Below are 114,654 nucleotides of genomic sequence, written 5' to 3' on the forward strand. Positions count from 1 at the left end.
CGACAGCTGAAGCGACGTATAGCCCACGTACAGGACCAGGCCAAGTATCGCAACGGCAGGAGCGAGGGATAGTTTTAGAGTCAGCGGTAGATTTTTGAGCATGATTTTTGGCTCTCAGGCAGAACGCATCGGCTTGCACGCTGAGTGATGGCGATATGATTTTTTGTGCGACCGTGTCGGAGCATCGATCGCTGTCATACGTATCGACGTGAATCGGGCTAACTTGAACAAAAAATAGAAAATTGTAAATATTTTTGGTTCATCGCAACTTGCCGGGAAACGCCGCTTTGATCTTGAGGAAGAAGTAGGTGTTATCCCGGTAACCGTACGCCATCCGCTTGATGACCTTGATGCGGTTGTTCATTCCCTCAAGCACGCTGGTGTTGAGCTGGAATTCGGCGCTGGAAACAATGCCTTCAACGTAGGCCTTTAACCGCTTGGCAAAGGCCTGAAGAGGTTGCAGTCCGCTTTCCTGGGCAAGCTTGAACCACTCGCCCCACCGCCGCCGCGCTTCATACTCATTCGGTGCATACCAGAGCTCCTTCAGCTGTGTCTTGAACACGTAAGCCGTCATCAGCGGCGTGTTCGCGGCCAGAAGTTCGTCAAGTTTGAGTGCTTGGGGCTCATCGAGATTGTGCCGGTTACGCAGCAGTAACCAGCGCGAGCGCTTGATCGCCCGTCGACCGGCAGGGTCAGCCTTCAGCCGATTCGCTTGATCGACCCGGATCCGATCGACGACCTCCCTGCCGTACTTGGCTACAACATGGAACAGGTCGTAGACCTCCCGGGCGTTGGGGCAGTGCGCCTGGACCTCCAGATCCATCGCCGTGTTCATGTCCATGGCAACCGCTTCGATCCGAGCGCAGGCTGGCGGCCCCATCCACTCGAAGAAGGGGCGCACAGCCTCGCGGCTACGGCCCTCCCCGACCCACAGTACTTGCTGGGTATCGGCACAGATCGCCACGGTGGCATAGCGATGCCCCTTGTACAGGGAAAACTCATCCATGATCAGGCGGCGAACTCGGCTCAGGTCCGGTGCTGAAATATCCCGGTGGAGACGGCCAAGGTCGATGGCTTTGACCGTGTGCCAATGAAGCCCCACCAGCTCGGCCACATGCTTGATCGGCAGCAGCCGAACCAGATTTTCCACCCAGTTGACCATCGCGCGTGTGAGCGGCTGACGGCCGGCGAGCCAATCGATCCGCTCGCGCCGAGGACCACAAGTGGGGCAGCGAACCCGACGAACAGGAACCTCCAGCCAGACGCGGTATTGCAACAGATCGCGCTCGCGCACCCGGCGGAAACTGGTGTCGTGAGGGAGGAATGTGGACTGCCCACAACCGCTGCAACAAGGCAGCCTTGAGGCATCGGGCTTGAGCCTTATCAGCAGGCAATGGGTACCGAGAGGCTCATAGCTATCCAGCTCGAAGCCTTCCCAGAACAGGGCGAGCAAACTAGCATCCATGGCGACGGCGGTGGTGGGGTCGGAAATGTTTTGGCGAACACCACCTTAGCCCTTCTCGCCGCCGTCTCCCCTCGCTTTCCCGCTAATCCGCGATGAACCATATTTTTGGGGTGGCCTTTCGCTACGCATCCTCATTTAATCTCTGTAGCAAGCTAATCCTGCTTGTCTGGGGTCGAATTCTTCTATCGTGTGCCGATAACCTTACTGTCATTCCGTTGCGGCAATTGAAGCGCTCCGCTCCGCCAGCACTAATAAAAACAACAGGTATTTCATGGGTGTTAGCCAGATAATCCTTCGCCGCTCGCTTCCTTTGCTGCTCGCCGTGCTCCTGGTTGTATCGTCTGTTATCTCCTATTCCGTTAAGCGAATGACCGATACGCTTGACCGTAACGTGATCGAGCACAGCCATTTCTTGATAGAGAAGGCGTTAAGTCACAGACAGGCCATGCTTCGGCAGGGAATGGCCGCATTCGTCACGCTCAATAACGCCTCAACCGATCCGCAATCGCGAGCTAAGATGGCGGCTCCAGACGTGCTTTTTTACAGCCTCGATTTCGATGCCCTTATGGTGTTTGGCTCCGGCGTCGAAAAAACTAGGGCGCTCACTTCCGAGGCAATGCGGGACAGCGATCTGCTTCAGCGGCTCGGCGTTGGGTTGGATGGGCTGTTAGAGCAAGCCCGGCGGGGTGGCCCCGATGCGTTGAAAAGTGGAATTCTGCGGCTCGATGACACGCTGGTTCTCGCTGCTGCGGCAAATGCTTTGCCTGAGGATCAGGTCGCCCTGAGGCGGGCTTCCGGCATCACCTTGGTTCTGATTGATTTGCTGGATCCGGACGAACTGCTGCGGCTCGGCTTCCAATACGGACTGATCGATTTACATTTAATTGGCCAAGGTGAGGGTGGTGCGATATCAGAAGATGGCAGCCTAGCGCTCACCGACTTGGCGGGCGCCTCGGTAATCTTCGGCTGGTCGGCTCCTGAGTTCGGTCATGAGATGCTTGAAGGGCTGTTACCGATAGTCGGCTCCTCTGCGGTATTAATGCTTCTTCTAATAGGGTTGATCGCCCTTGATGCGGTGAGGGCATCGCGACGCCTTGAAGATAGTCACTCGGCGCTTACGGTCAGCCAGGCAAGCCTTGCTAGTAGTGAGAAGCGCTTTCGTGATATCGCCGAGGCTGCATCGGACTGGTTGTGGGAAACCGATGAGCGCTTGAGGTTGATATACCTCTCCGAACGGTTTGAACGCGTCACCGAATTCAAAGCCAGCCAATGGCTGGGACGTCCGCTAGATGAGCTGCTTCAGGCTGATGCGCAGGGCATCGCGCTGTGGTTACAGAAACAGAGCGGCAAACCCTTGCGTTGCAAGTACTCGGACCGTAACGGTGACGTTCGGATCTGTCGCGTGGCGTCGCGGCCGATCATGGCGGACGGGAAATGTGTCGGTTACAGAGGTACTGCCAGCGACATCACCGAGGAGGTCAAAGCGCAGACGCAGGTGGAGCATCTATCCATGCACGACGCTTTGACTGGCCTGCCCAACCGTAACAACTTGAATGGTTTTCTGGCCGGCAAGCTGGGAGCCAACAGGCCGTTGGCAATGATCAGTCTGGACCTGGATCGATTTAAGCCAGTGAACGACACCCTTGGGCATGCTGCAGGCGATCTGGTGCTCCAGGAAATGTCGCTCCGTTTGCTTAGCTGTACGCGCAATGAAGACCTCGTCGCTCGGCTTGGCGGCGACGAATTCATCATGGTTCTTGATGGCATAAGCTCCCAGGAAAGCATTGAGACGCTTTGTGCACGCCTTATCGATCAGATCAAACAACCGATCGTATATGAAGGGCAGAACATCTTCGTCGGCGGAAGCATCGGTATTGCGCTTGCGCCGCAGGACGCTACCGAGGCGAGCGAGCTGTTGCGCTGTGCGGACATCGCGCTCTATCAGGCCAAGGAAGACGGACGTGCCACGTGGCGGTTCTACGCCAGCGAAATGAACCAGCGGTTGTTACAAAGACGGCAGCTTGAGATGGACCTGCGGCAAGCCATGGCTATGGGAGAAATGGCGCTTCAGTATCAGCCGCGCTATCGAACAAATGGTATGCACATCATCGGAGCTGAGGCACTGGTGCGCTGGCAGCATCCACAAAAGGGGCTGCTCGGACCGGCACACTTCATTGACCTAGCGGAGGAAACTGGGCTCATCGTCCCGCTTGGACGATGGGTTTTAACTGAGGCCTGCAACGAAGCAGCACGCTGGCCGGAGGATATCTGCGTGTCAGTTAACCTGTCCGTGGTCCAGTTCCGTCAGAGCGACCTCCGACTGGATGTTCAGCGGGCACTGACGGAAGCCGGTCTGGCTGCCTCGCGGCTTGAGTTGGAGGTTACCGAGAGCATCTTACTGGATGAGTCTGCGGGAGCGTTAAAAACACTCAATGCGCTCAAGGAATTAGGCGTACGCTTGACCATGGACCACTTCGGTACGGGCTATTCCTCGCTCAATTACCTACGAAGTTATCCGTTCGATGGGTTGAAAATCGACCGCAGTTTCATTGGCAATGCCCTAAATTCTGCTAATGACCGTTTGATCATCAAGGCAGTCGTTGGGCTCGCCCAGGCCTTGGAGCTCACGGTGACTGCCGAGGGGGTTGAGACTTGTGCGCAGCTCGAGTGGTTGGAAGAAGCAGATTGCGCGGCGGTACAGGGTTTTCACATCTGCCAGCCTCAATCCGCTGAAGATATGGAGCGTCTGGTTCAGAAAATGGGCTGATGCAGCTCGCCGGCCTCAGTGAATCAGGCACCAGCAGTGTCAGGCGAGCAACCTTCAGAGCTAACGATACGATTGTAGTAGCTAACAAGGCAGCGTACTTGCCCCGCCGAACCGGCCACCAGTTCCCGGTTAGTTTTCGATGATGCCGCAGTTCGCATGAACTCGCGAGGTGAGCGGTAGCTCAGGGCGCTGTGTGGATGCTCCTCGTTGTAATGCGTGAAGACAATCTACAGGTTGCGCAGCGCCGTCAGGCGATCCGGCCTGGGCATGTGAGAATGTAGTCGCGCTTCATCGTTTTCACGAAGCTTTCAGCCAGACCGTTGCTCTGTGGACTGCATACCGGCGTAGTTAACGGTTGCAGACCAATTTCTCGGGCAAACGTCCGCGTCTGCTCCGCTGTGTACGCCGAGCCGTTGTCGCTCAACCATTGGATCGGCGTAGGTGGTAGTTTCAGCCCAAAGCGGCGCTCGACTGCTTCAAGCATCACGTCGCGAATATCGTCACCGCTGTATCCGTGTGGGCTAGCTACCCAACTGATGGCTTCCCGGTCGCAGCAGTTGAGGGCAGGCGTGACGCGCAGTCGGTCACCATCAGCTCAGCGAAACTCGAAGCCATCCGGAATACGAGCGCGTGCTCGAATTCGACCTGTCCAGCGTGGTGCGCAACATGGCGGGCCCGTCCAACCCGCACAAGCGTCTGCCGACCTCGGCGCTGCACGAGCGTGGCATCGCCGACGAAGGCATGCTGGCTGCGGCCAGGGCCGAAGAGGCCGAAGGCCGGTTGCCCGATGGTGCGGTGATCATTGCTGCCATCACCAGCTGCACCAACACCTCCAACCCGCGCAACGTGGTGGCCGCCGGCCTGCTGGCGAAAAAAGCCAACGAGCTGGGGCTGGTGCGCAAGCCTTGGGTGAAGACCTCCTTCGCGCCGGGTTCCAAGGTCGCCAAGCTGTACCTGGAAGAAGCTGGGCTGCTCAGCGAGCTGGAAAAACTCGGCTTCGGCATCGTCGCCTACGCCTGCACCACCTGTAATGGGATGTCCGGTGCGCTGGACCCGGTGATCCAGCAGGAAATCATCGAGCGTGACCTGTATGCCACCGCGGTACTCTCTGGTAACCGCAACTTCGACGGCCGTATCCATCCGTACGCCAAGCAGGCCTTCCTTGCCTCGCCGCCGCTGGTAGTCGCTTATGCCATCGCCGGTACCGTACGTTTCGATATCGAGCAGGATGTGCTGGGTACCGACAAGAACGGCAACCCGATCACCCTGAAGGACCTCTGGCCGTCCGATGAGGAAATCGACGCCATCGTCGCGTCCTCGGTCAAGCCGGAGCAGTTCAAGCAGATCTACATTCCGATGTTCGATCTGGGCACCATCGAGGAAGCCAAGAGCCCGCTCTACGACTGGCGTCCGATGTCCACCTACATCCGTCGTCCGCCGTACTGGGAAGGTGCGCTGGCCGGCGAGCGTACGCTCAAGGGTATGCGTCCGCTGGCGATTCTGCCGGACAACATCACCACCGATCACCTGTCGCCGTCCAATGCCATTCTGCTGAACTCGGCCGCCGGCGAGTACCTGGCGAAAATGGGCCTGCCGGAGGAAGACTTCAACTCCTACGCCACCCACCGCGGCGACCACCTGACGGCGCAGCGTGCGACGTTTGCCAACCCGCAGCTGGTCAACGAGATGGCGGTGGTCGACGGCAAGGTGCAGAAGGGCTCGCTGGCGCGCGTCGAGCCGGAAGGGAAGGTGATGCGCATGTGGGAAGCCATCGAAACCTACATGAACCGCAAGCAGAATCTGATCATCGTGGCCGGTGCCGACTATGGCCAGGGCAGCTCGCGTGACTGGGCGGCCAAGGGCGTGCGTCTGGCCGGTGTCGAGGTGATCGTCGCCGAAGGCTTCGAGCGTATCCACCGCACCAACCTGGTGGGCATGGGCGTTCTGCCGGTCGAGTTCAAGGCTGGCACCACGCGTTTGACCCTTGGCCTCGATGGCACCGAAACCTTCGATATCGAAGGTGAGCTGTCGCCGCGCTGCGACCTGACGCTCGTCATTCACCACAAGAGCGGTGAAGAAACCCGTGTGCCGGTCACCTGCCGTCTCGACACCGCGGCCGAGGTCGGCGTTTATGAGGCTGGCGGCGTGCTGCAGCGTTTCGCCAAGGACTTCCTCAGTCAGGCGTGACCGGCTGTCATCGTAGGGTGGATGGCGCTTTTCCATCCGCAGCATCCCTCGCGGTGGATCGATGATGCGTGATCCGCCCTACGGCCCATTCATTTTTCAGCCAGGACTCATTCATGGCTCATCAATCCCAGATCAAGATTCCCGCGACCTACATGCGCGGCGGCACCAGCAAGGGTGTGTTCTTCCGGCTGCAGGACCTGCCGGAGAGCTGCCAAGTGCCCGGCGCTGCGCGCGACAAGCTGTTCATGCGTGTGATCGGCAGCCCCGACCCGTATTCGGCGCATATCGATGGCATGGGCGGCGCCACGTCGAGCACCAGCAAATGCGTCATCCTGTCCAAGAGCAGTCGGCCAGATCACGATGTCGAGTACCTCTATGGGCAGGTGTCGATCGACAAGCCCTTCGTCGATTGGAGCGGCAACCTCTCACGGCTGCTGGTGCCTTCGCCTTGCACGCTGGGTTGGTCGATCCGGCGCGGATACCGCGTGGCGGCGTCTGTAGTGCGCGCGTCTGGCGCCTTCGAGAATCGGCTGCTGACCGAAACTACCTCTGATGAACGAGAAGCATGTGACAGTGGCGAATCGAAGAGTCTAAAATACCCGCCGATTGATGACGGTGTCGCTAAAGTCGTTACCCTTGAAATGGCTCCATTCCGCGCATAATACAAGGCCTCGACGGTGTGACGGTTAAAGCGACGGTAAAGCCTGCATTAACTAGTTCTAGGTTCAACAACTATGCGGGCTCAGGCGACTTGTTGATGATCGAGTGGGAGTGATCAGCTAACTCAGCTGCTGCACAAACGAGCCCCGGCAATCCGGGGCTTTTTATTGTGGATTGCTCAGTGGAAAGCCGTCGGGACGTCGATGCGCCGCCAGATGGCTTCGGAGAAGCTGTAGAGAGCGAAGGCCACCAGGCCGAGGCCGACCAGCGACAGCCAGAAGGTGCCAAACGGTAGTGTCTGCAGGGCGTCCAAGGCATCTTCAAGGCCTGGCGGATCGGTTGGCTCGTAGCGGGCGCCGCCGGTGAACAACATGCCGGCCACCACGAAGAATGCCACGCCGCGGGCAATCAGGCCTGCCCGCGATATCGGCCGCACCCAGCGCATGACGTGTTCGGAGGCGTTGAAGTACTTTTCGAACTTGGCTTTCCAGCCCTTGATGACGTGTGCGATGCCGACGCCGAGCGGCACCAGCGCAATGAGGTAGACCAGGTAGTTGGAATGCTTCCAGCCGAGCAGACCCGAGAGGAAGTCCTGGCCACCAGAGCCGCCGCTGCTTCCGGCATCGCCTATCGGGCTACCGAGCAAGCCCAGCGTGAATAGCGTGAGCAGGGCATAGGCGATGGCGCTGCCGACCAGGCCGGCCCGGATGGCCAGCCCCTTGGCGTCGGTGCCGTGTCCTTCCGGGTCGGCGATTGCCTGAGTCAGGCGCCATGCCGCATAGGCCACGAGCCCTATCACCATGATCCAGAGCAAAGTCTCACCAAACGGCTGGCCCAACAGCTGTTGAATGGCGCCTTTGGTGCCGACTGTTTTCCCGCCGCCGGTTCCGGCCAGAAAGGCGAAAGCGCCGATGATCAGGTAGACCACGCCTCGAGCAGCGTACCCGCTGCGGGCGAGCCAGACTATGCCCTTGCTGATGCTGACGTCATCTTTTGCGCGGGCTGCGGTGGTGTGCATAGAGCGTCCTCGGTGTATGTAAGGGTGTTCAGTAGACGTGCAGTTGCGGACAAGGGTTCGAAACATCCGGCTGCATCTGTCCGATCGGCGCCGGTGGCGACAAAAGAACGAGCCCAAACGGGTCGCCGCGCAGGCAGTAGCGCCGGCGTGGTCTAGGGCGGCCAAAAGACTGAGTCGAACACGACGGTCCGGGTGAGCGTGCCTGTCAGCCGGCACCTCTCTGCTTATTCGGACTGCGGCTCAGCCGTTCGGGTTAATGCCGACTCCGTCTAATGCTCGCGGCTGCGCGTCGTAAGCTTTGAGGAGAGCGTTCCCGCTCGCGAGGAGAGGATCATGAACACCTATACCGATTGGCGTCTGCGCGGCCCCGGTGTGGACCTGTGCAATTGCAACTTTGGCTGCCCCTGCCAGTTCAACGCCCCGCCAACGGACGGCAAGTGCGAGGCGGCGGTCGGCTTCCATATCGTCGAGGGGCATTTCGGCGAGACCTCGCTGAATGATCTTCACGTCGCCTGTACTTTCGCCTGGCCGGGCGCGATTCATGAAGGTCACGGGCAATGCCAGGCCTTCATCGACGAGCGCGCCAGCGAGCCTCAGCGTCAGGCGCTGCTGACCATTCTCAGCGGCCAGGAGCAGGAGCCGACGGCGTTCTTCGCGATCTTTGCCAGCACGGTATCGACCTTGCACGAGCCGCGGTTCGTGCCGGTCGAGGTCCTTACGGACCGGAGCTCACTGACCGCCAGCATCCGCGTACCCGGTTTGATCGACGGCAAAGCTACGCCAATCCTTAATCCGATGGACGGATCGCTGCATCGGGCGAGAGTCGTGCTGCCGGAGGGCTTCGAGTTTGGCGAGGCCGATTGTGCCAGCGCCGAGTTCAAGACCTCGGGCGCCATCGCGCTGAACTATGCCGGGAGCAACGCCATGCTCTACGAGCTACACATGGGACCCAATGGCATCATTCGCGGCTAGTCGTATCGACTGGGGGGCGGCGACCGCCGCCGTCGGCGTGCTCGGGTTCGGCGCGCTGGCCTGGTATTGGTCGGCGCGTGAGGCTTCGCTGATGGCGGCCATGGGCGACATGCAGATGCCGCCGACCGACTGGTTTTCCCCGCAGGGGCTGTTCGTGCTGGGCATGTGGCTGACGATGATGCAGGCAATGATGGCGCCGGCGGCCCTGCCGATGATTCTGGTCTATCGCCGCTGCTTGCTCAGGGATCCGCAGCGCACGGTCAGGCTTTGGCTGTTCTGCGCAGCCTATGTTCTCGTATGGTCCGGTTTTGCCGTGTTACTCACCGGCTCGCAGATGCTTGGTGAATATGCCGGAGTACTCGACCCTATGCGCCTGCAGCTGCCACCGGCGCTGGGCGGTCTGGTTCTGCTGATGGCAGGCGTATATCAACTGAGCAGGGCCAAGGCCGCCTGTCTTCGACATTGTCAAAATCCATTGAGCTTCCTGCAGCATCACGCGCGCCCCGGGTTGCTTGGATCGTGGCAGACCGGCGTGCAACATGCCCTTTATTGCCTGGGCTGCTGCTGGGCATTGATGCTTGTGCTGTTGGTGGCAGGGGCGATGAACCTATGGGCGATGGCGCTGCTAAGCCTGCTGGTGCTGGCGGAAAAACTGCTGCCGCTGGGCAGGCTCTGGCGTCGCTGCAGCAGTGCGCTGCTAATTGCAGCAGGACTGCTGATGCTGCTTTTCGCGAGCGCCTGAGCGTCGCGCAACCGGCCGGCGCGGAAGGCATTCTCGGAACTGCGGCCATCGGACTCAGATTCGGGCGTCGCAGCGGTCGCACAATCCCAAGCGTTAATGAGAAACTGTGTCGTCTTCAACGCAAGGGATTCCGAGCATCATGTCGTTTAGCCGTAGGCAGATACTCACCGGGCTGGTCGGGTTGGGCGTCGTTGGTGCAGGCGTGGGAGGCGTACGTTACTGGCTCGGGCGTCCCGCCGATGCAGCCACCCATGATTACGAACTGATCGCAGCGCCTGCCGATGCCGAGCTGGTCCCCGGTACCCGGACGCCCGCCTGGTGTTATGGCGGGCAGGCGCCAGGTCGGGAACTGCGTGCCCGTCAGGGCGACTGGCTTCGGGTGCGTTTCACCAATAGCCTGCCGGAGCCGACCACCATCCACTGGCACGGCATCCGCCTGCCGTTGAACATGGACGGTGTTCCCTACGTCTCGCAGTTGCCGGTGTTGCCGGGCGAGTCGTTCGAATACCGCTTCCAGGTGCCTGACGCAGGCAGCTTCTGGTATCACCCGCACACCAGCAGCGCCGAACAGCTTGGCCGTGGCCTGGTCGGACCGTTGATCGTCGAGGAACGCGAGCCGAGCGGCTTCCGCCATGAGCGGACGCTAAGCCTCAAAAGCTGGCACGTCGACAAGCAAGGCGCATTCACCGCGTTCAGCGTACCGCGCGAGGCCGCTCGCGGCGGCACTCCAGGCGTGCTTTCCAGCGTCAACGGCGAGCATGCGCCGACGCTGGAGTTGCCTGCGGGACAGGTGGTGCGTCTGCGGATTCTCAATCTGGACAACACCCTGACTTACCGATTGAACTTGCCGGGTGGCGAGGCGCGTATCTATGCGATCGACGGCAATCCGGTGGCGCCCCGGCCGCTGGGCAAGAATTATTGGCTAGGACCGGGCATGCGCATCGACCTGGCCCTGAAAGTCCCTCCGGCGGGCGAGGAGCTTTCGCTGCGCAACGGGCCGCTGCGGCTGGCCAGCTTACGGTCGGTGAGTAGCCGCGAGGTGGCGGGCAACTGGCCAGCGCCGCTGCCGGCCAATCCGATCGCCGAGCCGGACCTGCAGCGCGCCGAGACTCTGCGCTTCAACTTCGAATGGGCCGGCACGCTGTCGAGCGACGCGGGGCAGGGCGAAGCGTTCACGTTCTGGCAGGTGAATGGCCAGGCCTGGGATATCAACGACAAGACCTGTGCGGATCGGCCCATCGCGACGCTGAAGAGAAACGGGCATTACATCTTCGAGCTGCGCAACCTCAGCCAATACCAACATCCCATTCATCTGCACGGCATGACCTTCAAGGTGATCGCGTCCAACCGCAAGCGGATCGATCCCTGGTTCACCGATACCTACCTGCTGGGCAAGAACGAAACGGCCAGAATCGCCCTTGTCGCGGATAATCCTGGTGTGTGGATGTTCCACTGCCATGTGATCGATCACATGGAGACCGGGCTGATGGCGGCGATCGAAGTGGTATGAATCAGAGCAAGCAAGCGTCGAGCGGACGCATCGGAAGGGTGGTGGCGTGTATGAGGCGGGTTTCCGTATGAAACGGCCGGTGATCGTTGACCGCTCCCGCGATGATGATTTCATGCGTGAGGCGCTGATGCTGGCCGCTGAGGGCGCCCGGCTGGGGGAGGTGCCGGTGGGGGCTGTCGTGGTGCAGGACGGCGAGATCGTCGGTCGGGGATTCAATTGTCCGATATCCCGCCACGACCCCAGCGCCCATGCCGAGATGGTGGCGATCCGCGACGCCGCACTGTGGCTGCAGAACTACCGTCTGCCAGGCAGCACGCTGTACGTGACATTGGAACCCTGCAGCATGTGTGCGGGCCTGATCGTGCATTCGCGTATCCAGCGGGTGGTCTACGGCGCGACGGAGCCTAAGGCCGGCGTGGCGATCAGTCGTGGGCAGTTCTTTTCCCAACCATTTCTCAACCACCGTGTGCTGGTCGAGGGCGGCGTCATGGCGCAAGCCTGCAGCGAGATGCTGAGTGAGTTCTTCCGCTCTCGCCGGGGCAAGGGTGGTGGGGGCGAGCCGCAGGGGCCGGTCGAGGGTTAAACGCGACCGGTCCGACGATCAAACGCTGCTATAGCGCCGCACGCCCGCTTCCGGCAGTTTCTCATGGGCCGCAATGCTGCCTTGTGCAGGAAACACCACCAGATGGTCAGCGGCGATAGCGATGCCGACGTCTTGTCCGGTCGGGTAGTCCGCATGGCTCGGAAAGATGCCTTCGAGCTGATTGCCAGTCGGCAGCTGCAAGCGGTACAGGGTGGCGGCGCCGAGGAACGTCTTGCCGACGATCAACGCCTTGAGCGGGCTCTGTGGCGAGTAGACGATGTCATCCGGGCGCAACAGGACATCCACGGAGCTGCCGGCTGGCATCGTGTAGGCACGATTGCCACGAATGACGCCAAGTTCGGTCTGCACCGTTTCCGGATCGATCAGCTGGCCGCGAATGAAATAGCCTTGGCCGATGAAGGACGCCACGAATGGCGTCAAAGGCTCATGGTAGAGGTTGTAGGGCGTGTCCCACTGTTCCAGTCGGCCATCTCTGAACACGCCAACTTGATCGCTGACGGCGAAGGCTTCCTCCTGGTCGTGGGTGACCAGAATGGCGCTGGTGCCCCGGGCCTTGAGAATCTCGCGGACCTCATGGCTGAGCCGCCGCCGCAAATCGCCGTCGAGATTGGAGAAAGGTTCGTCGAGCAGCAGCAATTCAGGTTCGGGAGCGAGCGCTCGCGCGAGCGCGACGCGCTGCTGCTGGCCGCCGGACAGCTCATGAGGGTACCGTTGGGCCAGTGGCGAGAGATGCACCAGATCGAGCATCTCTTGCACGATGCGCTGGCAATCGGGTTGCTTGCGGATGCCGAACTCGATGTTTTCCGCCACGGTCAGGTGCGGGAAGAGCGCGTAATCCTGGAACACCATGCCGATCCGGCGTTTCTCCGGCGCCAGCGTGAAGCCACGCCGCGAGAGCACGATGTCGCCCAGCTGGATTTCACCTTCGTTGACGTGCTCGAAGCCGGCAATGGCTCGTAGGGTGGTGGTCTTGCCGCAGCCGGACGGCCCCAGCAGGCAGCCGATATCGCCGCGATTGAGATGCAGGTTGAGGTTCTGAACCACGCTCTGGCCGCCATAACCGCAGTCCAGGTTGCGCAGATGCAGAAGCGGTTGATGGCTCATGCGTGGTGGTAGGCCGGCTCGACCAGAAACTCAAGCAGGGCCTTCTGCACATGCAGGCGATTTTCGGCCTGCTGCCAGGCGACCGAGCGCTTGTCGTCGAGCAGGTCCTCGCTGATTTCCTCGCCGCGGTGGGCCGGCAGGCAATGCATGAACAGTACGTCTTCGGCGGCGAGGTCGAGCAGGGCACGATCGACCTGATAGCGCCGGAACGTGGCCATCCGCGCAGCCATCTCGTCTTCCTGGCCCATCGAAGCCCAGACGTCGGTGCTGACCAGATGGGCGCCGCTGACGGCTTCGCGCGGATCACGTACCACGCGCACCCGATCACCGGCTTTTGCCAGCAGCTCGCTGTCGGGCTCGTAGCCTTCAGGACAGGCGACACGCAGCTGGAAATCGAACTGAATCGCGGCCTCTATATAGGAGTTGCACATGTTGTTGCCATCCCCGATCCAGGCGACCGTCTTGCCTGCGATGGTGCCGCGCAGCTCATGGAAGGTCTGCATGTCGGCCATCAGCTGGCAGGGATGCAGATCGTCCGACAGGCCGTTGATGACCGGCACCGAGGAGTTGGCGGCGAATTCCCTGAGCGTCGCATGAGCGAAGGTGCGGATCATGACGGCGTCGAGCATGCTCGACATCACGATGGCTGAATCGGCTATCGGCTCACCGCGACCGAGTTGCGTGTCGCGTGGCGACAGAAAGATGGCCTGGCCACCGAGTTGAATCATCCCTGCTTCGAACGACAGTCGTGTCCGTGTCGAGGCTTTCTCGAAGATCATGCCCAGCACACGGTTCTTCAGCGGCTCGAACAGAATGCCGCGCTCGCGCAGATCCTTCAGCTCGATGCCGCGACGGACCAGGGCAAGTAGCTCCTGGGGCGTGCAATCCATCAGTGAGAGAAAATGCCTTGCGCTCATATCGATTACCTTTATTGCCGCAATCGAGGCCTGAGGTTTTTTCAAGAAAAAAGGAGGGCCTACGACAGGGGTCGCACCAGAAGCGACGAAACGGGAAAGGCGCGATCTTATCCAGAAAGTCTTCGTGGGCGCAAATCCGGCCTCGGCGCCGCGCAAGTGCGCTTATTCAGCGGGCTCGCGTCGGTATCAGGTAAGAAAAGCCAAGCCCTGCGCTCGGCTTTACAGGGTCATTCCTGTACAATGCGCGTCAACCGTGACTAGCCGAGGTGCCCCATGGATATCATCGAAACCATCAAAGAGCAGATCGAGAAGAATCCGGTCCTGCTGTACATGAAAGGCTCGCCCAATGCGCCGCAGTGCGGCTTCTCCGCCCGCGCGACGCAGGCCTTGATGGGCTGCGGCGAGAAGTTCGCCTACGTCGACATCCTGCAAAACCCCGAAATCCGCGCCAACCTGCCCAAGTACGCCAACTGGCCTACTTTCCCGCAACTGTGGGTAAACGGAGAGCTGGTCGGCGGTAGCGACATCATCCTGGAGATGTTCGAGAAGGGTGAGCTGCAGCCGCTGGTCAAGGAAGCCGCGCAGAAAGCCGGTGCCTGATCAGCGATTAGCTGACTGAAACGAAACCCGCCGAACGGCGGGTTTTTTTATGCCTTTTCGCCCCGGGCTCCGCGGTGTGGTGAGGGCTGCGAAGACGCATCGGGTCGTATACAGATGCCGAAACGAAAACGGGAGCCGACGGCTCCCGTTTGTAAGGCATGCAGACGGTCAATCGTCCATCTGGGACTGCAGGTAGTTCTCCATGCCGACCTTGTCGATCAGGCTCAGCTGGGTTTCCAGCCAGTCGATGTGCTCTTCTTCGGACTCGAGAATGTCTTCCAGCAATTCGCGGCTTCCATAGTCGCCTACGCTCTCGCAGTAGGCGATGGCCACTTTGAGATCCTGGACGCCGCCCTGTTCGAGCTTGAGGTCGCAGTCGAGCATTTCGCGCGTATTCTCTCCGATCAACAGCTTGCCGAGGTCCTGCAGGTTCGGCAGGCCTTCGAGAAACAGGATGCGCTTGATCAGCTTGTCGGCGTGCTTCATTTCATCGATGGATTCATCGTATTCATGCTTGCCGAGCTTGCCGAGGCCCCAGTCTTCGTACATGCGTGCATGCAGAAAGTACTGGTTGATGGCGACCAGCTCATTGCCGAGGATCTTGTTGAGGTGCTGAATGACTAGCTTGTCGCCTTTCATGTCGGTGTCCTGCGTCGAATCAATGCATTTGATGCAAGCAGTCTGGCCATGAACCCCAGGGCTGTCAAACCTAAGTCCTTGAATGCAAAAGGGTAAAACTGAATAAGAATACGTTTGTTCCGCGACTCAAGAGCAAGGCGTTGATTTACGGACAGAAAAAAGCCGGGCATCGCCCGGCTCTGGAAAAAGCTGGTGTCTATCAGGCGGGAACGAAGCTGGCAGGGTAGGCCAGGGAGGCCTGAGCGCTCTGGACATTGCTCAGCGTCTCACGAACCACTTGCTTGGCAACACAGGCGCATTTGCCGCACTGGGTGGCAACGCCGGTGGCTTCGCGCACTTCACGGTAGCTGCAGCAGCCTTCGTAAATGGCTTCACGGATCTGGCCGTCGGTAACACCTTGGCAAAGACACACGTACATATGAACTACCCGTTGGGTCTGTGATGGGTGAGATGCTAAACAGAATGAGAATGATTGTCAAAGTTCGTTCGTCGGGAGCTCGCGGTCGCTTTCACGCTGCGTGGTGCGATAGGCGAGCCGCAATCTGAGTCCTTAGTAGCTGTTTCGGCCGGATGAATGGCCGGCCGCACGATGCGTTAAACTGCGTTCCCTTTTCCGCGCCTGGAGCCGTCATGGCCCTGCAAGCCACGCCTTACAAAGTCGAAATCAACCTCACCGATCTCGATCGCCACGTTTATCAGGATCTGCGCTTTACCGTTGCCCGGCATCCGTCGGAAACCGAAGAGCGTCTCGCCGCCCGGTTGATCGCCTATGTGCTCTGGTACAGCGAGCAACTGGCGTTCGGCCGTGGACTGTCGGATGTCGATGAGCCGGCTTTGTGGGAAAAAAGCCTGGATGATCGCGTGCTGCACTGGATCGAAGTGGGCCAGCCAGATGCCGAGCGGATCACTTGGTGTTCCCGGCGTGCAGAGCGATTCAGCTTGGTCGCCTACGGCAACTTGCGCGTCTGGCAGACCAAGGTGCTCGACACTGTGCGTAGCCTGAAGAAAATCAATGTGGTGGCGGTTGGGCAGGAGGCGCTGGAGGAGGTGGCTCAGGATCTGCCACGGGCAATCAGCTGGAGCGTCATGATCAGCGAGGGTTCGCTGTTCATCACCGACGAGCGCGGCCAGCACGAGGTGCCTCTGGAGTGGTTGATCGGCGAGCGCGGCTGAGGCACCCGCCAGTCATGAGGGCGTAGCCGCCGTCTTCAGGATTGCCAGAACTGCACAAAGGCGTTGAACGACATCACCACGCCGACCGCCGTAGCCGCCATGGCCAGCAGGCCGAACACCAGCATCCAGGTGGGATGGCGGTACTCGCTTCCGACGATGCCTGGCTTCTTCGCGGCCCAGAGGATGCAGGCCAGAGCCAGAGGCAGCACCAGCGCATTGAGCGTGCCAGCCACGACCAGTACTTTCACCGGTTGGCCTACCAGGCCGTAGATCAAGGTCGAACAGGCGATGAACGCGATAACCATGCGCTGGTTGTGGCGCTGAATGCTCTCGTGCAGGGAATACATAAAGGTAACGCTGGTGTACGCAGCGCCGATTACCGATGAAACCGAGGCCGCCAGCAGCACGATGCCGAACATCTTGTAGCCGATCGTGCCCATGGAGTGGGAGAACACCGAAGCCGCTGGGTTACCTGCATCCAGCGCCATGCCCTGGCTGACCACTCCGAGTGCGGCGAGGAACAGGCAGATGCGCACTACGCCCGTCGTCGCGATACCGGTCACCGCGGCGCGCGTCACCACGCCGACGTTCTCGACGCCCGTGATGCCTGCTTCGACCAGGCGATGCCCGCCGGAGAATGAAATGTAGCCGCCGACGGTGCCGCCAACCAGGGTCACGATGGACAACAGCAGGACCAGCGGGTCGTCCGGGTTGATGCTGCGGCTCAGCGCTTCCATTACCGGCGGGCTCGACTGCAGCATGGCGTAGCCGATCATGCACAGCATCACCAGGCCGAGCACCTGCATCACCGAGTCCATGACGCCCTTGGCGTTGCGCAGCAGAAAAATGCCGATGATCAGCACTGCCGCGATCAGCGAACCGAGCACCGGCGGCATGCCGAAAATCACATTCATGGCCAGGCCAGCGCCGCCAATGTTGCCGATGTTGAAGGCGATTCCGCCGAGCACGATGAATGCCGAGATCAAATGGCCGATTCCGGGCAGTACCCGGTTCGCCACATCCTGGCCGCGCAGATTGGCGACGGTAATGATTCGCCAGATGTTGAGCTGGGCGCCGATGTCGATGAGCAACGAGATGACGATGGCGAACGCGAAACTCGCCAGGTATTTCTCGGTGAATAGCGAAGTCTGGGTCAGAAAGGCGGGGCCGATGGATGAGGTCGCCATGATGAAGATGGCGCCACGCAGGACGTTGCGTTGCGACGCGGGGGTAGCGCTAGCGGTGGGGTGCATTGGGATACCTTTTTTCTTGATGTTGGGGCAGGTAGAAATGCAGCCGGGCGGGGCCCGGTGTCGTTGTTTTGTTGTTGTGTGCGGTATCGGTGGTACGTCAGTTCGCCTCGTTTGGTTGATGCATCGGTTGCCCGCATTCATGCCAGGCGCCAGGTCCGGGGATAGGCGGCTGCGGCGCTACAGTCCGATGCCGCCGCAGCGTCTGGGTTCGCTCATCGCCATCTGGCAAGCAATTGCCGTTGCTCTCGCTGCGCGGCGGCCAGCGCGATCGGCTTCAGATGGATCCGAGCGCCGGGCATGCACTGAGCCAGACGCGCCACGGCCAGCGGGGTAAGCGCTCCGAGGCGCGGATAACCACCGATAGTCTGCCGGTCGTTCAGCAAAACGATTGGCTGGCCATCTGGCGGGACCTGAATCGCTCCCAAGGGAACGCCTTCGGAAATCATCGATTGCCTGGCGCTACGCAGGGTGGGGCCAAGCAGGCGTACACCCATGCGGTCGGCACGCTGGTCGATGGTCCAGGGCTTGTTGAACGCATCGAACAGGCTCTGGCCACTGAAGTCGCCAATCTGGGCGCCCAGCACCACCGCCAATGCATCGGGGTTAGTCAGCGATAGCGTCTGGGTGGGATCCAAGGTGCGCGGTTGGGGCGCCCTGCCATTCCAGCTCAGTCGATCGTCCAGAGCGAGTGGGCGGCCGTCTCCCTGCATCCCGCCCAGCGCCTCGCGACGTACCGTGGCGCAACTGCCGAGCAGTTGCGGCGCCGTGAACCCGCCGGGCGCGGCGAGATAGGCGCGTACGCCCTGACGCGGTTGAGCGAAGTCGAGGCGTTGGCCCCTGCGAATGCGGAAGCTTCGCCCCGGTGCGACGGGCTGACCGTCCAGCGTGGCGCCAAGGTCGGCACCGCATAACGCCAGGCAGCTATCGGACTCGGCGAGCAGAACGAGATTGCCGAGGGTGATTTCCACGGTGGCGGCCTGTAGCGGGTTGCCCAGCAGCCAGTTGGCCCAGGCCTGGGACACCCAGTCAGCGGCGCCACCCTGGGTCACGCCCAGGTGACGCACACCGAATCGGCCGCCGTCCTGCAAGCTGGCGAGCGCGCCGCTGCGTTCGATCAGCAGGCTCATGGCGTCACCTCGAAGGGGCTGTCGTCGCCACCGAGGCGAACGAATTCGGCATGGTCGATGGGCTGGAAACGCACCCGATCACCGGGTTGCCAGATGCTGTAGCCATCGAGGTCTCGGTCGAACAGCCGAGTCGGGCTGCGACCGATCAGATTCCAGCCGCCAGGCGAGACCAGCGGATAGATTGCGGTCTGCCGATCGGCGATGCCCAGGCTGCCGGCCGGCACTTGTTTGCGCGGGGACTGCAGGCGAGGGCTGGCAAGGACTTCATCGACCAATCCCATGAAGGCGAAGCCCGGCGCGAAACCCAGCGCGAACACCTGGTAGGTCCGAGCGCTATGCCGCTCTATCACCCCTGCGATACCGAGGCCGCTGCGTTGGCCAATGGCCTCGAGTTCCGGTCCGACGCTGGAGTCGTACCACACCGGAATGTCCAGCTCGCGTGCTTGGCCACCTGCGTCCGGCTCAAGTTCATGCAGGGCTTCGGCGATGCGTTGGCGGGCCTGGCTGTCGTCCAGTTGTTCCAGGTCGTAATGCACCAGCAGCGTCGTGTAGGAGGGCACAAGATCGATCAGCGCCGCACCGAAGGCGTCGCGCAGACGGCTGGCTGCGGCCAACAGCCAGGGCATATGGGCTTCGTCGATCTCATCGAACAGGCGCAGCATCAGGCAATCGATGCCGACCACTTCGATACGCGGCTTCATGCTGGAAGGCGCTCGAGCGCCTGGCGAATGCGTTGCACCGCGGCGACCGATCCGGCGTTGTCGCCGTGTACACACAGGGTGTCGGCGCGCAGCCGCAAGGCGCTGCCATCGCTGGCGGTCAGCGCGTCGCCCCTGGCCAGGCTTACCGCCTGGGCGACCACGGTTTCAGCGTCGTGGTGGACGGCACCGGGGAGGGCGCGTGACACCAGCATCCCAGTCGCGTCATAGGCGCGGTCGGCGAACACCTCGAACCACAGCGTTACGCCCAGTTCGTCAGCCAAGGCCTGCGCGCCACTGTTGTCGCGAGTGGACATCAGCATCAAGGGAAGCGACGGCGAGTAGGCGATGACGGCTTTCATCACCGCGCGCAGCAGCTCGGGCTTGCGCATCATGTCGTTGTAGAGCGCACCGTGCGGTTTGACGTAGCGCACCTGCGTACCCTCGGCCCGGCAGATGCCGTCCAGCGCGCCGATCTGGTAGAGCAAAATATTCTCCACTTCGTCCGGGCTGCAGGCCATGGAGCGGCGGCCGAAGCCAACCAGGTCGGGATAGGCCGGGTGCGCGCCGACCGTTACGTCATGCTCGACCGCCAGCGCCACGGTACGGCGCATGGTCTGTGGGTCCGATGCATGAAAACCGCAAGCCACGTTGGCGCAATCGATGAAAGGCATGACTTCGGCGTCCAGACCCATGGTCCAGGCGCCGAAGCTTTCACCGATGTCGCAGTTGAGAAGTAGACGTTTCATACCAATCCTCACGGGCAACTGGCCCGCACGGCGCGCCGGCGGGTAGATGAATACTACGATGATAAATTATCGATAATTTATCAATAATTTTTTATCGTTGGTCTGTTCGGAGGTCGTTTCCGGCCGTATTGCTGTATGCTTGCCGCCCCGAATCATCCGGGCGGCACCACGCTTCGCCCCCTCAGGTCATGGTCCACAAGATGGTTGACGCCAAACCCCCCCGTCCATTGCGATCGCCCATCGTCGCGTCGGCGCATCTCGCCGAACAGTCGCAGGAACTCTCGGAGCTGGAGTACGGAATCATCGTCGCCAGCGCCGCCCTGATGCGCTGGATGGAGCGCTGCATGAAGGCGTCCGGCGCGGTGGAGATGAACGCGCTCGATGTCATGGTGCTGCACAATCTGACCAGCCGAGGCAGGGCCAAGCGACAGGCGGACATCTGTCTGCTGCTCAATATCGAAGACACTCACACCGTGACCTACGCGCTGAAGAAGCTCGGCAAGCTCGGCCTGGTGGAAGGCGAAAAGCAGGGCAAGGAAATGTTCTACCGGACCACCGACAAGGGCCGTGAACTCTGCCAGGAATATGCCGATATTCGTCGTGAGTGCCTGATCGCCTCCTTCGAAAACCTCAACGTCGACCCCGACGAGATCCACCGTCTCGCCGGGTTGCTGCGTGCCATGTCGGGTCTCTACGACCAGGCGGCGCGCGCTGCTACCTCGCTCTGATCGACTTCACGCTGTACGCCGGATTATTCATAGATGCGCATCGAACCCCGTCCTCTTCCCGAACAGCTCCCCGACCTGGGCGACCTGCCGCCGCTGTTGACGCGTCTGTACGCAGCCCGCGGTGTGCAATCGGTCAGTGAGCTGGACAAGGGCCTGGCGCGCCTGATTCCGTACGGCCAACTCAAGGGGATCGACGGAGCGGTGTCGCTGCTGGTCGAGGCAATCGAGAACGGCAAGCGCATCCTTTTCGTCGGTGACTTCGATGCCGACGGCGCTACGGCCAGCACCGTGGGCGTGCTGGGGTTGCGTCAACTGGGCGCGGCGCACGTGGATTATCTGGTACCCAATCGCTTCGAGTATGGCTACGGCCTGACGCCTGAGATCGTCGCCGTGGCCCTCGAACGCCGGCCCGATCTGCTGGTGACCGTGGACAATGGCATCTCCAGCGTCGACGGCGTGGCGGCGGCCAAGGCAGCCGGGCTCAAGGTGCTGGTGACTGACCATCACCTGCCAGGCCCGGAATTGCCTGCGGCCGACGCTATCGTCAATCCCAATCAGCCCGAATGCGCCTTTCCGAGCAAGTGCATCGCGGGTGTCGGGGTGATCTTCTACGTGTTGCTGGCCTTGCGCGCCGCGCTGCGTGACAGCGGCTGGTTCGCCCGTCAGGGCTGGTCCGAACCGAACCTGGCCGAGCTGCTCGACCTGGTCGCGCTGGGCAGCGTCGCCGACGTGGTGCCGCTGGACGCCAACAATCGCATCCTCGTGCACCAGGGCCTGGCACGGATACGCGCCGGTCGTGCGCGGCCTGGGCTGCGGGCGATTCTGGAGGTGGCCGGGCGCGACCATCGCCGCATCACCTCGACCGATCTCGGCTTCATCCTCGGGCCGCGACTGAATGCGGCGGGGCGGCTCGACGACATGGCCCTGGGCATCGAATGCCTGCTCTGCGAAGACGAAGCGCTGGCGCGGGACATGGCTGTGCAGCTCGACCAGCTCAATCAGGACCGCAAGGGCATCGAGCAGGGTATGCAGCGCGAGGCGCTGGCGCAATTGAAGGACCTGCCGCTCGAGGACATGCCGTTCGGCCTCTGTCTGTTCGACCCGGACTGGCACCAGGGCGTGATCGGCATCCTCGCTTCGCGGCTGAAGGAACGCTATCACCGCCCGACCATCGCCTTTGCCGATGCCGGCGATGGTCTCTTGAAGGGCTCGGCGCGCTCGGTGCCGGGCTTTCATATCCGCGATGCGCTGGATGCAGTGGCGGCGCGCCATCCCGGCCTTATCAGCAAGTTCGGCGGCCACGCGATGGCGGCGGGACTGTCGCTGCCGGAAGCGAACTTCGGCGCCTTCGCAGCGGCCTTCGATGTCGAGGTGCGGCGTCAGTTGTGCGAAGACGACCTGACCGGGCGGTTGCTGACCGACGGTCAGCTGAGCATCGAGGAATTCCACCTGGAGCTGGCCAAGGCGCTGCGCAATGCCGGGCCCTGGGGGCAGCACTTCCCCGAGCCGGTTTTCCATGGGGTCTTCCAGCTGGTGCAACAGCGGCTGGTGGGCGAGAAGCACTTGAAAATGGTGCTCAAGAGCGAATGTGGCTCGCTGACCCTCGATGGCATTGCTTTCAATATCGATCGCGACCTCTGGCCCAACCCCAACGTGCGCTGGGCCGATCTGGCCTACAAGCTGGATGTCAATGAATTCCGCGCGCGCGAGAGCGTGCAGTTGTTGGTCGCGCATATCGCCGCACGCTAGAAAGTCGCACCTTAGCCCATGCCGGGCGCGCCAACTCTATCGGGAGAGGGGCTGAACGAAGTCACCGCATCGTCGACTTGGTTCGTTGCCGACGGGCGAGAGCCGCACACCCTCGCCAGGGCCGAGCCCGGCCAGTCTTTCTCTCCAAAGAGGAGAGGGGTCGAAAGAAGCAATCGCATCACCCGGCGCTGCTGTTCCGGGCCGATGGATGGGGTCACATAGACACCTCGCCATCGCCGGACTCGGTCTCCCTCTGGGGAGAGGGCTAGGGTGAGGGGCGGCGGTTGGCACACCGAAATGGTCTGAAGGCCACCTCCGTACGATGATCGGTCAGCTGAATCGAGCCCTATTTGTCACGTCGTGCATGATTGGCGCGCGCCCGGCTCCGACCTAAAGTGATCGAATTACAATAACAATCCCTCGGAGCCTGCGATGAGCGAAACGACCCGGCATCACCGTGCCTGCCACCTGTGCGAAGCCATTTGTGGCCTGACCATCGAAACCCGCGATGAGCAGATCGTTTCCATCAAGGGCGACCCGGAAGACAGCTTCAGCCGCGGCCATATCTGCCCCAAGGCGGTTGCGCTACAGGACATCCAGAACGACCCGGACCGCCTGCGCCATCCCATGCGCCGGGTCGGCAGTGAGTGGCAGGCCATCGAGTGGGACGAAGCCTTTGCGCTGGTAGCCGGTCGTCTGGCCGAAATTCGCGAGCGTCACGGCAACAACGCGGTCGCGGTCTACCAAGGCAACCCCAGCGTGCACAACTACGGGTTGATGACGCACAGCAACTACTTCCTCGGTCAGCTGAAAACCCGCAACCGCTTCTCCGCGACTTCGGTCGACCAACTGCCGCACCATCTGACCAGCCTGATGATGTACGGACATGGTCTGCTGATTCCGATCCCGGACATCGATCACACCGACTTCATGCTGATCCTGGGCGGCAATCCGTTAGCCTCCAATGGCAGCATCATGACCGTCCCCGACGTGGAAAAGCGTTTGAAGGCGCTGCAGGCGCGCGGCGGCAAGCTGGTGGTGGTCGACCCGCGCCGCAGCGAGACGGCCGCGATTGCTGATCAGCACCTGTTCGTCCGCCCTGGAGAGGATGCTGCGTTGCTCTTCGGGCTGCTCCATACGCTGTTCGCCGAAGGCCTGACCCGCACCAGCCACTTGCCGGTGGATGGTCTGGATGAGTTGCGCACCGCAGTGGCGCCGTTCTCGGCTGATGCTATGAGCCTGCGCTGTGGGGTGCCTGCCGAGCAGATTCGCCAGCTGGCGCGCGATTTCGCTGCGGCGGAAAAAGCGGTCTGCTACGGACGCATGGGTGTGTCCACTCAGGCCTTCGGTACGCTGTGCCAGTGGCTGGTGCAGTCGATCAATCTGGTTACCGGCAATCTGGACCGCGTAGGCGGTGCACTCTGCACGGAGCCAGCGGTGGATCTGGTGGCGAATACCTCGGGCGGCCACTTCAATCGCTGGCAGAGCCGGGTGTCCGGCTTGCCGGAATATGGCGGCGAGCTGCCCGTCTCGGCGCTGGCCGAGGAGATGCTGACCGAAGGCGAGGGGCAGATTCGTGCACTCATAACCGTTGCGGGTAATCCGGTGCTGTCGACACCCAATGGCCGCCAGCTGGAACAGGCCCTGGACGGGCTCGATTTCATGCTCAGCGTGGATTTCTACATCAATGAAACCACGCGCTACGCCGACCTGATCCTGCCGCCAACCGCGCCGCTGGAGCATGACCACTACGACACCACGTTTAATCTGTTTGCCGTACGCAACGTCACCCGCTTCAACGAGGCGGTGCTACCCAAGCCGACCGGCGCGCTGCATGACTGGGAAATCTTCGTCGGTCTGGCCCGGGCCTTCGCGGCGCGCACTGGCGGCGACCTCAAGCCGACCGTCGCCCCTGAGCAGATGATCGACATGGGGCTGCGTGCTGGCTTCTATGGCGACAGGAGCGAACTGACACTGAGTCTGGCGAGACTGCGTGACTTCCCGCATGGGCTCGACCTGGGAGCGCTCAAACCCAACCTCGCCGGCCGGCTGAAGACCCTCAACCAGCGTGTCCAGGCCGCGCCATCGCTGTTTCTGCAGGATGTGCAGCGCTTTGCCTCGGCCACCGCTGCGCAAACGGATCAATTGCTGCTGATCGGCCGTCGTCACGTGCGCAGCAACAACTCATGGATGCACAACTATCACCGGCTGGTTAAGGGCAAACCGCGGCATCAGCTGTTGATGAACCCGCTCGACCTGTCGCGGCTCGGGTTGCTCGATGGTCAGCGCGTGCGGGTTCGCTCGCGGGTCGGCTTGATCGAGGTGGAAGTGGCGGCCAGCGAAGAGATGATGCCCGGCGTGGTCAGCCTGCCGCACGGCTGGGGCCACGGGCGTCCCGGCGCACAGCTGGAAATCGCTAACCGCCAGCCAGGGGCGAGCGCCAACGACCTGACGGATGAGCGCCAGCTCGATGCGCTGTCCGGTAATGCAGCGCTCAATGGCGTGCCGGTTTGGGTGGAGGCGGCTTAGGAACGATGCAGCAGCCAGGCTGCCAGGGCCTATTACGGTATGGCACTGCCCGATCAGCGGGAGCGGTCTCGACCGCGAAAAAGCGAGCAAGCAGCTGAATGTTTGCGACTTGCCGAATATGGCTGCTACTAACGGATCTTCGTCCGCGACCGGCTAAGCCTCGTGCAGTCTTCTTCGCGGTCAAGACCGCTCCCACGAAAAGCTGGGCGTTTAGCCTGATGGTCAGTAGTGCGCGGGCCGAAAAGCCCGCCAGCCCTGCACTCGCATGGGTATGGCCGCGTCCGATCTGTGGGAGCGGTCTTGACCGCGAAAAGGCGAGCAAGCGACTGAGCGTCTGCTGGTCGCCGATATGGCCGCTACGGACGGCTCTGGTTTTGTCCTCGGTCGGCTAAGCCTCGTGCAGTCCCTTCGCGGTCAAGACCGCTCCTACACAGCTGAGCCTGTAAGCAGCACGCGGTTGCAGCGGTTCACCATTGTCATGATGAGGCCGGTGCGCCGGACAAAGTCGTCGAAACAGTCTGTACTGGAGGATGTCCAAAGCACGCATCCCACGCAGTCGAGGTTTCCATGACACAGCTCTTCCAGCCGCTCACCCTGCGCCAGCTGACCTTGCCCAATCGCATCGTCGTGTCGCCGATGTGCCAATACTCGGCGAAAGCGGGAATGGCCAACGACTGGCATCTGGTCCACTTGGGCAGTCGCGCGGTGGGCGGGGCGGGGTTGGTCATCATCGAGGCCACCGCCGTAACGGCCGCTGGTCGCATTTCCCCGGAGGATCTCGGCATCTGGTCCGATGAGCATGTCGAGCCGCTACGACGTATCACCCGCTTCATCGAAGCCCAAGGTTCGGTAGCCGGTATTCAGTTGGCGCACGCCGGCCGCAAGGCCAGCACCTGGCAGCCCTGGCTGGGGCGGCACGGCAGTGTGCCCATCGCGGCCGGCGGCTGGACGCCAGTAGGGCCGTCGGCGATTGCTTTCGATCCGGAACATGCAGTGCCTACCGCACTGGACGAGACGGGTATCAGGGAAGTGATCCAGGCCTTCGTTCACGCTGCTGAACGGTCGCTGGCCGCCGGTTTCAAGGTGGCCGAGGTGCACGCCGCACATGGTTATCTGCTCCATCAGTTCCTCTCGCCGCTCTCCAACCAGCGTCAGGACGCCTACGGCGGATCGTTCGATAACCGCATTCGCCTGCTGCTGGAGGTGACCGAAGCCGTGCGGGCGGCATGGCCGCAAGAGTTGCCCCTGTTTGTCCGTCTGTCCGCTACCGATTGGGTGCAGGATGGCTGGAATGCCGAGGAGACTGTCGAGCTGGCGCGGCGGTTGAAGACCCTGGGCGTCGACCTGATCGACGTGTCATCTGGCGGTACGGCGGTCAATGCCGAGATCCCGGTCGGCCCCGGCTACCAGACGCAGTTTGCCGAAAAGGTCCGGCGAGAGGCCGGCATCGCCACCGGCACGGTCGGCATGATCACCGAGGCGGTCCAGGCCGAACACATCCTGCGTACCGGCCAAGCGGACCTGATCCTGCTGGCGCGCGAGTTGCTGCGCGATCCCTATTGGCCGCTGCACGCTGCGGAAGATCTGGGCGATAGCTCCGTGCCCTGGCCGGCCCAGTACGTACGCGCCGCGCATCGGAACACGCCGATCCGGCAGATTCCCGAGTCGCTCGACTGAGCGCGCTCCATCCTTTCAAGGCAGGTATTCATGAAAACCACCGGTTTGCTCGATCAACTGCTCAAGTCCGGGCAGGACCTTCTACAAAAGCAGCAGGGCTCCGTTGCGCGCCCTGGCAATGCCAAGAGCGGCGGCTCGCTCGGCGACATGCTGTCAGGGGCCGGTGGTCCGCTGGGCAGCCTCCTTGGTGGCAGTGATGGTGCCGGGCGTGGAGCCTTGGCGACTGGCGCGCTCGGCATGTTACTGGGCAGCCGGGGTGGCCGCCGTTTGGGCGGCAAGGTGGTCACCTATGGCGGCCTGGCCGCCCTCGGCATGCTCGCCTACAAGGCCTACGGCAACTGGCAGGCGCAACAGGTACAACAGCAGGGCGGCGCAGCGGAGGCGAATGCGACACAGACAGAGCCGAAGACGGTCGATCGGTTACCGCCGGACCAGGCCGAGGAGCACAGCCGCGGTATTCTTAAGGCGCTCGTCGCGGCAGCCAAAGCCGATGGTCACGTGGACGATCAGGAGCGGAAGATGATCGAAGCCGAACTGGCCCAGCTCACCGATGATCCCGAGCTGCAGCGTTGGCTCGAGGCAGAGCTGAACAAACCGCTGGATCCGGTGGATGTCGCCGCGGCTGCGACCACACCGGAAATGGCCTCGGAAATGTACCTGGCCAGCATGCTGATGGTTGACGAGGAGCAGTTCATGGAGCGCGCCTACCTCGATGAGCTGGCTCGGCAGCTGAAGCTGGATGCGCAATTGAAGGCCGAGCTGGAAAGCCAGGTGCGCGGCGTGTCCGCTTGAGGCTGGCGGCCAGGCCCATTGGCGTTGCACGTTTTCGCCTGGTTTGAATCGTGTCGTGGCCAGTGGTCCCTGGCGGGCTGTCAGCGGCGGGGTGCTGCGCTATAATCGCCGGTTTTCGCACCGTCCGATTGAGAGCTGCCTACCTATGGAAATCAACCCGATCCTCAACAGCATCAAGGACCTGTCCGACCGCACCCAGTCAATTCGGGGGTATCTTTGACTACGATCAGAAGCATGATCGTCTCGTCGAAGTAAACCGCGAACTCGAAGACCCGAACGTCTGGAACAAGCCCGAGTACGCCCAGAACCTGGGCCGTGAGCGTTCCACCCTGGCGCAGATCGTCGAAACCATCGATGACCTCGAGGGCGGCCTTGCCGATTCCCGTGACCTGCTCGACATGGCCGTCGAAGAAGACGATCAAGGCGCCGTGGATGACGTGGCCGCCGAGTTGGAGCGTCTGCGCGGTATCCTCGAAGGGCTGGAATTCCGCCGCATGTTCAGCGGCGAGATGGACCCCAACAACGCTTACCTCGATATCCAGGCCGGTTCCGGCGGCACCGAGGCTCAGGACTGGGCCAACATCCTGCTGCGCATGTACCTGCGCTGGGCAGACAAGCGCGGGTTCAGCGCCGAGATCGTCGAGCTGTCCGAGGGCGAAGTCGCCGGTATCAAGGGCGCCACCGTCCACATCAAAGGCGAGTACGCCTTTGGCTGGTTGCGCACCGAGATCGGCGTGCACCGCCTGGTGCGCAAGAGCCCGTTCGACTCAGGCGCGCGCCGCCACACCTCATTCTCGGCAGTGTTCGTCTCGCCCGAGATCGACGACAGGGTCGAGATCGAGATCAATCCGGCCGACCTGCGCATCGACACCTACCGTTCCTCCGGTGCCGGTGGTCAGCACGTCAACACCACCGACTCGGCGGTACGTATCACCCACGTACCGACTAACACTGTGGTGGCTTGTCAGAACGAGCGTTCCCAGCACGCCAACAAGGACACCGCCATGAAAATGCTGCGGGCCCGGTTGTACGAGCAGGAAATGCAGAAGCGCAACGCGGCCTCCCAGGCGCTGGAAGACACCAAGTCCGATATCGGCTGGGGTCATCAGATTCGCTCCTATGTGCTCGACGACTCGCGCATCAAGGATCTGCGTACCGGCGTGGAACGTAGCGACTGCCACAAGGTTCTGGACGGCGACATCGACCAGTACCTCGAAGCCAGTCTGAAGCAGGGCCTCTGACCGCCGATTGCGTAGCAGAACGCCAGCTTGCTCTTGACGGTGCCCTTGACGGGGCACCGCTGAGGTTGCGAGAGAGATCAGCGACACGTCAGAGATATGCGCTTCGCGAGCGAGACTATTGCTACAAGAGCAGGCGAAAACGCCTGTCAGGATCACGCGACACTTAACCTGTAGGGGCGAGCTTGCTCGCGAATGCGTTTTAACAAGGCACCGCTGGTGCTCTTGGCGCATCAGACCGGGCCAGCGCTCTTCGCGAGGCACGCTCCTACGTACAACACACCGCAACAACGCGCTAGGCACTAAAACCCATGAGCGAACAACCGCTGAACCAGCACGCCATCCAAGAGGAAGAAAACAGCCTGATCCTTCAGCGCAAGGAAAAACTGGCCGCCGAGCGCGCCAAGGGCAACGTTTTCCCCAACGACTTCCGTCGCGACAGCTACTGCAACGACCTGCAGCTGAAATACGCGGACAAGACCAAGGAAGAGCTGGCAGAAGCGGCGATCCCGGTGAAGGTTGCCGGGCGCATCATGCTCAACCGCGGCGCCTTCATGGTCCTGCAGGACATGACCGGGCGCATCCAGGTCTACGTCAACCGCAAGACGCTGCCGGCCGAGACGCTGGAAGCCATCAAGCATTGGGACCTGGGCGACATCATCGCCGCCGAAGGCACCCTGGCGCGTTCCGGCAAGGGTGACCTGTACGTCGAGATGACCGACGTGCGATTGCTGACCAAGTCGCTGCGTCCGCTGCCGGACAAGCACCACGGCCTGACCGACACCGAGCAGCGCTACCGTCAGCGCTATGTTGACCTCATCGTCAACGAGGAAACCCGCCACACCTTCCGTGTGCGTTCTCAGGTGATCGGCCATATCCGCAAGTTCCTCAACGAGCGCGACTTCCTCGAAGTCGAAACGCCGATGCTGCAAACCATCCCCGGTGGCGCCGCGGCCAAGCCGTTCGAGACCCATCACAACGCCCTGGACCTGCCGATGTTCCTGCGTATCGCGCCGGAGCTCTACCTCAAGCGTCTGGTGGTGGGTGGCTTCGAGCGCGTGTTCGAGATCAACCGCAATTTCCGTAACGAAGGCGTTTCGACCCGGCACAACCCCGAGTTCACCATGCTCGAGTTCTACCAGGCCTACGCCGATTACGAAGACAACATGGACCTGACCGAAGAGCTGTTCCGCGAGCTGGCGCAGCTGGTCCTGGGCAGCACCGACGTGCCGTACGGCGACAAGGTGTTCCACTTCGGTGAGCCGTTCGCGCGTTTGTCGGTGTTCGATTCGATCCTGAAGTACAACCCGGACATCAGCGCGGCCGACCTGCAGGACATCGACACCGCCCGCGCCATCGCCAAGAAGGCCGGCGCCAAGGTGCTCGGCTTCGAGGGGCTGGGCAAGCTGCAGGTGATGATTTTCGAGGAGCTGGTCGAGCACAAGCTGGAGCAGCCGACCTTTATCACCCGCTACCCGTTCGAGGTCTCGCCGCTGGCGCGCCGCAGCAACGACGACCCGAGCGTCACCGATCGCTTCGAGCTGTTCATCGGCGGCCGTGAAATCGCCAACGCCTATTCCGAGTTGAACGACGCCGAGGATCAGGCCGAGCGCTTCCATGCCCAGGTTCGTGACAAGGACGCCGGTGACGACGAGGCGATGCATTTCGATGCCGACTTCGTACGCGCACTGGAATACGGTATGCCGCCGACCGCGGGCGAGGGCATCGGCATCGACCGCCTGGTGATGTTGCTGACCAACTCGCCGTCGATCCGCGACGTGATCCTGTTCCCGCACATGCGTCCCGAGGTCTGACCTCTATTGAGCGCCGCCCGGCTCGAGTGCCGGGTGTGCCGCTCGTCATGAGGGTCGGTTCAGTTCCCGCCTCAGCGGCCGACATCCTGACAGGCCCGAGGCAGCCATTCGCGAACCGAGCACGAATCGCGGGGGCCGCTGAGGTATAAGCTCAAGGCTACGGATCATCACTGACGAGGTTTGGATGAACTCCCGTAACAACCTGGACGAATACCAGCTCACGGTGCGCGGCTTGTCCGACCGTATCGTCGAGGCGCAAACCCCGGTGCGGGTGCTCGATGCGGTGAAGTGGGACGACAACGTCCGCCAAGCTTTCTTCGCCAGCGGCGGACGAGAATTGCCGAAAGTCGATCGCGCCTATTACGAAGGCCGTCCGCTGGCCTTCGATTCCAGCGCGAAGAAGGAAGAATTCCAGAACATCGAGCGTGATATCACTCGCCAGCTGGGGCAGTTCAATCCGGTCGGGCAGATCATGCGGCGTATGTGCAAGGAATACCGCATGGTGATTCGCATGCTCGAAGCGCGCGGCACCGCCGACTTTGGGTTGATTTCCCAGGAGCTCTACGGCGCGGCGTCCGATGCCTTCCATGCGGGCGATCCGACGCTCGCCGATCTCGGGCTGATGCTCTCCGACTACCTGAACAACATTGCCGACCGCGGCGACCTGAAGGACGAAGCCAAAACGCTCAACGCACCGCAGGCGGTGGACATGCTGCAGCGCCGGCTGGATCTGGTGTTCGGTGAAGGCGAGGGTGTGATTCGTGTCTTCGAGTCCGACGGCATCCTCGCCGACGCCGCGGCCGGCGCCGACTACATCAAAATCCGCAGCGACGCGATGTTCAACGAACGCGACGTGCGTGCGCTGGAAGTCCATGAAGGGCTGGTGCACGTCGGCACCACGCTCAATGGCCAGAACCAGCCGATCTGCACCTTCCTGGCCAAGGGCCCGCCATCCTCGACCGTGACCCAGGAAGGCCTGGCGATCCTCATGGAAGTGATCGCCTTCGCCTCCTACCCGACGCGCTTGCGTAAGCTCACCAACCGCACCCGCGCCATCCACATGGCCGAAGAAGGCGCGGACTTCCTCGATGTCTTCGCCTTCTTCCGCGACGAGGGCTATGGCGAGGACGAGTGCTACAGCAACGCCAGCCGGGTCTTCCGCGGCTCGCTGCCCGGTGGGCTGCCCTTCACCAAGGACCTGTCCTACCTGAAGGGCTTCATCATGGTCTACAACTACATCCAGCTGGCCGTACGCAAGGGCAAGCTGGAGCAGATCCCGCTGCTGTTCTGCGGCAAGACCACGCTGGAGGACATGCGTACCCTGCGCCAGCTGGTCGAGGAGGGCATGGTGGTGCCGCCCAAGTACCTGCCGCAGCAATTCCAGGACCTCAACGCGCTGTCGGCCTGGATGTGCTTCTCGAACTTCCTGAACCACCTGAGCCTGGATCGGATCGAGGCCGACTACGCCAACATCATCTGATTGATGTGCATAAAAAAGCCGGAGCATTTCGCTCCGGCTTTTTTGTTTCAGTGCTCGTGCCTCAGAACAGTGTGCGCGGCAGGCAGGTGGCGATCTCGGGGAACACCATGATGATGCCCATGCCGATGATGTTGACGATCACGAAGGGGATCACCGACCAGTAGATGTCCTTCATGGTGATGCCGGGCGGGACGATGCCTTTCAGATAGAACAGGTTGAACCCGAACGGCGGTGTCATGTAGCCGATCTCCATGTTGATCACGAATAGCACGCCGAACCAGATCGGATCGAAACCGAGCGAGGCGATGATCGGCAGGAACACCGGCAGGGTGATCAGCATGATGCCGACCGGATCGAGCAACATGCCCATGACGAACACGATGGCCATCATGAAGATGACGATGGCCCAGCGCCCACCTGGCAGGTCCATCATCAGCCCTTCGATCAACGATTGCGCGCCCATGCCCTGGTAGGCCGAGCTGAATGCGTGGGCGGCGAACAGGATCCAGGCGATCATGCCGGTCAGCTTGAAGGTGCGGATGGCGGCTTCCTGCAGGATCGGCCAGTTCAGCTTGCGGTACACCGCCGCGGAGATCAGCGCGCCGAACACGCCCATGGCGGCAGCCTCGGTGGGGGTGGTCAGGCCGCCAATGATCGAGCCGAGCACCATCACCACGATGCCGATGGGTAGCAGCACGGCACGCACCGCCCGCAGTTTTTCACCCCAGGTGCCGCGCTCTTCCTTCGGCAACGCAGGCGCCAGATGGGGCTGCAGGTAGGAGCGGACCAACACGTAGGTGACCGTCAGCGCCACCAGCAACAGGCCAGGCAAGACGCCGGCGGCAAACATCTTGCCCACCGACTGGCCGCTGATCATGGCGTAGAGAATCATCATGATGCTCGGCGGGATCAGGATGCCCCAGCCGCCGCCGGTATTGATGCAACCGAGCACCATGCGTTTGTCGTAGCCGCGTTCGAGCATGGCCGGCAACGCGATGGTGCCCATCGCCACCACCGCGGCACCGCTGATGCCGACCATGGCGCCGAATACCGCACAGATGCCCAGCGTGCCGATCGCCAGCCCGCCGCGCATACCACCGCACCACAGGTGCATCATGCGGTAGAGGTCGCGCGCGACTCCCGTGCGTTCAAGCAACATCGCCATGAACACGAACAAGGGGATGGCCACCAGGGTGAAGCTTTCCATGGTGCCCCACATCTGCGAGGCGACCATGTAGAAGGCATCGACGCCCCAGGTGAAATAGAGAAACAGCACCGAGACGCCGCCCAGCACGAAGGCCAGGGGCAGTCCGAGCACGAGAAAGAAGACCAGTGTCAGAAAGAACAGCAGCGTGGTGACTTCGATGCTCATCGGGCATCCTCCGCGTGCTTGGCGTCGTGGGTGGGCTCGCGGCCCAGCGCGATGAGAATGTCCTGTAGCAGCTTGGCGATGCCCTGCAGCAGCAGTAACAGCGTGCCGAGCGGAATCATCGCCTTGATCGGCCAGATCGGCGGATTCCAGGCCGAATAGGAGGTTTCCATTCCTTGAACCGACTCCCAGGCCATGGAACTGCCGAAGTACAGCAGCGCAGCCATAAATAGAAAAAACATGCTCGAGGTGAAGATGTCCACCCATGCCCGCGTGCGTGGACTGAAGGTCGAATACAACAGGTCGACATTGACGTGGTCGCGATGCGCCATGACGTAGCCACCCGACAGCACCACGTAGGCACCGAACAACATCTGGCCGAGTTCGTTGGTCCAGGACGTTGGGCTCGAGAACAGGTAGCGCATGAAGACTTCGAGCAGCAGCAGCACGAAGATCAGGAAAATCAGGTAGGCCACCCAGCGCCCGATGAATTCATTGAGCCGGGTGATGCCGTTGATGTAGGCATGAATCACACGCATGACGAGCCCCACGAGCAAGGATTGAGCGGATCAACTGCTCGGCGCGGTCGATCGCGCCGAGCAGGCTAGGGGCGTCAGAGGTAACCGAGTTCGCCAAGGAAGGACTTGACTTTCTTCAGGGCCTCGGCGGCCTTGTCGCTGCGCTGACCTTCTTCTTCCCAGGTCTTCTGCGCGACCTCGCGCAGGCGCTTCTGCACGTCGTCCGGCAGCGTATTGACCTGTACGCCTTGTTCGGCCATGACCTTACGCAGCGTGACTTGCTCCTGGTAAAGGTATTCGTTGGTGCGATACCAGAACTGTTCGTCGAGGACCTGTTTGACGATTTCCTGGTCGCGCTCGGAGAGTTTCTCCAGTGCCTTCTGGTTGATGATGAACACATCGGTGCCGGCGATATTCAGCGCGGGCCTGACGTGGTACTTGGCCACTTCATAGAAGCTCATGCTCGCCGCGCCTTGCACAGCGCCCCAGTGCGCGCCGTCGACCACGCCAGTGTCTAGGGCCGGATAGAGCTCTCCACCCGGCAGGTAAGTAGTCGAGGCGCCGGCCTCATCGAGAAATTTCTGCAGGGCGCCGGACGAGCGGATCTTCAGCTTGGTGAAGTCTTCCCAACTGTTGACCGGTTTTTTCACCACCATCTCGGTGGGGTAGACCTTGTCTGTCGACCAGTACACGCCGTATTGCGCGGCCTCGTCGCGAAGCATGTCCTCGAAGCCCATGTGCTTGTGGAAGTAAGCCGCCTCCCAGACGTTCTGAAAGGCGAACGGCAGACCCGAGGCGATACCGGCCAGGGTCATCTTGTCTTGTGCATAGCCGGGGGAGATCGTGCCCATTTGAATGATGCCGCGGCTGACCGCGTTGAAGGTTTCCTGCGGCTTGAACAGCGCGCCTGACTCGAACAGTTGCAACTCCAGGCGGCCTTCGGTGCGCTGCTCGATCTGGTTTTTCAGACGCACGAGGCTGTCTTTGTATGAGCTGCTGGCGCTCGGCCAGTGCGATTGCACGCGCCATTTCGTGACGTCGGCAGCAGTCGCCATCTGTGGCAGCACTGCAGAAACCGCCAGGGCGACGAGGCTGACTGGAACGAGCAGCTTCTTGAGCATGAATTTCATATCGCGTCCTCTTCTTGTAATTGTCTGGCTGAAGCCTTTTATACCGCGCTTGCATTGCTCTGTTTCGCAGAGCAAAACTGTTTTCTGCAAAGCTGCCTGAAAACTACCATAGCGGACGCTATTTTCAACCACTAGCAGAAGGCTATCGCGCCGTCATGGATGTTTCGCGGTGTGTCGGATCGCGCGATGGGCCTAAGGGCTCGCATGCCGACATTGATCTTAGACGGTTCTGTTTGTGGGTCGTCATAATTCTGCCTGATGGAACTTAATTCCGAATTGACGCATCGTTTCGGCCATGCCAGCTTCAAAAGAAGTGGACTCAGCACAATAACAACCGAGAGGACAGGCCATGCGTCTTCACGCCGGAAACGCCACGATCGAAGCGCGCGCCCGGGCGGCAACTACCGCGGGCCCGAGGGTCGCGCAATGACCGACTCGCAGCAGCAGCGCCTTACAGATGAGCATCAACCCGGCCCATTGCCCATCAGTGGGGGCAAGGACTTGCCAGGTTTTCACCAGGTCCTTGGTTATCGCCAGGTGGCCTGGAGTGAGGACGAAGCGGTGATCGAGCTGGAGGTGCAGCCCTGTCACCTCAACATGGCTGGCGTGCTCCATGGCGGAGTGATCACGGCGTTACTCGACGTGGTGCTGGCCGAGGCGGGAACCTATTGCCCCTATCCGGGACGGGTGCGCAAAGCCGTCACGCTGGTGCTCAACACCACGTTCACCGGCCAATGCTCGGGTGGCGTGATCCGCGCCATCGGCCGACGACGCGCCGGCGGTAGCCGAATCTTCAACAGCTCCGGAGAGATACGCGACAGCCAGGACCGCCTGCTGGCAATCGGTGAAGCGACCTTTCGCCTGCGCTCCGGCAGCGAAGATCCTCAGGGCGTGCCTGTGGATTTCCCGATGCAGCACAACAAGAAGGAAAACGGGGATGTATGAACTGACCGGCAAGGCACTGGAACTCCAGCAGCAACTCACGGCGTTCATGGACGAGCATATCTACCCGAACGAACACATCTTTCACGAGCAGATCGCCACCGCCAGCAATCGCTGGGCGCCGCCGCCGATCCTCGAAGCGCTCAAGGCCAAGGCGCGGGCGCAGGGTCTGTGGAACCTGTTTTTGCCGGAAAGCGAACACGGCGCCGGACTGACCAATTTCGAATACGCGCACCTCTGCGAAATCATGGGCCGCTCCCATGTCGCGGCCGAAGTCTTCAACTGCTCCGCGCCGGACACCGGCAACATGGAGGTGCTGGCCCGCTACGGCACGCCAGAGCAACAGGAACAGTGGCTCAAGCCGTTGCTCGCCGGTGAGATTCGTTCCTGCTTCTCCATGACCGAGCCCGACGTGGCCTCTTCGGACGCCACCAACATCGCCTGCGAGATCCGCCGCGAAGGCGACGAATATGTGATCAACGGGCAGAAGTGGTGGTCGTCGGGTGCAATGACCACCACCTGCAAGATCGCCATCGTCATGGGCAAGACCGATCCCTCCACCGAGCGGCACCGGCAACAGTCGATGATCCTCGTGCCGCTCGATACGCCGGGTGTCGAGATCGTCCGTGCGCTCAACGTGTTCGGCTACGACCACGCGCCCCATGGGCATGCCGAAATTCACTACAACAACGTCCGCGTGCCGGCCAGCAACATGCTGCTGGGTGAAGGCCGCGGCTTCGAGATTGCCCAGGGCCGTCTTGGCCCCGGCCGTATTCACCACTGCATGCGCACCATCGGGGTGGCCGAGCGCGCGCTGCAGGCCATGTGCGAGCGCGTCCATGAGCGGTTGGCGTTCGGCAAGCCGCTGGCCGACTTCGACTCGATCCGCAAGGACATCGCCCGTTCGCGCATCGAGATCGAGCAGACCCGCCTGCTGACACTCAAGGCGGCGCGCATGATGGATACCGTCGGCAACACGGTGGCGCGCCAGGAGATCGCCATGATCAAGGCTGCCGCACCGAGCATGGCGCTGCGCGTGCTGGACCGGGCCATCCAGGTCCATGGCGCCAAGGGCGTTTCCCAGGACAGTTTCCTCGCGGCTGCCTGGGCCCACCAAAGAACGCTGCGGCTCGCCGACGGCCCGGACGAAGTACACCTGGACACCATCGCCAAGCTGGAGCTGAAGAACTACGCCAGCACGCGCTGAGCCTCCAACAAAACCAACAAAAGGATGCCGTCCGATGACCAATCCATTATTCGACCTGTCCGGCAAGGTGGCGCTGATCACCGGTTCGACCCGCGGTATCGGTCGCTCCATTGCCGAAGAGATGGCCCGCTGCGGCGCGAAAGTCGTCATTTCCAGCCGCAAGGCCGATGCTTGCGAGGCGGTTGCCGCCGAGCTGAAAGCCGCCGGCTTAGAGGCCATTGCGGTGCCCTGTCATGTCGGGCGCAAGGAGGACCTGCAGCGGCTGGTCGATACCACCCTGCAGACCTGGGGGCGCATCGACGTGCTGGTCTGCAATGCCGCTACCAACCCGGTCTACGGGCCGACCAGCGAGCTGACCGACGACGCCTGGGACAAGATCATGGACACCAACGTCAAGGGCACCTTCTGGCTATCGAACATGGTGCTACCGCAGATGGCCGAGCGCGGCGAGGGCGCGGTGATCATGCTCTCCAGCATCGCCGGGCTGCGCGGCAACACCGTGATCGGTACCTATGGCGTATCCAAGGCCGCCGAAGCGGCGCTGGCGCGCAATCTGGCAGCGGAGTGGGGGCCCAAGGGCATCCGCGTCAACGCCATCGCGCCGGGACTGGTGCGTACCGATTTCGCCAAGGCGCTGCTCGACGATCCGGAGCGGGTTCGCCGCGCCGCCGAGAAAACCCCGCTGCGCCGTATCGGTGAGCCGGTGGATATCGCCGGTCTGGCGGTGTTCCTGGCTGCGCCAGCCAGCGCCTATATCACCGGACAGGTGATCGTCGCCGATGGCGGCGAAACCGCGTGCTGAGGGTTCGCCGATGAACGAACCCGAGCTGATCGACGTGCTTCCCGCGCATCGATTCGATGAGGCGGCGCTGGCTCGATATCTGCGCCAGCACCTGCCGCAGATGGGCGACGACGTTGTGATCCGCCAGTTCCAGGGCGGCCAGTCCAACCCCACCTATCTGCTGGAAAGCGCCGGACGTCGTTACGTATTGCGCAAGAAGCCGCCGGGCAAGGTGCTGCCCTCGGCGCATATGGTCGAGCGCGAATACAAGGTGATCCGCGCGCTGTCTGAGCACACCCGGGTGCCGGTGCCGCATGTGCATCTGCTGTGCGAAGACGAAAGCATCATCGGCACTGTGTTCTATGTGATGGACCACGTCGAAGGACGAATCTTTAGCCATCCGGCCCTGGACGAATTACCTGTCGCCGAACGCCAGCCGATCCACCTAGCCGCCATCGATACGCTGGCCGAGCTGCACAAGGTCGATGTCGAGGCTGTGGGGCTTGCCGATTTCGGCAAGGCGCAAGGCTATTTCGCTCGCCAGGTGAAGCGCTGGTCCGGCCAGTACGAGGCCTCGCGCACCGACGACATGCCGGCGATGGAGCGGCTGATGCAGTGGTTGCCGGAGCAGGTGCCACAGCGCGACGAATGCGCCATCGCCCACGGCGACTACCGCCTCGGCAACCTGATCTTCGCGCCGGGGGAGGCGAGGGTCGCGGCGATTCTCGACTGGGAGCTGTCCACCCTCGGCCATCCGCTGGCGGACCTGGCCTACTTCTGCCTGCCGTATCACCTGCCGGCCGGTGTCGACGGTCTGCGTGGCCTGGTGGGTATCGATCTGCAGGCGCAGGGCATTCCGTCCGAACAAGAAGTGTTGGCGCGCTATTGCCAGCAGAGTGGGCGCGATGCCATCAGCGACTGGCATGTTTTCGTGGCGTTTTCGTTGTTCCGTCTCGCCGCGATTCTGCAGGGTGTCTATGCACGAGCGCTGCAGGGCAACGCCAGCAATGCCGATGCGCTACAGGTCGGCCAACGCGCCGGCTTGCTCGCCGAGGCCGGCTGGCGCATCGCCCAGACTGGCGGTAAGGGAGAACCAATATGAGCGCACCCTTGCTGCGCCGCGTCCTGCTGACCAACGATGACGGCATCGCTGCTCCGGGGCTTGCCCTTCTAGAGCGAATCGCCGCGCAACTGGCCGAGGAGGTCTGGGTGGTGGCACCCGAGCACGACCAGAGCGGCACTGGCCAAGGCATTTCGGTGCATTCGCCGCTGCGGGCATATCGCCACGGTGAGCGGCGCTTCGCCATTTCCGGGACGCCGTCGGATTGCGTGATGTTCGCCATGGCCGAGTGGTTGCAGGCGTCGCCCCCCGACCTGGTGCTGTCGGGCATCAACAGCGGCGCCAATATCGGCGACTCGGTGCCTTATTCCGGAACCCTCGGGGCGGTGCTCAGCGCCGACCTGCTCGGGCTGCCCGCCATCGGTCTGAGCCAGGCCTTTCTCGACCGTACGCATATCGATTGGTCCTGTGTCGAAACCTTCGCTGAAACCACGATCCGCACGCTCTGGGCGCGTCGGGAGAAGGGTGGTTGCTGCTGGAATCTGAACTTCCCGGCCTGCCCGGCCGATGCCGTCAGCCATCTGCGCATGACGCGGCAATCACGCGGCTCGATTGTCCGGCCGCGCTTGCAGGCCGGCCATGACGGTCGCGGTCTGCCGTACTGGTGGCTCGGCTTCGAGCACTCATCGACGCACATCGTCGATCCGGAATTCGATGTCACCGCGTTGCGCGAAAAACGCATTGCCATCACACCCTTGCGCGACACCCGGGGCTGGCTCGAGTGGGGTGAAGAGCGGGCCATGGCCGAACTGGCCTCTACTATGGATTCAGGAGTTCTGTAATGTTCACTCGTCATCACGCCGTCTGGCCCGAGGACCTGCCCAAACACCTGACGGTGCCGGAGACCAGCCTGTTCGCCAACCTCGAGATCGCCGCCCGGCGCTTCCCGGACAAGGCGGCCATCGTCTATTACGACACCCTGATCAACTACACCGAGCTGCTGCGCGAGGTCGAAGCGTTGGCCGGTTATCTGCAGCACCTGGGCGTCGCCAAGGGCGATCGGGTGCTGCTCTACATGCAGAATTCACCGCAGTTCACCATCGCTTACTACGCCATCCTGCGTGCCGACGCGGTAGTGGTGCCGGTCAACCCGATGAACCACAGCGCCGAGCTTGAGCACTACCTGCACGATACTGGCGCGAGCGTCTGCATCTGCGGCCAGGAACTGACCAGCTTCATCTCGCCACTGGTGAGCACCGCGCAGTTGCGCCATGTGATCGTCGCGGCTTACTCGGAGTATGTTCGCCAGCCCACCGACCTGGCGCTACCGGCCGAGGTCCAGGCGCCTGTCGCCGTGCCGGCGTTTCCAGGCGGCATCGCCTGGCGCGAAGCCATCGCGGCCGGCCACGAGCCCGGTCCGCATACCGCCGGCCCGGACGACCTCTGCGTGTTCCCCTACAGCTCCGGCACTACCGGCGCGCCGAAAGGCTGCATGCATACCCATCGCTCGGCGATGGCGACCATCATCCACCGCGTGGTCTGGACCAACAGCACCAGTGAATCGGTGATCCTCGCGACGCTGCCGTATTTCCACGTGACCGGCATGCAGGGCGCCATGAGCGGGCCGATCTACAACGGTGGCACCGCCGTGATCATGACCCGCTGGGACCGCAAGGTCGCAGCGCAGCTGATCGAGCGGCACAAGGTCACCGGCTGGGTGAATATCGCCACGATGGCCATCGACTTTCTCTCCGATCCGGATCTGGAACGCTACAACCTGTCCAGCCTGGTCAGTGTCGGCGGCGGTGGCGCCGCGATGCCCAAAGCGGTCGAGGAGAAGCTGCATCGGCTGACCGGCCTGCGCTACATCGAGGGCTACGGGCTTTCCGAAACCATCGCCGCCACCCACATCAACCCGGTGCCGCGACCCAAGGCGCAATGCCTCGGGATTCCGGTGTTCGACGTCGACAGCCGTGTCATCGACCTGAATACCGGGCTGGAGTTAGGCCCCAACGAAGTGGGCGAAATCATCAGCCGCGGGCCGCAGCTGTTTCAGGGCTACTGGAACCGCCCGGAAGAGACCGAGCGCGCCTTCATCGAACTGGACGGTCACCGATTTTTCCGCACCGGCGACATGGGCTACTACGATGAAGAGGGCTATTTCTTCCTCGTCGATCGGGTCAAGCGGATGATCAATGCGTCCGGCTTCAAAGTCTGGCCCTCGGAAGTGGAAAGCCTGATGTACCGCCACCCGGCGATCCAGGAGTGCTGCGTGATTTCGCGCCCCGATCCCAAACGCGGCGAGACGGTCAAGGCCTGCGTGGTGCTGCGTGATGGTCAGGCCGGGCAGGTCAGCGAGCAGGACATCATCGACTGGTGCAAGGCCGAGATGGCGGCCTACAAGGCGCCGGTCTACGTGGAGTTCGTCGCCTCGTTGCCGCGTTCCTCAACCGGCAAGCTGATGTGGCGCGCCCTGCAGGAAGAAGAAAACCGCAAACACGCCGTCAGTGCCGAACAGGCCTGACGGTCGCGAAGCCATTGCAAGGCCCCGCGCCGGCTGGCGCCTTCGAAAACGGAGCAGATGCTATGCAAGATTCAACCGCTACGAACCGGGAAGCCGAATGGCAGGTGCGCAAGGACCTGGCAGCGGCCTATCGCCTGGTTGCGCATTTCGGCTGGGATGATTTGGTGTTCACCCATCTGTCCGCCCGCGTGCCAGGGCCTGAACATCATTTTCTGATCAACCCATACGGGCTGTTGTTTCAGGAGATCACCGCCTCGTCGCTGGTGAAAGTCGACCAGGAAGGGCAGATCGTCCAGAGCGGCAGCCTGCATCGGGTGAACCCGGCTGGCTTCACCATTCACAGTGCCGTGCATATGGGCCGTGAAGACGCCGGCGCGGTCATGCACCTGCATGCGGCCGATGGCGTGGCGGTATCTGCACACCGCGACGGCCTGTTGCCGCTGAGCCAGACGGCAATGCTCTGCCTCGATCACCTCTGCTATCACGAGTACGAAGGCGTCGCGCTGGACCTCAGTGAACGCGAGCGGCTGATTCGCGATCTCGGGGACAAGCGAATGATGATGCTGCGCAACCACGGCATCCTGACGGCGGGCGGCACCGTCGCCGAAGCCTTCACTTACCTCTATTTCCTAATGAAGGCCTGCGAAATCCAGGTGCGCGCTCAGGCTTGCGGCCCGACCCACATGCCGTCAGCAGCTGCGATCGAGACGACCCGTCAGCAGTCGGCCGAACTGGGCAGCGCCGCCAAGCTGACCTGGCCAGCCCTGTTGCGCCTGTTGGAGGCCAACGGCCACGTCTACGCCATTTAGCGCTAGGCTGGCACGCTCGCCTGTCTGTCGGCAGGCAACTTTTTTAACCGAGCAGAAACAGAGTGCCCATGAAAATCCTCTTCGTCGCCGCCGACCCCAAGCCCGAGCGCTGGACCGATCTGATCCAGCAGCACCTGCCGGAGGCGCAGATTCAGGTCTGGCACCCGGACATGCCGAGCGGCAGTGCCGACTACGCCATCGTCTGGCATCCGCCGGCTGCGTTGTTCGACAAGGAGCCGCAACTCAAGGCGGTGTTCAACCTCGGCGCCGGCGTGGATGCGTTGGTGCGGATACCGAACCTGCCGCGCGATATCCCGATCGTTCGCTTGGAAGACGCGGGCATGGCGGTGCAGATGGCCGAGTACGTCGCCTATCACGTCATCGGCATCAGCCGCGACATGGACGCCTACCGCGAGCAGCAGGCCGCCGGCCAGTGGAAGCTGCGCCGTCCGATCGCACGCAGCGAATGGCCGGTTGGCGTGCTCGGGTTGGGGCAGATCGGGCAGCGCGTTGCCCGTACGCTCGCTGCGCTGGAATACCCCGTCTGCGGCTGGGCGCGCTCTACCTACGCCATCGAAGGCGTGCGCAGCTTCGCCGGCGAGACGGAACTCGACCGCTTCCTGGGCGAGACCCGGGTGCTGGTCAACACGCTGCCACTGACCGACAGCACGCGGGACCTGATCGACTACGGGCTGCTGTCGCGGCTCAGGCCCGATGCGGTGGTGATCAATGTCGGACGCGGTGAGCATCTGGTGGACCAAGACCTCAGTCGCGCCATCGACGAGGGCAAGGTAGCCCGCGCCGTGCTCGACGTGTTCCGCGAAGAGCCGCTGCCTACCGAGCATCCGTTCTGGCGGATGCCGCAGGTGACCATCACGCCTCACGTGTCGGCCCGCACCCTGCGCGAAGCCACCGTTGCCCAGATCGCGGAAAAGATCGTCTCGTTGGAAAAGGGCCAATCCATCAGCGGCATCATCGATATTCAGCGCGGCTACTGAGTCCCTGTAGAAGCTGCTCCGAACGATCGGTCGCGTCCACACGCCAAAAGCTTCGCCCCGGGGCAGCCCTCCCACAAAAATCAGTGAGATGCGCTCACGCCCTTTGGGAGGCGCGACCCGCGGCGAATGCAGGCCGCAGGCCCGCCCAAACGCTCAAGGCTCATGTCGTGCTGTAGACCGGCCCATGGTCGGTTCGCGTTCGAAAGCCAAAAGCCCCGTCCGGGGTGGGGCCCCAAAAAAAAGCAGTGAGATGCGCGCACGCCCTGTGGGAGGCGCGACCCGCGGCGAATGCAGGCTGCAGGCCTGCCAAGCGCTCAAGGCTCATGTCGCGCTGAAGAACGGCCATGGTCGCTTCGCATTCGAAAGCCAAAAACTTCGCCGCGGGGTCGGGGCTCCCACGGCTAAGCGACCAATCGCACTCGGCCTTTGTGGGAGCCGCGCCCCGCGGCGAATTCAGGCCGCAGGCCTGCCCAGCGAGGACCAACGCTTCATCCCGGAGCGGCTTCCGCCTTCAACAATCGTCCCGTTTGGCTGGTGGTCACCAGGTGCAGAAAACATGTAGCGGCTCTGTAAGAACTGGCGCTACTTGCTGCAGGCCATACGCCGAGGCCCATACCAAGCTGCGCAACTTATTGCGCAGCTTGGTTTTTTACCGCGAACCAGACCATAAAACCGCTCTATTCAATTGCACCCGCCAGGCGGTTTGTCGCAAGGTTGAGCGGCGAGGCAAATGCTCACCCTCTCGGGTTGAAGGAACACTACAAAGCGCAGGCAATGAACGCCGGCGTTACCAAGGAAAAGGACTTTAGGTGAGTGGCGATGACGAGCAACGTTAACCATTGGAGCTATCCCTTTGCCGGCGACGCAGGCAATCCGTTAGCAAACCTGACCAGCCTGGCCAAGGCCAGGGGCGGCTACTACCCGATGGGCGCCAACGGCCTGTGGCATGGCGGCGTGCACTTCGACCAAGGCACCGCCGGTACCTTCGATCAGTCCAGCGTGCGTTGCATCGCCGATGGCGAGGTGATCGCCTACCGCATCGACGAGCAATATCCAATAAGCGAGTACATCGGCGAGATTCCGCTGATCAAGCGCGCGCTTTTTTCCACCGGGTTCGTGTTGGTCAGGCATCGGCTGGCGCTCCCGCCATTGCACCCTACGCCTGGATCGGACGCGTCAGAGCCGGCCTTGACCTTCTATAGCCTCTATATGCATCTGCAGGACTGGGCCGGATACCAAGCCCAAGCGAGCCTGCCACGCCCTGACTTCTGGGGCGAAGGGACCTATTGCGTCGAAACACAGGGCTCGGACCTCAATGTCCGTGCAGAGCCCAGCCAGAGTGCCAGCATATTGGCCGCTTTACCCAAGGGAACACGGGTCAGGGTTGGCGCCAGCAACGGTCAGTTTCGCAAGTTGCTGAGCATTGTCAGCGGCGCGGCGCGGCCTGCTCTGGCGCCTGCCGATGGTGAAGGGGCCTTGCCGGGTTACCTGGCCTTCAAGTTCCTCAAGGCACAAAGCGAACCCAAAGCCAAAGGCAGCGTCGTGGTACTGGACCAGCCCGTGCCGATCAAGGCCGGCGACCTTATCGGCCACCTCGGCCGCTATCAGAACCACGACGAAGCCATGCCCCAGCCGCTGCTGCATCTGGAGGTATTCAGTTGCGAGGATGTGCCTGCATTCGTTGCCCAGAGCAGGGCTTATGCGTCTCGCCTGCCGGAGACGCAGAAAACCCTGCTGAAGATCTACAAAGGCGCCAGCAAATTGATTCCGCATCGCGAGGGCATCGATGCCGACAATCCCCCCAGGCTCAGCGACGAGGGTGTGATGGTCGGCGTCGACCTCATGCTGCCGCAGAGCCTGCTCGACAGCCTGCCGGCAGACGCCAAGCTGATGGTGCCGGCCAGCACTGGCGGCATGTCATGCAGCCCCGAAACCCGCTGGTGGCGTCTCGATAACCTGCTGGTCGACAAGGACGGCCAGCCGATCAGCGGCTGGTTGGCCGAACAGGAAATGATCACCACTCGCCACAGCCCTTGGGAGTGGGAGGGCTACGACTTCATCGAAGACCGCGAACGCCCGGCCGGTGCCCTGGCGTATCACCTCGAAGCCCTGCGCCGGCTGACCGACAGCGAACGTGCCAGCTACAAGGGCATGATCGACCAATCCGACAAGGGCCCGGTCAAGCAACGCCTATATGCCATCCTCGACGGTAACGGCGACCAAAAAATCACCCCAGAGGAAATCAGCACTGCTCTGGGCAAGCCTTGGCACGCCCAATCGATAGCACAGCTGATCACCAAACATGAGAGCGAATGGTTCTGGAACCCGGACAAGTGGGACGAGCTGGACGAACTAATGGAACACAGCCCCGCCGACCCAAACCCGGACTGGGCCGAAGAGAAAAAGCGAATCGAGAAACTGTCGTGGTGGAAGGAGTTGGGCGGGAAGCATGGAATAAATGCGGATGGGGTGGTTTGGCATTTTCAGCCATTAAATCTAATCGCACAGCACTCAACTTCAATGAAAATGCTGGTCTCTAGAGAGCAACTTTCTCTAGTCATGGGATCTGCATCGAGCGATTTAATTGAGAAATACCTTGTTCCAATCAATGAAGCAATGAAAATATTTGGAATTACCACGCCACTTAGGATTGCTCATTTTTTAGCACAAATAGCCCATGAAACTGGCGAGTTGAAATTTTCAGAAGAAATTAGCTCTGGCGCACAGTATGAAGGCAGGAGGAGTTTAGGCAACACTCAACCCGGAGATGGCGAGAGGTTCAAAGGTAGGGGGCTTCTTCAATTGACAGGGAGAAGTAACTACGAACATTGCGAGGTCTTCTTAAGAAGTATTCCAAAATATGCTGCACTTGATATAACCTCATCAACGGCGAGCGCTTCGCAGGTGGCTACAGATCCGTACCTGGCCGCTCTTGTGTCAGGATATTATTGGAGTAAGCTAAAACCGAGATTAAACAGTGCTGCAGATAGTAATGACCTGTTTTGGGTCTCAGTGTATGTTAACGGTTGGGCGGTACAGAAGATACCTTACTATCCAGATCGTGAAAGAGAGCCTAACAACATGGCTCACCGCGCAAAAATGACAGCTCGCGCAATTAAAGTTATAGAGGAACAGCAATGAAATTACATGCGGCCATGTTTTGCATGCTAATAGCAGCTAGTCATGCTGGCTTGGCAGAAGAAGTCTCGATAAGCGAAATAATATACTACAACGGAACCATCGCAAGCCAAGAAATCGCCATGAGTCTTGAGTTCATCGGCAGTAATGTTGCTGGCAGGTATATTTATAAAAAATATAAAAAACCTATAGATGTAACAGGGGAGTATAAAGGAAGAAGTCTTAATCTTGTCGAGCTTCATGATGGAGTTGCAGTTGCGAGTATTCATGCCGTAAAAAAAGATGCAGCATTTGAAGGTGTTTGGCAAGATAAGAAAACATATCCTTTTCATGTCAGGTCTACATCGAAGTCATACAAGGATTTAATAAAAACTATAGCTCCAAGTGAGAAAGGCATGACCATTTATTTCCAAAATGGATTAAATCAAGAGATCGATGCGGGTACGCTCACCGATTCTCTTTCAATTACATTCGAAGACTTTACGTTTGACGGCTATCCCGATATTAGGATTCTAGAATTAGAGGGTGGCGGGAACAGTTCGTATATTTACTATGAGTATGATTCAGGCACGCTTAGGTACATTAAGTCGGCACCGGAAATCAACGGCCTTGTAAATCCTCTAGTCATTCATGGTAAGAAGCTACTTGCTGGATTCATAAAGGATGGATGTTGCAGTTATTCGGTAATCACGATAGATGAGCATCAGATACGCCGGGCTGAGTATAATTACGTGCAGGGTGCGGGAAAAGAAATAATTACCGATAAATTATCCAGGAGAGTGATAGAGAGGCCTATCAGTAAGGAGAAATTTGAAGTCGACTACTTCTCATTCGTTCAGAAAGGAAGCCTTCAATAGACTAGAAGTACAGCAAACCGCTCGGGGTGGACGTCGTTGTCATGCACCGGGTCGACTTCACAGCTATCAGCATGATCTCAGCCGGGCCAAGACTTCTACTAGCAACGCAACGGCTTTCGCCGGCGGCTCAAGCGCCTGGAGGCCGAGCGCAGCAAGACCCAACCCGATGCTGGATAAGGCCACTGACTGCCTTACCCACCAAGGCGTGCCAATACGTCGGGTATTCCCTTCAAACGACCGTGCCGTGCTCCGCTAGGTATCGATCCCGCAGCTCGCGCTTGAGCACCTTGCCGATGGCGCTGCGCGGCAGCTCGTCTGTCAGTTCTAGACTGGCCAGGCGCTGGGTCTTGCCCACCTGGCTGTTGAACCACTCCAGCAGCGCCTCGGGCGAAACCGTCGTGCCGGGAGCGAGCACGATGAAGGCCACCGGTGTTTCGCCCCAGCGCGTCGATGGGACGCCGACCACAGCCACATCGGCGATGGCCGGGTGTTGTCGGAGGATGCCTTCCAGGTCGCTCGGATAGAGGTTGAAGCCACCGGAAATGATCATGTCCTTCTTGCGGTCGAGCAGGGTGAGAAAGCCCTCGGCATCGAAGCGGCCGACGTCTCCGGTGCGAATGAAGCGCTTGCCGCTGGGGTCGAACCATTCGGCTTCGGCGGTTTTCTCCGGTTTGTTCAGATAGCCGGTCATCATGGCCGGGGAGTGCCCGACGATCTCGCCGATCGCACCTTCGGGCAGTTCGTTGCCCTCGTCGTCGATGACGCGGATGTCGTGCCCCTCGGCGGGCTTGCCGACCGTATGCAGTTTGTCGGGGTGTTCGTGGGCGGCCAGGATGCAGGTTCCGCCGCCTTCGGTCATGCCATAGGTATCGATCAGGCCGCCTGGCCAGCGCGCCAGCACATCGGCTTTGAGCGCCGCGCTGAAAGGCGCGCTGGTACAGAACTTATAACGAAAGTGGCTGAGGTCGTACTGGTCGAAGTCTTCGCGCGCCATGATTCGCTGGTACTGCACCGGCACCAGCATGGTATGGGTGACGCCGTGCTGCTGGGCCAGGCGCAGGTACTCGCCGGCTTCGAACTTGCCCATCAGCACCACGGTGCTGCCCAGGGCCAGCGTCGGCAGGAAGGCAACCAATGTGGTGTTGGAGTACAGCGGCGTGGAGATCAGCGTAGTGGCGTCGTTATAACCGTAGGCGGCGCTGCGACGCACGTGGGCCCAGCGCATGGCATGGGACTGCACGATGCCCTTGGGTTCACCCGTGGTGCCTGAGGAATAGATGATGTTGAACGCCCAGTCCGGCTGGATCGCCACCGGTGCAGCCGCTGCGTCTCCGATCCACTCCGATAGTGTGCTCGCGCCGGCCTGGTCTAGGCTCAGGAACGGGCAGGGCAGCCGCGCCATCACCGATGACAAATGCTGGGCCGCCGGCGCATCGAGGAACATCAAGCGGGGCGAAGCGTCGTCCAGCATGGTCAGCAGGCTTTCGGCGCTGGCTGAAGGCGCCAGGGGAGCGACCGCTACGCCAGCGCGTAGGGCGCCGAGAAACACCACGGCGTATTCGATGGAGTTGAATGCGCAGATTGCGACGCTACTCCCAGGTGCGATGCCGTCGCGCTGCAAAGCGGCGGCGACACGGTTCATCCGCTCGTTCAATTGGGCGAAGCTCAGGTGGCGCGCATCCTGAATCAGGGCGGGGTGATCCGGGCGCTGCGTCGCCCAGTGCTCGATGAGCTCGGGCACCGTGGCGAAAGGCCGGTCGAGGCTGATGGTATCGGCGGAAATATCCATGGCTGGCTCGTCCTGTAGTTTGATTTATCGCGATGCCGTGCGGCGCAATCGCACCGAAATGACACAACCATCGGTGCTAATCACGCGCCGGTGAAGTGTTATTCGCGTCGTCGATGCCGGGCGATCAATCAAACAGCCTGGCTGGCAGGCTGCCAGCTGCTCCGGGACCCGGCCGTCCCCAGCGGTGCTGTCAGTGCCTTGGATGGGGCGGCGTGCCCTTCGCCTGCGGGGCTCGTTTTTTGCGACAATGCGGCCTCTTTGATCAGGCGAGTCCGTCATGTCCGAACGCAATCCCATTCCGCTGATCCTGACCGCCATCGGCAGTGTCATAGGCACCGTAGCGGTGCTCTCCTACTATGGCTACGTGCACGTCGCCAAGCCTGAAGATGCGCTGTTACTGGCCGACTACACCATGCTCAAGACCATTCCAGGCGAGGATTATCGTGTTTCGCTGACCCCGGCGCCGCAGGTTGCCCAGTGCATCGATGGTGTGCTGGTGCTGTTCGACACCGAGCAGAAGGGGTTGACGGGCGTGCTGGTCGACAGCCACAAGCGGGCCATACGCTGCGTGGATCAATCCGCGCCGGCTGCCACGCAGCCACCGGCCAAGCCTTGAGACCAAGGCCCGTCTAGGGCAGCTTCGGTCCTGATAAAAAAGCCCGCCATGATCAGCTCTGATCATGGCGGGCCTTTTCGCTACGGCTGAAAGGCCGTCGCTACTCCATCGACGAGCGCGGCGCCACGCGCTTGTTGTCGTTGGAGATGGTTACTTCGACGCGGCGATTCATGGCGCGGCTGGCCGGCGTGTCGTTGCTGGCCACCGGATACTCCTCGCCATAACCGACCGTCTGGATACGCTGCGCATCCACACCCGCGCGGGTCAGGGCACGCATGACCGATTGGGCCCGGCGCTCGGACAGCTGCTGATTGTAGGACGCCGAACCGGTGCTATCGGTGTAGCCCTCGACTACCACCTTGCGCTCCGGGTTGTCGTTCAGGAACTCGGCGAGTTTCTGTACACCGCGCATGCCGGCCGGCTTGAGCTCAGCCTTGTTGAGATCGAACAGCACATCACCGAAGGTGACCAGCGTGCCGCGTTCGGTCTGTTTGGCTTGGAGGTCTTGCTGCAGCTTGCGGATCTCGTCCTGCTGGCGCTTGAGTTGCTGCTCGCGGGATTCGAGCCTGGCCTCGGCGCGCTTGGCTGACGCCTTCTCGATCTCCTGCTCGGCTGTACGCAGCGCGATGGTCTGCTCGGCGAGCTCGATGCGACGTTTGGCCAGATAGGAAAGCTGATCGACCTTCTCTTCATCCGCGTCGTTCAGGTAGGCCTGGTTGGCCTTCTCCAGCATCTTGCCGGCGTCTTCGGTTTCCAGTGCCGCCAGCTGGTTAGAGCGGGGATCGGCCTGCAGCTGGGAATATTGCCCGCGCGCCTGCTCGAGATTCTGGTTGGGTTGGGAAGAGCAGGCTGCCAGCCCGATAGTCATGGCCAGCACGGTAGGGAGTGTCAGTAATTTATTCATAACCAATCATCCTGTGTTGAAAGCATCGAGAATTGAACGTGGTGATCACTGGAGGCCGCGCATGCTTTCTTCGCGCAGTTCCTGGATCCCCTTGTTGGCGTCCTCTACTGCCTTCTGCGCCTTGGCGGCCTGAGCCTTGCGCTCGGCGACGCGTGCGTCCCACTCGGCTTGTTCGGCCAGCTTGCGGGCCTCGTCGTAGTTCTCCTTCTGCATGGCCAGCTCGGCCTGCTTCCATTTTTCCCGGGCGGCGCGCATTTCGACCGCCGCGTATTCGGTACCGCCTGCGCTGACCGCGCTACGTACTGCCGATTCGGTGACGGCAAACTGTTCGTTCGGTGGATTGCCGGCACAACCCACCAGCAGCAGACCTCCCAGCGCAACGGCCGTCAGCTTCGGTAACTGAAATCGCGATAGTGGGCGCTCGATGGTGTTCGTTTTCATAGCCAGTCTCCAGTGGAAGATCGGGAACAGTGCCCGTAAGCCGCGTGCCTAGCCCTCGATAGGGAGCTGACAATCAGAACGGGCATGTTTTTGTGAGGGCATCGGGCCGCAATCGTTCCAGCGGAAGGACAAACGAAGCGTGTGGAGATGGCTGTTTAGAGCTGTCGGCCGCGTGAAACAGGCCGTTTTGGGGCGGCCTCGCCGAGGGGTACGACCGTGCCGAGGAGCGACTCAGCCGTACCATGCGGGGGTCATGGCTGTGTGGATTGCTCCGCCAGGAGACGTTCCAGATGCTTGCGTGATAGCGCGAGGAAACGCGGCGTGGGACCGATGTCCTCATAGATCGGGTCGCCTTGCTCATCGGTGGCGATCACCTTGGTGCCCTTCTGGTAGGGGAGGCTGGTCTCGATGCCCTCCAGCGCGGCGCCGACCAGTTCGCCGAGCAACTCCTCGGTGCTGCGCTTGGGATACATCTCCGCCAGCGCGGCCAGCCGTGCGGCGCTTTCGACGTCCAGTGGAATGGTGTATCGAGTGGCGCTCATGCGCCCGGTGGCGCTGCTTTCCCATTCACGGACCAGTTCTGAAATCTTCATCGAGCTCCTTCCTTAGCCCGCCGTAGCGGACGGTAGTGGCGAGTATGCGAGCGACCGTCGAACAGACTTGCCGCGCTATGTCTTGTCTTCAACGAACGCGCTGGGCACTCTGTTTGGAGGGTTCTTACAGCGTAGCCGTTCAGCATCGGTTGCATATCCACTGCGCGCCGTTGGTGGCGCGTCCGGGAGGCAGGACATGGCGAAGATCGACGCGCGTCTGCGCGAAAACGTACATCTGCTCGGGGAACTGCTGGGCAACACCATCCGCGAGCAACACGGTGAAGCCTTTCTCGACAAGATCGAGCGCATCCGCAAGGGCGCAAAGGGCGCTCGTCGTGGGTCGGCCGATGGTGCCAGGTTGCTCCAGGAAACCCTCGATGGGCTGGCTGACGACGAACTGCTGCCGATGACGCGTGCCTTCAACCAGTTCCTCAACCTGGCCAATATCGCCGAGCAGTATCACCAGATACGCCGACGCCGCCCCGGCGAGCCGGCGCCGTCCGAAACCGGTGTACTGGGTGGATTGCTCGAACGTCTCAAGGGCGAGGGCTTCGGCCAGGAATTCCTCGCCCGACAAGTGGGGCGACTGGACATCGAGCTGGTGTTGACCGCACATCCGACCGAAGTATCGCGGCGCACGCTGATCCAGAAGTACGACGCCATCGCCGCGCAACTGGCGGCGCGTGACCACACCGACCTTGGCGCGGCGGAACTGGCGCGGATCGAACTGCAGCTGCAGCGGTTGATCGCCGAGGCCTGGCACACCGAGGAAATTCGTCGTAATCGCCCGACACCGGTGGAGGAGGCCAAGTGGGGCTTCGCGGTGATCGAGAATTCGCTTTGGCAGGCGCTGCCAAACGTGCTGCGCCAGGCCGACCAGGCGCTCCGTCTCAGCACCGGTCTGCGCTTGCCGCTGGACGCGGCACCGATTCGCTTCGCCTCGTGGATGGGTGGCGATCGTGACGGCAACCCCAACGTCACGGCAAAGGTGTCCCGCGAAGTCCTGTTGCTGGCGCGCTGGGTGGCGGCTGATCTGTTTCTGCGCGATGTCGAAGGGCTGATCACCGCGCTGTCGATGCAGACCGCCAGCGACGATCTGTTACGCTACACCGGCGAGTCGGCCGAACCCTACCGGACCCTGCTCAAGGGGCTACGGGAGCGTCTCCAGGCGACGCGTGACTGGGCCAGCGCGGCGGTCGAACGCGACCAGCCGGCGCCGCCTGCGGTGCTGCAGGACAACCGTGAGCTGCGTGAGCCGCTGGAGCTCTGCTACCGCTCCCTGCATGCGTGCGGGATGGGTGTGATCGCCGATGGCGCCTTGCTCGACAGCCTGCGCCGGGTCGCCGCATTCGGTCTGTTTCTCGTGCGCCTCGACATTCGCCAGGATTCCACCCGGCACGTTGCGGCGATGGAGGAAATCACCGACTACCTGGGCATTGGCCACTACGAGCAGTGGGACGAGCAGCAGCGCCTCAAGTTCCTGCAGCGCGAGCTAAGCAATCGCCGTCCCTTGCTGCCGCCGCATTTCCAGCCTTCGGACGATACCGCCGAAGTCCTGGCAACCTGTCGCGTGGTGGCGCAGGCACCGGAGGCGTCGCTCGGCTCCTACGTGATCTCCATGGCCAGAGGCGCCTCGGACGTGCTGGCGGTACAGCTGCTGCTGAAGGAAGCAGGCCTGCAACGGCCGATGCGCGTCGTGCCGCTGTTCGAGACATTGGACGATCTGAACAACGCCGGCCCCACCATTGATCGACTGCTCGGATTGCCCGGCTATCGGCAACGTCTGCATGGACCGCAGGAAGTGATGATCGGCTATTCGGATTCGGCCAAGGACGCCGGCACCACCGCTGCAGCCTGGGCGCAATACCGAGCGCAGGAAAGCCTCGTCGACATCTGCCGTGCGCATCAGGTCGAACTGCTGCTGTTCCATGGCCGTGGCGGCACGGTAGGACGAGGCGGTGGGCCAGCTCATGCGGCGATCCTGTCGCAGCCACCGGGGTCGGTGGCGGGGCGTTTCCGGACTACCGAGCAGGGCGAGATGATTCGCTTCAAGTTCGGCCTGCCAGACATTGCCGAACAGAACCTCAGCCTGTATCTGGCGGCGGTGCTGGAGGCGACCTTGCTGCCCCCGCCGATGCCCGAGCCGCAGTGGCGCGAAACCATGGAGCGGTTGGCCGAGGAGGGCGTGAAGGCATACCGCAGCGTGGTACGCGACGATCCGCAATTCGTCGAGTACTTCCGCCAGGCCACGCCTGAAGGCGAACTCGGGCGCTTGCCGCTGGGCAGCCGGCCGGCGAAGCGCCGAGCGGGAGGCATCGAAAGCTTGCGCGCCATTCCGTGGATCTTCGCCTGGACCCAGACACGCCTGATGTTGCCCGCCTGGCTGGGCTGGGAGCAGGCACTACAGGCGTCGCTGATGAGAGGTGAGGCCGATCGGTTGAAGGAGATGCGCGAGCGCTGGCCGTTTTTCACCACGCGTATCGACATGCTCGAGATGGTGCTGGCCAAGGCCGACGCGGACATCGCCAAGCGCTACGACGAGCGTTTGGTGAGCGCCGAACTGCAGCCACTGGGATGCGATTTGCGTGACCGATTGTCGCAGGCTGTCAAGGCCGTGCTTGGCCTGACCGGGCAGTCCGAGCTGTTGGCGCACAGTCCGGACACCCTTGAGGCGTTCAGCCTGCGCAACACCTATCTCGATCCCCTGCATCTTATGCAGACCGAGTTGTTGGCTCGCTCGCGGCAGCAGTCGAATCCAGCCGAAAGCCCTCTGGAGCAGGCCCTGCTGGTCAGCGTCGCGGGTATTGCGGCCGGGCTGCGCAACACCGGCTAAGTGTGCAAAACGGGCCGATGGCATGTGCCGAGATTACGTCGCCGCCGCTGGTGGGCGACGTTTTCCCGCCTCGTGGGTTGCTACGCAATGCCCGCGTCGGCGGCCAAGGAGCCGGCTTGTCTGCTTTATGTGCGCTGTGTATCGTGTTCAACCTTTTGTCGCATGGCGGCAAACCAGATTTTTTGATTCGCCAGCGGTGAGGGGTTGCAGACCAACGATCCTGGCGACATCCCTTTGCAAACCTTGAGGACTCACTCCATGCGCGTAATTCTGCTGGGAGCGCCCGGTGCCGGGAAAGGCACACAGGCTCGCTTCATCACCGAGAAGTTCGCCATTCCGCAAATCTCCACGGGCGACATGTTGCGTGCAGCGGTCAAGGCCGGCTCGCCACTGGGCCTTCAGGTCAAGGACGTCATGGACAGCGGTGGCCTGGTCTCCGATGAAATCATCATCGCGCTGATCCAGGAGCGTCTGCAGCAGCCCGATTGCGCCAACGGTTTCCTCTTTGATGGCTTCCCGCGCACCATTCCCCAGGCCGAAGCCCTGCGTGATGCTGGCGTTCACCTGGACCATGTTCTGGAAATCGCGGTAGACGACGAGGAAATCGTTGGTCGCCTGTCGGGCCGTCGCGTACATCCTGCCTCCGGCCGTGTTTACCACACCGAGCACAACCCGCCGAAGGTCGCCGGCGTCGACGACCTGACCGGTGAAGAGCTGATTCAGCGCAAGGACGATCTGGAAGAAACCGTTCGTCATCGCCTCAGCGTCTACCATTCGCAGACCAAGCCGCTGGTAGCCTTCTACCAGAACCTCGAAGCGACGGAAGGCACGCCCAAGTGCAGCCGCGTCGAAGGCGTCGGCTCGGTGGAAGAGATCACGGCGAAGGTGATGGCTGCACTCAGCTAAACCCTTACTGCGCTGACAAACAACGGCCCGCCTAGCGGGCCGTTGTCGTTTCAGGTCGGGGCGGTCGAGGCAGATAAGCAAGGGTCGTTCTTGGAGCAGCATTCCTTCTCGGGTGCGCTAGCGTTGGTCGCCTGGTCTATACCAGGTTGGCTTATTCCTCAATAAGGAACGCAGGAGTGCGTATGAGAACGATGCAGACGTGGGTCGTCGGGCTGGCCATGAGCGTCGCGGCCCTGGGCGCTAGCGCCGCTACCGAGCTTAGGCACTGGCCCAGCGAGGCGGCGGCGCAGATCGATAACATGATCGCCGCCAACGCCAACAAGGGCGCCTATGCGGTATTCGACATGGACAACACCAGTTATCAGTTCGATATCGAAGAGGCCTTGCTGCCTTACCTGGAAATGAAGGGCGTGCTAACCCGTGAGACCATGGACCCGTCGCTCAAACTGATTCCGTTCAAGGACAGCGACGGTTTCAAGGAGAGCCTCAACAGCTATTACTATCGCCTGTGCGAGATCGACGACCTGGTTTGCTATCCCTGGGTCGCGCAAATCTTTTCCGGCCTCACGTTGCGCGAGCTGAAGGGCTATGTCGACGAGGTCATGGCCTACGACAAGCCGGTGCCCATCAGCTACTACGATGGCGACAAGGTGGTGCAAGGCAGCGTCACGCCGCCGAAGCTCTTCGCTGGCATGCAGGAGTTGTATAACCGGCTGCAGGAAAACGGCATCGAGGTCTATGTAATGACTGCTGCCAGCGAAGAGATCGTGCGCATGATCGCCAGTGATCCCAAGTACGGCTACAACGTCAAGCCGGAGAACGTCATAGGCGTGAACATGCTGCTCAAGGATCCCAAAAGCGGTGACCTCACCAGCTCGCGCCTACAAATCAAAGCGGGCAGCTACGATCCGGCCGCCAACCTCGACCTGCAAGTGACGCCGTTTCTGATGAATCCCATGACCTGGTACGAAGGTAAGCTGGCGACGATTCACGGCTGGATCGACCAGTGGAAGATGCCAGTACTGGTGGCGGGTGACACGCCGCTGTCCGATGGCTACATGCTGTTCAACGCCACCGACATGGGAAAGGGTGGGTTGCGCATCTGGGTCGATCGCAAAGCCAAGTACACCCAGCAAATCAAGGACTGGCAAGTCAGCGCGGCCAAACGCCAGGCGGAGCTGGGCCAGGCGGTGACCGCCGATAAGAACTGGATCGTGGTCAAACCCGACCAGATTCATTGATCGGTCGCTGAGCGCTGCGGCGTTGGGCGGCCGTTCCGAGGAAGCGGCCTCGCGCGGGCCGCTTCCCGGTTGCTGACGCTGTTCCTGGCGACCCATCGTTGGGCGGGTCGCAGCGCTGGCAAAAAAAGACCTAAACCGTTTTAATGCCCGCCCACTCGGCAACCTTCATAACTCACCATGACCACTCTGCTGGCGCTGGATACCGCGACCGAAGCCTGCTCCGTTGCACTGCTGCATGACGGCAAGGTAATCAGCCACTACGAAGTGATTCCGCGGCTGCATGCGCAACGGTTGCTGCCGATGATTCAGACCCTGCTGGCCGAGGCGGGTATCACCCTGTCTGCGGTCGATGCGCTGGCCTTCGGCCGCGGGCCTGGTGCTTTCACCGGGGTGCGTATCGCCGTCGGCGTGGTGCAGGGCCTGGGGTTCGCGCTGCAGCGTCCGGTGTTGCCTGTTTCTACGCTTGCCACCATCGCCCAGCGCGCGCACCGCGAACATGGGGCCGAGCAGGTCGCAGCAGCCGTCGATGCACGGATGGATGAGGTCTACTGGGGCTGCTATCGGCTGAATCGAGGCGAGATGCAGCTTGCGGGCACCGAAGCCGTGCTGCCGCCGGAGCAGGTGAGCCTGCCGCGCGGGGAGGGTGGTCAATGGTTCGGCGCAGGCACCGGTTGGGGTTACGGTGCGAGGCTCGCGGTGCAGCCCGCCGCGATGGATGCAGGCCTGCTGCCGCATGCCGAGGATCTGCTGACATTGGCTGGCTTCGCCTGGAAACGCGGTGATGCGGTGGAGGCCGATCAGGCCCAGCCGATCTACCTGCGCGACAATGTCGCGACACCGAAGCCAGCGCGGTGACAGGCGGCATTGCCAATTGGCGAGCGGCTCGCTAGAGTCGGCTCCACTTCGACAGGTGAATGATGCGTCTCAACGGTCTCGCCCCTTCTGCCTACCCCATCGAACGTGCACCCCAGCGGGGCGGCGCGCCGGTACCCTATCGCGAGAGCGAACGGGCGGCAGAGCAGGCGCGCGAAGCGATCGTCACCCCGGTCAGCCAGACCGAATTCACCTATGAACACCTCTCCCGACCCACGCGGAACGACTCCGCCGATGACGCGTCGGTTATTTCCGGCGACTTCATGCCGGCGCGCTTCGAAGCCATGATGGAGCGGCCGCTTACCAGCCGTGCATCTCAGGCGTTGCAGAGTTATGGCAGCACCGCCAGCTTCACGGCCGACCTCGATGCCCACGAAGTGCTCGGTCTGGATCTGTATGCCTGAGGCATCGTGAACCGCGTTTGAATCTTCCCTATTTTCTCGGCTGTCCCTCCTGGAACGATGCTGCCTGGCGCGGTTCGCTGTATTCGCCCGGATTGCCGGCGAGCGATTTCCTTGCGCGTTATTGCTCGGTGTTCAACAGCGTTGAGGGCAACACCACCCTTTATGCCTGGCCATCGGCGCAGAAGGTCGAACGCTGGGCGGCAGTGATGCCGGAAGGGTTTCGCTTCTGCGCCAAGCTGCCACGCGAGATCAGCCAGGCACCGGATCTGCGTGACGCAACGGATCTGGTCCTGTCATTCCGCGCGCTGCTTGCACCGCTGGGGCAGCGGGTCAGCCCGTTCTGGTTGCAGCTCCCGGCGACCTTCGGCCCGGCTCGCCTCGGCGAACTGCTGCAGCTGATCGAGACGCTGGACCGGCCATTGGCGGTGGAAGTGCGTCACCCGGCGTTTTTCGCCAGAGGCGAGGAGGAGCGCGCGCTGAACCGCTTGTTGCACGAACGGGGCGTCGAGCGCATCTGCATGGACACCCGCGCGCTGTTCAGCTGCCGGACGCATGATCCCGCCGTGCTCCATGCGCAAAGCAAGAAGCCGCGACTGCCGGTGCGTCCGGCGGCGTTCAGCGAGTCTCCGCAGCTGCGCTTCGTCGGGCATCCCGAGCTTGCGGCGAACGACCGCTTTCTCGGGCCGTGGCTGGACAAGGTGGCGGGCTGGATCGAGGCGGGGAAACGGCCCCATGTCTATCTGCATACGCCCGACAACCGGCTCGCGCCGGACCTGGCCATGCGTTTTCATGAGCAGCTCGGCGAACGATTGCCCGGCCTGCCGCCGTTGGCCGTGGCGCCGATGCAGAGCGAATCGCAGCTGTCATTGCTGGACGCAGAGCGCTGCTCGTGATGCACCGTTAGCCGGCATCGCTGCAACCTTGGCGTGTCGGTGTTGCCAAAATCGGCATGACTTTCGGCCGCTTCTTCCTGTTGCTACTGCTCGCGTTGGGTGGATTCGTCTACGCGGTATGGCGCGGCCACGTCGACGTCCCGCCGAAATGGAACCCCTGGGCGCCGCTGGATATCCGCGAGGCGCCGAATCTGCTGACGTCCTTCAAACTGCGGCGTTTGCAGGAGGATCGTGGGCTGTGCGAACAGGCGCTGGCTACCTCGGACTTGAAGTACGTAGTCGTGCCGGACAGCACGCCGCAGCCCGGCTGTCCGGTCGAAAACGCCGTGCGCGTGACCGGTTCTGCGGTGCGCTTCAATGGCCCATTCCTGGCGACCTGTCCGCTGGCCGCGGCCTATGCCTTGTTCGAACGACACGGCCTGCAGCCTGCCGCGCAAGAGCTGTTCGGCCAGCCGGTGGTGCGCGTCGACCACTTCGGCAGCTTCGCCTGCCGCAATATCGCGCGCAGTAACCGGCGCAGCCAACACGCTTCGGCCAATGCGCTGGATCTGGCCGGGTTCAGACTGCGGGACGGCACGCGCATCACCGTCGCGCGCGACTGGCCGGGCGATGGCGACAAAGCGCGCTTCCTCCGCGAGGTCAAGGCAGCTGCCTGCGATGCCTTCAAGATCACTCTGAGCCCCGAATACAACGCCGCCCACCACGATCACTTCCATGTCGACATGGGTGGCTTCGGCATGTGCCGCTGAGGCAAGCCTGCCGTGCCTCTGGCAGAATGCGGCGTTTTCCGCCACGAGCTCCGTATGACTACCTCTCTCCCGTTGGTCCGTGCCGAAGCCCTTGCTCCCCAGTTCGCCGAACAGACCGCTGCCTGGGCGTCGCGGCTGGGCTTGCCGCAGCAAGCGGAGGAGGCCGAGTTCGCGTTGCAACTGGGCGAGAACGGGCTTCAGCTGCAGTGGCTCGGACCACAGGCACCTGGGCCGGTACGGGTGGATTTCGTCGAAGGCGGAGCGGCGCATCGGCGCCAGTTCGGCGGTGGCAGCGGACAGATGATCGCCAAGGCGGTTGGTATCCAGTCCGGCGTCCGTCCACGCGTGCTGGACGCCACGGCCGGGCTTGGCCGCGATGCCTTCGTCCTGGCGACACTGGGTTGCGACCTGGTGTTGTTCGAGCGCCAACCGCTGATTGCCGCGTTGTTGGAAGACGGCCTTGCGCGCGGGCGTGAAGACGCCGAAGTGCGGCCTATCGTCGAACGCATGCGTTTACAGCAGGGCAATGCCATCGAGCTGATGGCGCGATGGCAGGGCGAACCGCCACAGGTGATCTATCTCGATCCAATGTTTCCACACCGCGAAAAGAGCGCATTGGTGAAAAAGGAGATGCGCTTGTTCCGCCCCTTCGTTGGCGACGACCTGGACGCTGGTGCCTTGCTCGAGCAGGCACTGGCGCTGGCCAGCCACCGCGTGGTGGTAAAACGGCCCCGCAAGGCGCCGGCCATCGACGGCCCCAAGCCGGGTTATAGCCTGGAAGGCAAGTCCAGCCGCTACGACATCTACCCGAAGAAAAAGCTGTCCGTCGAGATTTGACGGCTGGCGAAGACGAATCGAATCTGCTGGCGTTCGATCCGACGTGCCGTTGCCCTTGCTTAATCTCGCCAACAATGGCATTCCTAGCTCAGGCCGTTTGTGGTCTGAACGGTGGTTACCTAGATCGCGTAGAAGGAAGAGCATATGCAGATCCAAGTACATAGCGATAACCACATCGAAGGAAGCGCCCGTCTCGTAGACTGGGTCAGCAGCAATGTTTCCGACAAGCTCGACCGGTTCGACGACGAAGTCACCCGCGTCGTGGTGCATCTGAGCGACGAGAACGGCATCAAGGCCGGCGCCCACGACAAGCGATGCCAGATCGAGGCCCGCCCCAAGGGGCAGCAGCCCGTCTCCGTTACGCACAAGGCAGCATCCCTGGAATTGGCCGTGGAGGGAGCCATCGACAAGCTCAACAACGCCCTCAAGCATCAGTTCGGCAAGTTGCGCAGCAAGCGTGCAACCGCGCCGACGCCTGTCGAAGGCGAGACGCTCGAAGTCGAAGGCAGAGATGCCTTGCTGGAGGAAGATTTCCTCGCTGACGAGCAATTGCGCGCCTTCTGAACTCCTTACGAATGGGCCTGCCTTGCAGGCCCAACCTCTCCAGGGCGTCTCCGGATGCCTGTGCCGCCTAGGCGGACCATCACCGGCACGAACGTGCTCCCCGATTCGCCATTGCGCTGACCGACCACCGGACCTTTGCCTGGCTGCTCGTTGTGCTATACCCCATTGGAGGTACTACGCGAGGTGCGCCGCTGCCGGTGCGCTTGGCTCGTAGCGAACTGCGAAGAGAAGGGGGGCAATTAGCCGCATGGGTGCGCGTCGAAGCCACCCAGGGCTGTCAGTAGAGAGAGGTGACACCATGACCATGATGCAATGTGAATACCGCGATCACGTCATTACTGCCGAAGTAATGGAGCATCCCGGCACGCCGACGCCCTGGGCTGGCGGTTGCCGAATCAGCAATCCTCAAGGGCAGGTTACTCGGCGAATGGCGCTTCCGGTCGGGCACGCGTTCATGGCGGAGCTCGAGCAGGCGCAGCGAGCTTCTATTGCCCACGGCAAGTGGCTCGTCGACCAATGCCTCGATCAGGGCCGTCAATTGTTCGACAAGGCCGCCTGAGCCCTCTTTGGCGGGTCGCGCTCCGGCGAGGCCCGCTTCTTTTCTTCTGGCGGGTCACCGTCGGCCAGGGCGTTTCGTTGAACTGTTGGTCCTCCGACAGCCTCTACTGATGGCATCGCCCGCACCCGACGGGCGCTCGATCGACGAGGACGAGGAGCCGTTCGATGGAACTTCCAAACAAAGACATGACTACATTGTTCGAGCAGCTGGGTCTGCCCTCGGACCCGGCCAGCATCGATGACTTCATCGCCAGCCATGCGCCGCTGCCGAACCACGTCAAGCTAGCCGAAGCGCCTTTCTGGAGCGATGCCCAGCGTGCCTTCCTGCGTGATGAGTGGATAGAGGATGCCGAGTGGGCGCCCATTGTCGACGAACTCAACGTCCGCCTCCACGAAGAGCAGAACCAGCCCTGACGGCCCCTGGGCGTACAGACCGGTAGTGACTGGTGCAGGCTATCGGTCCGATAGTCTCTGTCTACAGAACCCCTGCCGGTCAGTGGCGCCTAAAGAACTCCCGCCCAGACAGTTCCAGGAGCCCTCATGACTGAAGAGCGAAACACACTCACGACCCGGCAGGGCCACCCTGTCAGCGACAACCAGAGTCTACGCAGCGTCGGAGAGCGTGGTCCGGCGACGCTCGAGAACTACCAGTTCATCGAAAAAATCAGCCACTTCGACCGCGAGCGGATTCCCGAGCGCGTGGTGCACGCGCGCGGCACTGCCGCCCATGGCTGGTTCGAGCCGTACGGCAAGATAGGTGACGAACCTGCGAGCAAGTACACCCGGGCGAAGGTACTGACCAACACCGGTGTGCGCACTCCGGTCTTCCTGCGCTTTTCCACGGTGATCGGCGGCAAGGAGTCGCCAGAAACCGCACGCGACCCGCGCGGCTTCGCCATCAAGTTCTATACCGAGGACGGCAACTGGGACCTGGTGGGCAACAACCTCAAGGTTTTTTTCATCCGCGATGCGATCAAGTTTCCCGACATGATTCACGCGTTCAAGCCGGACCCGGTTTCCAACCGTCAGGAAGCCTGGCGCTTCTACGATTTCGTCCAGCACCACCCCGAAGCGCTGCATATGGTCACCTGGGTCAAGAGCCCGTGGGGCATCCCGGCCGACTATCGGCACATGCAGGGTTCCAGCGTGAATACCTACAAGCTGGTCAACGACAAGGGCGAAGCGGTGCTGTGCAAGTTCTCCTTCGAGCCCAAGCTCGGCGTGAAGAACCTCACCTCGGAGCAGGCTGCTGAAATCCAGGCCAAGGACGTCGGCCACGCCACTCGCGACCTCTATGACGCGATCGAGCGTGGCGAGTATCCGGAATGGGAGATGGCCGTGCAGATCATGTCCGACGATCCGCACCACGAGCTCGATTTCGACCCGTTGGACGACACCAAACGTTGGCCAGAAGACCAGTTCCCGCTGTTGCCGGTGGGCCGGCTGGTGCTCGATCGCAACCCCTCGAACTTCTTTGCCGAAACCGAGCAGGCGGCCTTCGGGACCGGCGTGCTGGTCGATGGTATCGACTTCTCCGACGACAAGATGTTGCAGGGCAGGACGCTTTCCTACTCCGACACCCAACGTTATCGCGTCGGTGCCAACTACCTGCAGTTGCCGATCAATGCGTCGAAAAAGCCGGCTGCGACCAACCAGCGCGACGGTGCCATGGCGCACTTCGTCGACGGTGGCGGAGAAAATCCGCATGTCAACTACGAGCCCAGCTCGATGGGTGGCCTGAAAGAAGCACCGAAGCCGGCCTACGAGTACCACCAGTTCGTTGAAGGGCATCTCGGCCGCTACCAGACCACTCGGGCGGAAGCCGACTACCGGCAGACGGGTGAACGCTATCGCAGCTTCGAGGACTGGGAGCGTGACGATCTGATCGCCAACGTCACCGCTGACCTGAAGGACTGCCCCGAGGACATCTGCCTGCGGATGATCTGGCACTTCTGGCATTGCGATCCCGATTACGGTCAGCGACTGGCGGACGGCGTAGGTGTCGATATCGAGAAAGCCAAGGCGCTGCCACCGCTGGAGGGCCGCGCGGCGCCGGGCGAGAACCTGGCGGGCCCGACGTACAGCAGCGGCAAACCCGAAGGTCGCGACAAGCACGACGAGGCCTGAGGGCGTACTGCCACGCCGCGGCGGGATCCCGTGGCGCGGCGGTTTCGCTCGGTCGCACCTGCGCGGACTGATTAGTGACTGGCAGTCACAGCATGGATTGAAAATCCATGCTGTGACGTCGGTTGGCCGCGGCATGGCATAGGCCTGAGGCGATCGAGTCTCTAGAATCCGCTTTATTTTGCGCGCCGGCCGCGCCCTCCAGAGAAGGACCCCCATGACTTCGGAACCCACCGCTTCCCACGTCGACATCGACGCACGCTACGCCAGCGCCAAGGCCCTTGCGCTCGAGGCCGCCGAGATGGGCATGACGTTCTACCGCAAGCGCGAGTCGCTGACCGTCGAGCACAAGGGTGACGACCTGCAGGACGTGGTCAGCATCGCCGATAAACAGATCGAGGCCTTTATCCGCGAACGGCTGAGCCAGCGCTTTCCCGAGGACGGCTTTCTCGGCGAGGAGAGCGGCTCTGCCGATCTGAGCGCGCGTTGCGTCTGGGTCATCGACCCGATCGATGGCACCGCCTGCTTCGTCAATGGGCTGCACAACTGGTGCGTATCCATCGGCCTGCTGATCGACGGCGAGCCGCATCTGGGCGCCATTGCCGACCCGAACCATGACGAGCTGTTCCACGGTTGTCTGGGCAAGGGGGCGTTCGTCAACGACACGCCGTTGCGCGTCAGCAGCGCGACGCACGTGGGGCAGGGCGTGACTGCCACCGGCACCTTCCATCCTCGGGGCAAGGAGCATTTCATTCCGTTCATGGAAAAGCTGCTGGCCGAAGGCGGGATGTTCTTCCGTAACGGCTCCGGCGCGTTGATGACCGCCTACGTGGCGGCCGGGCGGCTGCTCGGCTACTACGAAACCGAGCTGAAGAGCTGGGACTGCATGGCCGGGTTGGTGTTGATCAAGGAAGCAGGTGGCCGGGTCAATGACTTCTTCCGCAACGACGGCTTGCTCAAGGGCAACCCTTATCTGGTCGCCTGCCCGGGTGTATATCCGCAGCTGGCGGAGATGATCGGGACGTCGCTGGACGACTGAGCGGTGTTGATGGTTGGCAGCTGATCGCCCAGGTGGCGGCTCGCTGGTGTGCCTGAATGGTATGGACAGGTAGCGCGAGGCGTCTTCGGCGTGACGCCAGTAAGTCGGGCTCACCGAGCCGTGCGTGGTGCGCTTTGCAGCAGGCAGCTTTCGATCCGACGTTGCGCGGATTTCGGAAATCACCAGGCGTCTTGATCGCGAGCAGGCTCGCTCCTACGGGCATACGGTGATTCTGTAGGAGCCAGCGTGCTGGCGAACTGCGCCAGCCGGGTAAAAGGCACCCGGCTAAGCCAGGCTACTTATCAGGTCCGCAGTTCGGGCGGAACGGTGCCGCCATGCTCGGCGAGCTTGTGCATGACGGTGCGATGCAGCCAGATGTTCATCTGGGCCGAGTCGGCCAGCTTGTCCTGCGGACAACCCAGTTCGGTGGCCAGTTCCTTGCGTGACTCCAAGCTGCTGTCGAGGCCCAGCAATTTGAGCAGATCGACGATGGAGGTGCGCCAGTTCAGCTTCTCCGGATGGTTTGCGGCCATGGCGTCCAGCTTCGCGGGTACATCGACGGCAGCGGTCGTCGGGCCAGCTTCGTTGCTTGGCGCAGCGCCGGGCGGCGTCGTGGTCGCATTATGCGCGGCGGTCGGGCGCTCCGAATCGATGACCGTGTCCGTCGCATGCTGGTTCGGGGTGTTGTTCGGGTCGACCGGCTTGTGCGCCTCGTTGCTGACGCCACCTAGGCCCAGCTTGTCTTTGATCTTGTCGAACAGGCTCATTTCGTGATCCTCGGTTGATGGGGTCCTTGTTGGACCCTCGCTGCGCTCGGCTCATTCCGTCCCGCAGGTCGGAACCTGGCGCGTCGGGGGACCGTCCGTCTGGCTGCGCTCTGGCTGCGCTCTGGCCAGCGTGCCTCGGCGAGCGGCTGCTCGCTAAAGCCCGGTCTGGCTCCGTTCGGTTCGACAGGGCGGCGATGCCAGCTGACAGGCGAAGGGTGCAACCCACGCGGGTGATCTATCAGCCGTTGGCCGTGTGCAGCACCACGTTCTGTTTCGCTTGATCGGGCAGGGCGACGCCGGCGGCGCGTAACGCCGCGACTAGCGCCTTGCGCACTTCCGAGGCGGTGAAGACGAAGTCCGAACGCCTCGAGTCGCACCAGAACTCGACATCGAACACCAGCTCGGTCGAGCCCAGCTCGCGCAGGGTTACCGATGCGGAGGGGGTGTCCAATACGCCCGGGGTGTGCTGTGCAGCCCGGCACATGATCGGGACGACGGTGTCGATATCCACTTCGTAGCCGAGCGCGCAGACGACCTTGCCGCGCCGGATGGGCGCGGCGGTATTGTTGGTTACGCGCGAAGTGAAGGTCTCGGCGTTCGGGACCAGTACGCGGCGACCGTCATAGGTGCGGATCTGGGTGGCGCGCAGCTCGATGCGCTCCACGCTGCCTTCGGTCTCACCGATGATGATCTGATCGCCCAGTTCGAAGGGCCGCAAGGTAAGAATCAGCAGCCCGCTGACGAAGTTGGAGAGGATATCCTTCAGCGCGAAGCCCAGCGCGAGGCTGGTCAGGCCCAGGCCGGTGGCGAGTGTGCCGGGCTCAACCCCGAAGGCGCTCGCCGCGACGATAAGACCGAGTAACCAGACGGTGTAGTAGCTGACCTGGCGGACCAGGTTTTCCACGGTGCGGTCGTCGCCCAGGCGATTGAAGAGGGTCCGTACCAGCGCCCGCACGCCCACTGCCAGGCCCCAGAATAGCAGCAGCACCAGCAGCGCGGCGAGCACTCGGGGGATGACCTGCGTCGCCGACTCGAGCAGGCGGGCAAAGGCGGTCTCGACGCCTGCCTGAATTGACGTGACGAAGCGCCCACGTTCGGAGTCGCGACGGTCTGCCGCCGTCGTCAGGGCCCGATCGATAGATGCCGCCCACTGCCTCGCCAGGACGTCGACCGTAACGCCGTTGGCTTCGGCATCCATCGGCGTCACCTCGAGCAAAGTGCGGCCGGCTACGCTGAGCTGACGGTTTTCGCCGTGTTCGCCGACCTTCTCGATGCGTGAGCGGGTAATGCCCTGAGGCGTTTCCAGCACGGCGGCCAGCTGGCGTTCGATCTGCCGCGCCCTGGGCTTGGCGTCCAGTTCGGCATTGGCACCGATGCGAAACAGCGCGCGGCCATCGAGGCGCACCGTAGCAACGCTTTCCTGCGCGACCGAAGCAGGCGCCACCAGCGCTTGGCACACGATCATCAATAGCGTCAGCCAGAGAGCGCGAAAACGTGGTGAGTCGATCAGGTATTCAGACATGGACGGCTGCGGTCCCAAGGTGCTGCCCGGTGGGGGAAACAGACAGGCCGCCGGGAAAAACGGCGGCCTGTCGATGAAGCGAGTTCCTGAGCCGATGCTTGTGCAATCGGCTAGCGGAGCCTGGCCCTAGAACACCAGCATGAACAAACCGATCACCACCAACAGACCGATCAGAAAAATGATGCCGATTGTGCTGCCCAGAAACTTCAGCATGAGGATGACTCCTTTTGCAGTGGGTACATCATTTCCGACTGGGGAGGCTTCTGATCGTTCATAAATGCGGCCGGACGGCGCCGGTGCAGTCGGCGAGGCGTCAGAGGTGCTTGTGGATCAGTTGCAGGCCGGCAACGAGCATCCCGACGCGGGCGATGCGGTAGAACCAGGCATGATCAATGCGTTTGTGCAGCCAGAGCCCGGCCCAGACGCCGAAGGGGACGATGGGCGCGAGGGTCAGGCTGAGCAGCAGATTTTCCCGGCTGAACTGGCCCAGCGCCGCATAGGGAATCAGCTTGATCGCGTTGGTCATCAGGAAGAACAGATTGATGGTCGCGACATAGCGCAACTTGTCCAACTGCTGCGGCAGCAAGTGCATCATGATCGGCGGCCCGCCGGCGTGGGCCACGAAGCTGGTGAAGCCTGCGATCGACGACAGCATGACGCCACGCCCGCGCTGCAAAGGTCGAGGCTTGTCGTTGCGGTTGACGAGCCCGAGTAGCACGAACCCCACCGCGATCGCGCCCATCAGCAAGCCGATGAGGCGCTCATCGAGCATGCCGAAGGTCAGCGTACCCAGCGCGATGCCGATCAATGCGCCCGGCATCATGACCTTCAGGTTCGCCTTGTCCCAGTGACCGATATAGGCCTTGAGGCCGACCACATCGGCGAGACAGAGGATCGGCAGCATCACGGCCGCCGCCTGCTTCGGCGAGATGGCCAGCGCTAGCAACGGCACGGCGATGCCGCCGAGGGCACCACCGAAGCCGCCCTTGGACAGTCCGGTGAGGAAGATCGCGGGCAGCGCGAACAGCAGAAAATCGGCAAGGGTCATGACGGGTGGTGGCGCTCGACTGGAAATGGATTGCAAATGAGTCGTTTCGGCGACCGATCAATCATCGCATCTTTACCGGCCGATCAGCTTGTTGCGACGGAGCAAGGGGCGTTCGGGGAATGTATCGGATGATGAGCTGCGTGCATGGTTCAGGATAGGCCACGCCTGTATGTGGTCGCATGAAATGGCGGGTGTGCGACACCGGCCTGTCTGTCTGTTCAAATTCAGGTGCCGTATGGACGTACCCAACCTAGCCTTTTGCTCAATGACCGACGGAACGCCGTTGCGCCGACTTATGGTCGGTTCGACGCTGTTGGCGGCGGTATTCGCCAATGGCGCGAGCGCTGACGAGGTGGGCGAACTGGTGAGTTTGGTCAATGAGTTCCGCGCCTCTGGCGAAGGCTGCGGCGGTGGCAAGGCAGAACAGGTCGGCCCTCTTGCACCTGCCGCTGCACTGGCGTCGATCCCGGCCGGTGCTGGCGCGCAGATACAGCAGGCGGTGCGGGAGTCGGGTTACCAGGCGGCCAGCCTCCAGGCCATGGCAGTGTCCGGGCCCAGCGATGCCAGCACTGTGATGCGGGTGTTCAGGCAACGTTACTGCAGCGCATTGTTGAGCGAGGATTTCGCCGAAATCGGCGTCTCGCACGACGGCAATACCTGGCAGGTGATTCTGGCAAAACCGCTGCTGTCCGACGATCTTGGCGACTGGCAGCAGGCCGGCAAGGCGGTTCTCGAACAGATCAACCGAGCGCGTGCCGAGGCGCGTCGCTGTGGCAATCAGCGGTTCGACGCCGCGCCTCCGCTGACCTGGAACCAGCGCCTGGGCGAAACCGCGCTGGCCCACAGCCAGGACATGGCCAAGAGGGTTTACTTCAGTCACCAGGGGCATGACCAGAGCCTGGCCGGTGACCGCGCCAGTCGTCACGGTTACCGCTGGCAGCGCATCGGTGAAAACATCGCGGCGGGCCATGGTTCTGCCGAGCAGGCGGTGTCAGGCTGGCTCGCCAGCCCGGGACATTGCAGCAACGTCATGAATCCAGACTTCACCGAAATGGGCGCCGCCTACGCGACCAATCCACAGAGCGCGGCCACCATTTACTGGACGCAGGTGTTCGGCGCGCCGCGTTAGTCTGTCGCGCTACGGCGCGCCCTCCAGCCAGTCGTGCGCTTCGGTGGTTTGATGCTGATCGAAAGCCTTGACTGTCAGGCCGGGGATCAGCGCCCCTTCGATCTCGCTGGCCTTCCTCATCCATTCCTTGGCGCAAACGACTGCGCAGCGATCGAAACGGCGCATGAAGCGGAACATTTGCGGGATTCGCGACAGCTCGACACCGACCGCGCCAAGCGTGGGCATGTCGAAGTCTCCGACTCGAAAGAGCATCTGCCCATGGGTAATGCCATCGGACTTTCTCATCAACTCATCGAGCGCGAAGCGCATCTCGTTGCTGTCGAGCTTGCCGGAAAAGTCCACGTCGATACGTTTGTCGCCTATACGCGTTACATGAAACATCACGTCGCTCCTTTAGAACGGTAGATGACGGTTCGGTCCCGTTCCTTGACCATAGCTCCTGTGGCGCGTTCGCTCGAAAAAAAGCGCGTCGCGGCACCGTTTCATTGACGCTCGCCGACGCTCTTGGGGCGCCATCTAAGGTGGCGTTAAAACAGCTATAGAGCGGTTTAGACCAGATGGTTCGCGGCGTGTCAGGCGGCCGATGCGGCGGACGGACCATGCATGCGAGTGACTGATTAGGCTGAGGCGGGCCGTGTGAGGCGGTTCGATCGATCGCACGGTGAACGCGGAGAAAGCGCGTTCGAGGTGAAGGCAGGCAGCCCCCGCGCTTGACGCGGGGGCACAGGATCAATCCTGGCGGCTGGTCACTTCCAGCAGGTGATAACCGAACTGGGTCTTCACCGGGCCCTGGACCTGATTCAACGGCGCGCTGAATACCACGGTGTCGAATTCCTTGACCATCTGGCCCGGACCGAACGAGCCCAGGTCGCCGCCCTGGCGGCTGGAGGGGCAGGTGGAGTTGTCTTTGGCAACCTGGGCGAAATCGGCGCCGCCTTCGATGGCAGCTTTCAGCTCGTTGCACTTTTCTTCGGTGGGAACCAGGATGTGGCGGGCAGTGGCTCGGGCCATGGGGGTGTACTCCAGTGGGAAAGTAGCGAGCCTACCGGATTTGCTCTGCGATTCAAGCGCCGCCTCCCTGCAAGTCCGTTCCGACACACCGACCGCCGGCGTCCCGATGGCTTCGGTCATGATCTCGTCATCGCTGCTCACTAGCGTGAATCAGGGAGCCACCTGAACCTGGCTTTTCTCTCACGCTTACCGGAAGCCAACGATGACCGACGATCTGGGTAATTCGCTCCAGGTGTACGAGCACCTGTTGCACGAGTTTCAGGACAGCCTCGACGAAGAGTTTGAAATGGAGCTGGACGATGCGCGCATGGATGCCTTGATAAGCCGCGAAGGCATGCCGCAACCGTCGGATAGCGGATTGTCCCGACGGGTCTATTTCTCCGAGCTGCTGCGTCTGCAAGGCGAGCTGGTCAAGCTGCAGGACTGGATCGTGCATCACAAGCTGCGCGTGGTGGTGCTCTTCGAGGGCCGGGACGCGGCAGGCAAGGGTGGGGTCATCAAGCGCGTCACCCAGCGGCTGAATCCGCGGATCTGCCGCGTCGCGGCGTTGCCGGCGCCCAACGATCGGGAGCGCACTCAGTGGTATTTCCAGCGGTATGTCTCGCATCTACCCGCCGCGGGCGAAATGGTCCTGTTCGACCGCAGCTGGTACAACCGCGCCGGCGTCGAGAAGGTGATGGGTTTCTGCAGCGATGACGAGTACGAAGAGTTCTTCCGCTCGGTGCCGGAGTTCGAGCGGATGCTGGTGCGCTCGGGCATCATCCTGATCAAGTACTGGTTTTCCATCTCGGATGAAGAGCAGAACCGGCGCTTCCTGGCGCGCATCCATGATCCGCTGAAGCAGTGGAAACTGAGCCCCATGGACCTCGAATCCAGGCGTCGTTGGGAAGCCTATATGCGGGCCAAGGAAATTATGCTCGAGCGTACTCACATCGACGATGCGCCTTGGTGGATCGTCGAGGCCGACGACAAGAAACGTGCGCGCCTGAACTGCATCAGCCATCTGCTGAGCCAGCTGCCTTATGGAGAGGTGGAGCGCACCCCGGTGAAGTTGCCCGAGCGCGTCTACAACCCGGACTATCTGCGCAATCCGGTGCCGGACAACATGGTCGTTCCGACGCTCTACTGAGCGCCGGTCGCGCTCGGCTCCTGCGCTTGTTGCAGCGCTGCCAGGCTGCGCGCATAGCGCTCGGCCTTGAGTGGCATGTAGCCGGTGAAATGAATCCAGCTCGGCAAACCGTCCAAGTAGTGTTCGACGAAGGCCTGGGTGATGGGTTTGCGCTGGAGGCTCTGCTCGTTCAGGTACAGGAACAGCGGGCGTGTCAGGGGCTTGTAGTGGCCCTCGCTGACCGTTTCGAGCGTTGGGAAGACCGGACCGCTGCCATTGTCCACGGCGAGCAGCTTCAAGTCCTCCCAGTGCCGATGGTAGGCGCCGATGCCGAAGAAGCCGAGCGCGTCGGGCTCTGCGGCGATGCCGGCGGCCAACTGTTCCTCATCCTCGCTGGCGGTGTAGTCCTGACGGCTGCGATGGGTGGTTCCCACGATCTCCTGGGTGAACACATCGTAGGTGCCTGAATCCTGTCCTCGTCCGAACAGTTTCACCGGGCGATCCGGCCACTCCGGTCGGATCTGGTTCCAGCGCATGACTTGCCCTTCTGCAGCCGGTGCCCACAACCGCTTCAGCTCATCTACCGTGATGTCGCTTGCCCAACGGTTGCTCGGATGTACCACCACGGCAATGGAATCCATGGCCAGCGGGACCTGGCGATAGCGGATGCCATTCTCGGCGCAATGCGCCTGTTCTTCGGCGTTCATCTCGCGCGATGCGTCGTTGATGTCCGTTTCGCCGGCGCAGAAGCGGCGAAAGCCCGCAGTGGTTCCGGAGAACTTGACCTCGATGGCATGCCCGGGCCGGGCGCGCTGAAAGCGCCGCGCCGCTTCCCGTGTCAGCGGGTAAACGGTGCTGGAGCCGTCGACGAGCAGCCCATCGGTCATCGGCTCAGCGGCATATGAGGACGGAGTGAGCACCGCGTGCAGGCTCAAAGTGAGGCTGATCAGCAGCAGAGGGCCTGGTTTGACGTGCATGTGTGGTTCCTCTGCGGGCGTCAGGATTTCGCTTTCAGCCATTCGGCCTTGAGGGTGGTCCAGAACAGCTGGAGACTGTTGAAACGGGTGTCCACCGCATTGATGTATTCGTCCAGATGCTCGATTTCACGGTGCTGCGCACGTTGCTCCTGAGCATCGATGCGTTCCAGCTGGGCTTCGAGCTCGTTGAGCGATTCGCGCAATTCGCGGATGCGGTTTTCGGTCTGGATGCGGCGTTCGCTTTGCATGATTGGGCTCCGGGCTGGGTCAGAGTTGGCTGCCGCCGATCAGCAGCAAGGGCAGGCCGAAGAACACGCCGCCGATATACGCCCCGACATACAGCTTGCTGCGTTGCGCCAGATCCGCCAGGTAGTTGGCAATGGCCGGAGGCACGCCACGCAGGAAGGGCAGCACGTAGATGATCGAGATACCGAGCAGATTGAACAGCAGGTGTACCAAGGCGATCTGCATCGCGAGTTCCGCCGTTGGTCCGGCAATAGCCGTGGCGGCCAGCAGGGCGGTGACGCAGGTGCCGATATTGGTGCCCAGCGTGAAGGGATAGACCTGCTTTAGCGTGAACACACCGGTGCCCGCCAGCGGCACGATGAGCGCTGTCGTCGTCGAGGAGGATTGCACCAGCATCGTGATCAGCGTGCCCGAAGCGATGCCCGACAGCGGGCCGCGCCCGACGCTGGCGTGCATGATGTCCTTGGCGCGCCCGACCATCACCTTGCGTAGCACCTTGCCGATGGCCTGCACCACGAAGAGGATCAGGACGACCCCGATGGCGATCAGCGCGACCCCGGCCCACACCTGATTCGGCAGCCAGGAGACACTGGTTTCGAGCAGATCGCTGGCCGGGGTGAGCAGGGTCTTCATGAAGTTCATGCTCTTCACGTCGACCCCGGCGCTGTCGTGTACCAGCAGACCTGCCAGGGCCTCGGACATGCGCTGCAGAGGATGGAAGAGCAATTCCAGCGGCAGCAGAATCGTCACGGCGGTGATGTTGAACGCATCGTGCACGGTCGCCGCCGAGAAGGCCCGATGAAATTCCGACCCGCTGCGGATGTGGCCCAGGCTGACGATGGTGCTGGTCAGCGAGGTACCGATGTTGGCGCCCATGATCAGCGGAATCGCAATCGGGATCGGCAGCCCGCCGGCCACCATGCCAACGATGATCGAGGTGACCGTGCTGGAGCTCTGGATCAGCGCCGTGGCCGCCAGGCCGATCATCAGGCCGACGAAGGGGTTGGTGGCAAAGGCGAACAGCTCCTTGGCGTTATCGCCAGTGGCGGCTTTGAAACCATCGCCGATCGCGCCCACTGCGGCCAGCAAGAGATAGATCAGCGTGATGACCAGAAGCCAGGACAGCCATTGGCGTGTGATCGGCGAGGAGGGGGTCTCCGCCAGGGCACCGGTGTTCGTCGTCATCAGGCAACTCCCGTGAGCGTTCAGGTTGCTTAACGGTGTCGCGCTGGTGTGAAGGCTTGATGACCGCAGCGGGCCGCGGGGATAAGCGGCAGGTCGACGGCGTTTCGATGCGGCAGGCGGGCAGCCTAACGGGTAGGCGATACGTGATCGCGCGGCCATTGCGGGACGCCGCGCCGAACGAACGTCGGGCCTGCATCACAGGCCCGGTCGAATCATGCGGCGTCGCTGCTGCGCGCGGAATGCTCGGCGGGCTGCTCGAGCAGGTAGTGTTGCAGGCGCTCTTTCTGTGTCTCGCTGAATGCCAGGCCAAGTTTGGTGCGACGCCAGAGAATGTCGTCCACCTCGTTCGCCCACTCTTCGCGGCGAAGGTAGTCGACCTCCTGCGCGTACAGTTGCTGGCCGAGGTCTTCGCCCAGCTCGTCCACCGAACGTGCGCCACCCAGCATGCGCCAGACGCGGCTGCCGTACAGCGTCGCCCAGCGCTTGGCCAGTGCGACATCGATGCCTTGTAGCTTGGCCAGCAATTCATCGGTAAGCGCCTCGGACGAGCCCATCTCTTCGCCGCCGGGCAACGGGGAAGTAGCCGTCCAGCTCGTGCCCATCTCAGGGAAATACGGCTTGAGTTGAGCCATCGCCGACTCGGCCAGCTTGCGGTAGGTGGTGAGCTTGCCGCCAAACACCGACAGCAGCGGCGCCTGCTTTTGCTCCGCAGCCAGGGACAAGGTGTAGTCGCGGGTGACGGCCGAGGGGTTGTCGGACTCGTCATCACACAGCGGCCGCACGCCGGCGAAGGTATGCAGGATGTCCTTGGCCGCCAGCTGCGTACGGAAATGCGCGTTGGCTACACCCAACAGATAGATGATCTCTTCTTCGCTGATGCGCACCGTGGCCGGATCGCCGTGATACTCGCGATCGGTGGTGCCGATCATGGTGTAGCGGTCCATATAGGGAATGGCGAAGACGATACGCCGATCCTCGTTCTGCATGATGTAGGCCTGTTCCCCTTCGTACAGCCTGGGCACGATGATGTGGCTGCCTTGAATCAGCCGAATGCCGTAAGGGGAACGCTGCTGCAGGTTCTCACCGATGAACTGCGCCACCCAGGGGCCGGCTGCGTTGACCAGCGCTTTGGCCCGCAGGGAGAAGCGGCTGCCGTCCTGACGTTGCAGTTCGACATGCCAGATGCCACCGGCGCGCTTGGCGCTCAGGCAGCGGGTGCGGGTATGGATATGTGCGCCTTTTTCCCGCGCGGCCATGGCGTTGAGTACAACCAGGCGCGCGTCGTCTACCCAGCAATCGGAGTATTCGAAGCCGCGACGGATCGCCGGTTTCAGGGGGCTGTCGTCGCCGAAGCGCAGGCTGCGCGAAGCCGGCAGCTTCTCGCGCTTGCCGAGGTGGTCATACAGGAACAGGCCTGCACGGATCATCCACGCGGGGCGCAGGTGAGGGCGATGCGGCAACACGAAGCGCATCGGTTTGACGATATGCGGCGCCTTGGCCAGCAAGACTTCGCGCTCGGCCAGCGCTTCGCGGACCAGGCGGAATTCGTAATGTTCGAGATAGCGCAGACCACCGTGGATCAGTTTGCTGCTGGCCGATGAGGTGTGGCTGGCGAGGTCGTCGCGTTCGCACAGAAAGACGGACAGGCCGCGCCCGGCGGCATCCGCGGCGATACCGACACCATTGATGCCACCGCCGATGACGGCGATGTCGTACAGCTCGGAGACGCTCTCAGTCACGGGATTCTCCTCAATAACGAACATTTGTTTTCGAATGTGAACATCCTAGCTCATAAGCGAATCACTCTCCAGAGCCTATGTTCGTTTTTTATACCAAAAGAAAATAATCGAACCGATACGGCCTCGCTATTGGTGCTGAACCGAGCGTCGGCCGCTTGGACATGAAGCAGGGGGAGCTGGTGTGGTTGGCAGGCCAACATGACGGACACGCAATCGGCGGGATGGGCTGTAACCTGAACTCGGTCGGCGGGCTCGACTGCGTAGGCGGGGCGCAGCCATGAGAAGCAGCTGTTGTGATCGGGCGGTCAGCCTTTGAAGCGCTAGCGGGAGGACGGTATTGCACCGGCCCGCCGCTCGAATGCGCTCAGCCTGTGACTTCCAGCTTGACCTTGTGTCGGTTGAGCAATTCGAGAAACCCCTCGGGTGGCTGGGCTTCGGTGAACAGCATGTCGATCTGCTCGAGCGAGCCGAGCCGGGTCATGGCGCTGCGGCCGAACTTGCTCGAATCCGCGGCGAGAAAGATCTTTCGCGCATTGCTGATGATGGCCTGGGAAACGCGGACTTCCTGATAATCGAAGTCCAGCAGGGTGCCGTCCTCGTCGATGCCACTGATGCCAATCAGGGCGAAATCCACCTTGAACTGGCTGATGAAATCAGCCGTCGCCTGACCGACCACACCGCCGTCGCTGCGCACGTTGCCACCGGCGATCAGTACGTCGAAATCTTCCTTGGGGCTGAGAATGCTCGCCACGTGCAGGTTGTTGGTGATGACCTTGAGGTCGCGGTGGTTGAGCAGGGCGTGGGCGATGGCTTCGGTGGTGGTGCCGATGTTGATGAACAGCGAGGCCTGATCGGGAATATGCGCGGCCATGGCATCTGCGATGCGGCGTTTCTCGTCGCGCATTTGCCGGGCGCGCTGGGTGTAGGCGGTGTTCTGCACGCTGGAGTCGTGGGCGGCGCCACCGTGGTAGCGGCGCAGCAGGCCGGCTTCACCGAGCTGGTTGATATCACGGCGGATGGTCTGGGGCGTCACCGAGAACTGTTGCGCCAGCTCTTCGATGCTGACATAGCCGCGTTCGCGCACCAATTCGAGAATGCTCTGCTGTCGTGGGGCCAGACTCATGGAGGCTTCCTTCTTATTCGATATGCCGCGAAGGATGCCGCAGTCTGGGCTTTGATAAAAGAATTGTTCGTTTGCGAATAGAGGCGCCCGGCGCGGAATCGGATCCGCACCGGGCGCGACGTGGAGGCCGTCAGCGCGTCGAGGCTTATTCCTCTTCCCAGTCGCGGGTGCGACCTACCGCCTTCTTCCAGCCCTTGTAGAGCGCTTCGCGCTTCGCGTCATCACAGGCCGGTTCGAAGATGCGCTCGATGGTGGCCTTGCTGCGCAACTCGTCCAGGCTGCTCCAGAAACCGGTCGCCAGGCCCGCCAGATAGGCGGCGCCGAGGGCCGTGGTTTCCTTCATCTGCGGACGCTCCACATGGGTGCCGAGCAGGTCGGCCTGAAATTGCATGAGGAAATTGTTGGCCACCGCGCCACCGTCCACGCGCAGTGAGCGCAGGCGCTCGCCGGCGTCCTGCTGCATGGCGTCGAGCACGTCGCGGGTCTGGTAGGCGATCGATTCCAGCGCGGCGCGGATGATGTGGTCGACTTTCACCCCACGGGTCAGGCCGAACAGCGCGCCACGCGCACGCGGGTCCCAGTAGGGCGCGCCGAGACCGGTGAAGGCCGGCACCAGGTAGACGCCATTACTGTCCTGGACCTTGGTGGCGAAGTATTCCGAATCCAGCGAATCGTTGATCACTTTCAGCTCGTCGCGCAGCCACTGGACGGTTGAGCCGCCATTGAAGATAGCGCCTTCCAGTGCGTAATTGACTTCGCCTTTCGGGCCGCAGGCGATAGTAGTGAGCAGTCCGTGTTCGGATTGCACGGCCTTGGTGCCGGTGTTCATCAGCAGAAAGCAGCCGGTGCCGTAGGTGTTCTTGGCCTGGCCGGGTTCGACGCACATCTGGCCGAACAGCGCGGCCTGCTGGTCGCCTGCGATACCTGCGATTGGGATGCCGGTGCTCTGGCCCGATCCCAGGTAAGCGTGGCCGTAGACTTCGGAAGAGGAGCGCACCTCCGGCAGCATTTCGCGCGGGATATCCAGCGCCTCCAGCATCACCGGGTCCCAGTCCAGCTTGTGGATGTCGTAGAGCATGGTGCGCGAGGCGTTGGTGTAGTCGGTGACATGGGCCTTGCCCTGGGTCATCTTCCAGATCAGCCAGCAGTCGACGGTGCCGAACAGCAATTCGCCACGACGCGCGCGTTCGCGACTGCCCTCGACGTGATCGAGAATCCACTTGATCTTGGTGCCCGAGAAGTAGGGGTCGATGACCAGACCGGTGGTCTTGCGGATGTGTTCTTCCATGCCGTCACGCTTGAGCTGATCGCAGATCGGCGTGCTCTGGCGGCTCTGCCAGACGATGGCGTTGTAGATCGGCCGGCCGGTGGTCTTGTCCCAGACGATGGTGGTTTCGCGCTGGTTGGTGATGCCAATCGCGGCTACCTGCTCGTTGGTGATGCCGGCCTGGGCGAGGGCCTCGACGAACACACCGCTCTGGGTGGCCCAGATTTCCATGGGGTCATGCTCGACCCAGCTCGGCTGCGGATAGATCTGCGCGAATTCGCGCTGAGCGATGGTCACCACGTTGGCGTTGCGGTCCAGCACGATGGCGCGGGAACTGGTGGTGCCCTGGTCGAGGGCGACGATGAATTGCTTATTGTTCTGAGTGCTCATGGTGTCGATTCCTTAACGAGCTTCGTGGGCAGTGACATCGTGTTTGGAGTAGCGGTCGGCCTCTGGTTCCGGTTCGGGAACAGCGCAAGCACCGCCAATGCCTGGCAGATGCTTGCAGATCAGCGCCTTGTAGCCGGCGGCCCCGAGGCAGGCGCCGATAACCGGCGCGATCAGCGGAACGAGAAAATAGGGAATGTCCCGCCCGCCCGTGAAGGCGACCTCACCCCAGCCGGCGAAATACGTCATCAGCTTGGGTCCGAAATCCCGCGCCGGGTTCATCGCGAAGCCGGTCAAAGGACCCATCGCGCCGCCGATCACCGCAATCAGCAGGCCGATCAGCAAGGGCGCCAGCGGCCCACGGGGCAGGCCGTTGCCGTCATCGGTCAGCGCCATGATCATCCCCAGCAGGATAGCGGTAATCACCACTTCCACCAGAAACGCCTGGCCAATCGAGAGTGACGGGTGCGGGTACGTGGAGAACACCGATGCCAGTTCGAGGCTGGCAACGCTGCCGCGGGTCATGTGCTGTGCCTGTTCGAAATCGAAAAACAGGCTGCTGTAAAGGCCATAAACCAACGCCGCGGCGCAGAACGCGCCAGCGGTCTGGGCAAGGATGTAGGCGGGCACCTTGTTACGCTCGAAGGTGCCGAACAGCCAGAGCGCAATGGACACCGCAGGGTTCAGGTGAGCGCCGGAGACGCCTGCCGCAAGGTAGACCCCCATGCTGACCCCGATACCCCAAATAACGCTTATTTCCCAGAGACCTAGCTCAGCACCGCCGAGCTTCAGCGCGGCCACGCAGCCTGTCCCGAAGAAGATAAGCAGGGCGGTGCCGAGGAATTCGGCAATGCATTGCCCCCGTAGCGTCGGGGTGGACGGATTGCTCATGCGCAGGACCTCTTCTGAGTCTGTTGTTTTTATGATCCGAATACTGCGTGAGTTCGGAAATGTTCGGAAGCGAAAACTTAAAGTCAAAGCAACGCCCTGTCAAAGTATAAAATTGAACATTTCAACGGAAAGCTGACGAAAGGCCGCGCACCCGCGGTTGATGGCGACTTTTTGACGGGGAGTGTCGACCGGCTGTGCCGGACCGGCTCGAAAGGGCCGATGGCCGGCGTGTCTCGGTCTGGACGGGATTCATGGCAGATCGCGCCAGGCGAACGGCCTGCCGGCTGCGATCCGTTATGGCATCGTTTAGCTGATCAGCGGTTCCTCGACTTGCGCGGCGCCGCGTTCGGTCTTCTGCGGCATGGCTTCGAAGCTGTCGGCCTGAGCCATGCTCCAGATCCGGGCGAAGAATTCGCTATCGATCCGATCCTTCAGCAGCGCGCCCGGCTGGACGAAATAGTACAGCTGCGAGAACAGCTTGATTTCGGTCGAGCTGATGCGGCGGATCAGGTGATGTGGCCCCAACTCGGCAGGGTGTGACAAACCGGCCGCCGCGAGCAGTTCAGCCAGTGCGTGCACGGTATTGCGGTGGAAACTGAAAACCCGATCGGCCTTGTCCGGGACCACCAGCGCGCGTTGACGCAGCGGGTCCTGGGTGGCGACGCCGGTGGGGCATCGGTTGGTGTGGCAGTGCTGCGACTGAATGCAGCCGATTGCGAACATGAACCCACGGGCAGAGTTGACCCAATCGGCGCCCATGGCCAGCACACTGGCGATGTCGAAGGCGCTGACGATCTTGCCGCTGGCACCGATGCGGATGTGCTCGCGAAGATTGCAGCCGACCAGCACGTTGTGCACGAAAAGCAGGCTTTCGCGCAACGGCATGCCGATGTGGTTGGTGAACTCGACGGGGGCTGCGCCCGTTCCGCCTTCCTTGCCGTCGACCACGATGAAGTCCGGATAGACACCGCTCTGCAGCATGGCCTTGACGATTCCGACGAACTCCCAGGGATGCCCGATGCACAGCTTGAAGCCGACCGGCTTGCCACCGGACAGTTCGCGCAGGCGGGCAATGAAGTCCATCAGTTCCAAGGGCGTGGTGAACGCGCCGTGACTCGCCGGCGAGATGCAATCCACGCCTTCGGGTACGCCGCGAGTGGTGGCGATCTCGGCGCTGACCTTGCGTCCCGGCAGGATGCCGCCGTGTCCGGGCTTGGCGCCCTGGCTCAGCTTGATCTCGATCATCCGTATCTGCGGATCGCGCGCCTGAGCGGCAAAACGGTCCGGGTCGAACGCGCCGGTCTCGGTGCGGCAGCCAAAATAGCCGCTGCCCAATTCCCAGACCAGATCGCCGCCGTGTTCGCGATGGTAGCGGCTGATGCTACCTTCGCCGGTGTCGTGGTAGAAGCCACCGAGTTTGGCGCCACGGTTCAGCGCCAGGATTGCGTTGCCGCTGAGCGAGCCGAAACTCATCGCCGAGATGTTGAACACCGAAGCGGAATACGGCTGCTGGCACTGCGGGCCGCCAATCGACACGCGGAAGGTCTCGGGATCGCTGACCGCTGCGGTACGAATCGAATGGCCGATGCACTCGTAGCCGGGTTCGTAGACGTCGATCAGCGTACCGAAGGGTTTGTCGTCCACCGTGTTCTTGGCCCGCGCATAGACCAGCGAGCGCTGCGCACGGGAGAAGGGGACGCGGTCCTGATCGCCTTCCAGCAGGTACTGGCGGATCTCCGGGCGGATGCCTTCGAACAGGTAGCGGATGTTGCCGAGGATTGGATAGTTGCGCTTGACCGCATGTTCTTGCTGCATCAGGTCGCGGACGCCGACCGCGCTCAGCAAGGCGAAGACGATGAGCGCCGGCCAGGCCCAGGGATGCTGCACGAACGCCAGACTGAGCAGGGTCGCCAGCACGCAACCGGCGAAAAAGGCGTAGCGGCTGAGCAGCGATATATTCATGGCGGGCCTTTCCGAGAGTGGGAAACCGTCGAAGCCTAACCCACCTGCCCGGGCTCGCCTACCGACTACCCGGCGTGTCGTTTTCCTTTCGTAGCCGCGACAGCGTGGCCTCGTCGGGCTTGCCGCTATAGAAGGCGTCCTGCACCGCCTGGAACACCTTCCTTTCGGGCGCGACGGCATGGAAAAGGGTCATGCTCGAACGCAGCTTCAGGTCGTCCGGCGAGCCGAGGATCTGCCTGGCAGAACGGTCTGGATGGCTCAACATCGCCTCGCAACAGGTCTCCAGGCGCGAGCCAAGCACAGGATGCTGCAGATAGGCGATGGCTTCGTCTCGGCCCGAGACGGCATAGCGCTGCGCCATGGCGCTGTGACCCAACCCGGCGATCTGCGGAAAGACAAACCACATCCAGTGGCTCCGCTTGCTGCCGGCGCGCAGCTCCGCCAACGCTTGATCGAAGACGGGCGCCTGGGCGTCAATGAATCGCTGCAGATCGAATGGGTCGCTCATGAGGGCTCCGCAGGCTGAGCTGATGTTTTCCTTGGGACTGACGGTTAGGGCAGATGATTCCCGAACTTTTCCGGCATCGAGTTGGCACCGTTCGCCGCGGGTCGCGCCTCCCACAAAAAAGCGTGTTACCTGCGCGAATCGGCGCTATGCACGGCGTGCTTTTGTGGGAGGCCCGCCCTCGGGGCGAAGCTTTTGGGCTTAAGCGGGCTTGCAGAATGGCGAAGCTTTGGGGGCGTTTTAGCCGACTCAAAGGCTGCGTTCGCCGCGGGTCGCGCCTCCCACAAAAAAGCGTGTTACCTGCGCGAATCGGCGCTATGCACGGCGTGCTTTTGTGGGGGCCCGCCCTCGGGGCGAAGCTTTTGGGCTTAAGCGGGCTTGCAGAATGGCGAAGCTTTGGGGCGTTTGAGCCGACTCAAAGGCTGCGTTCGCCGCGGGTCGCGCCTCCCACAAAAAAGCGTGTTACCTGCGCGAATCGGCGCTATGCACGGCGTGCTTTTGTGGGAAGCCCGCCCTCGGGGCGAAGCTTTTGGGCTCCAAGCGGGCTTGCAGAAAGCGAAGTTCGGGGCGTCTGAGCCGGCCTAATGGCTGCGTTCGCCGCGGGTCGCGCCTCCCACAAAAAAGCGTGTTACCTGCGCGAGTCGGCGCTACGCACGGCCTGCTCTATTAAGTCGTCGGGCAGGACTATCGTTTTTCCTTGAAACAACCCTGGCACAAGCGGAACTGCCGGCCCGCCACTGGCATGGCCTTGCCGCACTGCTGGCACTGGCGGCTGCCTCCGGACAGACGGCGGCGATCAGAACTGCGTGGCTTGCGCTGGCGGGACAGCTCGCGGGTGATCGCGCCGTTGAGCAGGCTGCGGTGCTGCTCGGCCTGTTCCAGGGCCGGGAAATTCGCGGGCAGGGTACGGGCCAGATGCAGGTAGGTTTCGATGACGTGCAGCGAGCTTTCCAGCGTTGCCAGGTCGGCATCGATGATGAGTCGCGGTAGAGGTATTTCCTTGTCCTGCGCAACCCTCTTCAACCATTGTTGGGCGTGGTGGCTGGCCGGGCTGTCGAGACCGCCGCGGATCGGCGTGCAGGCGAAGATCCAGCGCAGCGGCAGGTCGATGGTCGGGTCGTCGATCAGCTTGATCCACTCCGCCAGCTCGTCGGGCAGAATCGAAATGAATTCGTCGCCGTAGTTGATGTTGCGGTTGAAGGTCAGCCAGGCGCGCAGCAGGCTCGGCTCGTTCATCAGCTCGGAGATGGCCTGCAGGTGCTCGATGGACGGCCTGACCTGGAACTGCGATAGATCCACCGGCAGGTCGGCGCTGTGGAACAGGCGCCTGATCGACTGTAGCGTCTGCCCGTCGAGCGCGGTAATCAGCCCGCTGTCATGATGGCCGAAGCGCCCGGCGCGGCCGCCGATCTGCTTGACCTCCTGCACCTTCAACTGGCGGTTCTGGATACCGTCGTACTTTTCGTCGGTGTAGAAACACAGCGTATGCGCCGGCAGGTTGAGGCCCATGCCGACGGCGTCGGTGGCGACCATGAGATCCGCCTCGCCCTCACGAAAGCGGCGTGCCTGCTCGCGCCGAACTTCCGGCGACAGCGCACCGTAGACCACCGAGACGCTCTTGCCGGTCATCTCCAGCATCGCCTTGAGCTCCAGCACCGTCTTGCGGCTGAAGGCGACCAGCATCGAGCCGGCGTCCAGCTGCTTGAGCGTAGTCGCGCGGCGCGCCACGTCGACGGGTGACAGGCGTTTGGTGCGCTTGACCACCAGTTGGTCTTCGCACAGGTCGCAGAGGGTTTTCAGCGACGGCTGGATCAGCTCCGGGCCGGTCATGATCAGGTCCTGGGTGTAGGCACTGACCAACGCATCGACCCAGGCCCAGCCGCGTTGCGAGTCGGCCATCATCTGCACTTCGTCGATCACCACCACGTCCCAGGATTCGTGGCGGAAGCGGGCGAATTCCTCGACGGTGCAGCAATAGTGCGTCGCACCCTCGCGAATGATTTCCTCCTCGCCGGTGACCAGCGAGCAGGGCACGCCCATGGATTCGATGCGTTCCTGGTTTTCCAGTGCCATCAGGCGCAGCGGCGAAAGGTAGATGGCGTGGGTGACGCCGGTCATGGCCTGTATTGCCTGGTAGGTCTTGCCACTGTTGGTCGGGCCGAGCAGGGCGGTCCAGGTGCGGGTGATCCGCCGCGCGGCGTAGAGCTTGTGGTAATGGACGAAGCGCGGGTTGTTTTCCAGCAGGACCGCAAAGGCCATCTTTTCCCGGTTGTCCTCGCGGGCGAAGCGGATGGTGCGGCGCAGTTTTTTCGGCTCCATCATGAAAACTTCGGTCAGACGCTTCTCGCCGAGCAATTGCAGATCGAAGTCCTGGGCTTCCTCGATCATCATCTCGAACTTGGCGTTCATGGCCTGGCGGTCTTCGTCCTTGAGTGCGGCGACCTCCTGTTCGCTGAGCACATGCCCCTGGCCGCCGGTGATGCGCCGCTGCATGTCCAGCGCCAGCTCGCCGTGGCGCAGCTCGACCACATAACGCAGCTCGTGCTTGACCTCGTTGACGATGTCGACGGCGCGCGCCGCGAAGTCATCGAGGCGTGAAAGCCGCGCGGGCAGGCGCTCCAGGCACTGGGCTTTCTGTTCATCACTGAGGCTGGTGAAGGGTTTTTCCAGAACGTGCAGGCGATCCCGGACCAGGGTCTGCACCGCGGCGCAGACGTTGTGCTCAAACTCATCGGTCGAGCGGCTGTCGTCGATACGCAGCGCGAATTCGGGCTCGAGCAGGTTCTGCACCGGGCCGCAATCCAGGGTTTTCTCGACGCCGAAGATATCCACCGTGCAGCTGAAATCGTTGACGTCCCGGTTCAGTAGTCGGCCGATCAGGCTGGCGGGTGCGGCGCCTTCAAGGTTCGCCTCGACGGTTGCGTCGTCCAGCCCGAGCCAGAACAACCGCGCCGCGCGGCCGATTTCCGGCGGCTGGAAGCCAAGGTAGGTGTTGAACCACTTTTCCTGGTGATTCTTCTTTGGCGCGAAGTCGGGATGGCGCTCGGTGGTCCAGTTCAGGAATCGCTGAAGTCTTTCGAGCTTGTGGGTGTGACGGTGTTTGGCTTCGGCCTTGCGCATGATCGACGCCTCTCTGATCAGGTGTGCTGCGAGTTTGGACAATCGGACCGCGCAATACGAGCGGCGCGCAAATATGCCATGCGTCGGGCGCGAGGGCACCGCAACGTGGACGGAGGATCATGTACCTCGAGGCCATGGTCATCTGTACAGACAGGCTCGACGGGAGCGGGTATGAAGTTGGGCAGTTCGATGTTTCTGGGCACGGCCGGGTGGAGCCTTGCGCGCGATCAGTGGCCAGCGTTCCCGCCGGCTGGCACGCATTTGCAACGCTACGCGGCTCGTCTGCCAGCGGTTGAAATAAACACGTCGTTTTACCGTCCGCATCGTCCCGCTACCTATGTCCGGTGGGCGGAGAGCGTGCCGGATACGTTTCGCTTCTGCGTCAAGATGCCCAGAGAGATCACCCACGAACGGCGGCTGATCGACTGCGAAGAAGCACTCGATCGTTTTCTGCACGAATGTGGCCATCTTGGGCACAAGCTCGGTTGTCTGCTGGTGCAGTTGCCGCCCTCGCTGGCCTTTGACGCGGCCAGCGCCGCGGCGTTTATCGAGGCGCTGCGTGCGCGGAATGCAGGGCCGGTCGCCATCGAACCGCGACACCCGAGCTGGCTGGCTGCCGAAGCATTATTGCAACAAGGCGGGATTGCGAGGGTCGCGGCGGACCCAGCGCCCTTTCCCGAGGCGGCCGAACCAGGCGGTTGGGCCGGGCTTCGCTATTTCCGCCTGCATGGCTCACCGCGAATCTACTACTCGTCCTACACCGACGACTGGCTCGAGACGCTGCAACTGCGCTTCGCCGAGCAGCCAGCGGGAACGCCCATCTGGTGCATCTTCGACAACACCGCCAGCGGTGCGGCAACTGCCAATGTGCTGGCACTTCAGCAACGTCTGGGCTGAGATCCTGTTGCCCGCGATGGGCCAGCCTCAGCGCGGAATGATTCGCACCCGTCCAGCCGTGTTGTCGCGGCGCCCGGCCTTGTCATTGGCGGCGCGGCCGGGAATGGTGCCGTCGTCCGCGCCGCGATCGGGCATGGCCATGCCGTCGAGCTTGCGCTGGTCTTCGCTGATGGAGGTGGCGTCGGGATAGCCAGTGGTCAGGGTTTCGGTACTGGCGGTGACCGGCGTCGCGTCGTCATCGCCCCAGCTGGCGCTGCGCTCGTCGATATCGATGGCACCGTTTTGCTCCATCACCTGCTCGACCATCGAGACCTGGCTGTCGTCATCGAGCGTGACCGTCACCACGGTCGAGCCGCGGCGGGCGGCTTCCGGGTAACGGCCCGCATGCTGGCTCGCATCGTCGCCGAAAACCTTGCTGAAGAAACTGCCGATTTTTTCTGCCACCGTGGCGTCATGGTCCGGCTCCTCGCCGATCACTTCGACGCGGCTGCTGTTGACGGTCTCCGGGTTCAAGGAGGCGGATAGCTGGATGGCGTCGCTGCTCACGCCCTTGCTCAGAAGTTCGGTTTTGACCTGCTCGGCTTCGGCGTAACGGTCGAACGCTGCGATGAGGATCTGCGGCATGATTTCTCCTTGCGGTATGCAGGCTGGCTGCGGTTGGTGCGTGGGTGCGCGCCCTCATTGAGGTGCGCGCTGTCATGCCTGTTGGGCGGAGTAGGTGAGGGGATGGTTCCGTGCGTTCTCGTTACCCGATGCGTCCGCTGCCAATGGCAGCCGCTGGCGCCGCGCCCGATGGCGCGGCGTGAGGCGGCTCAGCCGTTGACCACCTTGCCGCCGTTGATATGAATGGTCTGACCGCTGACGTAGGACGAATCCTTGCAGGCCAGGTAAACGTAAGCCGGGCCCAGCTCGGATGGTTGGCCGCAACGGCCCATGGGCATCTGGCTGCCGAAGTCTTCCAGCAGCTGCGGATCATGCTTGCCCAGGGTCGCCGGTTGCAGCGGCGTCCAGACCGGCCCGGGCGCGATCTGGTTGACGCGAATATCGCGCTCGATCAGCTGTTGCGACAGGGCGCGGGTGAAGCCGTCGATGGCGCCCTTGGTCGCGGTGTAGTCGACCAGCATCGGGTTGCCGATGAATGAGTTGATCGAGGTCGTGTTGATGATCGAGGCGCCGGCCTTGAGGTGTGGCAGGGCGGCGCGGGTGAGGTAGAAGTAGCCGTGGATGTTGGTGGCGAAGGTGTTTTCCCACTGTTCATCGGTGATGTCTTCCAGTCGGGTCTGCACTTCCTGGCGCCCAGCATTGTTCACCAACACGTCGAGATGGCCGAACGTCTTCACCGTTTGCGCGACCGCTTCATTGCAGTGCGTGCTGTTGCGGACGTCACCCGGCAGCAGCAGGCAGCGCCGGCCCTCGGCTTCGATGAGCTGCTTGGCGTCTTCGGCGTCCTCGTGCTCGTCAAGATACATGATCGCTACATCGGCGCCTTCGCGTGCGAAGTGCAGCGCCGCCGCTCGGCCGATACCGCTGTCGCCGCCGCTGACCAGCGCCACCTTGCCGGCCAGCTTGCCGCTGCCCTTGTAGTCGTCGCGGATGAATTCGGCCGGCGGATCCATCTCACGCTCCAGACCGGGCAGGCGGTCTTGTTTTTGCGCATGTATCTTCGGGTAAGCCATGATCACCTCCGGGCAGCAATGGGTCGTGTAGATACGGCTGATGTGCGCCGGGAAAGTTTCGGACGGGCGCCGAGTGGTGATGCGTGTCCGACCGGTGATCGGAAATGGCGTTGCGTTCGCTGCTAGCGCTTGGCCATTAGTCTTCCCTGACCTATAGTGCCGCGCGCCAAGGATGGCCGCGGACCCCAGCGTAGGGCCGGTCGGGTCGTCCACGCCTAACACCGCAAAGGATTGAAAGATGAACATCAAGCAACTTCTGGTTCTGCCGCTTACCGTCGCGCTGCTGTCCGCCTGTACCGCGACCACTTCACTGCGCTCGAGCGATCCGAGCCTGGCCGTGAAGATCAACGACGATGCACCCTTGGTGCTGAAGAACCCGATCAGCAAGACCTACAAGGCCACCAGCTTCGGCCAGTATCGTTTCCGCGCGACGCAGGAAGGCATGGAGCCCATGTACGGGATGATGCCGCTCAAGTTCAACGGCGGTTACCTGGCCGCGGATATCCTCTTCTTCGCGCCGGCCGCCTTCTACAACCTGCGCGAGGTCTATCCGTTCTACGAGTTCGACGTGGCGCAAGGCGTCGTGCGCTACAAGAAGAACGAGGGCGATCAATGGATCAGCTACAAGCCGACCGCTGCAGAAGCCGAGCGGGCGCAGGCGTATTTCGGCCAGTAAAACTCATAGCGCGAGCATCGCTGCGGGCTGCCATCGCGGTCCATATCCCAGGGCCATACTCCCTCGCCCCGCTGGAAAGCGGACTGGGGTGAGGGGACGGTGTTCCAGGCGAACCCGGTCATCATGTACGTTCACCTGTTGTGCCGGCTGCCGACAGCCAGTCGGCATCATCCTGTCGGCGGGTCGCGGCCGCTCGTCGCGGACCGCTTTCACCGCCTGACATCGGCACGGCGCGGGCGTAGAATCCGCGCCGCTCCGGCTTGCCGTTTCGAACCCCTATCGCTCCCGCCTACCTCTCGCGCTTGCTCGAAGCCGCGGGGCGTATGCGCTGTGGTCAAGCAGGGCCGGCAACTTCTTACACCCTCATTCGTCACGCTGTGGTGTGCCGCTCCGGCGCGCTGCGCTTGCCGAGTGGATCGCACCCAGACATGCCTACATGAACGAATCGAACACCCGCGACGGGAGCTGGCTCAGTGTCGTCGCGCTGGCCTTGGCGGCCTTCATCTTCAATACCACCGAATTCGTGCCGGTCGCCTTGCTCAGCGATATTGGCCGTTCGTTCGACATGCCGCCGTCACAGGTCGGCTTGATGCTGACCATTTACGCTTGGGTGGTGGCGCTGATGTCGCTGCCGATGATGCTGCTGACCCGCAACATCGACCGCCGCACCTTGCTGATCTTCGTTTTTGTGGTGTTCATCGGCAGCCACCTGGTGTCGAGCGTGGCCTCGAGCTTCGGCATGCTGATGCTCAGCCGCATCGGCATCGCGCTGGCGCATGCGGTGTTCTGGTCGATCACCGCATCCCTGGCCGTGCGCGTCGCACCACAGGGCAAGCAAGCGCAGGCGCTGGGGCTGCTGGCGACCGGCAGTGCGCTGGCCATGGTGCTGGGTATCCCACTGGGGCGGGTGGTTGGCGAACTGCTGGACTGGCGCACGACGTTCCTGTCGATTGCGGTGGTCGCGGCGCTGGTGGTGCTCTGCCTGGCCCGGACGTTGCCGCGGCTGCCAAGCCAGAATTCCGGTTCGCTGCGCAGCCTGCCCGTGCTGTTCAAGCGGCCTGCGCTGGTCGCCGTCTACGTGCTGACGGCACTGGTGATCACCGCGCATTTCACCGCTTACACCTATATAGAGCCGTTTGCGCAGACCATTGCCCACCTGAGCGGTGATATGACCACCGCGCTACTATTGCTGTTCGGTGGTGCGGGCATCCTCGGTTCGGTGCTCTTCAGCCGCTACAGCAATCGTTATCCGAAGGGCTTCGCAACCGCCGCCATCGCGGTCATGGCGACCTGCCTGTTACTGCTATTGCCGGCCGCAGGTGATAGCTCGCTGCTGGGCACGCTGGTAGTGGTCTGGGGCATCGCCGGCATGTGCTTCGGCCTCGCCGTGCAGGCCAAAGTGCTCAACCTGGCGTCCGATGCCACCGACGTCGCCATGGCGCTGTTTTCCGGTATCTACAACGTCGGCATCGGGGGGGGTGCACTGCTGGGTAGCCTGGTCACGCAGCAACTGGGCCTCGGTAACGTCGGGATCGTCGGCGGACTACTGGCGGTGAGCGGTGTCGTGCTGTGCGGATTCGCAGCCCATCGTTTCGCCAAGCCGGCAGGCAGCGCCGCGCTCTGACGGCATCACTCCTCAGCGACGGCTGGAGCGCCGGCTGCGCGTTCCAGCCTGCCGTTGGGGCTACTTGAGTTCCTTGGCGAAGCGCCCGACCGCGTCGACCACCTGCTTGGCGCCGTCCTGAATCTCGACGATCACCGCGCCGGCCTGGTTGGCCAGTGCCAGACCCTGCACGGCCTGCTCGCGGCTGTTGGCCATCTCACGCACCGCGTCGTCGACCAGTGCCTGGTTTTTCTGCACTACGCTGACGATCTCCTCGGTGGCGGCGCTGGTGCGACCGGCGAGCTGGCGCACCTCATCGGCGACCACCGCGAAGCCGCGGCCCTGTTCACCGGCGCGCGCTGCCTCGATGGCCGCGTTGAGCGCCAGCAGGTTGGTCTGTGCCGCGATGCCACCAATGGTTTGCACGATGGAGCTGATCAGTTGGGACTGCTGGCCCAAGGCTTCGATCCCATGGGTCGCCGATTCCACTTCCTCGGCGATGCGCTGCATCGTGGCGACGGTGTCCCTGACCACGACGGCGCCACGTTCGGCGCTGGTGTCGGTCTGCCGGGACACGTCATAGGCGATGCTTGCGGCTTCGCGCACCTCGGCCTCGCGGGCGACCTGCTCGGTCACGACGCTGGCGAACTTGACGACCTTGCAGAGCTTGCCTTCGGTGTCGTGGACAGGGTTGTAGCTGGCTTCCAGCCAGACTTCCCGACCCATGCTGTCGAGCCGCTTGAAGCGATCGGCGACGAATTCGCCGCGGTTGAGCGTTTCCCAGAATTGCTTGTACTGCGCGGATGAGGCTTCCTCGGGCGTGCAGAACATCCGGTGATGCTTGCCGACGATCTGCTTGAGCGAATAGCCCATGCCTTGCAGGAACTGCTCATTGGCGGTGGCCACGGTGCCGTCCAGGTTGAACTGGATGACCGCCGTGGAGCGAAGCAGCGCGGTAATGAAGGCTTCGTTCTCCTTCGCCTGTTGCACTTCGCGGCTCACCTCGCGGGCGAAGCCGCGGATATGCAGCAGTCCGCCGTTTGTATCCTTGATCGGATACCAGTCGACGTGCAACCACGCCAGGCTGCCGTCGGCACGCAGGTAGCGATAGTCGTCGCCGATTGGCGAAAGGCTGGCCACAGCGGCACGGAAATCGCGGAAACACGACAGGCCGGTCACATAGGCGGGTACGATTTCGGCCATTGGCCGCCCCAGCAGTTGATCGACCCGGTAGCCGAGCGCATCGGCAAACTTCCGATTGACATCCACCATTCGGAACTCGCGGTCCAGCGTGATCGATAACAGTGTTTCTGTCATCTGATCATGCAACTGGCGCAGCAGAGTCAGCTCGGCGGCTTGCTCCACGAGTTGTTTTTTCAGTTGGCCGTTGAACATGCGAGCACCAGAAATTGGACGAAGGTGCGAAGCTATCGGCACGCCATCGCCATACTTGATGCCCGCCTGCGCCGATCGGTGGTCAATCCAGCCTTTCGACGCGCACCGGAATGACGCCCGCGCGCGGGTTGGCGATAGCCGTGAACGCCGCCTTGGACAGATCGACAATGCGGTTGCGCACGAACGGACCTCGATCATTGACCCGGACCACCACGCTCTTGCCGTTGCGGGTGTTGGTTACTCTGATCCGGGTACCGAACGGCAATGTGCGGTGCGCCGCGGTCAGTGCATGCTGGTCGAATCGTTCACCGCTGGCGGTCAGTTTGTTGTGGTGCTGGCTGCCGTAATACGAAGCCTTGCCCGAGCCGATCGGTTGCCCGACGGACGGGGTCGACGTCTGGTCCGGTCCTGGTTGCTTTTGCGGGGCGGTGGTACAGCCGGCCACTGCAACGCAAAAGAGCGCGGCGGTGATCCAGCGGGTCGGCCAGGTGCGCATATCTATCCCTAAGGTTGTGCCTGTGGCGGTGGTCATTTTTGCCAAGCCGATACGGCCATGGAGCAAGGCGCGGCGGTGTCATCTCAGCGACCGTCGCGTACAGGTAAGGAATATAGCGCTGCGCTTGGACCGAGCGGGACTCTATCGAGCCGATCAAGACATTCAACGGTTAATTGCATCTGGGGAAGCCCATGCTGCGTTGCGTGCTTGGCCTACGCGTAATCCCTAGTTCTTTGGTCTGATATTGATCAGATTTCGACCATCGGATCTTGTACAGGCAAAAGGCCAGTGAAACACTTTGTATCAGTTTCGGAGCAGCCCTGTTCCGATGCCTCCCCCTCATGGTGCCCCATGTTCCGTTCCCTGAATGTCTCAACCCGAGCTGCCGTCAGCTTCTCGGCAATTGCGTTGCTGCTGCTGTTTGTGGGTTGCTTTTCATTGCTGCAGGTACAGGCGTTGCGGGAAACGGAGCAGGTCATCGAAACGAACTGGCTTGCCGGCGTCCGTGATTCGGGCCGGCTTCGCACTGACGTACAGGATTTGCGGTTGATGGTGGCACGGTCGCTCATTCCGTCGGCCGACAGCGCTGCCTCTAGCGCGACTTCCGAAATCAAACAACGCCGTTCGCAGGTTGTGGAAGAAATCAATGCCTATCTGGCTTCGCCCGTGATCGACGGGCATGAACGCCAGCTGGCGCAGCACGTACAGACTGCGGTCGAGCGCTACGGCCAGTCTCTGGATCATTTGCTCACCTCCACAGATGGCGGGGACACCCAGAGGGCTGTGGCGCTGTTCAACGGCGGCATGCGCGAGCAGGCGGTGGCCATCAACGAGGCGCTTCAAGCCTTGACCGCTTACAACGAAGAAGGCGCCAAGCGATCCGGTGTTTCGGCAGGTGCCGTATACGGGCGCAGCTTGTGGGTTCTGCTCGGCGCGATGGGCTTTGCCGTTCTCGCCACGCTGGGGTTGGCGATCGCCTTCACGCGCAGCATCACCAAGCCCCTCGGGCAGGCGGTACGGGTGGCCGAAGGTATTGCCGGGGCAGACCTGAGCCAGCCAATCGCGGTGGAAGGCTCCGACGAGCCTGCTCGCCTGCTGGCGGCGCTGGCTACCATGCAGGCCATCCTTCGAGAGACGCTCAAGCATATCGGTGATTCCTCGACCCAACTGGCGACCGCCACCGAAGAAATGACCAGCGTCGCGCATGAGGGCAACCGTGGCTTGCAGCGGCAGAACGAGCAGGTCGAACTGGCCGCAACGGCGGTCAACGAGATGACGGCAGCCATCGAGGAGGTGGCCAGCAATGCAGCCTCGACGTCCGACAGCGTGCGCGTCTCCACGGAGGCGGCCGAAGCAGGGCGCCAGCGGGTCAACGAAACGGTCAGCGCCATCAACAACCTCTCGGCGCGCATCAGCGATACCGGTGAGCATGTCCAAGGGCTTGCCGGCCAGGCGCGAGACATCAGCAAGGTGCTCGACGTGATTCGTACCATCGCCGAGCAGACCAACCTGCTTGCGCTTAACGCTGCGATCGAGGCGGCGCGTGCCGGGGATCAGGGTCGTGGCTTCGCCGTGGTGGCCGACGAGGTCCGGGCACTCGCTCACCGTACCGGTCAATCGACCCATGAGATCGAACTGATGATCACCGCGATCCAGAGCGGCACCCAGAGTGCCGTCGCGGCCACCGTGCTGAGCACGGACGAGGCCCGCAAGACCCTGGACGTAGCCCGTGAAGCGGGGACCATGCTGGACAACATTGCAGCGTCGGTGGTGACGATCAACGAGCGCACCGTGATGATCGCCACGGCGGCCGAACAACAGGCGCAGGTCGCACGCGAAGTGGACCGCAGCCTGATGACCATTCGCGATCTGTCGATCCAGTCGGCGACCGGTGCCAACCAGACCGCCGCAGCCAGTGAAGAGCTGGCACGGCTGGCGACCGACCTCAACCAACTGGCCCTGCGCTTCAGGACCTGACTGGCACCCAGGCTACCGTCGCCGCAAGGGTTCGACACGCTTGCGGCGTCGCTCAGCGATCATTGCTCGGGCTTGGCCAGCCACTCGTCAGCGATGCGCTGGTACTCGCCGGTGGCCTTGGTCAGGTGCAGCCATTGATCGACATAGGCCTTGAACGCGACGTCGCCACGCGGCAATAAGAAGGCCTTCTCGCTGTACTGCAGCGGCTTGTCGGGATTTACTGCGCATAATGTCGAGTAGTTACGCTGCTGATACTGTGCCTCGGAGGAGTCGGTGATCATTACATCGGCCTTGTTGTCGGCCACGGATTTGAAAATCACCGTGTTGTCGTGGAACAGCTCCAGCTGCGCCTTGGGCAGCTCGCGGTGAACGAAGGCCTCGTTGGTGCCTCCCGGCGGCTCGATCAGGCGGACCGAGGGCTGGTTGAGCTGTTCGATGGTCTGGTACTTCTCGACCTCATCGCAGCGGACGAACGGAATCTTACCGTCCACCGCAATTGGATCGCTGAAGAACGCCTTCTTCTGCCGCTCGAGCGAGATGGACACGCCGCCAACGGCCATGTCGCACTGGGCGAGGAAGTCCGGCATCAGCGTCTTCCAGGTGGTCGGTACCCACTCAACTTTTACACCCAGACTCTTGGCCAGCGACTCGGTCAGGGCAATGTCGATGCCCTCGTACTGCTTGTCGTCGCGCAGAAAAGTGTAGGGCTTGTAGTCGCCCGTGGTGCAGACCTTCAGGGTGCCGCGCTGCTGAACCTCATCGAGCAGCGAAGCGGAGGGGGCGGCGAAACTCGCGCCGCTGGCCAGCAAGACGCCGGCTGCCAACAGATATCTCATGGTCGTTCCTTGCAAGGCGGGCGCAGCGGCCCGGTTATTGTTCTGGTCCGCGAGAACAAAAGGCGGACAGCTGGAACGTACCGGACGCAGAGGGTTCGTCACAAGGCCAATGGCTGCGGGTTCGCATTTGCTGTAGCAGCGGCTTTTGTGGGAGCCCCGCCCTCGGGCGAAGCGGGGAGCGGTCAGTCTCTAGTCGTCGTGCACTTACGGGGCGCTGGCGGGGCTGCAAAGGCCGTATTCGCCGCGGGCCGCGGTCCGACAAAAATGCGTCGAGCAGCGAAGGCCATTATGGGAGCCCGACCCCGGGGCGAAGCGGGGAACGGTCAGACTTTGGTGCTTAAGCAAAAACGGGGCGCTGGTGGGGTGCAAAGGCCGATTCGCCGCGGGTCGCGGCTCCCACAGAGGTGCGTCGTGCCGCGAAGGCGGTTGTGGGAGCCCCGACCTCGGGGCGAAGCGGCAAGGCGTTTAGCCCTGCGGCGAGCGGCGGATGGTCTTCATCAAATCGGCCGGGGTGATTTGGCCGACCACGCTGCTGGCGCTGCCCGGTTGCGGCAGGTTGAGGATGTTGCCCTTGATCTTGCCGATCACATGCATCTCGCACGGCTTGCAGTCGAACTTCAAGGTCAGCACTTCATCGCCATGCACGAGCTGCATGGGGGCGACCTTGGTGCGCACCCCGGTCACGCCCTTGGCCTGTTTCGGACACAGGTTGAAGGAGAAGCGCAGGCAGTGCTTGGTGATCATCACCGGCACCTCGCCGGTTTCCTCGTGGGCCTCGTAGGCGGCATCGATCAGCTGCACGCCGTAACGGTGATAGAAGGCGCGCGCTTTCTCGTTGTAGACGTTGTAGAGAAACGACAGGTGCGCTTCGGGATAGACCGGTGGCGGTACGCTGACCGGCTTGCGGCTGCCCAGCGGACGCATCGCCTCACGGGCTTCGGTAAGCGCCTCGACTGCTTCGCGGCGTAGGGCCTTGAGCTGCGAATTGGGGATGAAGAAGGCCTGTGGTGCGTCCACGTCCACTTCTTCGGCGTGGTAGATCGTGGTGCCCAGCTGGCTGAGCAGCTCAGCGATCTGGCCGGGCACCTGCTCGGGCTTTTTCGCATCGCCGAACGGGCCGGGCAGCGAGACCGTGGCGTAAGCGCCTTCTTCGCTGGTGACGTGCAGTTCAAGCGCGTCTGCGCGCAGCCTGGCCAGCCAGCGCACGCCGATGCGGCGCTCGGCGGAGGTCTTGAGCAGCGCCTGTTGCCAGTTGTGGTCCAGGTTGCGGTTCAGCGGATGGTTCGGGCGCAGCTGGCGAATCGCACCGGGCATCTCGTTGGGCTCGACGCGGTACTGCCAGAGCGACTGGCCGTCTTCCTCGAACTGCTCAAGCAACTCGACCACGCTGGCGCGGAAACCCACCACCTCGCGCTTGACCAGCACATTGAGGCCGTCGCCGTTGGACAGCGGCTCGCGAGTCTGCACGGTCAGATCATGCTTGCCGACTTTCAGCACTTCGCCCACGGCCAGGCCGGTAAAGGTCGGCGAATCGAAGGCGCCGATGTCGATCTTGCGATCGGTGACGAAGTAGTCGGTGCTGCCGCGGTGGAAGGTCTTGTCCGGGTCCGGCACGAAGAAGTGATCGGTGCGGCCGCTGGAGGCGCGGGCCAGATCAGGGCGATCCAGAAGGATTTCATCCAAGCGCTGACGATAGTAAGCGGTGATGTTCTTCACGTAGCTCACATCCTTGTAGCGTCCCTCGATCTTGAACGAGCGCACCCCGGCATCGACCAGCGCGCGCAGGTTGGCGCTCTGGTTGTTGTCCTTCATCGACAGCAGGTGTTTTTCGAAGGCGACCACCTGGCCCTTGTCGTCCTTGAGCGTGTACGGCAGCCGGCAGGCTTGCGAGCAGTCGCCGCGGTTGGCACTGCGGCCGGTCTGCGCGTGGGAAATATTGCACTGCCCGGAAAACGCCACGCACAGCGCGCCGTGGATAAAGAACTCGATGGCAGCATCGGTCGCATCGCTGATCGCACGAATTTCCTGGAGGTTCAGCTCGCGCGCCAGCACCAGCTGCGAGAAGCCGGCCTGGTCGAGGAATTTCGCCCGCTCCAGCGTGCGGATGTCGGTCTGGGTGCTGGCGTGGATTTCGATTGGCGGAATGTCCATTTCCATTACGCCCATGTCCTGCACGATCAGCGCATCGACGCCGATTTCGTAGAGCTGCCAGATCAGTGCGCGTGCGGCTTCCAGCTCGTCGTCATGGAGGATGGTATTGATCGTGACGAACACCCGTGCATGGAACAGATGGGCGAATTTCACCAGCTCGCCAATGTCCGCCACGCTGTTCTCGGCGTTGTGCCGCGCGCCGAAACTCGGCCCGCCGATGTACACCGCATCGGCGCCATGCAGGATGGCCTCGCGAGCAATGGTGGTGTCCCGAGCAGGGGAGAGCAGTTCGAGATGGTGCTTGGGCAAGGACATGAGCGCGGACCGGGTGCAGATCGAAAGGCGCGCATTGTAAAGGCTTAAGGAGCTTTTGGGACTGGCCGCTGGGCGAGTAGGAATTGCTGAGGCGGTGTGTCGGATCAGACGTCCGATTCCTCGAGGGGTTTTCGGCGTGTAATATGCGGATATATAATGCGAACCATTATCATAATCGATAACATTGCACGGAAGACAGAAATGCCCACCGCCACGTTTACCCCGCTAAACCCCACCGCTGGACGTCCAGGCGTTGTCCTGAAGCCACTCACCCTGGCAGTGCACCTGCTCGCTGTTGGCACGGCCCTGCCAGGCATGTCCGCATACGCGCAGGAGACCGCTGCAACTGAAGCGAATGAGGCGACTACCCTCGAATCTGTCACCGTAACCGGTGAGGCGGTGCGAGACGTGACGGAAGGGACCGGTGCCTATACCACCGGCGCCGCGCGCACTTCCACACCGCTCAGCATGTCGCTTCGTGAAACGCCGCAGTCTGTCAGCGTGGTAACGCAGCAGCGGATGGAAGACCAGGGCATGCAGACCATTCTCGATGTGGTCAATAACACCACCGGGGTTTCGGTCAACCGATACGAAACTGATCGGGCGCAGTTCAATGCACGCGGGTTCGAGATCAATTCCCTGATGATCGATGGTGTGCCGACGATATGGGAGCAGCCATGGAGCTCGGGCGAGATGTTCAGCAGCCTGTCGATGTACGACCGCGTCGAAGTGGTGCGGGGTGCAAACGGTCTGATGGCGGGAGCCGGAGACCCGTCCGCTTCGCTCAACCTGGTCCGCAAACGTGCGAGCAGCCGCGAGCTGACCGGTTCGGTCGGAGTCAGCGCAGGAAGCTGGGATACGTACGGCACCGAGGGAGACTCGTCGTTCGCCCTCAACGAGGCCGGCACGGTGCGTGCGCGGTTGGTGGGCGAATTCAATGAAGGTGACAGCTGGATCGACTTGAAGTCCAAGCAGCGCGAAACCTTTTACGGCACCATGGACGTCGACCTCTCTCCAGACACCACCCTTTGGTTCGGTCTCAGCCGCCAGACAAACGACTCCGACTCGCCAATGTGGGGTGGCCTGCCGATCTGGTATGCAGATGGCAGCCGTACGAACTGGAGCCGCTCTAAGACGACCTCCGCCAAATGGAGCAAATGGGACAGCACCTACGACACCTACTTCGTCAATCTCGACCACCGTTTCGCCAACGATTGGGAGTTGAACCTGAGCTACAACCGCGGCGAACGAAGCTCCGACTCCTACCTTCTGTATCTTTCCGGTAGCCCTGGCCGCGACGGTAGCGCACCGATGTCGTCATTTCCTGGCTCCTACAAGACCGAGACCGTGCAGGACGACTACAGCATTCGCCTTGGCGGGCCTGTTATGTTGTTGGGGCGCGAACATGAAGTTGCTTTCGGCTACATCTATAGTCAGCAGGACTTCAATGCCGACTCGCGTGCCGCGCAGACTGGCTTCGGTGGCGTCGCCAATTTCGATGCCTATGACGGCGACTTCCCGGCGCCGGTCTGGGGAGGGTTGACGCCTTACAGCTACGGCGACCTGACCCAGAAAGGGCTATATGCCGTGACTCGACTGAGCGTGACGGACGACCTGAAGGTGATCCTTGGCGCGCGTGACAACCGCTACGAGAAGACCAGCGACGACACCCCGTTCACGTCACCCTCGCGCCTGGACGAACATGAACTGACGCCCTACGCCGGCATCGTTTACGACCTTACGGAGAACCTGTCGGCCTATGCCAGCTACACCGACATCTTTCAGCCGCAGGCGCGGCGGGATATCACCGGTCAGCAGCTGGACTCGGTTATCGGCGAAAGCTACGAGACCGGACTGAAGGGCGAATTCTTCGAAGGCCGGCTAAACGCGTCCGCGGCCATCTTCAAGATCAAGCAGGATGGTCTGGGCGAGAGCACGGGAGTGCCCGTTCCGGGCGGGATGGCCGGTGAGTTTGCGTACGAGCCTATCGACGTGACCAGCGAAGGCTTCGAGCTGGAGGTTTCTGGCGAGCTGGCTCCGGGCTGGAATCTCATGGCCGGCTATACCCAGTTCGAGGTAGAGGACCCGGACGGTAACGCCCGCAGCACGCGTTTCCCAACCAAACTGGTGCGCACCTTCACGACGTACCGTCTGCCGGGCGCATTCAATAAGCTGACCGTCGGCGGAGGGGTGAACTGGCAGGACAGCATTTATACCTATGCCACTAATCCAGCCGGCAATCGGGAAAAGATCGAGCAGGAGGCCTATGCATTGGTCAACCTGATGGCACGCTACGAGGTGACCGACAACCTCACCGCTCAGCTGAACGTGGATAATCTGACCGACGAGAAGTACTTCGATATGTTTGAAGCCTATGGTGCTCTGACCTACGGTGCGCCCCGTAGTGTCACCGCATCTGCGAAGTACCGTTTTTAAAGTCGCTGTTCGTGGGTGATCGCTTATATGCGCACCAGCTGACCGTTTGCTAAAGCCCCAGCCGTAAGGCCGGGGCTTTTTCAATTTTGAGGGAACCATGCGTGCGCATTTATGACCGTTACGATTCCGAGAATGAACCAGCCAGGACGTGCATGGCTCCGTTGGGATTCGTTTTGCGCTGCGCTAGCTGAATCGGGAAACGGTGCCGAATGAGATCGAGAATGAGGCTTTGCCAGGCTGATTGAGGGCTCACCGCCTGCAGGTAGCGGTTAGCCTTATCCAAGCGTTACAGCATCGCCGATATTGCCCATGCTGCCCCACTCATCACGGGCAGGCTCACCGCCAGGCGCGGCGCGTAGGGAAGCAGCATCAGCAAGGCGAAGCCCGCCAGCGAGATCAGGCCGAGCCAACCCACCACTGCCATGCCGCCCGGCCAGACCTGACATGACGAGTAGACGGCGAGCCCGAGCAGCGCAGTACCGGCCGGCACACATACGCGACGAAGCCCGGTCGGCACATGTGGGTTGACCAGTTGCTTCCAGTGGCGCTCCTTGCCCAGGCAGAAACCCAGCATGCCGGCGTAGGCCAGTATGAGGCTCGCGAACAGGGCTGAACCGTTCATGAGGACGCTCCTTGCGCTGTGCGGCTCGGGCGAGCCGAGCGGGCGTTTCGGGTGGCGATGACCGCCGGAATTTTCCACACGGTCCAGCCAAGAATAAGCCCCATCGAAGCCACGCTCGCCAGCAGGGACAGCCGCATGACGTCCAGCGCGCCCTGGGCCGTCCACAGGTCCAGCAGCGGTAGTGCGAGGGCCAACAGCGCGGCGACCGACAGCTGTTCGCGCCAGGCAGCCAGCGGCTTGCGCAGCCAGGTGTGCAGCCAGCTCAGCGCCCAGGTGCCGAAGAACAACCGCAGCTCCCAATCCTGACGGTCAGCCAGCGCTGCCGGTAGCAGCCGGTTGCTCCACAGAAACGCCACGCAGGCCAGCAAGAGCCCGGCGATCATCGCCACGTTGAGGCCCTCTACGACGCGCAGAAAGCGAGGGTTGGCCTTGGCCTGTTTGCGTTGTTTGACCGCATAGAGCACGAGTCCCGTACCGATCATGGCGCAGCTGATCAGGCCACAGATGAAATACAGCCAGCGCATCGGATAGCCGCCGAACTGCGCGAAGTGCAGACCTGCCATCACCCGCTGGGTCAGTTGACTGGTGCCAGAGGGCTCCGGCGCCCGGATCAGTTCGCCGGAGACGCCGTCGAAGACCATGCCTTCACCCTTGGTCAGCTCGATGCGATTGCCCAGCACGGGACGTGCCGTGACCTGGGCGTTGGCGAAGCCCGGGTTGCTCACGGCCAGGGCGCCGATCATGCCTTTGCCGTAGTGCGCCTCGGCACGGCTGACGATCTCACCCAACGCAAGTAGCGGGGCTGCCGGCGCCGAGGCTGATTTGTCACCGCGCCCTTCGCCATGCCGCGCCGGCCCGTTGCGCGTGCCCTGCTGCTCGCCGCGATCCTGCTCGGCAGCGCGGGCAGGCTGCGCCTCACGGAAGTAGGCCTGGCGATCGCCGTCGTAGAGGGCGTCTATTGCGGCTGGCATGTAGATCAGGAAGAAAATCACCAGGCCGGTATAGGTGATCATCAGGTGGAACGGCAGCAGCAGGACGGCGCTGGCGTTATGGCCGTCGAGCCAGGAGCGTTGACCCTTGGCGGGGCGGAAGGTGAAGAACTCCTTGAAGATCTTCTTGTGGATGATGATCCCGCTGATCAGCGCCACCAGCATCGCCATGGCTGCGAACCCGACCACCCATACTCCCAGCGTGCGCGGCATGTGCAACGTGTAATGGAAATGGAAGAAGAAGTTGCCTCCAAGGGTTTCTCGCGGTTGGACGGTCTCGCCGGTCAGCGGATCCAGCTGAGTACCGCCGCCGCCTCGGCGCCGTTCGCCGACGGATACCCCGAGAGCCGGCGAGCGCTCGGTCGGCAGGTCGATGTTCCAGTTCGATTCACCGCCGTGGTGCGTCGTCAACCAACGCTGCGCAACGTTGGCGGCGGCGGCCGCTGACTGTGCCCGATCGGTCAGCTCGGGCTGCATCCACCAGTTGATCTCCTTGTCGAACACCGCCAGGGTGCCCGTGAAAAAAATCGCGAACAGCACCCAGCCGAGCAACAGGCCACACCAGGTGTGCAGCCAGGACATGGATTGTGTGAGGCTTCCCTTCATCGCACCACCTCCAGCAGTTGCGGCCAGAAACCGACACCCGCCAGGGGGATGGCGAGGCTCGCGCCGACCAGCACGCGGCGTACCGATGCGGCTGAAAAAGCCCACAAAATGAATGCCAGATAAACCATGAACGACGGCAGCGAGGCGGCAGTCAACGCATCGATCCGGTCCAGCGGCAATAACCGCGCGACGGCGGCGGTCGCGGCGTAGGTAAAGGCATAGCCACCGAAAATGGCTAGGACGGTACGCATGGCGATGTCCCGCCAGTTACCGCCCGATTGCGACGTGGAACCAATCACGACGAACTCCGGAACCAAACAGAACCATACGAAAAGTACCCAGCCGTTGCTGTGCTTGTCGGCTGGGCACTGCCTCTTTCATGAGCGGTAATCATCCGTGCCGATGCGCTCGGACCAGGCCGATGAGTTGGCAGCGCAAGGCCCCCATCGAGCCACGAGACACACCTTGTGGCAGGGCGTTTCGTTCGTCGCCTCAGAAGGAAACGCTCATCCCGACCGTGTAGCGGCGTCCGTCCAATACGGTTTCGTAGCTTGCGTAGTCGATCTGCTGATTGAAAACGTTGTACACACCGGCCAGCAGCTTGAGGTTCTGATTGACGTCGTAGGTGCCGCCGACATCGACCAGGGTGTAGGCGGGTGTGCTCTCGGCCATGCTGGTACGCGACAGGTATTCGGACGTTTCGCTGCGGTAATTGAGCCGTGCCCAACTGCCCAGACGGTCGCTTGCCTGCCAGTCCAGCGTGGTGTTGAACATGTGCTTGGGCATCTGATTCAGCGGTTCGCCACGGAAGTCGCCGCTGCGCTGTTCCGATTCGGTGTAGGTGTAGTTGGCGGCCAGCGAAACGCTCGCGGTGATGTCCCAGTCGAAGGTGGCTTCGACACCGCGCATGCGCGCCTCATCGACGTTCACCCGGTCACTGATGAAGCGGTACGCCTCGCCGTTGACCACGCACTGGCCCGAGGCATTGCCGGTGGTATCTGTGCAGCGGCGAAGCTCGGTGATCTTGTCCTTGAAGTCGGTGTTGAACAGTGTCACGCCGGCCGAGACACCGTTCAGGCCGTCCCAGAGCACACCGATTTCCTGGCTCAGGCTTTCCTCAGGCTTGAGCGAGGAGTTACCGACGATCACCGCGGGATCGCCTCGGCCGCCACCGGTGATCTGGCCCCAGTTGTCCACCGCGGCGCGGATGTCAGGCGAGCGGTACCCGCTGGAAACCCCACCTTTGACCGTCCATTGCTCCGTTGCCTGCCACACGCCGTAGACGCGCGGAGACCAGTGGGTGCCGTAGTTTTCATCGCGATCCATGCGCAGGCCGGTGGTCAGCGCGAAGCTGTCGGTCAGGCTCCACTCGTCTTCGGCGAAAAGCGCCCAGGACCAGCGCGTCAGGCGGGTAAGGTCCTCGGCGCCGGCCAGTTGGTTGCCCTTGTCAGACAGGTCCTCGTACTTGTATTGCCCACCGAGGGTGGCTACGTGGTCGCCTAGAAAGAGAGAGCTTTGCGTATTGAAGACGCTGTTTTCCAACTCCATTTCGCGCCCCGGGTTCTCGATCCGCTCCTGCTGCAGATAGGTTTCCGATTGGCCGGAATCCCAGCGGCCGGTGTGGCTGATGGAGTAGTGCGTGCGGTCGTAATCCGACAGCGAATCGCTGTTACCGGTGCCGGAGCGGTTCAGGCTGGCGTTGCGTTCCTGCTCGGTCTTGCCCACTTCCAGCACGAGGTCATTGGCCTCGTTGGGTGTGAACGACAACTTCGCCGTTGCGCTGTCGGCCTTCTGCTGATTGAACCCGCTAGGGATGTCGTCTTCGTCTCGGCGAGACGTCTGGCCGTAGACCTGCAGCCCGAGCAGGCCGTCGACCAAGGGCCCGGAAAGGTAGCCGTTGATGCTGTGGTAATCGCCGGAATCGGAACGGTCCTGGAAGGTTTTTTCAGTCCGTATGCCGCCATGCCAGGTGTCGGCCACCTTGCGCGTGATGATATTGATCACGCCGCCCATGGCATCGGAGCCATACAGCGAGGACATCGGGCCACGCACGACCTCGATGCGCTCGATGGCTTCCAGCGGCGGCGTCCAGCCTTGCTCGATGCCGGGGCCGTCGCTGTTGGGGCGCGTCGCGCGCGATTCCATGCGTTTGCCGTCGATGAGGATGAGGGTGTACTTGGATGCCATGCCGCGAATGCTGATGTCGCTGGAGCTGGCGCCGCCGGTGATCACGACGCCCGGGATGTCACGCAGGGCATCGGTGACGTCGCGATAGGATTTCTTTTCCAGCTGCTCTCTCGTGACCACGGAGATGGAGGCGGGGGCCTCCTTGATCTGCTGCTGAAAGCCCGACGCGGTCACGACGACGTTCGATAACTCGACCGGCTCTGCGGCGCTGACCGGCGTGCTCGCCCAGGTTGCTGCAGCAATCGCACAAACCAGCGGACGTCGATTGAAAGTCACCATGTACTGCCGTCTCCCTGAGAAACCCACATTGTCTGCGGCCGATACTCACCGCATGCCACGCGCACCGAGTGGCGCTACGTGGCTGGTAATGCTAAGTATTCTCATTTGAGAGTAAAGCGCATTTACAATCTATACACTTTGCAGGCGTATGGTCATTCGCAGGCCGGTATCGCCGTTTTCGGCCCAGAGGGTGCCGCCTTGCATCCGCACCATCCCGCGAGCGATCGCCAGGCCCAGGCCAAAGCCATCGCCGCCGGGGCGGGCGGCGTTGAGTCTCGCGAATGGCAGGAAGATCACCGGCAACCGATCCGTTGGCACGCCCGGCCCCTGATCCTCGATACACAGCCGCCAGTGGTTCGCGTCGCGGTCGGCGGACAGGCACACCGTCCCCTGAGCCGGGGAGTGGCGAATGGCATTGCGCAGAATGTTTTCCATGGCCTGCGCCAGTGCGTTGAGGTTGCCCATTACCTGGCAATCTTCCGGGATTTGTGCGCGGATGCGCTCGCGCGGCCAGCCGGCTTCGAAGCAGGCGTTTTCGCTGATTACGTCCCAGAGCGCCGCGACGTCCACCGGCTCGCATTCGAAGCGGGGTTGTTCACTGTCCAGCCAGGCGAACTCGAGGGTGCTGTCGACCAGTTGCTGCATGCGGGTGATCTCGCGGTCGGTCCGGCTGCGCAGCTCCTCGGCACCAAGCTCGCTCTCACAGGCCACGCGCAGGCGGCTGAGTGGGGTGCGCAGCTCATGGGAAAGGTCACGCAGCAGCTGCTGTTGCTGGCTGATCGAATCGCGCAGGCGCTGGGTGAGGTACGCCAGCGAGCGGCCCAGCTCGCCTAGTTCATCGTGGCGCCGGGCGATGGCGGGCGGCAACAGCGAGTCGAGGCGGTAGCCGCGTAGCGCGTTGGCCTGTCGGCGCAAGCTGTCCAATGGGGACACCAGCAGGCGATAGAGCAACCAGCAGAACAGCACGGACAGCAGCACCGGTGGTAAATACACCCCGCTGGCCCTGAGCAACGCATAGTGGCGCCACGGACGGAAGCGTTCCGGTAGCCGCATGACCAGCCGGGCGCCGCTGTCAGCGATCGGGATGGATATCAGCGGCAGGCCTTCATAGCGACGGCTCATGGGCCATTCGTAGTGCCGCACGAACGTGAGCGTCTGGCGCTCCTCAGCCGTCAGTGTCTGGCCTCCGAGGGGTTGTAACTGCTCATCGACCACGACCAGCCAGCCCGGCTCGCGCTGGTGCATGTCCGCGAGCCATCGGGCCAGCGCCTGCGGACCGGCTTGCAAGGCGGCCTGGGCCTCGTCGGCATAGCCGGCGAGCACCTCGTGGGCCTCTGGCGACAGATAGGAGCTGGTCCGGTCGATATGGCGGCCGACGTAGCCGCCAGCCCAGATCATTGCCAGGCAGAAGCCGGCGACCAGCACCACCAGGCGCCAGAACAGTGAGTGACGATTGGGCATCAACCGGCCTGCAGGTCCAGCACGTAGCCCTTGCCCCACACCGATTCCAGGCGCAAGGCCGCCACCTGTTCGCGCGCCAGTTTGCGGCGGATGTTGCTGATGTGCATGTCCAGGCTGCGATCATGCTGTGAATAGCCGCGGCGCAGCGCCTGCTGGTAAAGAAACGGCTTGCTCAGCACCTCGCCAGCGGTGTCGTGCAGCACCTTCATTAGCCGGTATTCGGTGGCGGTCAGGCCGACCCAGCGCCCCTCGTAGCGCAGATCGCAGCGCTGGTCTTCGAAGCGTATCGCGTCGTTGTCGGCCGCCGGCGGTGCGCTGCGCTCATAGGCCACCCGGCGCAGAATGGCGGCGATGCGTACCTGCAGTTCCTCGATGCTGAAGGGCTTGGGCAGGTAGTCGTCGGCACCGCTGTCGAAGCCCTGAATGCGATGCGCCTCGTTGCCCAGCGCCGACATCATCAGCACTGGTGTGCGGCGCTGCGCCCGCAACCGGGTCAGCAGCTCCATGCCGCTGAGTTCCGGCAGCATGACATCCAGCAGGATCAGGTCGTAGGTCGTATTGCGCGCCAGTGCCAGGCCGGTGGGGCCGTCGCCGGCGAGCGTCACGTCGAAACCGCGGTTTTCCAGGGATGTTTTCAGGTGCGGCCCGAGGATAGGGTCATCCTCGATAGCCAGAAGCCGCTGAGCTGCGCAAGTTGCCAATGGAGGGCTCCGCTGCAAATAAGAACTATTATAGATTGGATGTGCCGCCCCACGGCAAGCGGGCGCGACCGGTAGCGTTTTGCCGCACGGGCTCGACTTCCGGGGCACGCTGGGTGCATCTTCAGCGTCCCGCCAACCTGTTGCTGGAGATTCCCCGTGCGCCTGCTTTCGTCTTCGTTGTTTCTGATGGCACTGCTCGGTGGCGGTCGCCTTGCGTTCGCTGCCGATGTGGGAGGGGAGGCGCAACTGATCGACTCGATCAATGCCTATCGCAGCGAGGTGCAGCGCTGCGGCAACCGCGCCAGCGAAGAGCTGACACCGCTTCAGTCCGACTCACGTCTGGTGCTGCCGGCAACCGGCGCTGGCGATCTGCAGGGCGCGCTGGCCCGTGCCGGTTACCCGATGGTCAACGTGCAGGCCATCAGCCTGTCCGGTCCGCGCGATGCGGCGGCCGCCATGCAGGCGCTGCGTGAAAGCTTCTGCCGTGTGGTCCTCGACCCGCAATACGCCGATATCGGCGTCAGCCGCGCCGGACGCGATTGGCGTATCGTGCTGGCACGCCCACTGATCGGCGGCTACCTGAAGGACTCCCAGACCGAAGGCCAGAGGCTGCTCGAAGAGGTCAACCGGGTCCGCGCAACCGCGCACCAGTGTGCGGGCAAGGCCTTTGCCGCCGCACCGCCCTTGAGCTGGAACGCGACGCTCGCCAGCCTCGCCGAAAGCCATAGCCGGGCTATGGCCAACGGCAACTTCTTCGGCCACCTCGACCGTGAAGGACGCACGCCAGGCGACCGGGCGGAGCTAGCCGGATATCCCGGTGCCCCGGTCGGCCAGAATATTGCCGCCGCGCTGGATCGGCCGCGGCAGATCGTCGAAGGCTGGCTGGCAAGCCCGGGTCATTGCACCAACCTGATGAATCCGCGGTTCAGCGAACTGGGCGCCGCCTATGCGGTGGATCCGCAGAGCGATGCGGGAATTTACTGGGTGGGCATGTTTGGCGGGCAATAAGAGGCAAGGCGGTAACCGAGAGCAGGCCCGCGCTATCCGTCGCGTCGGGCTTCAGTCAGCTCAGTCCGAGCAGGCCATCCTTGGCGCCTTGGCCTTCATGCGAGGCAATGACTCAATCAGATCAGGTCCTTGCTTGCCGCCGCTTCCAGATTGCTCTTCGTGAGTTCGGTCAATAGCCCATCAGCCGACTCGTTGAACGGCAAGGCGAAGATCAGGAACAGGTGCATCCAGGTCGTCAGCTTTTCCTTTTTCTCTACCCGGCCCAGCTTGTTGCCGTCACCGTCGCGAAACATCATGTCCATGGTCAGGGTGTTGTCGAACGTACCTGGAACGAGGAAGAAGGTGGCACCGGTAATCACTGCCAGACCGAGGTTGCCGGTTTCCTGATTGCGCAAGGTGACCGTGACATAGAGATCCGATGGTTCCTGTTGCGTGCTGACCCGGGAAAAACGTCCGCTATCTGTAAACGATTGCTTGATAAGGTTTTCGAGATTGGCAATGTTGGGATTGCTCGCCGTGGGCGTGCCGTTCACCGAGTACTCGGTCTGTACCTTGATATACGCGCTCGGCTTTGTATGCGCAGACTCGGCGAGTGGCCATTGTTCGACCTCAGGCAAGGTGTTGTGCGAGTAGGTCATGCAACCCTGCAGTGTCAGCGAGGCGGCAAGCGTGAGGAGGGCTATCAGTGCTTTCATGTTCGGCGTCCTTGTCAGTGTGCGAGCTGCTGGGTGGCGTCTGTTAGCAGCTGTTCGACCAGTTCGGTCAGCTGCCGCGAGCCCAACGACCCGTTGAAGTAGTCGTAGTCCCACAGACCGGTGTTCTGGTTTCGCACCAACGTTTTCTTAGAAATCGCCACCTGCTTTCCGGCCGCATCAATAATCTGCAGTTCTGCGGCGAGATCATATTTGTCCACATATATAGGGCCGTTGACCCAGATCCATACGGTCAGCGTGAGCAGTGCGCCTGGAAAATAGCCGGGGTGCGGCGTGCGCTTGCCTTTGAGAGATGTGAAGTTGAATTGCAGCTGGACGTCTCTGTCGTCCAGTTTGGTGGGAAAGCTGATCATGCGCTCGAAGTACTCGCCGCGCTCGACATGTTGGGCGATCTGCGCAGTCAAGGCGTTGCTGATGTTCTTGCGCTGGGTCTCGTTCAGACGTGTATCGGAAACTTCCACGTCCTTGATCATCGCGCCGGCAGGCACCGAGTGTTCTACAACGTGCGAAGGCAGACCGATCGGTCCGGACGGGGTGAAGGAGACGCAGCCTGTCAGCGCCAGGCCCATCAGGGCGGCGGCTAGGTATTTCAAATTGATCATGAGACATCCTTGGATTCTTGCAGAAAGCGTTGGCTTGCCGTGGATGGTCGTCGGCGCTCTCTGTGGAGTGATACTTTCGCCATCCTTGGGCGCGCCGGAGTTTAGCGTCATATTGCCATCACGGGCGACGCAGCTCTCCGTCTGCGGTACTGGTTCACATTGTTGCGCCCAAGCGCCGACGTACGGTCTAGAGCGACTGGCGCGGTTCAGGCTGGTGATTTTTGTACTGGCTACAACGAGAGTTCGTTCATTTGCCAGCGCTACTGGCGCTGTTGGCGAACATTGGTGCAGCTCGCCGTTCCAATGAGCGACCACTCCGGTCTTTCCACCGATCGTGATGAGGACCTCTGACATAACCGATCCAAAAGATCCGCTCAAGGACGGCCTGACGCCGCCGGATTATGACGAATACGGCGATGCGCCCGAGTCGGGCGAGAATGCCGAGCCGAAAAAGGAAGGCGATCCCAGCAGCGAACCGAATCCGGGGGAAAGCCCGCTGGGGTAGGTTCGCAACAAGATCCCAGCCGTATTTCTCGCGTGAAGGGAAGGCAACTCGCTGGACAATCCCTCGCTCGCGGCCTACAAAGGCGCGCGTTGAGTTCAGGGTAGAGACGGCACGCTCCCGGAGCGTGCCCAATTAGCGAGAGGCAGTGGAACCGTGAGAAAGAAGAAACCCATAGACCCCGTTCGCCAGGCTGAAAAGAACCGGGCGCACCGGATCGGCTGGATGATTGCCCTGGCCGGGATCGTGGTGGGGTTCGTGCTGGTGCTGGCCAAACAGCCCTGAACGGGCGAGCCGCTCGTCTGGGCTGCATCGTTCCGGGCCTGTACCGGTATCGCGACGGGTAGCTGTGCCTACTCGCCGATCCGCGATGCCATGAGAATGGGCCGGTCCCTCAGCGCCGAGCCTTGCCATGCATATCGCCATTCTGACCTTCGACGGGTTCAATGAACTGGATTCGATCATTGCGCTTGGCATCCTGAACCGCGTCAGGCAGCCGGGATGGCGCGTCTCGCTGGCGTCGCCGAGTGAAACGGTGACGTCCATGAACGGCGTGAGACTGCACCGCCAAGCGTCTCTGGATGAGATCGATTCATTCGATGCGGTGCTGGTCGGCAGTGGTATCAAGACTCGCGAGATCGCCGAGGATGCAAGCGTGATGCAGATCCTGGCGCGGCTCGATGCCGAGCGGCAGCTGATCGGCGCACAGTGTTCCGGCACGCTGATCCTGGCGAAACTGGGACTGCTGAACGGCGTGCCCGGCTGCACAGACCTCACCACCCGACCCTGGGTACAGGAAGCCGGCATCGAGGTGCTCGAGCAGCCCTTCTTTGCGCGAGGCAACCTGGCCACCGCCGGTGGCTGCCTGGCTTCCATCTACCTTGCTGCCTGGACCCTGGCGCGCCTGGTGGGACGCGATGCGACAGCCGAGGCGTTGCACTACGTCGCTCCGGTAGGGGAGAAGGCGGATTACGTCGAGCGGGCGTTGAACAATATCCAGCCTTATCTGCCCTAGCGCCGAACGACCCGCCGCGTGGCCTTCACAGCGGTTGCGCGGTATGGTGCGAGCCGACCTCGCCACTGATCGAAAGCCCCGCCATGAGAACCGACAGCCGCCTTTCCCGCATGCTCCACGTCCTGCTGCACATGGCGCGTGACGAACGCCCGGCCACCTCCGAGCAAATCGCGCAGATGCTAGGGACCAACGCGGCGGTCGTGCGGCGCACCATGACGGGCCTGAGGCAAGCCGGTTATGTGCGCGCCGACAAAGGCTACAACGGAGGCTGGAGCCTGTCGGTCGATCTGCAGCAGGTCACGCTTCTGGACATCTTCCACGCAGTCGGCGGCCCGCGCATTTTCGCCATCGGCCCGGACCGCGAAAACCCCGATTGCCTGGTCGAGCGAGTGGTCAACTCGGCGCTCGAAGACGCCTTCCAACAAGCTGAAGCCTTGTTGCTGCAGCGGCTGGGTTCGCTGACCCTGGCCGACCTGTCGAACCAGTTCAACGCGCTGTACAGCACCTGCCAGGCAATGCCCGCCACCTATAAGCCTCACTGATCAACGTGTCTGAAGCCTTACCGGAAGGCACTTCCTTTTCGTGCGATTATTAGTGTAACTTTAAAAGATACATAAATATCCGAAGAGGTGAGAGCCATGTTCTACGACGTGATCATTATCGGCGGGAGCTACGCGGGATTGTCGGCGGGACTTCCGTTGGCGCGAGCCCGCCGACGGGTGCTGGTGATCGATGCAGGCCTGCGGCGTAACCGTTTTGCTGCGGCGTCCCATGGTTTTCTGACTCAGGATGGCACTTCCCCGGATGAAATTGCCGCCGAAGGCCGCGCGCAACTGATGAACTACGACACCGTCGATTGGCTACATGCCGAAGTAACCCGCGTCGAGCGCGACGAGCAGGGCTTTCGTCTGACCGATGCACGCGGAAACGAACACCGGGCACGGCTGTTGATCCTGGCCAACGGCATCGTCGATGAGCTGCCTGCGATTCCGGGGCTGGCCGAGCGGTGGGGCAAACAGGTTTTCCATTGTCCGTACTGCCACGGCTACGAACTCGACCAAGGCCGGATCGGCGTACTGGCGACATCGCCGCTCTCTATGCATCAGGCGTTGATGCTGCCGGACTGGGGCAGCACGACATTGCTGCTCAACGAGGCGTTCGAACCCTCCGCTGAGGAGCTGGCACAACTCCAAGCGCGAGGTGTTGCGCTGGAGCGCACCCGGGTTATCCAGCTAAAAGAAGGCGAGCCGATGAACGCGGAGCTGGCCGATGGCCGCCAGTTGCCATTCGAGGGCATCTTCCTCGCCCCGCGTATGCGCGTCTCGGCGCTGGTCGGGCAGCTGGGTTGTGCAATGGAAGAGGGTCCGCTCGGCCCCTTCATCAAGACCGACCCCATCCAGGCGACATCGACTCCCGGCGTATTCGCCTGCGGCGATGCGGCGCGGGCCGCGGGCTCGGTACCCTTGGCGGTAGGCGATGGCGCGATGGCCGGTGTGGCGGCGCATCGGGCGCTGATGTTCGGGATCTGAGGGGTAACGTCGCAGGGGCGGGAGGGAAGCGCGAGTCGTGTTCCAAGACTCTCCGGACCCGCCCCTGAGTAATCAGCAGTCGCCGGAGGCGTTCCCACGCCATGCATGGGAACGCTCGACTGCGTGATGATCAGGCGAAGACGAAATACTTGCGGACGGTATCGACGACTTCCCAAGTGCCTGTCATACCCGGCTCGACTACGAAGATGTCGCCGGCTTTGAGGTGGATGGGTTCCATGCCGTCCGGCGTGATGATGCAGTAGCCTTCCTGGAAATGGCAGTACTCCCATTTGACGTATTCCACCCGCCATTTGCCGGGCGTGCAGATCCAGGTACCCATGATCTTGCTGCCGTCATCCGAGGTGTAGGCATTGAGGTTGACGGTATGCGGATCGCCTTCGATTCGCTCCCATTTGCAGGCATCGACGACGGGCATGGGCTGGGTATCGCGCAGTACGGTGATCGGGGGATTGGCCATGGGCGCTCCTGGTGAGGCGTAAAGGTCACCCACCATAGAGCGGCGTTACGCTGGCCAGATGTCTGGGTTCGACACCCGGATACTCATCTGCGCTGTGCGCGGTGGGGAAATTCGCACCGCGCAGTGAGTATTTGCCACGAAGCTTCGCTTGGCTTCGATCTAGTGAGCGATGCGCGTTGCCCTAAACGCGAAAGCGGCTGACCATCGCCTGCAACTCACCGCCAAGGCGAGCCAGTTCGACACTCGATGCCGCGGTCTCGTCACTGGCCGTGGCGGTCTGCTCGGAAATGTCGCGCACGTTGATCACGCTGCGGCTGATCTCTTCGGCAACGGCGCCTTGCTCTTCGGCAGCGGCGGCGATCTGCTGGTTCATCGCCTGGATGTTCGAGACCTTGGCGGTGATATCGTTGAGCGCCAGGCCAGCTTTGCGCGTGAGTTCGACGCTGCTTTCGGTCAGGTTGTGGCTGTTCTGCATGGCAGCGGCCACCTGTTGCGTGCCCTGTTGCAGGCCGGCAACCAGCTGTTCGATCTCTTCGGTCGATTTCTGCGTGCGCTGAGCCAGGCCGCGCACCTCGTCGGCCACCACCGCGAAGCCACGTCCCGCTTCACCGGCACGTGCAGCCTCGATCGCCGCATTGAGGGCCAGCAGGTTGGTTTGCTCGGCTACCGTCTTGATCACGTCCATGACGCTGCCGATTCGGTTGCTTTCGGACTCCAGCTTGGCCATGGCCTCGGTGGAACGCAGCATTTCCTCGGACAAGCGCTCGATCTGGGTGACCGCCTCGGATACCACGGCATCGCCCGCACGTGCCTCGCGGTCCGCGTCACTGGCCGCTTGCGACGCATCCTCGGCATTGCGCGCAACCTCCTGCACCGTGGCGGACATCTCGTGCATCGCCGTAGCGACCTGGTCTGTCTCGATCTTCTGACCGTTCATGCCGACGCTGGTCTGCTCGGTAATGGCCGACAGTTGCTCGGCGGCGCTGGCCATCTGCGTAACGCTGTCGCGGATACCGCTGATGAGCTCCCGCAAGGTCGCCGCCATGCCCATCACGCCCTGCTGCAGCGCACCCATTTCATCCTGGCGCTCGATGCGGCGTTGGTCGGTCAGATCGCCCGCGGCGATATTCCGCACGACCGCCAGCGTATCCGCCAGAGGTTGGGTGATTTGCCGGGTGATCAGCCAGGCGGCCAGCATGCCGATAAGCAACGCCAGCACCGCAACGGTGACCTGGGTAATCCGAGCCTGGCTGGTGTCCTGATCAAGTCTGGCGTTCTGGTCCTGCGTCAGGGCGAGGCCGAGACGGCTGATTTCCTCCGTCTGACTCGCCATTTCCTGGCGTGCCGCTGCGATCGCCTCGGTCTGGGCGACGACCGCTTTGAGCGCGACCAGATACCCGTCGAGCGCCTGCTCGGTGATAGCCACCTGAGCGGAAAATTCTTCTCCGAGCACAGCTTTCAGGCGCGCGGCCGATTGCCGGGCCTGGGCAATCTGCTGCTCGACCTTGGCAGCGACCTCGATGGTGGGGGTCGTGTTGTAGCCACGCATCTGGTAGCGCACCAACTGCCAGTTCATGCGCAGTTCGGAGATCGCCTTGAGCCCCGCGTAGCGGTTTTCGGCGTCGGCAGGCATCCGCTCCACCGTTTTACCCATAGTGTCGATGGGCTCGCTGGCGAGCGTGGCATGCGTGCCCATGTCCGCTCGGGCGGCAGTGCCGGCAGCATAGGCGTCGCGCATCTTCTGCAGCGCCGCGCGATAGCCCTGGATCTGCTCGCCTTGCTTGCGCAGGCGCGCCACGTTCTCGGGGCCGGAGAAGTTTGGTGAGATCTCCGCGAGCCGCCCTGCGAACCTGTCCAGCGCCGCATTCACGGCCTCGGCTGATTTCTCGTCGCCGTTGTCGAGCATGTATTGCAGGCGCGCCGCTCTCAGCTCGCCCAGCGACTCGTTCAGCGAAGCGATCTGCGCCATCAGGGCGCCGCGGTGTGTCACGCTGCCCAAGCTGTGCCAGCCATAGACGGCCAGCGCGGCCGTGAGCAAAAGCACCGAGCCGAAGCCGATCGCCAGCTTGCGGGTCATGCTGATATCGGCAAACCAGTTCTTCATTAGGTGTTTCCTCCTGTCCATAAGTGGGTTCCGGCGCCGATAGGTCCTGGCATTGCCCTGTGCGCAGAGGGCAGGGTGTACCCGGTGCCGAGCACCGGGCTATCGCGGGTGGGTCAGTAGACGAACGTCAGCAGCGCGTTGAAGATCAGGGCGGCGACGAAGCCCAGAGGCGCGGCGCGGAACAGCAACTGCGGGAACAGCGAGGTGCGGCTCTGCTCCGTGGGACAGGAACCCAGGATCAGGCTGCCACCGGAGGAGAACGGCGAGATCGAGGTGGCCTGTGCACCGACGACGATGGCGATGAACAGGAACATCGGATCGAGTCCCAGCGCCGTGGCGATCGGCGGCACCATGGGGAACAGCGCCGGTGTGACGACCCCGAGCGTACTGGAGAACAGCGACATGAACGCCGCCACCACGCCGAAGACGATCGGCACCATGATCGGAGGGATGCTGTTGCCCATCCACGATGCCAGCAGGTCGATGGTGCCGGCCTTGATGGCGACCGAAATCAGCATGCCCAC

102 protein-coding genes and 3 pseudogenes (2 of these 105 cut by a window edge) are annotated in these 114,654 nt (G+C 62.3%); 54 read left to right on the top strand and 51 right to left on the bottom strand.

Features of this window, described 5'->3' with window-relative positions; all coding sequences use genetic code 11:
* Both KCX70_RS07165 and KCX70_RS07170 read right to left on the bottom strand, forming a co-directional pair.
* Positions 1-102: the start of a methyl-accepting chemotaxis protein gene (locus tag KCX70_RS07165; RefSeq protein ID WP_042928820.1), read on the bottom strand. Its footprint begins 1,518 nt before the window's first position; 102 of the gene's 1,620 nt are visible here — the first part of the coding sequence; its start codon is at positions 100-102; its stop codon lies beyond the left edge, outside the window.
* A gap of 157 nt (positions 103-259) precedes the next feature.
* On the bottom strand, positions 260-1,465 hold the full coding sequence (locus KCX70_RS07170; protein ID WP_212619712.1) for an ISL3 family transposase: 1,206 nt from the start codon (positions 1,463-1,465) through the stop codon (positions 260-262).
* 271 nt (positions 1,466-1,736) lie between these two features.
* On the opposite strand from KCX70_RS07170, the gene KCX70_RS07175 reads away from it, so the two are divergent.
* Complete coding sequence (locus KCX70_RS07175) at positions 1,737-4,232, top strand: putative bifunctional diguanylate cyclase/phosphodiesterase (RefSeq protein WP_212619713.1); 2,496 nt, start codon at positions 1,737-1,739, stop codon at positions 4,230-4,232.
* 137 nt (positions 4,233-4,369) lie between these two features.
* Here KCX70_RS07175 and KCX70_RS07180 read toward each other — a convergent pair.
* A pseudogene (locus tag KCX70_RS07180) lies at positions 4,370-4,848 on the bottom strand (integrase core domain-containing protein); the annotation flags it as partial.
* Between the two features lie 2 nt (positions 4,849-4,850).
* Between KCX70_RS07180 and acnA the strand changes: the two are divergent.
* Positions 4,851-6,419 (top strand): annotated as a pseudogene (gene acnA, locus KCX70_RS07185) (aconitate hydratase AcnA); the annotation flags it as partial.
* Positions 6,420-6,532: 113 nt separating this feature from the next.
* Positions 6,533-6,936 (top strand): annotated as a pseudogene (locus KCX70_RS07190) (PrpF domain-containing protein); the annotation flags it as partial.
* A gap of 321 nt (positions 6,937-7,257) precedes the next feature.
* Here KCX70_RS07190 and KCX70_RS07195 read toward each other — a convergent pair.
* A complete protein-coding gene (locus KCX70_RS07195) occupies positions 7,258-8,097 on the bottom strand; it encodes a DUF1206 domain-containing protein (protein ID WP_212619714.1) in 840 nt (279 codons plus the stop codon).
* 333 nt (positions 8,098-8,430) lie between these two features.
* Between KCX70_RS07195 and KCX70_RS07200 the strand changes: the two genes are divergently transcribed.
* The 4 genes from KCX70_RS07200 (at position 8,431) to tadA (ending at position 11,904) form a co-directional block, all read left to right on the top strand.
* Complete coding sequence (locus tag KCX70_RS07200; RefSeq protein WP_212619715.1) at positions 8,431-9,069, top strand: DUF1326 domain-containing protein; 639 nt, start codon at positions 8,431-8,433, stop codon at positions 9,067-9,069.
* Between the two features lie 100 nt (positions 9,070-9,169).
* The gene (locus tag KCX70_RS07205) at positions 9,170-9,811 is read left to right on the top strand and encodes a DUF2182 domain-containing protein (protein WP_249121712.1); all 642 of its coding nucleotides are present in this window, start codon (positions 9,170-9,172) and stop codon (positions 9,809-9,811) included.
* 139 nt (positions 9,812-9,950) lie between these two features.
* Positions 9,951-11,321: a multicopper oxidase family protein gene (locus tag KCX70_RS07210; RefSeq protein ID WP_212619717.1), complete on the top strand. Its 1,371-nt coding sequence runs from the start codon at positions 9,951-9,953 to the stop codon at positions 11,319-11,321.
* Positions 11,322-11,388: 67 nt separating this feature from the next.
* Complete coding sequence (tadA, locus tag KCX70_RS07215) at positions 11,389-11,904, top strand: tRNA adenosine(34) deaminase TadA (RefSeq protein WP_212619718.1); 516 nt, start codon at positions 11,389-11,391, stop codon at positions 11,902-11,904.
* A gap of 18 nt (positions 11,905-11,922) precedes the next feature.
* Here tadA and KCX70_RS07220 read toward each other — a convergent pair whose 3' ends face one another.
* Positions 11,923-13,029, bottom strand: coding sequence for an ABC transporter ATP-binding protein (locus KCX70_RS07220; protein WP_212619719.1), 1,107 nt, complete (start codon positions 13,027-13,029; stop codon positions 11,923-11,925).
* Positions 13,026-13,946 carry an ornithine carbamoyltransferase gene (argF, locus tag KCX70_RS07225; RefSeq protein WP_021209936.1) on the bottom strand — a complete coding sequence of 307 codons (921 nt, stop codon included), beginning with the start codon at positions 13,944-13,946 and terminating at the stop codon, positions 13,026-13,028. The genes KCX70_RS07220 and argF overlap by 4 nt, the downstream gene beginning before the upstream one ends.
* Before the next feature lie 273 nt (positions 13,947-14,219).
* Here argF and grxD point away from each other — a divergent pair, with 273 nt between their 5' ends.
* Positions 14,220-14,546: a Grx4 family monothiol glutaredoxin gene (gene grxD, locus KCX70_RS07230; protein WP_021209935.1), complete on the top strand. Its 327-nt coding sequence runs from the start codon at positions 14,220-14,222 to the stop codon at positions 14,544-14,546.
* A 168-nt stretch (positions 14,547-14,714) separates the two neighbouring features.
* Here grxD and bfr read toward each other — a convergent pair whose 3' ends face one another.
* Both bfr and KCX70_RS07240 read right to left on the bottom strand, forming a co-directional pair.
* Positions 14,715-15,185, bottom strand: coding sequence for a bacterioferritin (gene bfr, locus KCX70_RS07235; protein WP_021209934.1), 471 nt, complete (start codon positions 15,183-15,185; stop codon positions 14,715-14,717).
* Positions 15,186-15,384: 199 nt separating this feature from the next.
* Positions 15,385-15,603 carry a bacterioferritin-associated ferredoxin gene (locus tag KCX70_RS07240; RefSeq protein WP_021209933.1) on the bottom strand — a complete coding sequence of 73 codons (219 nt, stop codon included), beginning with the start codon at positions 15,601-15,603 and terminating at the stop codon, positions 15,385-15,387.
* Between the two features lie 212 nt (positions 15,604-15,815).
* Between KCX70_RS07240 and KCX70_RS07245 the strand changes: the two genes are divergently transcribed.
* Complete coding sequence (locus KCX70_RS07245) at positions 15,816-16,358, top strand: YaeQ family protein (RefSeq protein WP_021209932.1); 543 nt, start codon at positions 15,816-15,818, stop codon at positions 16,356-16,358.
* A gap of 35 nt (positions 16,359-16,393) precedes the next feature.
* On the opposite strand, the gene KCX70_RS07250 is transcribed toward KCX70_RS07245, so the two are convergent.
* The 4 genes from KCX70_RS07250 to KCX70_RS07265 form a co-directional block, all read right to left on the bottom strand.
* Entirely contained in the window at positions 16,394-17,611 is a 1,218-nt protein-coding gene (locus KCX70_RS07250; protein ID WP_212619720.1) for an NRAMP family divalent metal transporter, read from the bottom strand.
* A gap of 212 nt (positions 17,612-17,823) precedes the next feature.
* Entirely contained in the window at positions 17,824-18,738 is a 915-nt protein-coding gene (locus KCX70_RS07255; protein ID WP_212619721.1) for a biotin-dependent carboxyltransferase family protein, read from the bottom strand.
* A complete protein-coding gene (pxpB, locus tag KCX70_RS07260) occupies positions 18,735-19,439 on the bottom strand; it encodes a 5-oxoprolinase subunit PxpB (RefSeq protein WP_212619722.1) in 705 nt (234 codons plus the stop codon). The genes KCX70_RS07255 and pxpB overlap by 4 nt, the downstream gene beginning before the upstream one ends.
* Entirely contained in the window at positions 19,436-20,185 is a 750-nt protein-coding gene (locus KCX70_RS07265; protein ID WP_212619723.1) for a 5-oxoprolinase subunit PxpA, read from the bottom strand. Before KCX70_RS07265 ends, pxpB begins: the two co-directional genes overlap by 4 nt.
* Before the next feature lie 200 nt (positions 20,186-20,385).
* On the opposite strand from KCX70_RS07265, the gene KCX70_RS07270 reads away from it, so the two are divergent.
* The 8 genes from KCX70_RS07270 to KCX70_RS07305 all read left to right on the top strand — a co-directional run bounded on the left by KCX70_RS07270 (position 20,386) and on the right by KCX70_RS07305 (position 32,192).
* On the top strand, positions 20,386-20,913 hold the full coding sequence (locus KCX70_RS07270) for a winged helix DNA-binding protein (RefSeq protein ID WP_031311247.1): 528 nt from the start codon (positions 20,386-20,388) through the stop codon (positions 20,911-20,913).
* A 33-nt stretch (positions 20,914-20,946) separates the two neighbouring features.
* Entirely contained in the window at positions 20,947-22,662 is a 1,716-nt protein-coding gene (gene recJ, locus KCX70_RS07275) for a single-stranded-DNA-specific exonuclease RecJ (protein WP_212619724.1), read from the top strand.
* Between the two features lie 432 nt (positions 22,663-23,094).
* A complete protein-coding gene (locus tag KCX70_RS07280; RefSeq protein WP_212619725.1) occupies positions 23,095-25,191 on the top strand; it encodes a molybdopterin oxidoreductase family protein in 2,097 nt (698 codons plus the stop codon).
* Between the two features lie 567 nt (positions 25,192-25,758).
* Positions 25,759-26,868, top strand: coding sequence for an NADH:flavin oxidoreductase/NADH oxidase (locus KCX70_RS07285; RefSeq protein ID WP_212619726.1), 1,110 nt, complete (start codon positions 25,759-25,761; stop codon positions 26,866-26,868).
* A gap of 30 nt (positions 26,869-26,898) precedes the next feature.
* Positions 26,899-27,660 (top strand): tellurite resistance TerB family protein, encoded by a 762-nt coding sequence (locus tag KCX70_RS07290; RefSeq protein ID WP_212619727.1) that lies wholly within the window; start codon positions 26,899-26,901, stop codon positions 27,658-27,660.
* Between the two features lie 145 nt (positions 27,661-27,805).
* Positions 27,806-28,901 (top strand): peptide chain release factor 2 gene (gene prfB, locus KCX70_RS07295; RefSeq protein ID WP_102847698.1). Its coding sequence is split into 2 segments (ribosomal slippage): positions 27,806-27,877 and positions 27,879-28,901, totalling 1,095 coding nucleotides; the frame shifts between segments, so codons are not numbered across the junction.
* Positions 28,902-29,209: 308 nt separating this feature from the next.
* Positions 29,210-30,712 carry a lysine--tRNA ligase gene (gene lysS / locus KCX70_RS07300; RefSeq protein WP_212619728.1) on the top strand — a complete coding sequence of 501 codons (1,503 nt, stop codon included), beginning with the start codon at positions 29,210-29,212 and terminating at the stop codon, positions 30,710-30,712.
* Between the two features lie 184 nt (positions 30,713-30,896).
* Positions 30,897-32,192 (top strand): flavohemoglobin expression-modulating QEGLA motif protein, encoded by a 1,296-nt coding sequence (locus KCX70_RS07305; protein ID WP_212619729.1) that lies wholly within the window; start codon positions 30,897-30,899, stop codon positions 32,190-32,192.
* 61 nt (positions 32,193-32,253) lie between these two features.
* Here KCX70_RS07305 and KCX70_RS07310 read toward each other — a convergent pair whose 3' ends face one another.
* The 3 genes from KCX70_RS07310 to dctP all read right to left on the bottom strand — a co-directional run bounded on the left by KCX70_RS07310 (position 32,254) and on the right by dctP (position 35,209).
* Positions 32,254-33,564, bottom strand: a complete 1,311-nt coding sequence (locus tag KCX70_RS07310; protein ID WP_212619730.1) for a TRAP transporter large permease — start codon at positions 33,562-33,564, stop codon at positions 32,254-32,256.
* Positions 33,561-34,100, bottom strand: a complete 540-nt coding sequence (locus KCX70_RS07315; RefSeq protein ID WP_212619731.1) for a TRAP transporter small permease subunit — start codon at positions 34,098-34,100, stop codon at positions 33,561-33,563. Before KCX70_RS07315 ends, KCX70_RS07310 begins: the two co-directional genes overlap by 4 nt.
* Positions 34,101-34,174: 74 nt before the next feature.
* Complete coding sequence (gene dctP, locus KCX70_RS07320; RefSeq protein ID WP_212619732.1) at positions 34,175-35,209, bottom strand: TRAP transporter substrate-binding protein DctP; 1,035 nt, start codon at positions 35,207-35,209, stop codon at positions 34,175-34,177.
* Positions 35,210-35,635: 426 nt separating this feature from the next.
* Here dctP and KCX70_RS07325 point away from each other — a divergent pair, with 426 nt between their 5' ends.
* The 10 genes from KCX70_RS07325 to KCX70_RS07370 all read left to right on the top strand — a co-directional run bounded on the left by KCX70_RS07325 (position 35,636) and on the right by KCX70_RS07370 (position 47,525).
* Positions 35,636-36,154: a PaaI family thioesterase gene (locus KCX70_RS07325; RefSeq protein ID WP_102847696.1), complete on the top strand. Its 519-nt coding sequence runs from the start codon at positions 35,636-35,638 to the stop codon at positions 36,152-36,154.
* Complete coding sequence (locus tag KCX70_RS07330; RefSeq protein ID WP_212619733.1) at positions 36,147-37,358, top strand: acyl-CoA dehydrogenase family protein; 1,212 nt, start codon at positions 36,147-36,149, stop codon at positions 37,356-37,358. The genes KCX70_RS07325 and KCX70_RS07330 overlap by 8 nt, the downstream gene beginning before the upstream one ends.
* A gap of 34 nt (positions 37,359-37,392) precedes the next feature.
* Complete coding sequence (locus tag KCX70_RS07335) at positions 37,393-38,160, top strand: SDR family NAD(P)-dependent oxidoreductase (protein ID WP_212619734.1); 768 nt, start codon at positions 37,393-37,395, stop codon at positions 38,158-38,160.
* Positions 38,161-38,170: 10 nt separating this feature from the next.
* A complete protein-coding gene (locus KCX70_RS07340; RefSeq protein ID WP_212619735.1) occupies positions 38,171-39,241 on the top strand; it encodes a phosphotransferase in 1,071 nt (356 codons plus the stop codon).
* Positions 39,238-40,041, top strand: coding sequence for a 5'/3'-nucleotidase SurE (gene surE / locus KCX70_RS07345; RefSeq protein WP_212619736.1), 804 nt, complete (start codon positions 39,238-39,240; stop codon positions 40,039-40,041). Before KCX70_RS07340 ends, surE begins: the two co-directional genes overlap by 4 nt.
* Entirely contained in the window at positions 40,041-41,723 is a 1,683-nt protein-coding gene (locus tag KCX70_RS07350) for a long-chain fatty acid--CoA ligase (protein ID WP_212619737.1), read from the top strand. Before surE ends, KCX70_RS07350 begins: the two co-directional genes overlap by 1 nt.
* A 62-nt stretch (positions 41,724-41,785) precedes the next feature.
* Positions 41,786-42,532: a class II aldolase/adducin family protein gene (locus tag KCX70_RS07355; protein ID WP_212619738.1), complete on the top strand. Its 747-nt coding sequence runs from the start codon at positions 41,786-41,788 to the stop codon at positions 42,530-42,532.
* A 68-nt stretch (positions 42,533-42,600) separates the two neighbouring features.
* On the top strand, positions 42,601-43,530 hold the full coding sequence (locus tag KCX70_RS07360) for a 2-hydroxyacid dehydrogenase (RefSeq protein ID WP_212619739.1): 930 nt from the start codon (positions 42,601-42,603) through the stop codon (positions 43,528-43,530).
* Between the two features lie 819 nt (positions 43,531-44,349).
* Positions 44,350-46,671 (top strand): hypothetical protein, encoded by a 2,322-nt coding sequence (locus KCX70_RS07365; RefSeq protein ID WP_212619740.1) that lies wholly within the window; start codon positions 44,350-44,352, stop codon positions 46,669-46,671.
* Positions 46,668-47,525 carry an XAC2610-related protein gene (locus KCX70_RS07370; RefSeq protein ID WP_212619741.1) on the top strand — a complete coding sequence of 286 codons (858 nt, stop codon included), beginning with the start codon at positions 46,668-46,670 and terminating at the stop codon, positions 47,523-47,525. The genes KCX70_RS07365 and KCX70_RS07370 overlap by 4 nt, the downstream gene beginning before the upstream one ends.
* A gap of 229 nt (positions 47,526-47,754) precedes the next feature.
* Here KCX70_RS07370 and KCX70_RS07375 read toward each other — a convergent pair whose 3' ends face one another.
* Positions 47,755-49,314, bottom strand: a complete 1,560-nt coding sequence (locus tag KCX70_RS07375; protein ID WP_212619742.1) for a class I adenylate-forming enzyme family protein — start codon at positions 49,312-49,314, stop codon at positions 47,755-47,757.
* 277 nt (positions 49,315-49,591) lie between these two features.
* Between KCX70_RS07375 and KCX70_RS07380 the strand changes: the two genes are divergently transcribed.
* Positions 49,592-49,930 carry a hypothetical protein gene (locus KCX70_RS07380; protein ID WP_021209904.1) on the top strand — a complete coding sequence of 113 codons (339 nt, stop codon included), beginning with the start codon at positions 49,592-49,594 and terminating at the stop codon, positions 49,928-49,930.
* Positions 49,931-50,030: 100 nt separating this feature from the next.
* Here the strand turns inward: KCX70_RS07380 and KCX70_RS07385 are convergent, their stop codons facing one another.
* The 3 genes from KCX70_RS07385 to KCX70_RS07395 form a co-directional block, all read right to left on the bottom strand.
* The gene (locus tag KCX70_RS07385; RefSeq protein ID WP_021209903.1) at positions 50,031-50,834 is read right to left on the bottom strand and encodes an OmpA family protein; all 804 of its coding nucleotides are present in this window, start codon (positions 50,832-50,834) and stop codon (positions 50,031-50,033) included.
* A 45-nt stretch (positions 50,835-50,879) separates the two neighbouring features.
* Entirely contained in the window at positions 50,880-51,275 is a 396-nt protein-coding gene (locus tag KCX70_RS07390) for a DUF4398 domain-containing protein (RefSeq protein ID WP_021209902.1), read from the bottom strand.
* A gap of 251 nt (positions 51,276-51,526) precedes the next feature.
* Entirely contained in the window at positions 51,527-51,868 is a 342-nt protein-coding gene (locus KCX70_RS07395) for a pilin assembly protein (RefSeq protein WP_102851251.1), read from the bottom strand.
* Positions 51,869-52,064: 196 nt separating this feature from the next.
* Between KCX70_RS07395 and ppc the strand changes: the two genes are divergently transcribed.
* From ppc to KCX70_RS07460, 13 genes are all read left to right on the top strand, one after another.
* Positions 52,065-54,701 (top strand): phosphoenolpyruvate carboxylase, encoded by a 2,637-nt coding sequence (gene ppc / locus KCX70_RS07400; protein WP_212619743.1) that lies wholly within the window; start codon positions 52,065-52,067, stop codon positions 54,699-54,701.
* 258 nt (positions 54,702-54,959) lie between these two features.
* Positions 54,960-55,607 (top strand): adenylate kinase, encoded by a 648-nt coding sequence (adk, locus tag KCX70_RS07405; protein ID WP_212619744.1) that lies wholly within the window; start codon positions 54,960-54,962, stop codon positions 55,605-55,607.
* Between the two features lie 191 nt (positions 55,608-55,798).
* Positions 55,799-56,848, top strand: coding sequence for a haloacid dehalogenase-like hydrolase (locus KCX70_RS07410; protein ID WP_212620295.1), 1,050 nt, complete (start codon positions 55,799-55,801; stop codon positions 56,846-56,848).
* A gap of 177 nt (positions 56,849-57,025) precedes the next feature.
* On the top strand, positions 57,026-57,703 hold the full coding sequence (tsaB, locus tag KCX70_RS07415) for a tRNA (adenosine(37)-N6)-threonylcarbamoyltransferase complex dimerization subunit type 1 TsaB (RefSeq protein WP_212619745.1): 678 nt from the start codon (positions 57,026-57,028) through the stop codon (positions 57,701-57,703).
* A gap of 59 nt (positions 57,704-57,762) precedes the next feature.
* Positions 57,763-58,125, top strand: a complete 363-nt coding sequence (locus tag KCX70_RS07420; RefSeq protein ID WP_241785068.1) for a hypothetical protein — start codon at positions 57,763-57,765, stop codon at positions 58,123-58,125.
* A gap of 17 nt (positions 58,126-58,142) precedes the next feature.
* Positions 58,143-59,018 (top strand): DUF72 domain-containing protein, encoded by an 876-nt coding sequence (locus KCX70_RS07425; protein ID WP_212619746.1) that lies wholly within the window; start codon positions 58,143-58,145, stop codon positions 59,016-59,018.
* 56 nt (positions 59,019-59,074) lie between these two features.
* Positions 59,075-59,767, top strand: a complete 693-nt coding sequence (locus KCX70_RS07430; RefSeq protein ID WP_212619747.1) for an extensin family protein — start codon at positions 59,075-59,077, stop codon at positions 59,765-59,767.
* Between the two features lie 54 nt (positions 59,768-59,821).
* Entirely contained in the window at positions 59,822-60,604 is a 783-nt protein-coding gene (locus tag KCX70_RS07435) for a class I SAM-dependent methyltransferase (protein ID WP_212619748.1), read from the top strand.
* A 144-nt stretch (positions 60,605-60,748) separates the two neighbouring features.
* On the top strand, positions 60,749-61,168 hold the full coding sequence (locus tag KCX70_RS07440) for an HPF/RaiA family ribosome-associated protein (RefSeq protein WP_102851237.1): 420 nt from the start codon (positions 60,749-60,751) through the stop codon (positions 61,166-61,168).
* Positions 61,169-61,466: 298 nt separating this feature from the next.
* Positions 61,467-61,727: a hypothetical protein gene (locus KCX70_RS07445; RefSeq protein ID WP_021207567.1), complete on the top strand. Its 261-nt coding sequence runs from the start codon at positions 61,467-61,469 to the stop codon at positions 61,725-61,727.
* A gap of 164 nt (positions 61,728-61,891) precedes the next feature.
* The gene (locus KCX70_RS07450; protein WP_021207568.1) at positions 61,892-62,140 is read left to right on the top strand and encodes a DUF2789 domain-containing protein; all 249 of its coding nucleotides are present in this window, start codon (positions 61,892-61,894) and stop codon (positions 62,138-62,140) included.
* A 126-nt stretch (positions 62,141-62,266) separates the two neighbouring features.
* Positions 62,267-63,853, top strand: coding sequence for a catalase (locus tag KCX70_RS07455; protein ID WP_212619749.1), 1,587 nt, complete (start codon positions 62,267-62,269; stop codon positions 63,851-63,853).
* Between the two features lie 214 nt (positions 63,854-64,067).
* Positions 64,068-64,889, top strand: coding sequence for an inositol monophosphatase family protein (locus KCX70_RS07460; RefSeq protein ID WP_212619750.1), 822 nt, complete (start codon positions 64,068-64,070; stop codon positions 64,887-64,889).
* A 302-nt stretch (positions 64,890-65,191) separates the two neighbouring features.
* Here KCX70_RS07460 and KCX70_RS07465 read toward each other — a convergent pair whose 3' ends face one another.
* From KCX70_RS07465 to KCX70_RS07475, 3 genes are all read right to left on the bottom strand, one after another.
* The gene (locus tag KCX70_RS07465) at positions 65,192-65,656 is read right to left on the bottom strand and encodes a DUF3597 domain-containing protein (protein WP_212619751.1); all 465 of its coding nucleotides are present in this window, start codon (positions 65,654-65,656) and stop codon (positions 65,192-65,194) included.
* 238 nt (positions 65,657-65,894) lie between these two features.
* Positions 65,895-67,178, bottom strand: a complete 1,284-nt coding sequence (locus tag KCX70_RS07470; protein WP_212619752.1) for a mechanosensitive ion channel family protein — start codon at positions 67,176-67,178, stop codon at positions 65,895-65,897.
* Between the two features lie 313 nt (positions 67,179-67,491).
* Complete coding sequence (locus KCX70_RS07475; RefSeq protein WP_212619753.1) at positions 67,492-68,226, bottom strand: sulfite exporter TauE/SafE family protein; 735 nt, start codon at positions 68,224-68,226, stop codon at positions 67,492-67,494.
* A gap of 283 nt (positions 68,227-68,509) precedes the next feature.
* Between KCX70_RS07475 and KCX70_RS07480 the strand changes: the two genes are divergently transcribed.
* The gene (locus KCX70_RS07480; RefSeq protein WP_249121713.1) at positions 68,510-69,355 is read left to right on the top strand and encodes a CAP domain-containing protein; all 846 of its coding nucleotides are present in this window, start codon (positions 68,510-68,512) and stop codon (positions 69,353-69,355) included.
* Positions 69,356-69,364: 9 nt separating this feature from the next.
* On the opposite strand, the gene KCX70_RS07485 is transcribed toward KCX70_RS07480, so the two are convergent.
* Positions 69,365-69,736: an STAS/SEC14 domain-containing protein gene (locus tag KCX70_RS07485; protein WP_102851224.1), complete on the bottom strand. Its 372-nt coding sequence runs from the start codon at positions 69,734-69,736 to the stop codon at positions 69,365-69,367.
* A 348-nt stretch (positions 69,737-70,084) separates the two neighbouring features.
* Positions 70,085-70,366 carry a peptidylprolyl isomerase gene (locus KCX70_RS07490; RefSeq protein WP_019340980.1) on the bottom strand — a complete coding sequence of 94 codons (282 nt, stop codon included), beginning with the start codon at positions 70,364-70,366 and terminating at the stop codon, positions 70,085-70,087.
* A gap of 202 nt (positions 70,367-70,568) precedes the next feature.
* Here KCX70_RS07490 and ppk2 point away from each other — a divergent pair, with 202 nt between their 5' ends.
* On the top strand, positions 70,569-71,495 hold the full coding sequence (gene ppk2, locus KCX70_RS07495; protein ID WP_212619754.1) for a polyphosphate kinase 2: 927 nt from the start codon (positions 70,569-70,571) through the stop codon (positions 71,493-71,495).
* Here the strand turns inward: ppk2 and KCX70_RS07500 are convergent.
* The 10 genes from KCX70_RS07500 to KCX70_RS07545 all read right to left on the bottom strand — a co-directional run bounded on the left by KCX70_RS07500 (position 71,489) and on the right by KCX70_RS07545 (position 84,876).
* A complete protein-coding gene (locus tag KCX70_RS07500; protein ID WP_212619755.1) occupies positions 71,489-72,451 on the bottom strand; it encodes a PstS family phosphate ABC transporter substrate-binding protein in 963 nt (320 codons plus the stop codon). The genes ppk2 and KCX70_RS07500 overlap by 7 nt on opposite strands.
* A gap of 20 nt (positions 72,452-72,471) precedes the next feature.
* Positions 72,472-72,699, bottom strand: coding sequence for a hypothetical protein (locus KCX70_RS07505; protein WP_021207578.1), 228 nt, complete (start codon positions 72,697-72,699; stop codon positions 72,472-72,474).
* 19 nt (positions 72,700-72,718) lie between these two features.
* Positions 72,719-73,882, bottom strand: a complete 1,164-nt coding sequence (locus tag KCX70_RS07510) for a Na/Pi symporter (protein WP_212619756.1) — start codon at positions 73,880-73,882, stop codon at positions 72,719-72,721.
* 212 nt (positions 73,883-74,094) lie between these two features.
* Positions 74,095-75,645, bottom strand: coding sequence for a glycerol-3-phosphate dehydrogenase (gene glpD, locus KCX70_RS07515; RefSeq protein WP_212619757.1), 1,551 nt, complete (start codon positions 75,643-75,645; stop codon positions 74,095-74,097).
* 340 nt (positions 75,646-75,985) lie between these two features.
* Positions 75,986-76,744, bottom strand: coding sequence for a DeoR/GlpR family transcriptional regulator (locus KCX70_RS07520; RefSeq protein WP_212619758.1), 759 nt, complete (start codon positions 76,742-76,744; stop codon positions 75,986-75,988).
* Positions 76,745-76,889: 145 nt separating this feature from the next.
* Positions 76,890-78,401, bottom strand: a complete 1,512-nt coding sequence (gene glpK, locus KCX70_RS07525) for a glycerol kinase GlpK (RefSeq protein ID WP_102847712.1) — start codon at positions 78,399-78,401, stop codon at positions 76,890-76,892.
* Positions 78,402-78,413: 12 nt separating this feature from the next.
* A complete protein-coding gene (locus KCX70_RS07530) occupies positions 78,414-79,289 on the bottom strand; it encodes an MIP/aquaporin family protein (RefSeq protein WP_102847713.1) in 876 nt (291 codons plus the stop codon).
* A gap of 306 nt (positions 79,290-79,595) precedes the next feature.
* Positions 79,596-81,251 carry an FMN-binding glutamate synthase family protein gene (locus tag KCX70_RS07535; RefSeq protein ID WP_212619759.1) on the bottom strand — a complete coding sequence of 552 codons (1,656 nt, stop codon included), beginning with the start codon at positions 81,249-81,251 and terminating at the stop codon, positions 79,596-79,598.
* Positions 81,252-81,309: 58 nt separating this feature from the next.
* The gene (locus KCX70_RS07540) at positions 81,310-81,759 is read right to left on the bottom strand and encodes a DUF1810 domain-containing protein (protein WP_212619760.1); all 450 of its coding nucleotides are present in this window, start codon (positions 81,757-81,759) and stop codon (positions 81,310-81,312) included.
* 681 nt (positions 81,760-82,440) lie between these two features.
* On the bottom strand, positions 82,441-84,876 hold the full coding sequence (locus KCX70_RS07545; RefSeq protein ID WP_212619761.1) for a DEAD/DEAH box helicase: 2,436 nt from the start codon (positions 84,874-84,876) through the stop codon (positions 82,441-82,443).
* A 171-nt stretch (positions 84,877-85,047) separates the two neighbouring features.
* Between KCX70_RS07545 and KCX70_RS07550 the strand changes: the two genes are divergently transcribed.
* Positions 85,048-85,773, top strand: coding sequence for a DUF72 domain-containing protein (locus tag KCX70_RS07550; protein ID WP_212619762.1), 726 nt, complete (start codon positions 85,048-85,050; stop codon positions 85,771-85,773).
* Positions 85,774-85,800: 27 nt separating this feature from the next.
* Here KCX70_RS07550 and KCX70_RS07555 read toward each other — a convergent pair whose 3' ends face one another.
* Both KCX70_RS07555 and KCX70_RS07560 read right to left on the bottom strand, forming a co-directional pair.
* Positions 85,801-86,397: a hypothetical protein gene (locus KCX70_RS07555; protein ID WP_212619763.1), complete on the bottom strand. Its 597-nt coding sequence runs from the start codon at positions 86,395-86,397 to the stop codon at positions 85,801-85,803.
* 188 nt (positions 86,398-86,585) lie between these two features.
* Positions 86,586-87,449, bottom strand: a complete 864-nt coding sequence (locus tag KCX70_RS07560; RefSeq protein ID WP_212619764.1) for an SDR family oxidoreductase — start codon at positions 87,447-87,449, stop codon at positions 86,586-86,588.
* 238 nt (positions 87,450-87,687) lie between these two features.
* On the opposite strand from KCX70_RS07560, the gene KCX70_RS07565 reads away from it, so the two are divergent.
* Together KCX70_RS07565 and KCX70_RS07570 are read left to right on the top strand one after the other, a co-directional pair.
* On the top strand, positions 87,688-88,125 hold the full coding sequence (locus KCX70_RS07565) for a hypothetical protein (protein WP_021207592.1): 438 nt from the start codon (positions 87,688-87,690) through the stop codon (positions 88,123-88,125).
* A 436-nt stretch (positions 88,126-88,561) separates the two neighbouring features.
* A complete protein-coding gene (locus KCX70_RS07570) occupies positions 88,562-89,749 on the top strand; it encodes a sugar transporter (protein ID WP_212619765.1) in 1,188 nt (395 codons plus the stop codon).
* Positions 89,750-89,809: 60 nt separating this feature from the next.
* Here KCX70_RS07570 and KCX70_RS07575 read toward each other — a convergent pair whose 3' ends face one another.
* Complete coding sequence (locus KCX70_RS07575) at positions 89,810-91,123, bottom strand: methyl-accepting chemotaxis protein (RefSeq protein ID WP_212619766.1); 1,314 nt, start codon at positions 91,121-91,123, stop codon at positions 89,810-89,812.
* 82 nt (positions 91,124-91,205) lie between these two features.
* Positions 91,206-91,619, bottom strand: coding sequence for a septal ring lytic transglycosylase RlpA family protein (locus tag KCX70_RS07580; protein ID WP_212619767.1), 414 nt, complete (start codon positions 91,617-91,619; stop codon positions 91,206-91,208).
* 351 nt (positions 91,620-91,970) lie between these two features.
* Here KCX70_RS07580 and KCX70_RS07585 point away from each other — a divergent pair, with 351 nt between their 5' ends.
* On the top strand, positions 91,971-93,596 hold the full coding sequence (locus KCX70_RS07585; protein WP_212619768.1) for a methyl-accepting chemotaxis protein: 1,626 nt from the start codon (positions 91,971-91,973) through the stop codon (positions 93,594-93,596).
* Between the two features lie 59 nt (positions 93,597-93,655).
* Here KCX70_RS07585 and KCX70_RS07590 read toward each other — a convergent pair whose 3' ends face one another.
* Together KCX70_RS07590 and KCX70_RS07595 are read right to left on the bottom strand one after the other, a co-directional pair.
* Complete coding sequence (locus tag KCX70_RS07590) at positions 93,656-94,432, bottom strand: transporter substrate-binding domain-containing protein (RefSeq protein WP_212619769.1); 777 nt, start codon at positions 94,430-94,432, stop codon at positions 93,656-93,658.
* Between the two features lie 465 nt (positions 94,433-94,897).
* Positions 94,898-96,898 (bottom strand): peptidase U32 family protein, encoded by a 2,001-nt coding sequence (locus KCX70_RS07595; RefSeq protein WP_212619770.1) that lies wholly within the window; start codon positions 96,896-96,898, stop codon positions 94,898-94,900.
* Positions 96,899-97,099: 201 nt separating this feature from the next.
* Here KCX70_RS07595 and KCX70_RS07600 point away from each other — a divergent pair, with 201 nt between their 5' ends.
* Positions 97,100-99,334 (top strand): TonB-dependent siderophore receptor, encoded by a 2,235-nt coding sequence (locus KCX70_RS07600; protein WP_212619771.1) that lies wholly within the window; start codon positions 97,100-97,102, stop codon positions 99,332-99,334.
* Between the two features lie 286 nt (positions 99,335-99,620).
* Here KCX70_RS07600 and KCX70_RS07605 read toward each other — a convergent pair whose 3' ends face one another.
* The 6 genes from KCX70_RS07605 to KCX70_RS07630 all read right to left on the bottom strand — a co-directional run bounded on the left by KCX70_RS07605 (position 99,621) and on the right by KCX70_RS07630 (position 106,179).
* The gene (locus KCX70_RS07605) at positions 99,621-99,956 is read right to left on the bottom strand and encodes a DUF3325 domain-containing protein (RefSeq protein ID WP_212619772.1); all 336 of its coding nucleotides are present in this window, start codon (positions 99,954-99,956) and stop codon (positions 99,621-99,623) included.
* A complete protein-coding gene (locus KCX70_RS07610) occupies positions 99,953-101,551 on the bottom strand; it encodes a PepSY-associated TM helix domain-containing protein (RefSeq protein WP_212619773.1) in 1,599 nt (532 codons plus the stop codon). The genes KCX70_RS07605 and KCX70_RS07610 overlap by 4 nt, the downstream gene beginning before the upstream one ends.
* A complete protein-coding gene (locus KCX70_RS07615) occupies positions 101,548-101,850 on the bottom strand; it encodes an iron transporter (RefSeq protein ID WP_392634432.1) in 303 nt (100 codons plus the stop codon). The genes KCX70_RS07610 and KCX70_RS07615 overlap by 4 nt, the downstream gene beginning before the upstream one ends.
* 193 nt (positions 101,851-102,043) lie before the next feature.
* On the bottom strand, positions 102,044-104,017 hold the full coding sequence (locus KCX70_RS07620) for a ligand-gated channel protein (protein ID WP_212619774.1): 1,974 nt from the start codon (positions 104,015-104,017) through the stop codon (positions 102,044-102,046).
* Between the two features lie 129 nt (positions 104,018-104,146).
* Entirely contained in the window at positions 104,147-105,478 is a 1,332-nt protein-coding gene (locus KCX70_RS07625; protein ID WP_212619775.1) for a HAMP domain-containing sensor histidine kinase, read from the bottom strand.
* Positions 105,478-106,179 carry a response regulator transcription factor gene (locus KCX70_RS07630; protein ID WP_212619776.1) on the bottom strand — a complete coding sequence of 234 codons (702 nt, stop codon included), beginning with the start codon at positions 106,177-106,179 and terminating at the stop codon, positions 105,478-105,480. Before KCX70_RS07630 ends, KCX70_RS07625 begins: the two co-directional genes overlap by 1 nt.
* A gap of 156 nt (positions 106,180-106,335) precedes the next feature.
* Here KCX70_RS07630 and KCX70_RS07635 point away from each other — a divergent pair, with 156 nt between their 5' ends.
* Entirely contained in the window at positions 106,336-107,187 is an 852-nt protein-coding gene (locus tag KCX70_RS07635; protein ID WP_249121714.1) for a CAP domain-containing protein, read from the top strand.
* A gap of 116 nt (positions 107,188-107,303) precedes the next feature.
* Here KCX70_RS07635 and KCX70_RS07640 read toward each other — a convergent pair whose 3' ends face one another.
* Both KCX70_RS07640 and KCX70_RS07645 read right to left on the bottom strand, forming a co-directional pair.
* A complete protein-coding gene (locus KCX70_RS07640; RefSeq protein ID WP_212619777.1) occupies positions 107,304-107,882 on the bottom strand; it encodes a hypothetical protein in 579 nt (192 codons plus the stop codon).
* 14 nt (positions 107,883-107,896) lie between these two features.
* Complete coding sequence (locus tag KCX70_RS07645) at positions 107,897-108,502, bottom strand: hypothetical protein (RefSeq protein ID WP_212619778.1); 606 nt, start codon at positions 108,500-108,502, stop codon at positions 107,897-107,899.
* A 337-nt stretch (positions 108,503-108,839) separates the two neighbouring features.
* On the opposite strand from KCX70_RS07645, the gene KCX70_RS07650 reads away from it, so the two are divergent.
* The 5 genes from KCX70_RS07650 to KCX70_RS07665 all read left to right on the top strand — a co-directional run bounded on the left by KCX70_RS07650 (position 108,840) and on the right by KCX70_RS07665 (position 111,548).
* Positions 108,840-109,007, top strand: a complete 168-nt coding sequence (locus tag KCX70_RS07650; protein WP_212620415.1) for a hypothetical protein — start codon at positions 108,840-108,842, stop codon at positions 109,005-109,007.
* A gap of 153 nt (positions 109,008-109,160) precedes the next feature.
* Positions 109,161-109,289 carry a hypothetical protein gene (locus KCX70_RS23410; protein WP_021207614.1) on the top strand — a complete coding sequence of 43 codons (129 nt, stop codon included), beginning with the start codon at positions 109,161-109,163 and terminating at the stop codon, positions 109,287-109,289.
* A 127-nt stretch (positions 109,290-109,416) separates the two neighbouring features.
* Positions 109,417-110,019, top strand: a complete 603-nt coding sequence (locus tag KCX70_RS07655) for a DJ-1/PfpI family protein (protein WP_212619779.1) — start codon at positions 109,417-109,419, stop codon at positions 110,017-110,019.
* An 83-nt stretch (positions 110,020-110,102) separates the two neighbouring features.
* Entirely contained in the window at positions 110,103-110,561 is a 459-nt protein-coding gene (locus KCX70_RS07660; protein ID WP_212619780.1) for an Rrf2 family transcriptional regulator, read from the top strand.
* A 96-nt stretch (positions 110,562-110,657) separates the two neighbouring features.
* Positions 110,658-111,548: an NAD(P)/FAD-dependent oxidoreductase gene (locus tag KCX70_RS07665; RefSeq protein ID WP_212619781.1), complete on the top strand. Its 891-nt coding sequence runs from the start codon at positions 110,658-110,660 to the stop codon at positions 111,546-111,548.
* A gap of 130 nt (positions 111,549-111,678) precedes the next feature.
* On the opposite strand, the gene KCX70_RS07670 is transcribed toward KCX70_RS07665, so the two are convergent.
* From KCX70_RS07670 to KCX70_RS07680, 3 genes are all read right to left on the bottom strand, one after another.
* Positions 111,679-112,026, bottom strand: a complete 348-nt coding sequence (locus KCX70_RS07670) for a cupin domain-containing protein (RefSeq protein WP_212619782.1) — start codon at positions 112,024-112,026, stop codon at positions 111,679-111,681.
* 181 nt (positions 112,027-112,207) lie between these two features.
* Positions 112,208-114,130, bottom strand: a complete 1,923-nt coding sequence (locus KCX70_RS07675; RefSeq protein ID WP_102846212.1) for a methyl-accepting chemotaxis protein — start codon at positions 114,128-114,130, stop codon at positions 112,208-112,210.
* A 113-nt stretch (positions 114,131-114,243) separates the two neighbouring features.
* A protein-coding gene (locus KCX70_RS07680; RefSeq protein WP_249121715.1) for an SLC13 family permease crosses the window boundary here: on the bottom strand, positions 114,244-114,654 show its end. It continues 891 nt past the right edge of the window; only the last 411 of its 1,302 coding nucleotides appear in the window; the start codon falls outside the window, past its right edge; it ends in the stop codon at positions 114,244-114,246.

Source organism: Stutzerimonas stutzeri, from assembly GCF_018138085.1.
Classification (GTDB): Bacteria; Pseudomonadota; Gammaproteobacteria; order Pseudomonadales; family Pseudomonadaceae; genus Stutzerimonas; species Stutzerimonas stutzeri_AI.

Coding starts and splice junctions, on each gene's coding strand:
- KCX70_RS07170 (WP_212619712.1), bottom strand. CDS start 1,465: ATGGATGCTAGTTTGCTCGCCCTGTTCTGGGAAGGCTTCGAGCTGGAT.
- KCX70_RS07175 (WP_212619713.1), top strand. CDS start 1,737: ATGGGTGTTAGCCAGATAATCCTTCGCCGCTCGCTTCCTTTGCTGCTC.
- KCX70_RS07195 (WP_212619714.1), bottom strand. CDS start 8,097: ATGCACACCACCGCAGCCCGCGCAAAAGATGACGTCAGCATCAGCAAG.
- KCX70_RS07200 (WP_212619715.1), top strand. CDS start 8,431: ATGAACACCTATACCGATTGGCGTCTGCGCGGCCCCGGTGTGGACCTG.
- KCX70_RS07205 (WP_249121712.1), top strand. CDS start 9,170: ATGGGCGACATGCAGATGCCGCCGACCGACTGGTTTTCCCCGCAGGGG.
- KCX70_RS07210 (WP_212619717.1), top strand. CDS start 9,951: ATGTCGTTTAGCCGTAGGCAGATACTCACCGGGCTGGTCGGGTTGGGC.
- tadA (WP_212619718.1), top strand. CDS start 11,389: ATGAAACGGCCGGTGATCGTTGACCGCTCCCGCGATGATGATTTCATG.
- KCX70_RS07220 (WP_212619719.1), bottom strand. CDS start 13,029: ATGAGCCATCAACCGCTTCTGCATCTGCGCAACCTGGACTGCGGTTAT.
- argF (WP_021209936.1), bottom strand. CDS start 13,946: ATGAGCGCAAGGCATTTTCTCTCACTGATGGATTGCACGCCCCAGGAG.
- grxD (WP_021209935.1), top strand. CDS start 14,220: ATGGATATCATCGAAACCATCAAAGAGCAGATCGAGAAGAATCCGGTC.
- bfr (WP_021209934.1), bottom strand. CDS start 15,185: ATGAAAGGCGACAAGCTAGTCATTCAGCACCTCAACAAGATCCTCGGC.
- KCX70_RS07240 (WP_021209933.1), bottom strand. CDS start 15,603: ATGTACGTGTGTCTTTGCCAAGGTGTTACCGACGGCCAGATCCGTGAA.
- KCX70_RS07245 (WP_021209932.1), top strand. CDS start 15,816: ATGGCCCTGCAAGCCACGCCTTACAAAGTCGAAATCAACCTCACCGAT.
- KCX70_RS07250 (WP_212619720.1), bottom strand. CDS start 17,611: ATGCACCCCACCGCTAGCGCTACCCCCGCGTCGCAACGCAACGTCCTG.
- KCX70_RS07255 (WP_212619721.1), bottom strand. CDS start 18,738: ATGAGCCTGCTGATCGAACGCAGCGGCGCGCTCGCCAGCTTGCAGGAC.
- pxpB (WP_212619722.1), bottom strand. CDS start 19,439: ATGAAGCCGCGTATCGAAGTGGTCGGCATCGATTGCCTGATGCTGCGC.
- KCX70_RS07265 (WP_212619723.1), bottom strand. CDS start 20,185: ATGAAACGTCTACTTCTCAACTGCGACATCGGTGAAAGCTTCGGCGCC.
- KCX70_RS07270 (WP_031311247.1), top strand. CDS start 20,386: ATGGTTGACGCCAAACCCCCCCGTCCATTGCGATCGCCCATCGTCGCG.
- recJ (WP_212619724.1), top strand. CDS start 20,947: ATGCGCATCGAACCCCGTCCTCTTCCCGAACAGCTCCCCGACCTGGGC.
- KCX70_RS07280 (WP_212619725.1), top strand. CDS start 23,095: ATGAGCGAAACGACCCGGCATCACCGTGCCTGCCACCTGTGCGAAGCC.
- KCX70_RS07285 (WP_212619726.1), top strand. CDS start 25,759: ATGACACAGCTCTTCCAGCCGCTCACCCTGCGCCAGCTGACCTTGCCC.
- KCX70_RS07290 (WP_212619727.1), top strand. CDS start 26,899: ATGAAAACCACCGGTTTGCTCGATCAACTGCTCAAGTCCGGGCAGGAC.
- lysS (WP_212619728.1), top strand. CDS start 29,210: ATGAGCGAACAACCGCTGAACCAGCACGCCATCCAAGAGGAAGAAAAC.
- KCX70_RS07305 (WP_212619729.1), top strand. CDS start 30,897: ATGAACTCCCGTAACAACCTGGACGAATACCAGCTCACGGTGCGCGGC.
- KCX70_RS07310 (WP_212619730.1), bottom strand. CDS start 33,564: ATGAGCATCGAAGTCACCACGCTGCTGTTCTTTCTGACACTGGTCTTC.
- KCX70_RS07315 (WP_212619731.1), bottom strand. CDS start 34,100: ATGCGTGTGATTCATGCCTACATCAACGGCATCACCCGGCTCAATGAA.
- dctP (WP_212619732.1), bottom strand. CDS start 35,209: ATGAAATTCATGCTCAAGAAGCTGCTCGTTCCAGTCAGCCTCGTCGCC.
- KCX70_RS07325 (WP_102847696.1), top strand. CDS start 35,636: ATGACCGACTCGCAGCAGCAGCGCCTTACAGATGAGCATCAACCCGGC.
- KCX70_RS07330 (WP_212619733.1), top strand. CDS start 36,147: ATGTATGAACTGACCGGCAAGGCACTGGAACTCCAGCAGCAACTCACG.
- KCX70_RS07335 (WP_212619734.1), top strand. CDS start 37,393: ATGACCAATCCATTATTCGACCTGTCCGGCAAGGTGGCGCTGATCACC.
- KCX70_RS07340 (WP_212619735.1), top strand. CDS start 38,171: ATGAACGAACCCGAGCTGATCGACGTGCTTCCCGCGCATCGATTCGAT.
- surE (WP_212619736.1), top strand. CDS start 39,238: ATGAGCGCACCCTTGCTGCGCCGCGTCCTGCTGACCAACGATGACGGC.
- KCX70_RS07350 (WP_212619737.1), top strand. CDS start 40,041: ATGTTCACTCGTCATCACGCCGTCTGGCCCGAGGACCTGCCCAAACAC.
- KCX70_RS07355 (WP_212619738.1), top strand. CDS start 41,786: ATGCAAGATTCAACCGCTACGAACCGGGAAGCCGAATGGCAGGTGCGC.
- KCX70_RS07360 (WP_212619739.1), top strand. CDS start 42,601: ATGAAAATCCTCTTCGTCGCCGCCGACCCCAAGCCCGAGCGCTGGACC.
- KCX70_RS07365 (WP_212619740.1), top strand. CDS start 44,350: ATGACGAGCAACGTTAACCATTGGAGCTATCCCTTTGCCGGCGACGCA.
- KCX70_RS07370 (WP_212619741.1), top strand. CDS start 46,668: ATGAAATTACATGCGGCCATGTTTTGCATGCTAATAGCAGCTAGTCAT.
- KCX70_RS07375 (WP_212619742.1), bottom strand. CDS start 49,314: ATGGATATTTCCGCCGATACCATCAGCCTCGACCGGCCTTTCGCCACG.
- KCX70_RS07380 (WP_021209904.1), top strand. CDS start 49,592: ATGTCCGAACGCAATCCCATTCCGCTGATCCTGACCGCCATCGGCAGT.
- KCX70_RS07385 (WP_021209903.1), bottom strand. CDS start 50,834: ATGAATAAATTACTGACACTCCCTACCGTGCTGGCCATGACTATCGGG.
- KCX70_RS07390 (WP_021209902.1), bottom strand. CDS start 51,275: ATGAAAACGAACACCATCGAGCGCCCACTATCGCGATTTCAGTTACCG.
- KCX70_RS07395 (WP_102851251.1), bottom strand. CDS start 51,868: ATGAAGATTTCAGAACTGGTCCGTGAATGGGAAAGCAGCGCCACCGGG.
- ppc (WP_212619743.1), top strand. CDS start 52,065: ATGGCGAAGATCGACGCGCGTCTGCGCGAAAACGTACATCTGCTCGGG.
- adk (WP_212619744.1), top strand. CDS start 54,960: ATGCGCGTAATTCTGCTGGGAGCGCCCGGTGCCGGGAAAGGCACACAG.
- KCX70_RS07410 (WP_212620295.1), top strand. CDS start 55,799: ATGCAGACGTGGGTCGTCGGGCTGGCCATGAGCGTCGCGGCCCTGGGC.
- tsaB (WP_212619745.1), top strand. CDS start 57,026: ATGACCACTCTGCTGGCGCTGGATACCGCGACCGAAGCCTGCTCCGTT.
- KCX70_RS07420 (WP_241785068.1), top strand. CDS start 57,763: ATGATGCGTCTCAACGGTCTCGCCCCTTCTGCCTACCCCATCGAACGT.
- KCX70_RS07430 (WP_212619747.1), top strand. CDS start 59,075: ATGACTTTCGGCCGCTTCTTCCTGTTGCTACTGCTCGCGTTGGGTGGA.
- KCX70_RS07435 (WP_212619748.1), top strand. CDS start 59,822: ATGACTACCTCTCTCCCGTTGGTCCGTGCCGAAGCCCTTGCTCCCCAG.
- KCX70_RS07440 (WP_102851237.1), top strand. CDS start 60,749: ATGCAGATCCAAGTACATAGCGATAACCACATCGAAGGAAGCGCCCGT.
- KCX70_RS07445 (WP_021207567.1), top strand. CDS start 61,467: ATGACCATGATGCAATGTGAATACCGCGATCACGTCATTACTGCCGAA.
- KCX70_RS07450 (WP_021207568.1), top strand. CDS start 61,892: ATGGAACTTCCAAACAAAGACATGACTACATTGTTCGAGCAGCTGGGT.
- KCX70_RS07455 (WP_212619749.1), top strand. CDS start 62,267: ATGACTGAAGAGCGAAACACACTCACGACCCGGCAGGGCCACCCTGTC.
- KCX70_RS07460 (WP_212619750.1), top strand. CDS start 64,068: ATGACTTCGGAACCCACCGCTTCCCACGTCGACATCGACGCACGCTAC.
- KCX70_RS07465 (WP_212619751.1), bottom strand. CDS start 65,656: ATGAGCCTGTTCGACAAGATCAAAGACAAGCTGGGCCTAGGTGGCGTC.
- KCX70_RS07470 (WP_212619752.1), bottom strand. CDS start 67,178: ATGTCTGAATACCTGATCGACTCACCACGTTTTCGCGCTCTCTGGCTG.
- KCX70_RS07475 (WP_212619753.1), bottom strand. CDS start 68,226: ATGACCCTTGCCGATTTTCTGCTGTTCGCGCTGCCCGCGATCTTCCTC.
- KCX70_RS07485 (WP_102851224.1), bottom strand. CDS start 69,736: ATGTTTCATGTAACGCGTATAGGCGACAAACGTATCGACGTGGACTTT.
- KCX70_RS07490 (WP_019340980.1), bottom strand. CDS start 70,366: ATGGCCCGAGCCACTGCCCGCCACATCCTGGTTCCCACCGAAGAAAAG.
- ppk2 (WP_212619754.1), top strand. CDS start 70,569: ATGACCGACGATCTGGGTAATTCGCTCCAGGTGTACGAGCACCTGTTG.
- KCX70_RS07500 (WP_212619755.1), bottom strand. CDS start 72,451: ATGCACGTCAAACCAGGCCCTCTGCTGCTGATCAGCCTCACTTTGAGC.
- KCX70_RS07505 (WP_021207578.1), bottom strand. CDS start 72,699: ATGCAAAGCGAACGCCGCATCCAGACCGAAAACCGCATCCGCGAATTG.
- KCX70_RS07510 (WP_212619756.1), bottom strand. CDS start 73,882: ATGACGACGAACACCGGTGCCCTGGCGGAGACCCCCTCCTCGCCGATC.
- glpD (WP_212619757.1), bottom strand. CDS start 75,645: ATGTTCGTTATTGAGGAGAATCCCGTGACTGAGAGCGTCTCCGAGCTG.
- KCX70_RS07520 (WP_212619758.1), bottom strand. CDS start 76,744: ATGAGTCTGGCCCCACGACAGCAGAGCATTCTCGAATTGGTGCGCGAA.
- glpK (WP_102847712.1), bottom strand. CDS start 78,401: ATGAGCACTCAGAACAATAAGCAATTCATCGTCGCCCTCGACCAGGGC.
- KCX70_RS07530 (WP_102847713.1), bottom strand. CDS start 79,289: ATGAGCAATCCGTCCACCCCGACGCTACGGGGGCAATGCATTGCCGAA.
- KCX70_RS07535 (WP_212619759.1), bottom strand. CDS start 81,251: ATGAATATATCGCTGCTCAGCCGCTACGCCTTTTTCGCCGGTTGCGTG.
- KCX70_RS07540 (WP_212619760.1), bottom strand. CDS start 81,759: ATGAGCGACCCATTCGATCTGCAGCGATTCATTGACGCCCAGGCGCCC.
- KCX70_RS07545 (WP_212619761.1), bottom strand. CDS start 84,876: ATGCGCAAGGCCGAAGCCAAACACCGTCACACCCACAAGCTCGAAAGA.
- KCX70_RS07550 (WP_212619762.1), top strand. CDS start 85,048: ATGAAGTTGGGCAGTTCGATGTTTCTGGGCACGGCCGGGTGGAGCCTT.
- KCX70_RS07555 (WP_212619763.1), bottom strand. CDS start 86,397: ATGCCGCAGATCCTCATCGCAGCGTTCGACCGTTACGCCGAAGCCGAG.
- KCX70_RS07560 (WP_212619764.1), bottom strand. CDS start 87,449: ATGGCTTACCCGAAGATACATGCGCAAAAACAAGACCGCCTGCCCGGT.
- KCX70_RS07565 (WP_021207592.1), top strand. CDS start 87,688: ATGAACATCAAGCAACTTCTGGTTCTGCCGCTTACCGTCGCGCTGCTG.
- KCX70_RS07570 (WP_212619765.1), top strand. CDS start 88,562: ATGAACGAATCGAACACCCGCGACGGGAGCTGGCTCAGTGTCGTCGCG.
- KCX70_RS07575 (WP_212619766.1), bottom strand. CDS start 91,123: ATGTTCAACGGCCAACTGAAAAAACAACTCGTGGAGCAAGCCGCCGAG.
- KCX70_RS07580 (WP_212619767.1), bottom strand. CDS start 91,619: ATGCGCACCTGGCCGACCCGCTGGATCACCGCCGCGCTCTTTTGCGTT.
- KCX70_RS07585 (WP_212619768.1), top strand. CDS start 91,971: ATGTTCCGTTCCCTGAATGTCTCAACCCGAGCTGCCGTCAGCTTCTCG.
- KCX70_RS07590 (WP_212619769.1), bottom strand. CDS start 94,432: ATGAGATATCTGTTGGCAGCCGGCGTCTTGCTGGCCAGCGGCGCGAGT.
- KCX70_RS07595 (WP_212619770.1), bottom strand. CDS start 96,898: ATGTCCTTGCCCAAGCACCATCTCGAACTGCTCTCCCCTGCTCGGGAC.
- KCX70_RS07600 (WP_212619771.1), top strand. CDS start 97,100: ATGCCCACCGCCACGTTTACCCCGCTAAACCCCACCGCTGGACGTCCA.
- KCX70_RS07605 (WP_212619772.1), bottom strand. CDS start 99,956: ATGAACGGTTCAGCCCTGTTCGCGAGCCTCATACTGGCCTACGCCGGC.
- KCX70_RS07610 (WP_212619773.1), bottom strand. CDS start 101,551: ATGAAGGGAAGCCTCACACAATCCATGTCCTGGCTGCACACCTGGTGT.
- KCX70_RS07620 (WP_212619774.1), bottom strand. CDS start 104,017: ATGGTGACTTTCAATCGACGTCCGCTGGTTTGTGCGATTGCTGCAGCA.
- KCX70_RS07625 (WP_212619775.1), bottom strand. CDS start 105,478: ATGCCCAATCGTCACTCACTGTTCTGGCGCCTGGTGGTGCTGGTCGCC.
- KCX70_RS07640 (WP_212619777.1), bottom strand. CDS start 107,882: ATGAAAGCACTGATAGCCCTCCTCACGCTTGCCGCCTCGCTGACACTG.
- KCX70_RS07645 (WP_212619778.1), bottom strand. CDS start 108,502: ATGATCAATTTGAAATACCTAGCCGCCGCCCTGATGGGCCTGGCGCTG.
- KCX70_RS07650 (WP_212620415.1), top strand. CDS start 108,840: ATGAGGACCTCTGACATAACCGATCCAAAAGATCCGCTCAAGGACGGC.
- KCX70_RS07655 (WP_212619779.1), top strand. CDS start 109,417: ATGCATATCGCCATTCTGACCTTCGACGGGTTCAATGAACTGGATTCG.
- KCX70_RS07660 (WP_212619780.1), top strand. CDS start 110,103: ATGAGAACCGACAGCCGCCTTTCCCGCATGCTCCACGTCCTGCTGCAC.
- KCX70_RS07665 (WP_212619781.1), top strand. CDS start 110,658: ATGTTCTACGACGTGATCATTATCGGCGGGAGCTACGCGGGATTGTCG.
- KCX70_RS07670 (WP_212619782.1), bottom strand. CDS start 112,026: ATGGCCAATCCCCCGATCACCGTACTGCGCGATACCCAGCCCATGCCC.
- KCX70_RS07675 (WP_102846212.1), bottom strand. CDS start 114,130: ATGAAGAACTGGTTTGCCGATATCAGCATGACCCGCAAGCTGGCGATC.